Raw genomic sequence first — 108,680 nt, 5'->3', positions numbered from 1 at the left:
TTGGCTGACATCCGCCGGCCTTGTCGCGCTCCTTGCGACCAGCGCGCTTCACGCTGAAACCTGGGTCGTCACCGACCAGGCACATCCAGTCTCGGGCAAGGCGGATCGCCTGATCCTGCTGGATGCGCCCTCCCGCATCGAGGCCGAACTGGCATTCGACCTGCCAGCCGACCCGTCGCGCGCAGAACGCATCGCTCGGGATCGCCTGAGCCAGGGCGGTGCCGACCTCCAGCGCCGCATCGCCTCCGCATACCAAGGCGTCACCGACGCATGGAGCCTGGGCATCACCAGCCTCCCGGCCGTCGTGGTGGATCAGCGCTACGTGGTCTATGGCGAGCCGGACGTGGCTCGCGCTGTCGCGCGCATCGAGCAGCACCGGAGGACCCAGCCGTGACGCGCCCATTCGACCTGATGCGCCGCCTGCGCGCTGGCGTGGCTTCGTTGCTGCTGCTCAGCGCCACCGGCAGCTACGCCCTCAACACCGCCACCATCGTCGGCTCGGTGGCGTCGCCCGACTGCCTCGAATACCGCGTGGTCGGCATCTGCTACTGGCTCTACTGCACCTGGACGGGCTGCACGGTGCGCACGTCCACCAAGGTTCGCCACTACGTTCCCGATGCAGTCGTCTCCAGCTACAGCAACACCGGCGAGAACCCCTGGGTCGAAGTCCGAGCAATGAGCACGCCCAACCCGTCCGCCCAAGCGGGCGGCGACGGAACGACGAACGAGGATCACGAAAACAACCTCGCCAAATTCAAGAACGCGGACGTCATCGGCCACCCCGGCGCCGAGGTGTTCAATCAGTTCGTCTCGTCGTCGGGCTACTTCTGCGAGGGCGCCGGCACGGCGTTCATGCCGTACTTGCTCAGCACCCTGGACACGCTGGCCTGGCGCTACAACGTGCCCGAGATGGCCTACCCGGAAGCGCTGATTCCGGGCCGGCGCGAGGTCGGCGCCCGTACCACGATGAACCTCTGGGGCAACGTGTATCCCCGTGGCGGCTTCCTGCACCAGACCGACGACTTCAAGGCCGGCGCAGTGGTGGCCCAGCGTGCGGGCGATGTGGTCACTCGCCGGGGGCAGATCCACGTCTATCAGCCGTTGCTTGCCAACTCCCGCGACGGCTACTGGCCGGCCGGCGCGCTGATGGAGGGCGATGCCTCGACCGGCAAGTGGCAAGAACTCACGCCCGTCCTGTCGTCGTCCTGCACGGTCTTCCCGCGCAGCGGCTTCCTTACCCAGGCGCAGCAAGGCGACTACGCATGGGCGCTGTGGCGGCCGTATGCCTGCTGCGAACGCCGGGGCCAGGTGTTCCTGGGCAGCGTCGATTTCCTCTGAGGTGGTGCCATGAAGTTCCGTCCTGCATTCAATCCGTTCTCCCGCCGGGCACGCCGCACGAAGATCGTCCTGGCGCTGGCCGGCGCGCTCGCGCTGGGCAGCGGCGTGGCCTGGGGTCAACTGGGCTACCAGACCAGCGGCAGCGTCATCGGCGATGACGTCATGTACTCGATCGGCGGCGGCAACGCCGTGTCGATGGGACGTGCGGCCGGCATGCGCTCCCTCGGCGTCGGCGTGGGCTGGAACAGCAACTTGATCTGCGGTGACATGAGCATCCAGACCACCTTGAGGAATCAACTCAACGGCATCACCAACGGCTTCCAGCAAATCATGTCGTCGGTGATCCAGAGTGCCACCAGTGCGGTGGCATCGTTGCCCGCGCTGATCATCCAGCGGGCCGATCCCGGTCTGTACAACCTGCTCACCAATGGCGTGCTGCAGGCGCGACTCGATTTCGACCGCTCCAAGCTGACGTGTCGTGCCATGGCCGAGAAGATGGCCGAAACGGCGGGCGGCCAGCTCGGCTGGAGCCAGATGGCCGAAGGCCTGGCGCTGCGCGATGCCGTGTCGAGCACGGATGCGGTCTCGGCCATCGAGCAGGCCGAGACGCGACGCGGCAATGACGGCGTGCCGTGGGTCGGGGGCAGCAACGCGGGTGGCTCCGGCCAGCCCGCGATCAAGGTCGTCGGCGATGTCACCCGCGCCGGCTACAACCTGGTCAACGGCCGCGGCGTCACCGACACCTCGTCCATCGCGCCGGCCAGTTGCAGCAGCCTCTCGTGCCAGACCTGGGCCTCGCCGCAGGCCGCCGTCGAGTGGGCTACGCGCGTGCTCGGCGAGAAGGAGCAGCGCACGTGCGATGCCTGCACCAAGACCGAGACTACGCCCGGCGTCGGGCTCACGCCGCTGATCCAGGAGGAGTACGACGCGAAGCTGCAGGCGCTCCAGGACCTGGTGACCAAGGCTAAGAACACGACGCCGGAGAACCTGCGCGAAGCTGGCAGCGCGTCGCTGCCGATCACGCGCGGCGTGATCGAGGCGCTGCGCGACGAGCCTGACCAGCACCTGCTGTCGCAGCGCCTGGCGTCCGAGGTCGCGCTGGCATCCGTGCTGGAGAAGGCGCTGCTGCTGCAGCGCACGCTGCTCACGGGGAAGAAGGAGCCCAACGTCGCGGCCAACGAGCTTGCCGTGGAGGCCGTGAACCACGAGAGCGACACGCTCGACCGCGAGATTCGCAACCTCAAGACCGAACTGGAGCTGCGGCGCGAGCTGGCGAACAACTCGCCCATGGCGATCATCCAGCGCCACGGCACGCGCGCGGCCGGCTCGCGCGGCATCTACGAGGGCGATCCTGTGCCGGACCGTCTCGACCAGCTCCAGAAGGGCAATCCGGGGAGTCGGCCATGAGCCCGGCGCGCATGGCCTGGCGGCCGCTGCGCTGGTTGTTCAGCCGGCGCGCGGCGAAGACGCTGCTGTGGCTGGTGCTGATCGTTGCCGCCGCCGTGGGGGCGAACGTCGCGGGCATCTACCTGGTCGGCAGCGTTGCAGGCTGGGAACGGTGGCTGGCGGCCTCCGCAGGGTATTTCTTCATCTGGCGGCTGTGCGTGTACGCGGCAACGGCCTATGGATGGTTCTGGATGCGCCGCCGGGTGCTGGCCCGCGAAGACCAAAGCGGGACAGATGGGCAGGCGCGGCGCCGGCTGATCCGCACCGAGGTCGCCGGCGTCGTCGCCATCGTCGCGCTGGAAGCCAGCCTGTTGATGCAGGCCGCTTGAGGGGAGATCGGAGCCATGACGCTCTTCACGACCGACTATCTGGAGTACTACCTCACCCTCGTGTCCTGGATCGTCAACAACGGCATCTGGGCCGTGCTGGTGTCCAGCGGGGTGTTCGCGCTGCCTTTCGTCGCCATCGTCGTGCAGGAGTGGCTGAAGGCCCGCGCGGAAGGTGCTGACGAGGGTAACAAAGGCGTTCTGAGTGCCGCCCGTATCGAGAACCGGGTGTTCGTCGCGATCGTGGTGGTGATGTTCGCGGGCATTCCGTTCATCGACGTGGACCTCAGCACCATTCAGTACGACAGCTCGCGCTCGGCGCAGTGCCAGGTCAGCGTGCCGCAGCCCACAGAAACCGGCTGGTCGCAGTCCTTCAGCACCATCGACAACCAGTCGGCGAAGGTGCCGGTCTGGTGGGCCTTCATGCACGCGCTCTCGCGCGCCGTCACGAGCGCCTCGGTAGCGGCGATCCCGTGCGGTACGGACCTGCGGCAGATGAGGATGGAGATCGATGCGACCCGCATTGACGACCCGGTACTGGCTCAGGAGGTCGCGGACTTTTCGCGGGATTGCTATGGGCCTGCGCGGGCCAAACTGTTCATGCAGCGCCCGGATCTCGATGAGCAGCAGATGCACGACGTGACCTGGATCGGCTCGCGCTTTTTCACGGACACGGGTGGCTACTACGACAGCTATCGCTCCAGCACGGCGCGCGAGGCCTGGCCCTACGACGACACCCGCGATGCGGGCCTCGCGCAGGTTGCCAATGGCGGCGGTTACCCGACCTGCAGGGAGTGGTGGGCCGGTGGCAGCAACGGCCTGCGGGCACGGCTGCTGGGTCAGGTGGACCCGAGCCTGCTGAATCGCCTGGCGGGCTGGGCCGGGTTCCTCAGCCGGGCCGAGGTGGACGATTCGGTAATCCGCGCCATCGCGTCACCCCGACAGCAGAAACTGAACCAGGGCAGCGTCTATACGGACTACGGCGGCCAGATCGACAAGACCCTGCCGAACATCGTGACGCGCGCCACAGGCGACGTCGGGATGGCAGTAGGCGCGATTGCCGCGTTTCCTGCCATGGATGTCGTGCGCCAATCCCTGCCCATGATCCTCGCCTTACTGAAGATGGCGCTGGTCATCTGCATCCCGCTCGTGCTGGTTGTGGGCACCTATGACCTGAAGACGGTCATCACCGTCAGCGTCGTGCAATTCGCGCTGTTCTTCACGGACTTCTGGTTCCAGCTCGCACGCTGGATCGATTCAACGATCCTGGACGCGCTCTATGGGTGGGGCTTCGGCTGGAACCGGCCGCACACCAACTTCGATCCGCTGGTGGGGCTGAACAACGCCTTCGGCGACATGCTCCTGATGTTTGTCATGGGCACGATGTTCCTGGTTCTGCCGGGATTCTGGCTGGCGAGCCTTACCTGGGTTGGGATTCGGGCCGGGCACGTCATCCAAGGGCTCTCCGATGGCAGCAAGAGCGCCGGCCAAGCTGGCGGCAAGGGTGCCGGGGCGCTCACCGGAGGAAAGCTGAAATAGCGCGAGGCCGGTCAGTCGTCGGTGTACAACTCGTGCGACGTGTCGTTGTACAGGTTGGGATCGTAGCCCGGCGTCTTGCGCAGCTCGGTGAGGTCGGTGAAAGGCCACTCGTCTTCATCCGAGGTATTGGCAGCAGCAGCCCATCCCGCCGCCGCAACGCCCAGCAGCACGAGTGCGAACCAAAACGCAACGTAGAGCAGCACTCCCAGTACAGCCAGCTTGGCTACCCACACGAGCGCGGAAGCACCAGCTCGCGGCATGCCCTTGGACACAAACCAGTTCGACGCCCGCCGTTCGCCGCGCGCATAGGCACGCCATCCACGGCCAAAGGCGCGGCCGAGGCGTTCTGCGGTGCTGGTGCGGGTCGTCGTGTTCATGGTCGTCTCCTGCTGTTGAGGAATGCCTATTCCAGTTTGCTCCAATTCATTCGGTTTGAGGCTTCAATGCGCTTTCTTGCTGCTTCAGGACGCTTCGTCCTCCGGCTCCACCGGGCCGGGATCGGGTTCCACGCCGATGCGGTAGGTGGCAACGAACCGCGGCCAGTCCACATGGTCAACCAGGTCGATGTCCTCGACAACGCTGACCTTGGCTCCCGCACGCTCGAACAAGGCGATGCTCTTGGCGGGGTAGTTGTTGCGCGACGGGTAGAGCACCCCGTCAAACAGGGGCTGGCCGTCGTTTCCGCGCATCGCATGCACCTGGGCGGACACCTGCTGCGTGTGCGTGTAGTCGCGGCTGGCCAACTGCTCCAGATTCAGGCCGAAGTAGCCCGCCATGACGCCCGGCGCGGTGAGGTCGGCCAGGAGCACGTCCTCCAGCACGCCTACTGCGCGCACCATCCGGGCCTGGATTTCCTTCAGGGCAATGGAGCGCTTCGTGTCTTCAAGCCACTGGTGCTTGTGAAACACCGACTCCATCAGCGCCGTGGGCAGGTCACGTCCCAGGTAGAGCACGCCGTAGGCTCCCGCCAGGTCATCGTAGCGATTCGTGCTGCTGCGGCCATAGTACAGCGGGCTGCCCCGATAGACGACGCGGCTCACATGCTGGAGCAGTTCACCGGCATCGATCAGGAACGAAGGCAGCTCGTGGCTCATGCCGATCTCGCTTCAATGCACCTGGACGCCCAGCACGTTGAACACGGCCTCGGCCACGTCATCGATCGTGCCATGCGTCACCGCATCCACTGGCGAGCGACCGCCCAAACCTTCGAGCGGTTCAGACAGCGCGCGGTAGATCGTCCAGTGGTCGATGCCCTCGACCTCCTGGAGCACGGTTTGGGTCAACTGCTGCTTCACCGGGTCGAGCTGCCAGTCGGGCAGCTTCTGGCCGCGCGGCCCCACGTTCAGCGCCAGCAGCCGACGGGCGAGGATGTCCTTGTAGATCTGCTGGCGCGACTTGTCCGCCAGCTTGGCGAACTCGGCAGGCGGCAGGTTGTCCGGCTGGTTGAAGGCTTCCAGCAGCACGGCGCGGCCTCGCTGGACGTCGGTTTCAGCCGGTGCCCAGCGCGTGTCGGCGCGCAGCGCGGCCGCCTTGCGCTCCAAGGCCTGCGCCACCGTTTCACCTTCCAGGTTGGCGGGCAGCTTCACCGCCTCCACGCGCTCATGGATGAACGCCTGCAACTCGGCCGCGAACGCCGGGGCATCCCGGATTTCGACGGTATCCGCAAATCGGCGCACATCCTCCACCGTGACGCGCGGCAGACGATCGGCAATGAATTCGATGGCAGTGGGCATGGTCATCTCCCAGGTAGGTTTGAGACAGGATTCACTCTAGTCGCCTTTGTCGCGTTTGTCAACTTAGTCGCCTGAGTGGAAGCCTACCTGGCGTTGGCCCCGGCAGCATAGGCCGGGGCCAACGCCAGGTCGCCGTCCAATCCATTCGTGTGGGTTCCCCATTGACGCTGGAGCCGCAGCCCAGGCCCCGCTATACCGAAACGGTTAAAGGCCAAAGGGTCGAAACGGCAAGGGAATGGGGTGCAAGGGGAAAGGCCCTACCTCGAAAAGGCCAAAAGGCCTTCCGCCCGGCCCGCCATCAGGACACCGACATGCTCTCCCTGTTCCAGCGAAAACGGCCACCGGTCGCCGCCGCGCCGTCGCCACCACCCGCCACCGACCTCCCGAAAGGGTTGATGCGGCCGGGGTCAGCCGCATCGCTACTGGCCACCCCGCGCCGGCAGAAGCTGCTGGAACACATCTGGCAGCGCACGTCGCTCTCGCGCCGGCAGTTCGCCACCCTCTACCGCGCCCCGCTGGAGCGCTACGCCGAGCTGGTCCAGGCTTTCCCGGCCTCCGAAGCGCACCACCACGCATACCCCGGCGGCATGCTCGACCATGGCCTGGAAATCGTCGCCTACAGCCTGAAACTGCGGCAGTCCCATCTGCTGCCCATCGGCGCCAGCCCCGAAGACCAGGCGGCGCAGGCCGAAGCCTGGACTGCGGCCGTCGCCTATGCCGCGCTGCTGCATGACATCGGCAAGGTGGCGGTCGATCTGCACGTCGAACTGGCCGATGGCAGCACCTGGCACCCATGGCACGGCCCGCTGCGCCAACCGTACCGCTTCCGCTACCGCGACGACCGCGAGTACCGGCTCCACAGCGCCGCAACAGGCTTGCTCTACCGGCAACTGCTCGATCGCGATCTGCTGGACTGGCTCAGCGGCTATCCGTCCCTGTGGGCGCCGCTGCTCTACGTCCTGGCCGGGCAGTACGAGCACGCCGGGGTGCTGGGCGAGCTGGTCGTGCAGGCCGACCGCGCCTCCGTCGCCCAGGAGCTGGGCGGCGATCCCGCGCGCGCCATGGCCGCGCCCAAGCACTCGCTCCAACGCAAGCTGGTCAACGGGCTGCGCTACCTGCTCAAGGAAGAGTTGCGCCTGAACCAGGCGGAAGCCTCGGATGGCTGGCTCACGGATGATGCGCTGTGGCTGGTGAGCAAGACCGTCTCCGACAAACTCCGCGCGCACCTGCTGTCCCAGGGCATCGATGGCATTCCCGCGAACAACACCGCAGTCTTCAACGTGCTCCAGGACCACGGCATGTTGCAGCCGACGCCCGATGGAAAGGCGATCTGGCGCGCGACCGTGACCAGCTCCACTGGCTGGTCCCACTCGTTCACCCTGTTGCGGCTGGCGCCTGCGCTGATTTGGGAGTCTGGCGAGCGGCCGGCGCCTTTCGCCGGGACGGTGGTGATCGACACGGCCCCCTCGGACATGGAGGCCGATGCGCCGCGCCCCCTTGCCACGGCTGATGCGAAGGCGGCCTCGGCAAGCAAAGAGGCGCTGCCATGGGAAGAAGCCAGTGGCACCGCTTCGGCCCCTTCGTCCAAGCCCCAGGCCATGCCCGACGCCATGGAGGACATGCTGACGTTGGTGGGAATGGGCGATGCGCCGGCCACCCCGCTGGATGCGGAAGCCGCCTCGGGCGAGGCACCTGCCACGCGCCATGAAGTGCCCTCGCGCCCCCCGGCTGCGGCTCTGCCTTCGTCACCTATGCCTATACCTGTGTCCTCGACCGCCCAACCGTCTGGCGAGCACTTCATGGCGTGGCTGAAACAGGGCATTGCCTCGCGCCGGCTCATCATCAACGACGCAAAGGCGCTCGTGCATACCGTAAGCGATACCGCGTATCTGGTCAGCCCCGGCGTGTTCCAGCGCTATGCGCAAGAGCATCCGCAGGTAAGTGCGCTGGCCAAACAAGAAGGCCAGTCAGACTGGCAATGGGTGCAGAAGCGTTTTGAGAAGCTGGGGTTGCACAAGAAGCAGGCCAGCGGACTGAACATTTGGACCTGCGAGGTGACTGGCCCTCGTAAATCCCGTCGCCTGCATGGCTACCTGCTGGACGATGCACACCTGATTTTCTTGCAGACACCACCAAATAACCCTTACCTCAAACTGTCTCAGGAAAAATAGCCCAGGTTGCTACTTGTCCACGTCGTCCTCATCGTCCTGCCGTGGAGCCTGAAAACCCGCAACCAGGAATGCGGTCATTTGGCGAATGCAACTCTCGGGTGTAACTACGCCGCGATCGTTTGTCGAGTCACTGAAAATCATGGGCCGCCTGGTCATGCGCTGCGGCCCATTCATGGCATAGATCAGCGCGCCGACCATCATGTTGTAGCGCCAGAGCAGGTCATCCAGCGGAAGCCCTGGAAGGCACAGTTGGAGCGCAAGCACGAATCGGCTGCGCACCGGCTCGTAGTGCGCTTTCAGAAACTCCTCCTCTCCGGGCATGGAATACACGCGACCGAGGAACTGGGTCACGACCCACGATGGGTTGCCACCGGGTTGCTCATCGACCGGCGCGCTCGACGCAATGCCTCGGATCACCGGGCTGATGAAGCTCCGAATCACCCCCTCCAGCAGCCGTTCCCGCGGCCCAGCAATGGCGACATCCAGCAACCGCAACCGCTCCTCGTTGAGCGGCGTCACGCGCCGCTGGAACATTTCTTCCAGCAGCTTTTGCCTGCTCCCGAAGTGGTAGTTGACGGCTGCGACGTTGGCGCCAGCCTGCTCGCAGACAGCGCGCACGGACAGCGCCTCGACGCCACTCTCAGCACACAGGCGCTCCGCTACATCGAGGATCAACTGCCTTGTGACCTCGCTCGAACGAGCGCCACCGGGGTAGTGCCTCACCATAGAAATATTAAAACGAGTGTTTAAACGACGTTTGATTTTACGTGAAACGCCTAGTAGTCGAGGCTGATGTAGGTCAAAGACAATTCAAGCACTCGTTTTAATAAAGGAGACAACCCATGCGCCTCGCCCGTTATGCCGCCACTTTGGCAGCCTCCCTTTGCTTCGGAGGTATCGCCGTTGCCCAGGACTATCCCTCGCATCAGATCCGGTGGATCGTTCCCTATCCAGCGGGCGGTGGCGCGGACAACGTGGCGCGCGTGGTGACGCAGCGCCTGTCGCAGACGATCAATCAGCCGATCATCGTGGACAACCGTCCAGGCGGGAACACCATCATCGGCACGCAAGCGCTCCTGTCTTCTCCCAAGGACGGCTACACCGTCATGAATACCGCCGAGCAGGTGGCCGTCAATGCCTCCCTCTACCCCGACCTGAAGTACTCGGCGGAACGCGACCTGGAATTCGTCGCGCCCCTGGTTCGCACGCCGCTCGTGCTCCTGGCCAAGCCTGACTTCCCTGCCAAAGATGTTGCTGCGCTCGTGGCCTACATGAAAGAGCGCGGCGACCGCGTGACCTATGGCAGTTGGGGCCAAGGCGGCATGAACCACCTCACGATGGAGGCATTTGCCGACCGCGTGGGCGTCACGCCCATGCACGTGCCTTACCCCGGTGCAGCACCCGCCATCCAGGCGCTCCTGGGCGGCCAGATCGACCTGTACTTTTCTGACCCAGCGACGGCGTTGCCGCACATCCGCGCCGGCAAGCTGAAGCCTTTGCTGGTTTCCGCCAAGGACCGGCTCCAGACCTTGCCCAATGTGCCGACCGTGCAGGAAAGCGGCTATCCGGGCTTCGATCTGTATAGCTGGCAGGGCGTTGTGGCACCGAAGGGCATCCCGCCGCAGGCCGTGCAGGCGTTGGCAAAAGCCGTCCGCGACACCTTGAACGAGCCGGCCATCAACAAGGAGTTGCTGGAACGCGGCTTCTTGCCCGATCCGGGCACCCCCGAGCAGTTCCGCGAATCCTTTTTGCGCAGCCAGAAGGCGCTTGGCGACATCGTGCGCAAGCGAAACATACGCATCCAGTAAGCAGTTTTCTGAAATCGACAGAGAGGTTCCCCCATGAGCAAGCCCGTCATCCTCACCTGCGCCATCACCGGCGGCGACGACACCGCAGGCCGCTTTCCTGCGGTTCCCGTCACCCCTCTACAGATCGCCGATTCCGCGATCGAAGCCTGCAAGGCCGGAGCGGCAATCGCCCACATCCACGTGCGCAACCCCGATACCGGAAAGCCGTCCATCGAACTCGCGCTCTATCAGGAAGTCGTGGAGCGCATCCGGGACAGCGGCTCGCCCGTGATCGTGAATCTGACCACCGGCGCGGGCGCGCGCTTCATTCCCAGCGACGACACCGCCAACACCGTCGGCGAAGGCTCCAACCTGCGCACGCCCGCAGAACGCGCACGGCACATCGCCGCGCTGCGCCCCGAGATTTGCAGCCTGGACATGGGCAGCCTCAACTTCGGCAAGGGCGCCCTCATCAACATCCAGAAGCACATCGAGACCATCGCCGCCGTCATTCACGAGGCTGGTGTCAAGCCGGAGCTGGAGGTTTTCGATACGGGCCACATCGCGCTGGCCAAGCACATGATCGGCCAAGGCTTGATAGAGCCCAACCCGCTGTGGCAGCTCGTGATGGGCGTGCCTTGGGGCGCACCAGCCGATCCCGACATGCTGATGGCGATGCGCAATCTGCTACCGGCCGGTGCCAACTGGGCTGCGTTCGGCATCGGTCCCAAGGAGTATCCGATGCTGGCGCAGTCCGCGCTGCTCGGGGGCCACGTGCGCGTGGGCCTGGAGGACAACCTCTACATCGAGAAGGGCGTGCAGGCCACCAGCAACGCGCAACTGGTCGAGAAAGGAATCAACGTTCTCAAGACCCTGGGCTTCGAGCCGGCCACGCCGGCCCAGGCGCGCGAGATGCTGGGGTTGAAGGCGCGATGACCGAAACGCTCACCATCGCGCTCGGCCAATACGCACCAGCGCCCGACCTGGCTGCCAACCTGGCAACCATCGCCGGTCTGGCCGCGGATGCCCAGCGTGGCGGCGCGCAATGGCTCCTGCTGCCCGAGTACGCGAGCTGCTTGGATGGCCGCCGCAGCGTCATGCTGGAAGCCGCGTATCAGGCAGAACGGGTACAGCGTGAAGTGGCCCGCGTGGCCGAACAGTCCGGCTTGTGGATCTTCCTCGGCTCCCATGTGGTGTACGACGCATCAGCAAAGCAGATGGCCAACCGCTCGCTGGTGTTCGACCGTCGCGGCCAGGTACGCGCCGCTTACGACAAGCTGCACATGTTCGATGTGACGTTGGCCGATGGCACGCAGATTCAGGAATCGCGCCACTACCGGCCCGGCAATCGGGCCGTGGTGCTTGCGACGCCCTGGTGCAAGGTCGGCCTGTCGGTTTGCTACGACGTTCGCTTTCCGCACTTCTACCGCTCCCTGGCCCAGGCCGGCGCAGAGGTACTGCTGGTGCCGGCGGCATTCACCCGCCAGACCGGGCCAGGCCATTGGCGCACGCTGCTGCAGGCGCGCGCCATCGAGAACCGCGCCTTCGTGCTCGCCACGGCCGCCTGCGGCGAAAGCGGCAACGGCCGCACGAGCTACGGGCACAGCCTGGTCATCGACCCGGATGGCGTGGTGCTCGCCGAACTGGATGGCGAGCCTGGCTTGCTGATCCAGTCCATTTCGTTGGGCGATGTCGCCAAGCGCCGGCAGCAGTTGCCGAGCCTGCAGCACGACCGCCCGTTTTCCATCCAGTCGCTCAACGCGACCCAGGAGGTTGAATCATGACATCGACGACTTCGGAAGCCGCTCGCGCAACGGCGCCCACTTTGCCCCAGCATCTGCGCTCGCACTACATCAACGCGGCAGACATGCCGTGGCAGGCGACGGACTTCCCGGGCATCGAGATGAAGGTGCTCTATTCGGACCCCGCATCCGGCATGTCCACCATCATGTTCAAGATGGAGCCAGGCTCCGTGGTGCCGTTGCACGAGCACACCTCGGTCGAGCAGACCTACATGCTCGAAGGCTCGCTGGAGGATGCCGAAGGCAGTTGCGGACCCGGCAGCTTCGTGTGGCGTCCGGGCGGCAACACGCATGTGGCCCGCTCTCCCAACGGTGCAGTGTTCCTGTCGTTCTTCACCAAGCCCAATCGGTTCTTTGGTGGAGAAAAATTCTTCACCGAACCGCAAGCCTGAGAGTGGCTGCTTCCCAAGTGCTGGGGCTCCAGCATTGATGTCCTAGCCACTGCATCAGCCACTCCGAGCGGGTGGAGCGAGGCGCAACAGCTTGGCGTCAACGCCATCGGTAAGCACGTAGATCGAGCCGTCGGGGGCGACCTTGACGTCTCGCATTCGCTCGTTCAGATCCGCTAGCAGCAATTGCTGGCCCACGATTTTGCGTCCGTCCCGCAGCACGCGGCGTACCGCGCGCTCCTTGAGCGCCGGAACCAGCAGATCGCCCCGCCATTCGGGAAACAGCGGACCGTCATAGACCGCCAGGCCCGCAGGCGCAATCGAGGGCGTCCACTCCAGCTCGGCTTCCCGGTAGCCCTCCAACCGCTGAAACGGTGTCACCCGCGCAAACGGGTAATCGATGCCTGCGGTGACGATCGGCCAACCATAGTTGCCACCCGACACGATTCGGTTGACCTCGTCACCGCCCCGAGCGCCATGTTCGGTGAGCAGCAGGTCGCCCGTCGTCGGGTCAACGGCGATGCCCTGGGCGTTGCGGTGGCCGAGGCTGTAGATCTCGGGCGCGACGCCCGGCTGCTGCACAAAGGGATTGTCTGCGGGCGGACGGCCCTCGCGGTCGAGCCTGACGACCGTACCCAGGTGGTTCGCGGGATTCTGTGCCTCCTCGCGCCGCGCGCTGCCGTCGCCCAGCGAGAGCACCAGCGTGCCATCGCCGAGAAACGCGATGCGCCCGCCGTTGTTTCCCGCGCGCGGCTTGAGCGTGGAACTGAACAGCACGCGCACGTCCTCGATTCGGCTGCCCGCCAGCCGGGCGCGTACCAGGCGCGTACCGTTCGCACCGGCTTCGCCGTAGCCCATCGTCAGGTAGAGCCAGCCGTTCTGGTCGAACTGCGGGTCCAGCGCGACCTCCATCAGGCCGATGACCCCGCCTTGCTGGAAGATGGGCGGCAGCCCGTCGAGCGCGATTTCCGAGGATGAGCCATCGGCGGCGATGGCCAGCAAACGTCCGCCCATCTCGGTGACGAGCACGCGGCCGTCCGGCAGAAATGCCGCCGACCAGGGACGGTTCAGCCCCGTCGAGACAGTCTGGATCTCATAGCTCGCAGGATCGACCGCCTCGGGCTTGGTGCCAGCACCTGGCGCCATGGCGAAGAAGAGCATGGCAGGAACGGCCAAGAGCGCCAATACGGCACCCGCATGGCGCCATCGCGCAGCGCGGTTCCCGACGCCCGGTGTCAGGCGGTTCGGCGAGGTCAGGATGGCATAGAGCAGACCGCCCACAATGCCCGTCAGCGACATCAGTGCATGGCCGAGCGCTGTCCGTGTACCGGGCAAAGCGGGCATGGGAATCACCGAGCGCATCAGCCAGAACACGAACCACAGTCCGACCACGGCGGCGACTACAAAAACGAGTTTGCGCCAAGCCGGCGAAGTGAACCTCAGCACCAGGTGTCCGGCCAGCACCGCAAGCAGCAGCGCGACGATGGCGATCCCCGCCATGACCGGCCCGAACCTGGCCAGGTCCTCCAGCGTGGCCCAGGCCCGGACGGATGCAGTCACCGGCGCACCAATGCGGACGAGCTGTCCGAGATTGATCTGGGTCTGCACGATGCTGGCGACAGCGCCTGTCGCGACGGCGGCCGCAAGAAAGGCTGCAATTTTCTGAGTCTTCATACGGTTCCTTCAAATGGCGATCAGGTGCTTTGGCCGTTATTGGCGTTTCCTTGTCGGAGCATCGTGGGAGCGCAGCGCATCGACCACCAGCGAAAACGCCGGCGAGGGCTGCCGCCGGCTGGGGTAGTAGAGGTAGTAGCCCTCGAACGGTGCACACCAGTCGTCCAGCACACGAACGAGCCGTCCTTCGTCGATGTGCGGGGCAAACTCCTCTTCGGGGAGAAAGGCAATGCCCAGCCCTTCCAGCGCCGCCTGAACGATGTGCGGCGTGCTGTTGAGCGTGACCTGTCCTTCGACGCGAACATTCAATTGCCTGCCCCGGCGCGCGAACTCCCACACATACAGACCGCCATGCGTGGGAAAGCGCAGGTTGATGCAACTGTGCTGGGTCAGGTCTTCCGGCGTCTTCGGCTTCGGATGCTTGTCGAAGTAGCCCGGCGCCGCAACCGCGGCCATGCGCAGCTTGGGGCCGATCGGCACCGCGATCATGTCCTTGTCGATCGTGTCGCCCAAACGCACGCCTGCATCGAAGCGGTCCGCCACGATGTCCCTGAATCCATAGTTCGACGTCGAATTCCACCTTGACGTCGGGATACTGGTGCAGGAGCGGCGCAACCTTCGGCAGCAAGGTGGTCTTGAGCACATGGTCGCCGCAGGTGATGCGCACCGTGCCGGAGGGCTTGTCGCGCAACTCCGAGAGCACGTCCAGCTCGGCCTCGATCTCGTCGAAACGATGCCCGATGGCCTGCAACAGTCGCTCGCCCGCCGCCGTGGGCGAGACGCTGCGCGTGGTGCGGGTCAGCAGGCGGATTTCCAGCCTGGCCTCCAGGCCGCTGATGGCCTGGCTCAAGGCCGATTGCGTCACGCCCAGCAGCGCAGCCGCTCGCGTGAAGCTGCCTTCACGCGCCACGGTGACAAATGACAGGAGATCGTTGAGGTTGCGTCTGACCATGTTTTTCAGTTTCTCATGGCCTTTTGATTAGTGCAACTAATAGCCCTTTTAAGTATTCATTAGCTAGTCAAGACGCGCATCGCGCGAGAAAATTTGCCACATACCGATGGAAGGTCTGCGTTGCAGGGCACGAAAGCCACTGGCCAATGCACGGTTTGATGCGCTCTCCTTCCATGTCTTTCAATCAAGACTGCAAAGGAATTCTCATGGCTATCCAATTTGACTACACGGGCAAGGTCGCCTTCGTCACCGGCGCCGGCACGGGCATCGGCCGCGCCACGGCGCTCGCCTTCGCCAAGGCCGGCGCTGCTGTCGCGGTGGTGGGCCGCACCGACGCGAGCATCCAGGAAACCGTCAGCCTGATCGAACAGGCGGGTGGTCGCGCTGCGGCCATTCGCTGCGACGTGACCAAGGAAGCCGATATAGAAGCCGCCGTCGCCAAGGCGGTGGCCACGTTCGGCCGCCTCGATTTCGCTTTCAACAATGCGGGCGTCGAGCACGGCGTCATCCCGCTGGCCGACATCACCAGCGCCGAGTGGGAACGCCAGATCAGCACCAACCTGAGCGGCGTGTTCTTCAGCATGAAGCACCAGATCCCGCAGATGCTCAAGCAAGGCGGTGGCGCCATCGTCAACACCGGCTCCGGCGCGGCCGTGAAGGGCTTCGCCGGCCAGGCCGCCTACTGCGCCACCAAGTGGGGCCTGACCGGCATGAGCAAGGCCGCGGCGCTGGACTATGCCCCGAAGGGCATCCGGGTGAACGTCGTCTCCCCTGGCTTCATCGCCACGCCGATGATGGACCGCATCACCGGCGGCACGGAAGAAGGCCTGCAAACCGTCATTTCCAACGAGCCGGTGGGACGTCCCGGCAAGCCCGAGGAAATCGCCGCCACGGTGCTGTACCTGTGCTCCGAGGAAGCTGGCTTCACCGTGGGCGCCAACGTCGTCGTCGATGGCGGACAGACGACCTGACCCTTACCCCAATTCGAGCAGAAAGGAACTTCACCATGGAGAACAATCATGAAGCTGGCAGCACTATCGCCCGTCAAGACCATGCCGACGTGGGTCGGCGCGGCGTGCTGAAGATGACGGCCACCGGAATCGCCGCCCTGGGCGTGGGCGCACTCGCCACCGGCCCCGCCGCCGCACAGACGGGCCTGACGCTGACCGACAAGTGGGACAAGGTGTTTCCCAAGAGCGACAAGGTGGACCACAAGAAGGTCACCTTCAAGAACCGCTATGGCATCACCCTGGCCGCCGACCTGTACCAACCCAAGAACGCCAGCGGCAAGCTCGCGGCCCTCGCGGTCAGCGGCCCGTTCGGCGCCGTGAAGGAGCAATCCTCCGGCCTGTACGCGCAGACCATGGCCGAGCGCGGCTTCATCACGCTGGCCTTCGACCCCTCCTTCACCGGCGAGAGCGGTGGCGAGCCGCGCAATGTCGCCTCGCCGGACATCAGCGTCGAGGATTTCAGCGCGGCGGTGGACTGCCTGGGCCTGCTGCCCAACGTGGACCGGGAGCGCATCGGCATCATCGGCATCTGCGGCTGGGGCGGCATGGCACTGAGCGCCGCGGCCGTGGACAAGCGCATCAAGGCCGTCGTCGCCAGCACCATGTACGACATGACCCGCGTGATGTCCAAGGGCTACAACGACAGCGTGACGCTGGAGCAGCGCACGCAGATGCTGACGCAAATGAGCCAGCAGCGCTGGAAGGACGCCGAGGCCGGCAAGCCCGCCTACCAGCCGCCCTACAACGAACTGAAGGGCGGCGAGGCGCAGTTCCTGGTCGACTACCACGACTACTACCGAACGAAGCGCGGCTACCACCCACGCGCGGTCAACTCGGGCAATGCCTGGACACAGACCACGCCGCTGCCGTTCATGAACTTCCCCATCCTCACCTACATCAAGGAGATTTCGCCGCGCCCGATGCTCCTGGTCCATGGCGAGAAGGCGCACTCGCGCTACTTCAGCGAGACCGCTTACGCGGCCGCGGCAGAGCCGAAAGAGCTGATGATCATTCCGGGCGCCGTTCACACGGATTTGTACGACGGCGGCAAGGACCACGTGATCCCGTTCGACAAGCTGACGGCCTTCTTCAAGCAGCACCTGGCCTGAGCGGGCGCCACTTGATGGCCTGAACCACTTCAGCGCCGTGTCCTGGCCGCACCCGTCCAGCCGGATGGTGCGGCCCTTTTTTTGAGCCTGCGGGCAGAGAAGAACAACACATTCCATGATCGATCCTGCAACCGATGCCCCGAAGGGCAACGCCACAGCCTCTCAGGAGGCTGCAACACAACCCGCCTACTGGAGCGGCGTGTTCGCCATGTCGCTGTGCGTCTTCGCACTCGTCGCTTCCGAGTTCATGCCTGTCAGTCTGCTGACGCCGATTGCCGGCGACCTTCGGATCACCGAAGGCATGGCCGGCCAGGGCATCGCGATCTCCGGCGCATTCGCGGTGCTGACCAGCCTGTCGATCTCGGCGCTGGCCGGCACCATGGACCGCAAGAAGCTGCTGCTGGTGCTGACCGTGCTGATGGGCGTCTCCGGCGCCATCGTGGCGCTGGCGCACAACTACGTCACCTACATGGTCGGCCGTGCCCTCATCGGCGTCGTGATCGGCGGCTTCTGGTCCATGTCGGCGGCCATGGCGATGCGGCTGGTGCCCTCCAGCCAGGTCCCCAAGGCCCTGGCCATCTTCAATGGCGGCAACGCCCTGGCGACCGTGATTGCAGCGCCCCTGGGGGCCTGGCTGGGTTCCGTCATCGGCTGGCGCGGCGCCTTCTTCGCCCTGGTGCCCGTGGCGCTGATCACCTTCGCCTGGCAGTGGATCGCCTTGCCCGCCATGAAGACGCAGGCGCGCGCCCCAGGCTCGGGCAACGTCTTCAAGGTGCTCAAGAGCCGCACGGTGGCCTACGGCATGGCGGCCTGCGGGGCCTTCTTCATGGGCCAGTTCGCGCTGTTCACCTATCTGCGCCCCTTCCTCGAAACGGTGACGCACGTCAGCGTGTCCACGCTGTCGCTGGTACTGCTGGTGATCGGTGTCGCTGGCTTCATCGGCACGGTGGTCATCGGTTCGATCCTCAAGCGAGGCCTGTACGGGCCGCTCATCGTCATCCCGACCCTCATGGCGGTGATCGCCGTGGCCTTGATCCCGGTCGGCGCCTGGCTGCTTCCCGTGGCCGTGCTGCTGGGCCTGTGGGGTCTGATGGCCACGGCCACCCCCGTGGGCTGGTGGAGCTGGATCGCGCAGGCGATGCCGCATGACGCCGAGGCTGGCGGCGGCCTGATGGTGGCCGTCATCCAGTTCGCCATCGCCCTGGGCTCGACCGTGGGTGGCCTGTTGTTCGATGCCAGCGGCTACCAGAGCACCTTCATCGCAAGCGCCATCGTGCTGCTGATCGGCGCCTTCCTGAGTTTCAAGACTTCACGCGCGCAGGCACGGCAACCTGCCGCCTGACCGCACGCCACAAGGAGAACGCCATGTACCGCCTGGGCCTGTCGCTGTCGCTTCTCGTCCTGTGCGGCGCTGCCGCCGCACAGCCTTCCATCCCTGCGTCGCCTGCGGGCGCCGCGCCGCAAGCCGCCAAGGCTTCGCAAAGACCGGAGGAATCCCGCATGTGGATGACCGTCGGCGAACGCCGCTTCGCCATCACCCTGGCGGATACCGAAGCCGCCCGTGCCTTCGCGGCCATGTTGCCGCTGACGCTGGACATGGAGGAACTCAACGGCAACGAGAAGAAGAAGGAACTGCCCAGCGCGCTGCCGACGAATTCGAGCCGGCCCGGCACCATCCGCAATGGCGATCTCCTGCTGTGGGGTTCGCGCACCGTGGTCGTCTTCTATCAGACCTTCGACTCCCCGTACTCCTACACCCGTCTGGGCCGTCTGGACGACCCCACCGGACTGGCCCAGGTGCTCGGCCGCGGCGACGTGCGGGTGGTGTTTTCCAAGAACTAGCTTCCGACGCGGAATAGGAATTCGCATGCAAAAGCCTTACGTCATCATCCACACGCTGACCTCGCTGGATGGACGCATCCACAGCATCGAGCTGCCGCAGTTTGATTCGGCAGCGCTCCTGTACGAGCAACTGGCCCTGCACACCGACCAGCAGGTGTTCAACATCCAAGGCTACCTGAACGGGCGCGTCACCACCGACGACAACAACACCTTCTATCGCAAGCCCGACGTGAACGAGTCGGCCGATCCGGTTCCCGAGGGCGATTTCGTCGCCGACGCCCACGCGCCGATGTACTACGTCTCGATCGATCCGACCGGGCGGCTGGGCTGGCAGGAGAACTTCGTCGACTACGGCACCCGCCGGGCGCACGTGGTCTCGGTGCTGACCGAGCGCGCCAGCAACGCCTACAAGGACCTGCTGCGGCGCCTGAACATTTCCTACGTCATCGCCGGCCAGGACCGCCTGGACAACGCCTTGGTGCTGCACAAGCTGGCGACGCTGTTCGGCATGCAGCGCGTGATGATCGGTGGCGGCGGCGTTCTGAACTGGTCGTACCTGCAGGACGACTTGGTGGACGAACTGAGCCTGCTGATCGCGCCGGTGACCGATGCCTCGCCCGACGCGCCGGGTCTGTTCACGGCGAAGGAACCGTACACCCAGGTTCAGCCGCGTTCGTTCTCGCTGATCGAGGCCAAACCCATGAACGACAGCACCGTGTGGCTTCGCTACAAGGTCAACAAGGAGCAATCCGCATGAAGAACGTCATCCTGCTGGGGGCCAACGGCCATACCTCCCAGGAAATCATTCCCCGCCTGCTGGAACAGGACGATGTGAGGCTGACCCTCTTCCTGCGCCGCGCCCAGCGCTTGCAACACCCCAGGAGCGACCGCGTGCAGGTGGTCGAAGGCGATGCCCGCAAACCGGACGATCTGAGAGCGGCCCTGCGCGGTCAGGACATCGTGATCAGCACGATGGGCGGCATGGACCTGGGCGACAAGATGGAAACCGTGGTCCAGGTGATGGAGGAACTCGGCGTGCCCCGCCTCATCGCCATCAGTGCGGGCGGCATCTACGACGAGCTGCCCGAGCCGTTCAACGCGTGGGACAAGGGCATGACCGGGTACACCCGGCCGACCAACCTGAAGACCGCCGAGGTGATCGAACGGTCCTCCCTGAAGTACACGGTCCTGCGCCCGGTCTGGCTGACCGACAAGTCCGTCGAGGAGTTCGAGCTGACGCGCAAGGGCGAGACCTTCAAGGGCACGGAAACGTCGCGGGCGAGCATCGGGCGCTTCGTGGCGATCGTGGTGGCCGATCCCGACCTGTACGTCAACGAGAACCTCGGCATCAGCCAGCCCTACACCGACGGGGACCGGCCGGCCGCCTACCGCTGAAGGGACACCGCCATGACCCTCACCATCGTGGCCTGGGTGCTGATGGCCTTTGCCGTCTGGTACGTGCCGTTTCGGCTGAAGCGCCTGCTGGGCCTGACGCGGGCATGGCCACTGGCCCTGTTGTCCGCGGCCGTGCTGGGCGGCTACATGCTGATCCTCTACCAGGGCATCTACACCGGGGACAACGCCGCGGTGGCCGTGATCTACAACGTGCTGGGCTTGCTGTTCGTCTTCTTCATCTACCTGTTCTTCCTGATGGTGCTGACGCAGCCGCTGGCGCTGCTGGGCCAGCGCGTTGCCAAGCGCTGGGTGGGCCTCGGGGCGGTGGCGGCCGCGGCGTTGTTCGTGGTGTTCGGCTTCATCAACGCCCAGTCGTTCGACGTCACCCAGCACGAGATCGCGGTGAAGAACCTGAAGCAGCCCGTCAGGATCGTCCACGTCCCGGACATCCACCTGGGCACCCAGCGCGGCGCGGACTACCTGGGCAAGGTGCTGGCGGTGATCGAAGACCAGAAGCCGGACTTCGTGCTCTACAACGGCGATCTGGTCGACAGCGACATCGCCCTGAAGCCCGAGCTGTTCGCGCTCTTCAAGTCCGTAAAGGCCGACCAGTACTTCACCACGGGCAACCATGAGTTCTACATGGACACCGACAGGGCCTTGCGGCTTATTGAGGGCGCCGGCATCCGCATCCTGCGCAGCGAACGGGTGAACACGCACGGCATCCAGCTCATCGGCATGGAGTACATGAACGCCGACCGGGAAACCTGGGACGCCCACGTCGTGAACACGCTGACGCTGCAGGAGGAACTGCCTCGCATCGCCAGGGACAGCAGCAAGCCTTCGGTGCTGGTCCATCACAGCCCGGTGGGCATGCGCTACGCGGCGGACGGCAACATCGACCTCATGCTCGCCGGCCACACCCACGCCGGGCAGTTCTTCCCCGGGACCTTCCTCGTGAAGTACCGCTTTCCCATGCACAGCGGGCGCCATCAGATCGACGGGCTCACGCTGCTGGTGTCGCAGGGCGCCGGCACCTTCGGGCCGTGGATGCGCCTGGGCTCGCGCAACGAGGTCCAGGTCGTCAACCTGGTTCCCGCCGCCTGACGGGCCAACCCATTTCAAAGGACCAACACATGAACACCAAAGCCTACGGCGCCTACGCAAGCGATCTTCCCCTCGAATCCATCGACATCACCCGCCGTGCGCCCGGCGAGCACGACGTGCAGATCGACATCGCCTACTGCGGTGTCTGCCACTCCGACATCCACCAGGTGCGCGCCGAATGGGCGGGCACGCTCTATCCGTGCGTGCCGGGCCACGAGATCGTGGGCCGCGTCTCGGCCGTCGGCGCCCACGTCTCGGGCGTGAAGGTGGGCGATCTGGTCGGTGTCGGCTGCATCGTCGATAGCTGCAAGCACTGCGAGGACTGCAACGACGGGCTGGAGAACTACTGCGACGACATGGTGGGCACCTACAACTTCCCCACGCCGGACGCGCCCGGCTACACGCTGGGCGGCTACTCGCAGCAGATCGTGGTCCACGAGCGCTACGTGCTGCACATCCGTCATCCCGAGGAGCAACTGGCCGCCGTCGCGCCGCTGCTGTGCGCGGGCATCACCACCTACTCGCCGCTGCGCCATTGGAAGGTCGGGCCGGGCCAGAAGGTCGGTGTGGTCGGCATCGGTGGCCTGGGCCACATGGGCATCAAGCTCGCGCACGCCATGGGCGCGCACGTGGTGGCCTTCACCACCTCTGAATCCAAGCGCGAGGCCGCCAAGGCCCTGGGCGCCGACGAGGTGGTGGTCTCGCGCAACCCCGGCGAGATGGCCGCACACGTCAAGAGCCTCGACTTCATCCTGAACACCGTGGCCGCGCCGCACGATCTGGACGCCTTCCTGTCCCTGCTCAAGCGCGACGGCACGATGACGCTGGTGGGCGCCCCAGCCTCGCCGCATCCGGCCACGCAGCCGCACAACCTCGTGGGCAAGCGCCGCAGCCTGGCCGGCTCCATGATCGGCGGCATCCCCGAGACGCAGGAGATGCTGGACTTCTGCGCCGAGCACAACATCGTCGCGGACATCGAGCTGATCCGCGCCGAGGACATCAACGGTGCTTACGAGCGCATGCTCAAGGGCGATGTGAAGTACCGCTTCGTGATCGACAACGCATCGCTCGCGGCCTGAAACGGGAGACCCTCATGATCAAGGACAAAGTCGTCATCATCACCGGCGCGTCGTCGGGCATCGGCGAGGCCACGGCCAAGCTGCTCGCTAGCAGAGGCGCCAAGGTCGTGCTCGGCGCGCGGCGGGCGGACAAGCTCAAGCTGATCGCCGATGACATCCGGCAACACGGCGGCCAGGCCGCCTACCAGGAGCTGGACGTCACCAAGCAGGAAGACAACGACCGCATCGTCAAGCTGGCCCAGGACAAGTTCGGCCGCGTGGATGTCATCTTCCTGAACGCCGGGCTGATGCCCAACTCGCCGCTGTCGGCGCTCAAGACCGACGACTGGCACCAGATGGTCGATGTCAACGTCAAGGGCGTGCTCAACGGCGTCGCCGCCGTGCTGCCGGCCTTCCTGGCGCAGAAGTCCGGCCACGTCATCGCGACGTCCTCGGTGGCCGGTCTGAAGGCCTATCCGGGCGGCGCCGTCTATGGCGGCACCAAGTGGTTCGTGCGCGACTTCATGGAAGTGCTGCGCATGGAATCGGCCATGGAAGGCACCCACATCCGCACCGCGACGATCTACCCGGCCGCCATCAACACCGAGCTGCTGACCACCATCAGCGACAAGGCCTCGCGCGAGCAGATGCAGGGCACCTACGACAAGTACGGCATTTCCCCGGACCGCATTGCCAGCGTCGTCGCCTTCGCCATCGACCAGCCCGAGGACACGACGATCAACGAGTTCACGGTCGGCCCGGCCAACCAGCCCTGGTGAGCACATGGCGATGATCCGAACATTCCTCGCTGCATGCCTGATCGCCGGCATCGGCTTCACGTCGGCCGTATCCGCCCAACCGGCTGCTGCCGCAGGACTGGCCTACGACGCGCAGACGCGCAGCGTGGTGCCGATCCCGCCATCCGAGAGCGCGCTGCAATCCACGGTGGCCGAGCCATGGTTCAAGGTCTCCAAGGGCGAGATGATCCTCGAAGGCGCGATCTTCGACCGCAGCGGCAACCTGCTGTTCTGCGACGTGAGCGGCCACCGCGTGCTGCGCCTGACGCCGGACAGGCACCTGTCCACTGTCGTCACGCTGGATGCGCTGGCGCCGGGCGGCCTGGCCCTGCACAGGGACGGCCGCCTGTTCATTGCCGCACTGGACATCCCGAACAGCCGCGGCGGGATCTACGCCGTGAACCTGGACGGCTCCGGCCTGCAGGCCATCATCCCGCCCATGGCCGGCTACATGCCCAACGATCTGGTGTTCGACGCCGCGGGCGGCTTCTACTTCACCGACTTCAAGGGCACGGCCACCGAGCCGACGGGCGGCGTGTACTACGACACCCCGGACTTCTCGACGATCAAGCCGGTGCTGCCCCACCTGGCGATGGCCAACGGCGTCGCGCTCAGCCCGGATGGCAAGTCGCTGTGGGCCACGGAGTTCGGCCGCAACCTGCTGCACCGCATCCAACTGGCCGATGCGACCACCATCGCGCCCATCGGCTCGGCCATCGCCTACCGCTTCGTCGGCCCGGCGCCGGACTCGATGCGGGTGGACGCCGATGGCAACGTGTACGTGGCGCTCTACGGGCAGGGCCGGATGATGGCGTTCAACCGCAACGGCCTGCCGATCGGCCAGGTGCTGCTGCCCGGGCGCGACAGCGGCCACAATCTGGCCTCGACGAGCATGGCGATCGACCCGGACCGCAACGACCTCTATGCCGTCTCCAACGATGGCGATGGCGGAGAAGGCGCGACGGTGTTCCACGCCAAGGTGTTCAGCAGGGGGCTACCGCCCGTGCGATCCCAATGAATCCCCAATGAGTCGCTGCCACAGCAGCACACCGCTTCAGGCCGCGCGCGGCCTGGCGGCCTGACCGGAGAACATGCCCCATGGACCGTCGAGCATTCCTCGTCACCGGCGCCGAGCTGGGATCAACCTTGATCGCGGGAGCGCTCCTGCCCGCCGCGACCGTCCTGGCACAACCCCTCTCGAACTCCCGAAAGGATGCCCTCATGCCCACTGCACCCCGTGGCGCGGGCCGCAAGGCCCGCATCTTCATCACCGGCTCCTCCGACGGATTGGGCCATGCCGCGGCCAAGACGCTGCTGTCGCAGGGCCATGAAGTCGTCGTGCATGTCCGCTCCCAGGCGCGCATGTCCGCCGTGAAGGAACTGGTGGACCAGGGCGCGACCGCCACCATCGGCGACCTGTCGGACCTGGCACAAGTGCGCGACCTCGCGCGCCAAGTTAACGAGATCGGGCGGATGGATGCCGTCATCCACAACGCGGGGGTGATCTCCGGCGCACCGCTGCTGGTGGTCAACGTCGTGGCTCCGTATCTGCTCACCGCGCTGATCCAGCGTCCGCAGCGCCTGATCTACCTGAGCAGCAGCATGCACAAGGGAGGACGGGCCAGCCTGTCGGGCATGGACTGGACTGGCCGCACGTCCACCGGCACCTACTCGGACAGCAAGCTGTTTGTCACCACGCTGGCGGCCGCCGCCGCGCGGCTGTGGCCCGAGGTGTACAGCAACGCCGTCGATCCGGGCTGGGTACCGACCAGGATGGGTGGCCCGAGCGCCCCCGACGACCTGCGGCTGGGCCACCTGACACAGGAGTGGCTGGCCACCAGTGATGACCCCGAGGCATTGACCAGCGGCGGCTATTGGCACCACCAGCAGCGCCAAGGGCCGCATCCCGCCGTCAGCGACACCCGGTTCCAGGATCTGCTGCTGGCCGAACTTGCGCGCGCCACCGGCACGAAGCTGGGCTGACGCCGGCGCCATCCGATCACTTCGACCATGAGGTTGCCCCAACGTGCCAAGTGCACCGTTCCCAGCACCGGCTACCCTGACCGACGACAGTGCAACGATTCTTCGCTTCGCGGCGGACAGCTTTTCTGAAGGCATCGCGGTTGCGCTGGTCACGCTGGTCGGTGTTCGTGGCGGTGCAGCCCGCCCGCTGGGCTCCCAGATGGCGGTGCGATCCGACGGTCGGTATTGCGGCTTTGTGTCGGGCGGATGCGTGGAGGCGGCTGTAGCGGCCGAAGCCATGCAGGCCATTGCGTGCGGCCGGGACCGGCAGGTCGACTTTGGCCGCGACTCCCCGTACTTCGACATCGTTCTGCCATGCGGCGGCGGGATCACGCTGCACATCCATCTCGTGCGCTCTTCCTCGCCCCTGGTGGCGGTGCTGGAGGCGCTGGAGCAACGTCAGCCTACCGGCTTGCGCCTGGACTTCGCCCGCGAGGATGTGACTTTCCTGCCTCACCGGGTTGCAACTGGACCAAGCAACGCGGGCTTTGACGTCGGCTATCGGCCTCGCACGCGGCTCGTCATCTACGGTCGTGCCCTCGAACTCGAAGCCACAGCGAAGCTCGCGCGAGCCACGAGTTATGACGTCCATGCCCACCCGGACTGCGACGCAGCACTGGCAGCCAGACTGATCGATGCCGCCACGGCAGTGGTGCTGCTGTATCACGATCTGGATCAAGAGCTGCCCGCCCTGCGCGCGGCCTTGGACGCGGAGCCGTTCTACATCGGGGCGCTGGGCAGCAGCCGGACACACCAAAGAAGGTGCCAAGCGCTCATTGAATCCGGCTACCGCGAAGCGGACATCATGCGAATCAAAGGACCGATCGGCCTCTTTCCCAAAGCACGCGACGCTGGCTCGCTCGCCATCTCGGTCCTCGCGGACGTGGCTGCGGCGCGCGGCGAGGCTTGAGCCGGATTCGCCAGCGGCCCGAAAGACCTGCTGCGCCACGACAGCGCCCGTTCGCGAGGCAAGCGCCGCTGTCCCGACGCATGACGGTTCGCCGCAAGCCGGCTAGCGCTTCGCGCGCAATGCGTCGATCAGGACCTGCATCGCCCGCGATGTCTTGCGCTGTCGGGCGTAGAACAGGTGGTAGCCTGGAAACTTACGCCACCAGGGTTTGAGCACCGGCAGGAGCCTGCCGGCTTCGATGTGCGGCCGCGCCAGGTCTTCGGGGACATAGGCCAGTCCGAACCCCGACACCGCCGCGTTCACGAGCTGGTAGAAGCCGTTGAAGATCATGCTCCCACCCACGTCCACGTTCATCTCGCGCTGCCCGCGTTTGAGCTGCCACAGGCAGAGGTTGCCCTGCGTGGCGATGCGCAGATTGATGCAATCGTGATGGAGCAGATCCTCCGGCTGCGTCGGCGCGGGCCGGGTGGAAAGGTACGAGGGGGAAGCGACGATCATGAACTGGAGGTCCGGCCCGATGCGAACGGCCGCAATGTCCTTACCGAGTTCTTCCGCCAACTGCACGCCAAAGTCATACCGACCCTGGACGATATCGCTGAATGCGTAGTCGACGCTGAGTTCGACCCTGATCTTGGGATAGGCCGGCAAGACTTTCGCCAGCTTGGGCCAGAGCAGCGTATCGATGGCGTGGTCCGAGGCTGTGAAGCGGATGGTGCCGCTGGGCTCGCTGCCACTCTCTGCCACGGAGCGCAGTTCGGCCTCGATGTCCCGCATTCGGGGAACAACCACCTTCAGCAGCCTTTCCCCGGCCTCGGTCACCGACACGCTGCGCGTGGTACGGGTGAGCAAGCGAACGCCGAGACGCGCTTCCATTTCACGGATCGTGTGGCTGAGCATCGACTGCGACATGCCCAGCGTGGCCGCCGCGCGGGTGAAGCTACGCTCCTGCGCAACGGCCATCAAGGCAAGAAGGTCGCTGTAGTGCTCTCGGGCCATTTATCGATCCTGTACATGGATGAATCGATACTTTACCAATTGGATGCTATTTCGTCGCTACCATTCTCCGAACTCGCATAACGCGGGCGGGCGGGCTGCGCAGGAGAAAACCCTCGCATACCCTGGAAGGCTGCCCGCCGAGCCAGTCCGATTCCTTGGCCTCACAAAGCGATTTATCAATCTCGCTCATGGTCGCATGCACGCCGACGCGCATAACCCTCCAGAATGGCGGGACTAAACTTCGTGCGGCTTCTCGCCCTACATGAATTTTCGGGGGCTGCGAGCACCTTGGTCGGTCTGCCCGCGTCGTCGCCAATGGCGGCCGTCGGCACCCTCCGGCTCCCGTCTTCCCAGCACCCCTTTGAGCAATCGTCGGCAGATCACGAATGGACGCATTGGCTTGCCAGCATCGCCCGGCTTCTTCATCGCCCACCGTCATCGTCCTTGCCGCAGGGCGCGGGGAACGCTTTCTCGCCTCGGGCGGTGTGGTTCATAAGCTGGACACGCTGCTGGAGGGCGAGTCGGTGCTTGAGCACGTGCTCGGGGCGGTCAAGGCGTCAGGGCTGCCGTGGCATCTGGTGCGCCCGGCGGGCGGGACCGCGGGGATGGGGGACTCGATCGCATTGGGCGTGAAGGCCACAGCCATTGCCGCAGGGTGGCTGATCCTGCCCGGCGACTTGCCGCTGATCCGCGCTGAGTCACTTCGCCATGTGGCGCTCGCGCTCAATGAACATCCCGTGGTGGTGCCTCACCATCGCTACCGCCGGGGCCACCCGGTCGGCTTCCGACGCGAATGCCTGGCGGCACTGCGGACATTGACGGGGGACGCAGGAGCGGCATCGGTGGTGCGCACGTATCGCGACCGGGGCCGGGTCCTGGATCTATCGCTGGACGATCCCGGCATCGCATTCGACGTGGATTCCCTGGACGATCTGCGTGAAGCCGAGCGCCTGTTGCGGATGCAAGCGCAGATGGTCGGCTGAGCCCTGTTCGAAGGGGGGCGGTGTCACCCTCCAGATGGCGGCCATTTCCGGGCCAATCGCGGGCTATCTATCACTGGGATTCATGGAAGCCTTCGCTTTCGTGAATCCCTGCGTGGGTCATTGTTGGCTAGATTGTGGAATTGCTGGAACCTCGCACCGAATGCCTCCGCTCGCCGGAGCAGCCATACCGCCACAGCATCTCGTGCCTCCAGAAAGGATAACCCCACATGACCCACGATGTAGAGAATGAGTCGGCTCCTCAGTTGAGCGCCGACGAGGCCGCTCTCTTGCGAGAGATGCCCGAACTGGATGGTGTCGGCCAGTCGCGGCGCACCTTCATGATCACCTCGGCTGTCGGCAGCCTCGGCCTGTTTGCGAGCAATCTGCTTGCCAAGGAAGCCGCGCTGGCGGACCTGCCGCTGGCCGCCGACGCGGTGAGCGCGCCCGTCAAGGCGCAGAACGTGGTCAAGGTGGCGCTTCAGATCAACGGCGCGCCACAGACCCTCGAACTGGATTCGCGCGTCGTGTTGCTCGATGCACTGCGCGAGCGGCTGGGGCTGACCGGCTCGAAGAAGGGCTGCGACCAGGGCCAGTGCGGCGCCTGTACCGTGCTGGTCGATGGGCAGCGCGTCCTGTCGTGCCTAACCCTTACCGCCACGCTCGAAGGACGCGAGGTGACCACGATCGAAGGACTGGCTCAGAACGATCAACTGCATCCGGTCCAGGCCGCCTTCATCAAGCATGATGCCTTCCAGTGCGGCTACTGTACGCCGGGGCAGATCTGCTCTGCCGTCGGGGTGCTGGGCGAAGCCCGCCGCGGCGACGTGAGCCATGTGACGGCGGACGTTCGCAAAGGCAATGCGAGCCTGTCCGACGACGAGATTCGCGAGCGCATGAGCGGCAACATCTGCCGCTGCGGCGCCTACCCGGGCATCGTCGCCGCGGTGCAGGAAGCCCACTCGGGCCGCCAGAGCGCGCAGACCTGGGGGTTCGCAACCGAGACGCAGCTCGCATCCGTGCGCAAGGAGGACGGCCATGAGACCGTTTGAGTACGTGCGCGCCGCCGATGCCGCCAGCAGCACCGCCGCCGTGGCGGCGGTGGCCGATGCCAAGTTCCTCGCCGGCGGCACCAACCTGGTGGACCTGATGAAGGAGGACATCGAGCGGCCGAGCCGCGTGGTGGACATCCGCAGCCTGCCGCTGCGGGAAATCAAGCGCTCGCGCGCCGGCCTGTCCATCGGAGCGCTGGCGACCAATACCGAGACAGCGAACCACCCGCTGATCCGCGAGAACTACCCGCTGCTGACCCAGGCCATCGTTGCCGGCGCCTCCGGGCAACTTCGCAACATGGCGACCAATGGCGGCAACCTGCTTCAGCGCACGCGCTGCAACTACTTCTACGATACGGCCACGCCCTGCAACAAACGCGAGGCCGGCAGCGGCTGCGGTGCCCGCGAGGGCCTGAACAGGATGCACGCCATCCTCGGGTGGAGCGAATCCTGTGTCGCCACCTATCCCGGCGACATGGCCAATGCCTTGTATGCGCTGGGGGCCAGCGTGCGCGTGCGCGCACCGGATGGCCGTGAGCGCCTGATCCCGATCGCCGAGTTCCACCGGCTGCCCGGCGACACGCCACAGCGCGACAACACCCTGGAGCACGGCGAGCTGATCCTGGCGATCGAACTGCCGGTCGCGGCCGCCGATTTCGCGCGCAACGCTCACTACCTGAAGGTGCGCGACCGCGCCTCCTACGCCTTTGCCATGGTCGCGGTCGCCGCGGCCCTCGATCTGGACGGCGGCACCATCCGGCAGGCCCGTGTGGTGCTGGGCAGCGTCGCCCACAAGCCCTGGCGCAGTGCCGAGGCAGAGGCGGCGTTGACAGGACGCCGCGCGACCGAGGCGACGTTCCAGCAGGCGGCTGCCGCCGCGCTGCGCGATGCCCGCCCGCTGGCGCACAACACCTACAAGGTAGAACTGGGCCAACGATCCATCGTCCGCGCGTTGATGCGTGCGGCGCGGTTGGCTTGAAGGAGGATCGTCATGGCACGCTATCTGGGTAAAGAAACCACCCGCGTCGATGGGATCGCCAAGGTCACCGGAAAGGCCAAGTACACGGCCGAGTTCCAGGTGCCCCACGTGGCCTACGGCTTTCTGGTGTTGAGCACCATCGCCAAAGGCCGCATCACCGCCATCGATACCCGCGAGGCCGAGCAGACTGCCGGTGTGGTGCGCGTCTTCACGCACTTGAACGCCGGCCGGCTGGGCAAAGCCCCCGCAGCCGGCGAGCTGCCGCAGTGGTCCTGGCCGCTGCAGTCGGACCGGGTCTTCTTCAACGGCCAGCCGATCGCGCTGGTAGTGGCCGAGAGCTACGAACAGGCACGCCACGCGGCGCGGCTGGTCAAGGTGGCCTACCAGGCCGAACCGCACAATACCAACCTGGAGACGGTGCTCGACAGGGCTCAGCTCGATTCCAGGAACCCGAAGCCCCGCGGCAATCCGGCTGCTGCATTGCAGGCAGCGCCCGTCAAGGTCGAGGCCGAATACCGCATCCCGATCAACCACCACAACCCCATCGAGCCGCATGCGGCAATCGCCTTTTGGGAAGGCGATCAGCTCACGATCTTCGACAAGACCCAAGAGGTCTACAGCGTGCAGAAGCACCTGGCCGAGGGTTTGGGCGTGCCGGCCGACAACATCCGTGTGGTCTCGCCCTTCGTCGGGGGCGCCTTCGGCGCTTCGCTCAAGCCGAACTACTACCCGTCCCTGACCGCCATGGCCGCGCGCGAGCTGAAGCGGCCGGTCAAGGTCGTGTACACGCGCACCCAGATGTTCACCGGACACGGCTATCGGCCGCACACGGTGCAGAAGGTCACGCTGGGCACGGATGCGCGCGGCAAGCTGCAGGCACTGGTGCATGAGGCGTTTCACAACACGTCCTCGTTCGAGCCGTTCTCTGACGCAACGACGCGCTTCGTCACCCAGGTCTATGCCTGTCCCAACCTGAATGCCCCGCTCAAAGTCGCAGCCGTCGATCTGGCCACGCCGACCTGGATGCGTGCGCCGGGGGCCGTCAGCGGCATGTTTGCCCTGGAAAGCGCAATGGACGAGCTGGCGTATGCGCTGAAGATCGATCCGCTCGAACTGCGCCTGATCAACTATGCCGAGGTCGATCCCGACAGCGGCAAGCCCTTCTCCAGCAAGGCCCTGCGCGAGTGCTACCGCCTGGGCGCAGAGAAGTTCGGCTGGAAGAACCGCAATCACGAGCCGCGTTCGATGCGCGACGGCAAGTTGCTGGTCGGCTGGGGCATGGCCAGCAGCGTCTGGGGGGCGATGCAGATGCCCGCGAGCGCGCGCGTGACCTACCGGGCCGACGGCACCGCGAGCGTGGCCAGTGCCACCAGCGACATCGGGCCGGGCACCTACACCGTCATGACCATGATCGCCGCCGAGTTTCTCGGCCTGCGGCTGGACCAGGTGCACTTCGAGCTGGGCGACACGCGCCAGCCCAGGGCACCTGCGCAGGGCGGCTCCTGGACGACATCGAGTGTGGGCTCGGCCGTGCGCGGCGCGGCCTTGACGATCACGGCCCGCTTGCTGGAGCTGGCCAACCGCGATACCGGCTCGCCGCTACAGGGCGTTGACGCTTCGAGTGTGGAAATGCTCGACGGCCGGCTGCGCGTCAAGAACGAACCTGCGCATTCGGTCGAGATCGCCGAGGTCATGCGACGCACGGGCACGACGGAGATCACCGAGGTTTACGATTCCAAACCCTCCCCCGAGCGTGAGAAGTACGCTTCTCTGGCCCATGGAGCGCAGTTCGTGGAGGTGAAGGTCGACCCGGACCTGGGGACGGTGCGCGTCACCCGCGTGATCGAGATCACCGCCTGCGGCAAGATTCTCAACCCGCTGGCCTCGCACAGCCAGGAGATCGGCGGCGTGGTCTGGGGCATCGGCATGGCGCTGGAGGAAGCGACCGAGATCGACCATCGCACCGGCCGCATCGCGAACGCGAACCTGCAGCACTACCACGTGCCCGTGAACGCCGACATCCACGCCATCGAGACGATCTTCGTCGAGGAAGACGACACCATTGTCAATCCGCTGGGCGTCAAGGGCATGGGCGAGCTGGGCATGGTGGGCATTCCGGCGGCCATCGCCAACGCGGTCTTCCACGCCACCGGCAAACGCATCCGCGATCTGCCGATCACGCCGGAGAAACTTTTGTAGGCCCAGAGGCGGCCTTCGCGTCGGCCATCGCATGCGCAGTTGTCTTTCTGCCGCGGCGTGAGCTGGCGCGCAGGCGCGGCTGCCGGGCATGGAGGACAGCAGCGTGGAGAACATTGACGTCATGGTTCTGCGAGCTGCCCGCGACTGGCGTGCGGCCGGCCAGCGGGCACTGCTCGCGACCGTGGTAAGAACCTGGGGCTCCTCGCCTCGCCCCGTGGGTGCCATGATGGCCTTGCGCGAGGACGGACGCGCCGTCGGCAGCGTCTCCGGCGGGTGCATCGAGGACGACCTCATCTACCGATATACCAAGGCCCATGGCGGCGCCGGCCTGCCAGATGCCGGCACCGAGGTCGTGCGCTACGGTGTGACCGCGGACGAGGCCCACCGATTCGGCCTGCCTTGCGGAGGAACGCTGGAACTGGTGCTGGAGTTCATGCCTTCGCATGACGCGCTTGCCCAACTGGTTGGTCGGCTCGAAGCCGGGGAACTCGTGCGCCGCGTGGTGGATCTGGCCGACGGCAGCGTCCAGTTGGAGCACAGCGCTGCGCCCGAAGCGCTGCACTGCGACGGCGCCCGGCTGGCCAACACCCTGGGTCCGGGCTATCGCATGTTGTTGATCGGTGCTGGGGCGCTGGCCGAGTACGTGTCCACGATGGCGCTGTTCAGCGGGTTTGCGGTCACGGTCTGCGATCCGCGCATCGAGTACCTCAGCACGTGGTCGGTTCCGAGCGTGCAGACGGTCTCCACCATGCCCGATGATGCCGTCGTCGAGTTCCGGCCGGATCAGCGCAGTTGCATCGTTGCGCTCAGCCACGACCCCAAGCTCGACGACCTGGCTTTGCTCGAAGCGTTGCACAGCCCTGCGTTCTACGTCGGTGCCATCGGCTCGCGGCGCAACAACCAGGCGCGGCGGGAACGCCTGATCGAGCACTTCGGCGAGACCGAACAGTCTTTGCGCCGGCTGCGCGGGCCGATCGGGCTGTACATCGGCAGCAAGACCCCGGCCGAGATCGCCGTGAGCCTGATGGCGGAAATCCTGGCGGTCAAGAACGGCGTCCAGGTGCCCAACGAGATGTCGATCGCATGGGCCAAGGAACATCGAGAGCCAGCAACAGCGCTAGCGCGATAGGTACGCGCGGCTCAGGCGTCAGCGCGGGCCGCCCGCAGGTTGTCGTCGCCCCATTTGCGCAGCGCCAGCAAGATCGGGCGCAAGCTCTTGCCCATCGGGGTAAGGCTGTATTCCACCCGCGGCGGCACCTGGGGATACACCTGCCGGTGGACCAGGCCGTCGTCCTCCAGCTCGCGCAGTTGGTTGGTCACCATGCGCTGCGTGGCGCCAGGCACCCGTCGGCGCAATTCGTTGAAGCGCAGCGTCCCATCGTTCAGGAGATGCCAGAGGATCACGCACTTCCATTTTCCGTTGAACAAGCCGACAGCCGCCTCGACCGAGCAAAGGGGCTGGTCAGCGTTGGACGTGCGGGTTGTCTGATCCATTTCACAGTACCTTTTTCGACACTATGTGCGTTTTTTGTGCGTATTGACGAAAAACGAGCTTAACCGAATCATTCGACATGTGAAACAGATATGAGGAGCCGGCCCATGAAGGCGGTTGGATACACGCACACAGGACCCATCGAGCGCGAGGACGCGCTGATCGACTTCACCCTGCCCAAGCCGACCGCGTCGGGCCACGATCTGCTGGTCGAGATCAAGGCGATCTCGGTCAATCCGGTGGACTACAAGATCCGAACCTGGATGGCGCGCGATGCGGGCCATCCCCGCGTGCTGGGCTGGGATGCTGCGGGCACGGTGGTTGAAGTCGGGCCTCTGGCCGAGGGCTTCGCCGTCGGCGACCGGATTTACTACGCGGGCGACCTGAATCGCCAGGGCACGAACGCGCAGTTCCACCTCGTGGATGCGCGCATTGCCGCGAAGGCGCCGGCGTCGCTGTCTGATGCCCAGGCCGCCGCCTTGCCATTGACGACCATCACCGCATGGGAGGTTCTGTTCGACCGTCTCGACGTGACCCGTCGCGTGCCTGGGGCGGCCGGTGCAGGGGTCATCATCGGTGCCGCGGGCGGCGTCGGCTCGATGGCGATCCAGTTGCTGCGCGCTTGCACCGACGTGACGGTGATCGCAACGGCCTCGCGTCCCGAGACCCGTGCATGGTGCCTGGAACTTGGCGCGCACCATGTCATCGACCATGGCCGGCCGCTCACCCCGCAGGTCGAGGCACTTGGCATCGGCGCACCAGGCTTCGTCTTCTCGACCGCCGACTCGGCTGGCTACCGTGACCAGGCCATCGAGTTGCTCGCGCCGCAGGGACGGTTCTCCTTCATCGACGATCCCGAGCGCTTCGATGTCATGCCTTTCAAGGGCAAGTCGATCTCGGTGCACATGGAATCCATGTTCACTCGCCCGACGATGAAAACGGCCGATCTTGGCGCTCAAGGCGACCTGCTGCGCCGGGTGGCCGAGCTGATCGACCAAGGAAAAATCCGCAGCACGCTGACCCAGACGCTGGGCCGCATCGATGCGCAGACCCTCAAGCAGGCCCATGCCCTGCTCGAAACCGGCAAGGCGCACGGGAAGATCGTGCTCGAAGGCTTCTGACCTCTGCGAACAAACGGCACATTGAGCAAGCACTGATGACACTACTTAGACCGATATTCGCTGCACTGGTCCTGGCACTGACTTCGGCAATCCAACCTGCAGCTTTTGCCCAATCACCCGGAGCCGGTCAGGCCACCCAGGACAAGACGGTCAACATCTGCGCACTGATGAAGCCCAAGCAAGGACAGGCCGATGCGCTGCGCCAGTCGCTGCTTGCGCTGGTGACGCCGACCAGCAGCGAGGAAGGCCACATCAGCTACAACCTCTTCGAGGAAAACAATGGCTCGATCTTCCTGCACGAGGTATGGCGCTCGCAGGAGGACCTGGAGAGGCATTTCCAGAAGCCGTACATCAAGGACTTCGTGAGCAGGACCAGCACCCTGCTGGACGGAGAAAACGAGGCACACTTCGGCCGGGTGATCTCCAGCCTGAGCAACGCCAAGTTCAGCGAGCGCGATGCCCAGCAGCCCGGCGCCGTGCACATTTGCAGCATCAAGCGGCCCCGGCCTGGCAAAGCGGACGAGCTTCGCCAGGCGCTCCTGTCGCTCGCGCAGCCCACCAGCCAGGAAGAGGGCTACATCACCTACAACCTCTATGAGGAAAAGGACGGCTCCCTGTTCCTGTACGAGGCATGGCGATCACGCGCAGACCTCGACGCGCATTTCCAGAAGCCCTACATCAAGGACTTCCAGGCCAAGGTCGGTGCGCTGGCCGAGCGCAACGATGTCCGCTTCGGCAAATATATTCCCGCGAGTCCGGCGCACTAACGGGCTCGGTCAACTGCTGCGCAGCCGCACCGCGGTGCCGGCTCACGCCATCATTGCCGCCGGCATCCTTGCACGCACCGATCTGATCGGCCCGGTCAGCCCGTACCCCAGGTGTGGTGGTTGTCATTCATGCGATGCAGCGTGAAGAGCTGGGCCTCAACAGCGATCTCGTTGATGCAGCATGGCTCCTGCTTCAGACGCCAGTACCGTGACAGGGGCAGGCCCAGGCTGTGCAGCAGCAAGACACGATTGATGCTGTCGTGGCCGACGAGAACGACCGTCTGGCCCCGGTGCTGGCGCAGGACGATGTGCAGCACGTTCATCGCGCGAACCAGCACGTCCGCCAGTGTTTCGCCGTTGGGAATCCGTGCCAGATCGGGTGCCTCGAACCAGGTACGCAGTTCCTCGGGCCATCGGGCGCGCACTTCCTCATGCGTGAGCCCCTGCCACAGGCCGTAGTCGGTATCGGCAAGGTCATCCAGGGGGCCGGGCTGTACGCCGGTGACTCGGCCAATGGCCTCGCCCGTATGGACGCATCGCGAAAGCGGGCTGGTGTAGATGGCATCGGGCTTCCAGCCCTGGGCGACCCGCCTGCCGAGCGCTTCGGCCTGACGTTGACCGAGTTCTGACAGCGGCAGCTCCGCACGCCCTCGGAATCGTTCGGGGGCAATCCAGTCCACATGCCCGTGGCGGGTCAGGATGATCGTCGTCATTCAGTTGTCCTCCTTCGCCTTGCGGCCGATACGCCCGTACTCGACAGGCACTTTCACGTAGGTCAGGTCGATGTCCTCTTGCGCCAGTGCCTCCATCAGTCCTTCGCACACCCGCTCATCCACGGATACCGTGACCGCCAAAGGCTGATCGGCCAGCTCGAAGAAGTGCGCTGAATGGAAGCGGCCGACGTGATCGAAGCCTTCGGCCCCGCCGACGAGCGTGCCGCCGACAGCACCGTGGTCCTTCGCGAACTGCAAAAGCCAGTCACCGATGGGCGTGTGTCCATGCCGGCGGTCCTGCGCGGTGAAAAACGTCAATTGATAGCCTTTCATGTGGAACTCCTTGGTTACGAATGACGGGTAAACGATGCGGACAACATGCCGAGCGCCGTCATCGCGAGCGATCCGCCCACGTGCAGTGCCAGCATGCCGGCCGACCAGCCCAGACGGCCGTCGCGCAGCAGTGTCAGCAACTCGGCCGAGAAGGTAGAAAACGTGGACAGGCCGCCAGCCAGCCCGGTGATCACGAACAGTCGCCAGGTCGGGGACAAGCCTGGCGCCATGCCGAAGTACGCGATGGCAAACCCCACGATGTAGGCCGCGGTCAGATTGGCAGCCAGGGTGCCCATGGGAATCGACGGCACCAGGGCATTCATCGCCAGGCTCAGGCCGTACCGCAATAGGGCACCGATAGCCGCACCGATGCTGATGGCCAAGACCGCGTATACGCCTCCCATCGTCAGCCGCTCCTGGCCGCGTGCCCGTGCGCAGCTCTCTTGTGCGCGAGCGGTATTTCGCACAGGAACAACACGGCATGCACTTTGTTCAGTTCCTCGGCGTGCTCCTGCATGAACTCGCGCAGCCGTTGCTCGGTGTCCAGCAACTCCAGGCATTCCGGGTGTCGCATGCCGGTCAGCTCTGGATGCTGGTGCGACATCCGCTCTCCGGGCAGGTAGCCCGAACTGACCCGATGCAGCATGGCCTGCAGGATGTTCGCCTTCTTGGCGACCGTCAGCAGGTGCTGCGCCAACGCCGGGGCGCTCAGGTGATGCCAGAAGCGCGTGACCTTGGCACGGGTTGCGGTCGGAAAGTACAGCCGCAGCGCAGCAATGGTCGAGGACGTGTCTGTTTTCATTCAACGCTTTCCTTGGAGACAGGGGGCAATGCCGCAGGATCTGCGGTCGGAGACTTCGAGGTTTCGCGGCGCTTCTTGAGGAAGGCGGCAAGATCGGCAATGCGCAGGTCCTCTGGGACAGCGGCCCGGTGCCGGCGGTGCTTGCTGTGGCCCACACGCTGCGCGTGGTAGATGCCGGTGTGGCCGGAGAACAGGTAGGCCGTGACGCAGCCGATGGCCGCCAGCGGGCCGATCTCGGCACCGAACAGTTCCATCGCCATCAGGGTCGTCGCAATCGGGGTGTTGGCCGCGCCGGAGAACACCGCGACGAAGCCGATGCCGGCCATGAAAGCGAACGGCATGTGCAGGATCGGCGCCAGTGCGTTGCCGAGGGTGGCACCGATGTAGAAGAGAGGCGTAACCTCACCGCCCTTGAAGCCGGTGCCCAACGAGGCGACCGTGAAACCGAATTTGCCCAAGAAATCCCACGGCTGCATCGGTTCCTGGAAGGCCCGCTCGATCTCCGGGATGCCCAAGCCGATGTATTGGTAGCCATCGAGCGCCCACACCGCGCCGGCGATGACGATGCCGCCGGCGAATGGCCGCAGGGGCGCATAGTGGATGAGCCGCTTGACCCGCGCACCGAGCGCGTGGGTAGCGCGGGCGAACAGCATGCCGACAATGCCGAACACGATCCCGGCGAGCACAACCGCCACCACGCTCCAGGCACCGACGGGCACGATCTGCCCGATCGCGTAGTGGGCGTGGTGGACACCCCAAGCCAGGCACACCTGGTCGGCCACGATGCCCGCCACCATGCACGGGAACAAGGCGTCGTAGCGCATGCGCCCGATGGCCAGGATTTCCAGCCCGAACACGGCGCCGGCCATGGGCGTGCCGAACACCGACGCGAAGCCTGCGGCAATACCGCACATCAGCAGGATGCGGCGGTCCTCATGTTCCAGGCGGAACACATGGGTAAGTTGGTCGGCCAGCGCGCCGCCCATCTGCACCGCCGTGCCTTCGCGCCCCACCGACGCGCCGAACAGGTGCGACACGACCGTGCCGCCCAGCACCAGGGGCACCATGCGCAGGGGCACCACCTTCTTCGGGTCGTGAATCTCGTCGATGATGAGGTTGTTGCCCGCGTCCACCGTCTTGCCAAGCAGGTGGTACACGAGCCCCACGCCCAGGCCGGCTACCGGCAGCAGCCAGATCACCCAGGAATGGGACTCACGCCAGGCCGTGGCCTGATCCAGGGAAACGAGGAAGAAAGCCGAGGCGCTGCCGGCCAGGACGGCAACCACACTGGCAATGACAAGCCACTTGCCCAGGTAGGGCAGCAGCTCAAGCTGTTCAAGACGGCGATGAGGCATGGGTAGGTTCGCTCGAAATCCATCGGGCTGACCCATGCAAGAGATGTGGACGCGAACGCCTACAGCCCCGACAAAAGGTCAGGTGGCTGTAGGCGTCATCAGCAGCGAACGCTGCGGTTTGGTTCCCCAGGAGGAACGCCATCTCCAAGTGCCACTATACCGTTTCGTGACGAAACGGTCGAGAACTGTTTCAGGAAAATCCTTCCGCCCGCACATCCAGGATCACCTTTTAATTCATATTGAATGTTACGGTCGTTTCGTTTACATTGAACTGATGAAAGCGCAAAACTGGCTGTTGCTCACCTACAAGGTCCCCGCCGAACCGGCGAAGAAGCGCATTGCCCTGTGGCGCAAGCTCAAGGGCATGGGCGCCATCTACCTGCAGAACGGCGTGTGCCTGCTACCCAAGACCGACGATCACACCCGCCGGCTCAAGATCATCGAGAACGAGATCAACGAGATGGCCGGTGAGTCGGTCTTGCTCGAAACCATCGCGCTGGACAAGGCCCAGGAAGACAAGGTGGTCACGCGCTTCAAGGCCGACCGCGACGAGGAATACGTCGAGTTCATCGACAAGTGCGCCGACTTCGAGGCCGAGATTGCGAAAGAGACGGCCGCGAAGCACTTCACCTACGCCGAGCTGGAAGAAAACGACGTCGATCTAAAAAAGCTCCAGACCTGGCTGGAGAAGATCCGCAAGCTCGATTTCTACGTCGGCACGCGCGCCACCGAGGCGGCTGAACGCCTGGCGCAATGCGAGGCGCTGCTCGACGCCTATGCCCAGCGCGTGTACGAGGCCCAGGACGAAAACCGCTGATCCCTGGAGCTTCGGATGCCGCTGACCGTACTCACCTACAACACGCTGTTCGCCGGCCGAGACGGCGCCGACGAAGCACGCGCCCGGGCACAGATCGGCCTCATCAACGAGGTGCGTCCCGACGTGTTCCTGATGCAGGAGGCCAAGGGCTTCGACGCCAACGGTGGCGCCTGGTTGCACGCACTGGAGCACGCCATCGACATGCGCGGCTTTCTGGCCGTTGCGCCACGCACCGGCCAGAACCTTGCCATCTTCATCCGCGCGCCGCTGCGCCCGCTGACCTTCGAGGCGGACAGCGCGCATTTCCACCATGCGCTGGCGACGCTGCGGGTTGCTGTGCCAGGTGTCGAGACGCCCGTCACCTTCATCAGCGCGCACCTGTGCCCCAACGGCCCCGAGGTACGCCGGCGCGAGGCGGCTTACCTCGCGGTGCAGGCCACGCCGGACAAGCTGACGCTCATCACGGGCGACTTCAATTCCGCCTCGCCGCACGATTCCGAACCGGCAGACTGGCCCGCACTGGCGTCGCATCACCGTGCCCGCTATCTGGCTGATGACCTGCAGGGCATCGACCGCAGCGTGCTCGCGCACCTCGAAGCGGCTGGCTGGGTCGATGTGGGCCACCGGCTTGGTGGGTCGGCAACGCCGACCGTGCCGACGGCGGCCTACCGCGCCGCCGAGTTCGCCACCATGCGCTGCGACTACCTGCTCGCTTCCGCGGCGCTGGCACGTACCGCGCAGCATTACGAGGTGCTGCGCACGCCCGCCACCGATACGGCTTCCGATCACTACCCGGTGCTGGCGCGCTTCGAGCTGCCCTGATGCGAAGCGTCGCCGATGTTGCCACCGACCTTGGCCGCGCGGCTGCGCCTTCGGCCCTGCAATGAAGACCGGGAGATGCTATGCACGATGCCCAATCTGACCAAGCGAATGCCGGTCCCGCGCCGGGCTGGCTCAACCGCACGGTGGCTGGTGCCGGCATCACCAGTGCGCTCGGCGACTTCTGCTACGAAACAACGACCGTCATCCTGCCCGGCTTCCTCGCAGTGCTGGGCGTGCCGGCCGCGGCGCTCGGATTGATCGAGGGAGCCGCCGATGCCCTGGCCAGCTTCACCAAGATGGTGTCGGGCTACATTGCCGACAAGCTCGGCCATCGCAAGGCGCTGGTGCTGGTCGGCTATGCGCTCACCCCCATCGGCCAGGTTCTCATCGCGCTGGCCGCGGGCTGGCCGCTGCTGCTGATCGGGCGGCTGGTGTCCTGGTTTGGCAAGGGGCTGCGTGGGCCGCTGCGCGACGCCATCGTCATCCAGGCCGTGTCGCCGCAAACGCGCGGCCGCGCGTTTGGGTTTCATCGCGCGGCAGATACCGTCGGCGCGGTCGTCGGGCCGCTGCTGGGCGTGGCCGTGCTCGGCTGGGCGCAAGCGCTGCATTGGAGCGACACCGCAAGTCCATTCCGGCTTGTGCTCTGGCTGTCGGTCATTCCCGGCGCCCTGGCAGTGCTGGCCTTTCTCTTGCTGGTCAACGACCCACAGCAATCATCCAACCCTGGTCTACGTTTTTTTGGGACGCTGCGTGCGCTGCCCGCACGGTTCAAGCGTTACCTTGGTGCGGTGGGCTTGTTCGGCCTGGGCGACTTCTCGCACAGCCTGCTGATCCTGGCCGCCACGCAGTTGCTGACGCCAACGCTGGGCGTTGTCCGAGCAGCCCAAATTGCCGGACTGCTGTATGTCGGCCGCAACGTGGTGCAAGTGCTCGCCTCCTACCCGATTGGTGCCTTGGCAGATCGTATGGGCTCGCTGCCGCTGCTGGTCGCAGGGTACGGGCTGGGCGCGGCGACCGCCGTACTGGCCGCATTGGCGTTCTGGACTGGCATTGACAGCCTGCTTCTGCTCGCCGTGATCTTTGTGATTGCGGGGTTGTATGTCGCCGTGCAGGAAGCACTGGAGTCCACCGTCACCGCCGACATGGTGGAGCCTGGGACACTGACGATGAGCTATGGGGCTCTCGGAACGGTCAACGGTACAGCCAAATTCGTGTCGAGCGCGGTGGTGGGCTCGGTGTGGACCTTGATTTCACCCACATTGGGATTCGGCCTTGCCGGGATCACAATGTTCTTCGGAGCGATCGCTCTGCTGTGCGTGGTACGAACGTCGCGAGCCTGAAAGAACGAGCCTTTGCCGGCCTGTCGGGCGAGCCATGTTCTACGGTTCGTAGCGAAGCGCCGCGATGACCAGTGCCATCGCTCCCGAAGGCTGGCGCCGGCTGGGGTAATAGAGATGAAAGCCGGACCAGAGGGGACACCAGTCTTCCAGCACAGGAACCAGGTGCCCGGCTTTCACGTAGGGCTGGGCCAATTCCTTCGGGACATAGGCCACACCCAGCCCGGCAACCGCTGCGTCCAGGCAGTCGTAGACGCTGTTGAAGGTGAACTGTCCATCGACATGGACGTTGACTTGCCGGCCGGCCTTTTCAAACTCCCAAGCCCATAAATCGCCGTGGGTCTTCAGGCGAAAATTGATGCAGTTGTAGTGCACCAGATCGCCCGGGCGCTGCGGAATGGTGTGGTCATTGAAATGCCGCTTGGTGGCCACGACCGTGAACTGAAGATTGGGGCCAATGCGTGCCGCGATCATGTCTTGCGCGACGGACTCTCCAAGTCGCACGCCAGCATCGAACTTTCCTGCTGCCAGGTCCACGAACGCCGTGTCGGCAAATAACTCGATCTTGATGTCGGGGTACTTGGCGATGAACTTCTTGAGCCGGGGCATCAACACCAGGCGGATGGCGTCCTCGGGCGCGGTGATACGTATCGACCCCACCGGGCGATCACGCAGCTCCGACACCGTCGTCAGCTCCGCATCGATTTCCTCCAACTGCGGCGCGACGGTCGCCAAGAGCCGCTCGCCTTCTACCGTCGGCGACACGTTGCGCGAATTGCGCTCCAGCAGGCGTGCTCCAAGCCGCTTCTCCAGCGATCGCACCGCATGACTCACCGCCGTCTGTGACAGCCCCAACTGCGCAGCCGCTCGGGTGAAGCTGCGCTCGCGGGCGACCGCCACGAAGGCCGTCAGGCCCCGGAACGAGTCACGAAGTAGGTTCTCCTGCATGATCTATGAATTCTCTTCATCCTAGTATTGAGACCTTACCACTGCATTGCTGGTTTCGCATCTGTGTTCTTGAGGGCAGGCACAGACAGCTCCAGGTCATCGATACCCTATGCAAAGCCTTTGAGCAGCTCGCGTTCCAACGGATGCTTGGCTAAATGATTTATCAAGATCATTCATGGCTGCATTCATATTAAGAGGCTGCATACAGGCAATCATCGGGACACAATTAGAAAGCCTGACGTCCGACTGAAGGCCATCCGATCGGTTCGCGGTTGGGTGAAAGCGCGCCACGGCATGCCGTCCCCGCGACCAAGGGGCTTCTGAGCGGCCAGAGCCAACCCGATCCATCCAGTGCCCGTGCAGGTTCACATGAAGAAACGTTGGCCCCGAATCCTTTTATCACTGGCAGCGCTTTTGGTTGTCACCGCAGTCGCTGCAGCCGCATTCCTGCAGCACCCCCTGTTCGGACAACTGCCGGAGGGCAACCGACTGTCCCAGATACAGCACTCCCCCAACTATTCCGGGGGAATCTTCGTGAATCAGATCGACACCCCACTGCAGACCACGGACCAGTCGGAGCTTTCGATGCTCCTGGAGCGATTCCAGCCCGAGAAGGGTCATCCCCGCCCTCCGGGTCCGACGCCTGCCGTGAAGACGGACATCAAAGCGCTGGACGTGAAGCAAGACGTGGTGGTCTGGCTGGGTCATTCCTCGTACTACGTGCAACTGGCCGGTCAGCGCATCTTGATCGACCCGGTGTTCAGCGAGAACGCGGCCCCCATACCGAGGGCGAACCTGGCATTCGAGGGCACCAGCCTCTACACGGCGGATGATTTTCCCGATATCGACTTCCTGCTGATCTCCCACGATCACTATGATCATCTCGACTATCCAACCATCGTGGCGCTCAGAAACAAGATTCGCCATGTGGTCGCGGGATTGGGCGTCGGAGCCCACTTCGAGCGCTGGGGCTACCCCGCCAGCAAAATTCACGAGGCCGACTGGTACGACCAGCTCTCGTTGGCCGCGGGATTGACGATCCACGCAACGCCGGCTCGCCACTTTTCCGGGCGCACCTTTGACCGTGACCGTTCGCTTTGGGTCGGCTATGCGCTGGTGTCTTCCGAGCATCGTCTCTTCTTTAGCGGCGACTCGGGCTACGCGCCGCATTTCGCAGAGATCGGGCGACGACTCGGCCCGTTCGATTGGGTGACGGTCGACACAGGCCAGTACGACCCGCGGTGGGCAAATGTCCACATGAACCCCGAGCAGGCGGCACAGGCCGCCGAGGACCTGCGCACGAGGGTGCTGACACCAGGACATGTGGGTCGATTCTCGATTGCCCCGCACGATTGGGATGACCCGTTCAAGCGCATTGCGGCCGCCGCGCGAGGGCGCAGCTACGCCCTGTGGACGCCGGAGATCGGCCAACCGATCTACCTGGATGGCCGCGCCCAATCCTTCGTCGCATGGTGGGAGAGCAATGCAGCGAACACACAGCGCCGAGTCGCTACGGGCTCCGAGGAGGAATAGGTAGTGAAGCCTTCCTCCCCGCCCGTATGGCAGCGTCTGGTGAGCGTGCACCCGGAAGAAGCGCCAGCCGTCCTGTGGTCGATGCTGTATGTCATCGCGCTGTTCCTGGCGTACTACGTGCTGCGCCCCATCCGCGACGAGTTGGGCGTGGCCGGTGGCGTGCAAAACCTGCCGTGGCTGTTCACCGGCACGTTGTTGGCGATGCTGGTGGCCAGCCCCTTGTTTGCGCTGGCGGTGCGCAGCCTGCCGCGCCGGCAGTTCATCGCCGTGGCCTACCGCTTCTTTGCGGTGAACCTGGTGCTGTTCGCGCTGCTGCTGCATTTCACCGATCCGCAGTGGCAGGTATGGGTGGGCCGTGCCTTCTTCATCTGGGTCTCGGTGTTCAACCTGTTCGTCGTGTCGGTGTTCTGGTCCTTCATGGTGGATCTCTTTGACAGCGAGCAGGGCAAGCGGCTGTTCGGGCTGTTCGCTGCCGGCGCCACGGCGGGCGGTCTGCTGGGCTCGGCCATCACGTCCGGGTTGGTCGAGCACCTGGATCGCTCCTGGCTGATGGCGATCGCCATTGTGTTCCTGGAATTGGCGGTGCTCGCCTCGCGCCGACTGTCACGCATCGCGCCGGCGTTCCAGCACGCCGCGCGGCGCGACAACAACGCGGATCAGCCGCTGGGCGGCGGCATCTTCGCGGGCATGGTGCACACGCTGCGCTCGCCCTATCTGGGCGGGCTGGCGATCTTCATCCTGCTGTACTCGGTCACCTCGACCTTCCTGTACTTCCAGCAGGCCAGCATCGCGCAGGCCTCGTTCCCCGACCGGGCGGCCCGCACGGCGTTCTTCGCCAACATCGACCTGATCGTCAACGCGGTGACGCTGGTGTTCCAGCTCTTCATCACGGGCCGGATGATGGCGACCGTGGGCATCGTGGCGACCCTGTGCGTGCTGCCCCTGGTGAGCCTGCTGGGCTTCGCGGCCCTGGCCGCCAGCCCCAGCGTCGCCGTCATCGTGGCCGCGCAGGTGGCCCGGCGCGTGGCGAACTTCGCGCTGGCCCGGCCCGCCCGCGAAATCCTGTTCACCTCCAGCGCCCGCGAGGATCGCTACAAGGCCAAGAACTTCATCGACACCGTGGTGTACCGGGGCGGTGACCAGATCGCCAGTTGGGGCTATGCGGGCCTGATGGCCCTGGGCCTGACCCTCGCGCAGATTCCCATGATCGCGGTGCCGCTGTCGGCCGTCTGGCTGGGCCTGAGCGTCTGGTTAGGGCGGACCCACCAAGCGCAGGAACAGCAAGAACCGCAGCCGGACAGTCCCAACACTCTCTCGCCCGATTGAGGACGTGACCATGAAGCCCTCCCGCCGCTCTGTTCTGAAAGCCTTTGGCGTCCTGGCCGCCATGCCTTGGCTCTTCCCAGCGAGCCGCGCCTTCGCGGCCACGCCGATGCGCATCGGCGTGATCGGCGCCGGCTCACTGGGCGGCACCGTGGGCCGACTATGGGTGAAGGCCGGGCACGAGGTGATGTTTTCTTCGCGGCATCCCGCGCAACTGGAAGCCATGGCCCGCGAGCTGGGGCCGCGTGCTTCGGTCGGGCAGCCGCTGAAGGCGGCCGAATTCGGTACGGTGCTCTTGCTGGCCGTTCCCTTTGAGGCGCTGCCCCAGGTCGGGCGCGATCTGCACAGCGCCTACCGAGGGAAGATCGTGCTGGACTCCACCAATCCCTGGGGCGCGAACAGCGCCGACGTGTACCGCGAGGCGCGCGAACTGGGCGTTGCTCAGACCGTCGTGAAGTACATGCCAAGTGCGCGGCTGGTACGCGCGTTCAGCGCCGTGGACGCCACGGTGGTCGAGACGTCGGCCTCGCGGGTCGGCGGGCGCATCGGGATGCCGCTCGCCAGCGACGACGCGGACGCCATGAAGGTGGCCGAGGAGCTGGTGCACGACGCCGGATGCGATCCGGTCATCGTCGGCAACCTGGTGGCAGCGGCTTCGTTCCAGCCCGGAGGACCAGGATTCCGTGCCCATTTGGGCGCCGCTGAACTACGCCGCCGTCTCGGCCTGGCGGCCGCGAGCTGAATGGCAAAGCCGCCGACGAACGCAGCAGCCATGCATGCCTTCAGGCATGCGTGACAACCGAATCACGACGTTGCCAGTCATAGAAGGAGATTTTTGATGGTATCCCGACGCAACTTCATTGCAGGGCTTGGCGCAGTCGGCGCAGGCGTCGCTTTGGCCCAGCCCGTCTTCGCCAGCCAGGCATCCGGTACATCCGGGCCCGGCCCGTCTCCCACCACCACCCGAACGAGGAACTCCATGAAAACCGTGCCACTAGGAACGACCAACAGGCAGGTGCCCAACATCATCGCGGGCATGATGCGCATCGCCAGCCTCACCGACGAACAGATTCGTACGCTCTACGCAACTGCGCGCGAGGCGGGCATCAACTTCTTCGACCACGCCGACCTCTATGGCTTCAACCACCCTGGCGGCGGCACCCATTTGTGCGAACGCCGGTTCGGCGAGGCGCTCAAGCTCAGCAGTTCCGAGCGCGAACAGATCATCCTGCAGACCAAGAGCGGCATCGTCGACAAGCCGTGGCACTACGACCAATCGTATGAGCACATCGTGGGGGCCGCCGAGCGTTCGCTCAAGGCGCTTGGCACCGACTACATCGACGTGCTCTTGCTGCACCGGCCCGATGCGCTCGTAGAGCCGGAGGAAGTCGCCCGCGCGTTCGACCACCTGGAGTCCAGCGGGAAGGTTCGCATGTTCGGGGTTTCCAACCACACGCCCCGTCAGATCGATCTGCTCAAGACTGCGGTGAAGCAGCCGATTGTTGCCAACCAGATCCAGCTTTCGGTGACGCATTCGCCGATCATCGCGCAGGGCCTGTCGTCGAACATGGCCGGACAGAACGATTCGATCACCCGCGATGGGGGCGGCATCGTCGACTACATGCGGATCAACAAGATCACCCCGCAGGCGTGGTCGCCGTTCCAGAAGGGCTTTCAGGACGGGGTGTTTTTCGACTCGCCCGACTACCCGAAACTCAATGCTGAACTCAACCGGCTGGCCAAGAAGTACGAGGTCACCCCCAGCGCCATCGCGGTCGCCTGGATCACCCGCCACCCCGCGGGCTTCCAGGTGCTGCTGGGAACCACCACGCCCAAGCGCGTTGTCGAGGCTGCGGCAGGCTCCAACATTCCGCTCACTCGCGGCGAATGGTACGGGCTGATCCAAGCAGCCGGTCACAACGTTCCTTAAGTAAGCAAAGTGGAGCGTGTCGGTCCGCACAGCGTTTTCGTCGGCCGACACGCTGCACTCTCTGAACTGCGCACGCGATTCTTCGCCTTTGCTGCGGCCACAGATACGGTCACCGGCGGCAGCCGCCGCTCATGTATCCCGCGGCCTTGCAGAGCAGCAGGTGTATCGGCAGTGCCGCCATGACCTTGGAGGCTTGAAACAGTTCGGATATTTCCGTTGAAGTATCACCCCTACTAATTAGTACAGCTAATAGGCACTTTAAGCGGTAATTAGGTATTCAACGGTCTCGAATTTTGGAACACTCGGTGAATGGTTCCTTTTGCAGCCAGCGTTTGCAGTTCCGGGTACACGTTCCGCTTTGTTGACGCTGGATACGGGGCGCCAGCAAGCGCCATAGGGAAGCGCTTCGACAGAAGGCGCTCTTTGCATACCTCGATTGCCATACGTAAGGCACTGTCGAGTATTCACTAGGAGTGCAACGCATGGAACTGCGACATCTTCGATTCTTCGTTGTGTTGGCCGAGGAGTTGCATTTCACGAGAGCGGCCGAGCGCCTGCACATCGAACAACCTCCGCTGTCCCGAGCCATCAAGGAGCTTGAGGATGAACTGGGTGCAATCCTCTTTGACAGGGATCGGAGAGGAACCCGTCTGACTCCAGCCGGGTCGGCCTTCCTGCAAGACGTGCGAAGGGTGTTCTCGGCACTGGAGCAAGCCCGGGAAAACGTCAAGGCTATCGCTGCAGGCTTACAAGGAAGCCTGCGCATCGCCGTATCCGATGGCACTGTTGACCAGCGCCTGTCCGCCTTCCTCGCCCACTGTCGCGAGGAAGAACCTGAGATTGAAATTCGACTGGCCGAGGTGCCGCTATCAGAGCAACTTCGTGGACTGCGATCGGGCGACTTCACCATCGGGTTCGCCCATACCGCAGAGGTCGGCGAGGAAATCATCGCAGAGCCTATATGGCATGACCCGCTGATCTTGGCCGTACCCGCGCGACATCCGCTGCTTGCTCATAAGGAGGTGCCGCTTTCAGAGCTTGCGTCCTATCCGCTCGTACTGTGCGACCCTCACGTGTGCGAAGGCTACTGCCGCGAACTGACACGGCTGCTTCGGCCGCTGGAGCGAGAACCCAATGTGGTCGAGCACGCATCCTCTTTGGACATGATGCTCACGTTGGTAGGGGCTGGGTACGGTCTCGGCTTCACGACCGCGGCCAGGCTTGCGGTCAGCCAACGCGCGGACGTCATTGCCCGCCCTTTGGCCGCGGATTCAGCCGTGATTACCACCTATTTGCTTCGGGCCCGCAGTGACGCACCGTGTCCTGCATTGGAGCGCTTCATTACCCGCCTGCGCTCGCAGGCGGACGGATAGAAGTCAAGCTCGCGTTAGTCTGCATCGGCATGAAGATTGCGTTCCGTTGCAGCCATCAACTCGGTGCCGGTTATCTTGAGCGCTGCGGCAACTTTCAGGATCACGGCCAGCGAGGGCAAATGTTCCCCTCGCTCGATCTTGCCCATGTGCGAGCGCTCGATCCCGGCCATCGAAGCCAGTTCCTCCTGAGCAACGCCCTGATCCATACGAAACGCGCGCACGGCCTTCCCGAAAGCCAGGGCTGGCTCGGCTTCATATCGGGTTGTGCCTGGGGGACGGCCTCGTTGAACAGTACGCTTCTGCATTAGCAGAAGCGTCGAGCAGTCACTAGAATTTAACCACGTTAAATTTAACTCATGGGTATCATGTCGAGTTATTTTCTTAACCAATTCTCTTATTGGGGGCTCCTATGCACGACGCCACCAGTCGCTCCCCCCGTCTCAGACTTGCCGTAGCACCGGGTGTACCGTCATCGCACCTGTCGGCGCTTCTCGCACGACAACGCGCGGACGAACCAGACGTCGCGCTCGCGTTTTTCGAGGTTGCAGGTGACGTACTGCTTCAGGGACTTCGTGAAGGCCGCTACGACGCAGGGCTATCGCTTCAAGGGGCCAGCGACCCGGCACTCAAGACGCAACCTTTGTGGACCGAGAACTTGGCCATCGCCATGCCGCCATGGTTCCGCCTATCTGACCAAGCGAAACTCACCATCGCCGATCTCCAGGACTATCCCATCTATCGCTGGCAGGCAGAGGCTTGCCCGCTGCTGGATGAGAGGCTGGCCTCCCTCATGCCGGTGGACCAGGAGAACGTCCAGCGGGTGGCTTCTTTCGAGATGATGGCGCTATGGGTTGCGGCCGGCTACGGCATCGGGGTATCTGCGCAATCGCGCATCGAGCGTGCCCACGGCTGGGGAATCACCATGCAACCGCTCGCCGACGGTCCCTACGAGATCGTGACGTACTTGCAGCGGCCTCATGCGCAAGCCGACTCCCCTTCGGAGCGATTCGAGCGCAGAGCGCTGGAAGTGGCCAAGCATGATGCAAAGTAGTCGTCCTTAAGGAGCGCCTAGCCGGCTGCACGGCACATCACTCGCGCTCGATGACCCGGAGTAGTGCAGTTCTACGCTTCGACATGGGACCAAACGCCTTCGTGACGTCTTCAACGCTTTTCCCCGCCTGCAATGCGTCGAGGATGTCGGCCCAGTCCTGCATGATCACCTTGCGCGACTCGACGAACTTCGTATGGTCGTAGGGGGCACGCGAGGAGTCCTTATTCTTCTTGGAGTGTGCGAGCTGGAGATCAACCCGCTTTTCCGGATACCCCAGCAATCCAAGGATCGTCGTGGCGGTCGAGCGAAAGCCGTGGGACGAAAACCGCCCGCCATAGCCCATACGCTTGAGAGCTTGATTGAGCGTTGTGGCCGACATCACCTGTCCCGGTTTCCGGTAGCTCGGAAACAATACCTTTCCGCCGCCAGTCAGCGCATGAAGTTCTTTTAGCGCGACCGCCGCCTGTCGCGACAGCGGCACCATATGAGGACGCCGCATCTTCATGCGATCGGCAGGAATCGACCACATGGAATTGTCCAGATCGAACTCTTCCCATGACGCCCTGCGCAACTCGACTGTGCGCACGTAGGTCAAGGCCATCAACTTGAGGGCGAGCACGGTCGTTCGATATCCCCCTTCGTTGTCCACCCGGTTCAGAAAATCCGGAATCTCTGCCCACGTTAGCGGAGGGTTGTGACGCACTTGAGGACGCTTGACCAGTCCCTTGAGCAAGGAAGCGGGATCGTATTCGCAGAGGCCTTGGGCAGCCGCATAGCTGAAGATCTGTCCACACCACTGGCGGATGAGTATCGCCACAGTTTTCGCGCCACGAGCAGCCACGTCCTTGATGATGGGACGCAGATGGGGAGCCCTGATGGAGCTGATCGGCAACTTGCCGATCCGGGGGAAAACGTCCTTTTCCAGGTAGGTGGTGACCTGGTTGGTGTAGTACTCGCTCCAGTGGGCATTGCTTGTGATCCATTCCCGAGCAACGACATCGAACGTGCGTTCGTATGTGTCGGCCTGGAGGGCCATCGCCGCCTTTTTCTCCACGATGGGATCGAGCCCCTTCTTGACCAACGCCTTTGCTCGGTCACGTTCAGCGCGAGCGGCCTCCAACGTGACCTTTGGGTACACCCCGATCGAGTACACCTGCTCAGCACCGCCTAGCCGATACCGATACCACCAGAGCTTGGAGCCATTGGGCTGTACGCGCAGAAAGAGACTGCCTCCATCTCGGAGTTGGTACACCTTGGGCTTCGGCTGCGCCGTTTCCACTTTGCGCGCCGAGAGAAGGTTGAGTGCTGTGAGTGCCATGTGTATAACGCCTCCAATTTAGCCCGTTACACACTCCATTACACACATCAGCACTGGATTTGTCCAGCTTTTGAAAGAGCTTGATGGACTATCAATCCTTTAAAAACATGGACTTACATGAATTCAGTGGACGTTGATGGAGGTCAGTGGACCTCAATCGTAGTTATCCAGCATCAATAGCATTTCGCGCTCCTCACTGCACCTGGGTGTCCAGCCCACCTTCGGCCATCTCTGCGGCGCGCAGCATCGCGCGCGCCTTGTTCCGGGTTTCCTCCCACTCGGAATCGGGATCGGAATCGGCGACGATGCCGGCGCCCGCCTGGACGTGGATCTGGCCGTCCTTGACGACCGCGGTGCGGATCGCGATGGCGAGGTCCATGTCGCCATGGAAGCCGAGGTAACCGACCGAACCGGCGTAGATGCCGCGCTTGACCGGTTCCAGTTCGTCGATGATTTCCATCGCCCTGACCTTGGGCGCACCCGACACCGTGCCTGCCGGGAAGGTGGCGCGCAGCACGGCGAGCGCGTTGAGCCCGTCCTTGAGCTTGCCTTCGACGTTGGAGACGATGTGCATCACATGGGAATAGCGCTCGATGCTGAAGCGTTCGGTGACCTTGACCGAGCCGGTCTGCGACACCCGGCCGGCATCGTTGCGGCCGAGGTCGAGCAGTTGCACGTGCTCGGCGATTTCCTTGGCGTCGGCCAGCAGCTCCTTCTCGAGCGCGAGGTCTTCCGCCACCGTGGCGCCGCGCTTGCGCGTGCCGGCGATCGGGCGCACGGTGACGACGTCGTCCTCGAGCCGGGTCAGGATCTCGGGCGAGGCGCCGACGACGTGGAAGTCCTCGAGGTTGAAATAGAACATGTAGGGCGACGGATTCAGCGAGCGGATCGCGCGGTACAGCGCCATCGGGCTGGCCGCGTAGGGCTTGCTCATGCGCTGCGACAGCACGACCTGCATGACGTCGCCGTCGACGATGTACTGCTTGGCACGACGCACCGCGTCCTTGAAGGCGTCCTCGCCGAAGCTCGACACCGCCTCTGCCGGTTCGGCGCGGCATTCCTCGGGAATCCGCACCGGCGCCCGCAGCCGCGCCAGCAGTTCCCGCAGGCGCTTCTGCGCGCGCTTGAAGGCGCCGGGCACTTCCGGTTCGGCATAGACGACCAGGGTCAGCTTGCCGCTGAGGTTGTCGACGATGGCGACTTCCTCGGACAGCAGCAGCAGGATGTCGGGCGTGCCGATGGTGTCGGTCTTCTCGATCTGCGCCAGCTTCGGCTCGATGTAGCGCACGGTGTCGTAGCCGAAGTAGCCGACCAGGCCGCCGGCGAAGCGCGGTAGGTGCTCGCGCGGCGGCACCTTGATGCGGTTCATGAACTCGGCGACGAAGTTCAGCGGGTCGCCGTAGTCGCGGCGCTCGACCAGGCGGTTGCCGGTGAGCAGCAGCGCGGAGCGGCCATAGACTTCGATGCGGGTCGGCGAGGACAGGCCGATGAAGGAGTAGCGGCCGAAGCGCTCGCCGCCCTGCACCGATTCGAGCAGGTAGGTGTAAGGCTCGTTGGCGAGCTTCAGGTAGATGGACAGCGGCGTGTCGAGGTCGGCGAAGGTCTCGAGCGTGACCGGGATGCGGTTGTAGCCCTGCGAGGCAAGGGCGTTGAATTCCTGTTCGAGCATGGGGGCTCCACGTGGGGGTCGATTCGATCGGAAGGTGCTGCAGCAGGCGGAGAAGGCGCGCAAGGCGCAGCCGGAACCCCGCGGGGGGAAGTCGCGTTAGTGGCCCAAAGGCCAACGCCAGCCGCCGCGCCAGCCTTGCTGGACGGTTGCGGAAGCGGCGAGGAAGCGATCCCGGAGTGCGAGCATCACGATGTCGAGTAAAAGTGGAGTGCCTGGAGAAACGCGTCTGGCCCGGATCGTCGGAAACCCAAGCCGGCTACTGTGCCGGAACGATGCGATCCAGCAGTTGACGCGCGTCCGATAGTAGCCCATCGCATTCGATGGTGTCCACCGGCACACCCTCGCTGTAGCCGTAGCTGACGAGCAGCACCGGCATGCCGGCCCCCTGCGCCGACAGTGCGTCGTTGGCCGAATCGCCGATCATCAGCGCCTCTGCCGGAGCGACGCCGAGGCGTTCGCAGGCGAGCCGCAGCATGGCCGGATCCGGTTTCTTGACCGGCAGGGTATCGCCGCTGACCACGGTGTCGAAGTAGCCGGCGATGCCCATGCGGTCAAGCAGCGGCAGCGTGAAGGCTTCGGCCTTGTTGGTCACCACGGCGAGCCGGACGGCGCGCGCATCGAGCGCCCGCAGCACCTCTTCGATGCCGGGATAGATCGTGGCGCGCCTGCCATTGACCAGCGCGTAATGGCGGCGGAAGACGTCGACGGCGGCGTCGATCTCGGACTCGCTCGCGGCCGTGTCTTCGGTCATGCAGCGCCGCACCAGGTTCGGGATGCCCTTGCCGACGAAGCGGTGGATCTCGTCCTGGGGGCGCTGCGGCCGGCCCAGCTCGGCCAGCATCAGGTTGGCGGCGTCGGCCAGGTCGCCGATGGTGTCGAGCAAGGTGCCGTCGAGGTCGAACAGCACCGCCCGCGGCGAAAAGCGCGCCGCCCCGCTCATGCCGCCACCCTGGCCAGTTCGCCGCGCAGCGCGCCGATGATCGAGTCGTAGCGGTTGGGGTCCTCGTCCCTGCCGGCGCCGAACACGGCCGAACCGGCGACAAAGGTGTCGGCACCGGCACGGGCGATCTCTGCAATGTTGTCGGTCTTCACGCCGCCGTCGATCTCGAGCAGGATGCGGCGGCCGCTGCGCGCTGCGTAGGCATCGATCTTCTCACGCGCGGCACGCAGCTTGTTGAGCGTCTCGGGAATGAACTTCTGCCCGCCGAAGCCGGGGTTGACGCTCATCAGCAGCACCACGTCGAGCTTGTCCATGACGTGGTCCATGTGGTGCAGCGGCGTGGCCGGGTTGAACACCAGCCCGGCCTGACAGCCGGAGTCGCGGATCAGGCCGAGGCTGCGGTCGATGTGCTCGGACGCCTCGGGATGGAAGGTGATGATGTTGGCGCCGGCCTTGGCGAAATCCGGGATGATGCGGTCGACCGGCTTGACCATCAGGTGCACATCGATCGGTGCGCTGGTGTGGGGGCGAATGGCTTCGCAGACCAGCGGCCCGATGGTCAGGTTGGGCACGTAGTGGTTGTCCATCACATCGAAATGGATCCAGTCGGCGCCGGAAGCAACGACCTTGCGGACTTCGTCGCCAAGGCAGGCAAAATCCGCGGACAGCAGACTGGGGGCAATGCGGTACATGGGAATCTCCGGGAGCAGGCTTTCAAACCGGGATTCTAACCGCCAGCTGTAACAGTCAGAAGTGCAGCACCTGGCCCTGCATCAGGCGGCGGGGCTTCAATGGCGAGTCTCCCTCCGCGATCTGAGCCATGATGCGGTCATCCACGCCCGGTTTGAGGTGGGTGACATGCACTTCCGGCTGTCCCGTCAGTTCGGCCAGCACTTCGAGCAGCATGCTCGGGCACAGGTGGCGGGAGGCAAGCGCAAGCCCTTGCTGCTCGTCGGCGAAAGCCGTTTCGATGATCAGGTGGCGCAGCGCCGGCTGCGCATTGATGGCGGCGATGAGATCGGGGCAGTAGGTGGTATCCCCGGAGAACACCAGTTGCCCTTCGCCGCTGTCGAGGCAGAACGCAGCCATCGGCACCGTATGCTGGGCCGGCAGGGCAGTGACGGCACGTGCGCCGAGCCGCGCGGTTTCCCCCACTTTCAGGGGCTGGAAACGCATGAAGGGATGGTTCCTGTCCGGTATCGCCGAGAAGTCCGGCCACACCAGCCAGTTGAAGATGTGCGAGTGCAGGATGCGGATGGTTTCAGGCAGCGCATGCACGATCAGCGGCGTGGTCCGCAGCTCGCCGACCGAGTCGATCAGCAGCGGCAGCGAGGCGATGTGGTCGAGGTGTGCATGGGTGATGAAGACGTGGTCGATTCTGCACAACGCCTCGAAGGGCAGATCCCCCACTCCGGTACCACAGTCGATGAGGATGTCATCGTCGACGAGCAGCGCAGTGGTGCGCGCCTGCGCCCCGCCAATCCCTCCACTGCACCCCAGCACCGTCAGTTTCATGCCCGATCGCGGCACGCCGTTCAGGGCGCAAGCCGTTACGATTCCCAGTTGTTTCGTCGAGAGGAACCTTATCACTCCACCGAAGGCATCGGTAGGCAAAAAATCACGGCACCCCAGCGCCGCTTGTCGGGCTCAGGAACGCAGGAAGAATTCCATCTTCACGCCAGCAAGATCGATGATGTCGTGATCCTTCAGCGGATGCGCCTGGGCATCGATCGGCTTGCCATTGACCAGGGGAAAAGAGGCGCCTTCGACATGGGTGATGAAGTAGCCGTGCGGACGGCGGGCGATGACGGCTACCTGCCGGCCCGGCTTTCCCAGCGTGGTCAGGGATTTGGTCAGTTCCAGTTCGCGGCCGCTGTTGGCGCCGCTCAATACCTGGATCACGCCGATGCGGCCGGCGCCGGCCGCCGCCGCCTTTTCCGCACGCTCGAGCGCACCGGCGGCAACGATCTGCGTTTCACTGGGTCCGGCGCCAGGATTGGCTCTGGGCCCGTTATCGACTTCCGCCGCAGGCAGTTCGAAGGCCTTCAGCGCAGCAGTCTCGATCATGTCGGCAGCCGCCTGGCCGGCCGGCGGCGCGCTGACGAGATACTTGATCCGGTACTTGCCGAGTTCGACGACGTCGTTGTGATGCAGCACATGCTTCTTCACCGGCTGGCCGTTCGACGTAGGTGCCGTTGGTGCTGTTCTGGTCCTCGAGGAATGCGTCATTGAGGATGCAGGTGATCACCGCGTGATGACCACTGATTGCCAGATTGTCGATCTGGATGTCATTGTCCGGCTTGCGCCCGATCGAAATCCGCTCCCTGGTGAGCTCGATCTCCTTGAGGACGAGTCCGTCCATGCTGAGGATCAACTTCGGCATTGCCTGTACCCGCTTTGATGTTCGTGGCCCGCAGTTTCGCTGGCCGTGCAGGGACATTCTAAAGCAAAAAAAACGCCGGACAGGCCGGCGTTTTCTGGTCGGGCGCTCAGGCGATCAAAGCATCGCCTTCAGCAGCTTGGCCATTTCCGACGGGTTGCGCGTGACCTTGAAACCGCACTCTTCCATGACGGCGAGCTTGGCATCGGCGGTGTCGGCACCGCCCGAGATCAGCGCACCGGCGTGACCCATGCGCTTGCCGGCCGGCGCGGTGACGCCGGCGATGAAGCCGACGATCGGCTTCTTCATGTTGGCCTTGCACCACTGGGCGGCTTCGGCTTCGTCGGGACCGCCGATCTCGCCGATCATGATCACCGCATCGGTGTCCGGATCGTCGTTGAACATGCGCATCACGTCGATGTGCTTGAGGCCGTTGATCGGGTCGCCGCCGATACCGACCGCCGAGGACTGGCCCAGGCCGATTTCGGTCAGCTGCGCCACGGCTTCATAGGTCAGGGTGCCGGAACGCGACACCACGCCGATGCGGCCCTTGCGGTGGATGTGGCCGGGCATGATGCCGATCTTGACTTCGTCGGGCGTGATCAGGCCGGGGCAGTTGGGGCCGAGCAGCAGGGTTTCCTTGCCACCTGCAGCAACCTTGGCCTTCATCTTGTTGCGCACGACCAGCATGTCGCGAACCGGGATGCCTTCGGTGATGCAGATCGCCAGATCGAGGTCGGCTTCGCAGGCTTCCCAGATGGCGTCGGCGGCACCTGCCGGCGGCACGTAGATGACCGACACGGTGGCGCCGGTGCCGGCGGCGGCTTCCTTGACCGAAGCGTAGATGGGCACGTCGAAGATCTTTTCGCCGGCCTTCTTCGGGTTCACGCCGGCGACGAAGCAGTTCTTGCCGTTGGCGTACTCGATGCACTTCTCGGTGTGGAACTGGCCGGTCTTGCCGGTGATCCCCTGGGTGATGATCTTGGTGTCTTTGTTGATCAGGATGGACATTCGAAGCTCTCCTTACTTGACCGCAGCGACGATCTTGGTCGCGGCGTCCGCCATGGTGTCGGCAGCGATGATCGGCAGGCCCGACTCGGCGAGAATCTTCTTGCCGAGATCTTCGTTGGTGCCCTTCATGCGCACCACCAGCGGGACGGAGAGGTTCACTTCCTTGGCCGCGGCGACCACGCCCTGGGCGATGGTGTCGCAGCGCATGATGCCGCCGAAGATGTTGACCAGGATGCCCTTGACCTTGGGGTTCTTGAGCATGATCTTGAAGGCTTCGGTGACCTTCTCGGTGGTCGCGCCGCCACCGACGTCGAGGAAGTTGGCCGGCTCGGCGCCGAACAGCTTGATCGTATCCATGGTGGCCATCGCCAGACCGGCGCCGTTCACCAGGCAGCCGATGTTGCCGTCGAGGCTGATGTAGGCCAGATCGAACTTGGAGGCCTCGATCTCGTCGGCATCCTCTTCGTCGAGGTCGCGGTAGGCGACGATCTCGGGGTGGCGATAGAGCGCGTTCGAGTCGAAGTTGAACTTGGCGTCCAGCGCCTTCACGGTGCCGTTGCTCTCGTGGATCAGCGGGTTGATTTCCGCCAGCGAGGCATCGGTTTCCATGTAGCAGGCGTAGAGCTTCTTCAGCGTGTTGACGGCCTGGGCCATCGAGTTCGCCGGCATGCCGATACCCTGGGCCAGTTCGGTGGCCTGCGCGTCGGTCAGGCCGACGGCGGGATCGACGAAGACCTTGATGATCTTCTCGGGGGTGTTGTGGGCGACTTCCTCGATGTCCATGCCGCCTTCGGAGGAGGCCATCATGGCGACCTTCTGGGTGGCGCGGTCGGTCAGCGCGGCCACGTAGTATTCGTGCTGGATGTCAGCGCCTTCCTCGATCAGCAGGTTGCGCACCTTCTGGCCTTCGGGGCCGGTCTGGTGGGTGATGAGCTGCATGCCGAGGATTTCGCCCGCGTACTTGCGCACGTCGTCGAGCGACTTGGCGAGCTTGACGCCGCCGCCCTTGCCGCGGCCGCCGGCGTGGATCTGGGCCTTGACCACCCAGAAATTGCCACCGAGCTCTTCGGCAGCCTTCACCGCGCCCTCTACGCTGGTGCAATGGATGCCACGGGGCGTCACGACGCCGAACTTTCTTAGAACTTCTTTTGCCTGATACTCATGAATCTTCATGGTTGCCCTTCGTTCGAAGTCACGACGGCAGGCCCGTCGCAAACAGGTTGATGGCATGCTTCGGAGCATCCCGCTCCACGACAGGCGTCGTCTCCCTCGACCGCCACCCGCCGCCTAGGCCAGCGGAGCCGGCCCAGCCTCGTGACATGCAGGCGCGAGCGCTCGCCTGCCGCAAGACTCCATAATTATAACCAGTTTTGCACAGTGCACTGTGCGCGGATACGGTGCGTTTCAGCCTGCCGCACCGGGCTTCCGGTACCACTTGGGATAGTAGCGGCGCACGGCTTCCGCCGACGTATCGAGGGCATGGCAGCGGTCGAGCTGGAAAGGCTTCTCGCCTGAGTCCTCGTTGTCCCGCATGAAGGTGGCGATCGTCTGGATCGCCGCAGTCGGCAGCGAGTTGAGCATCTCCGTCATGTGCGAGCAGCCCCGGACGTCGGCGAACATTTCGCCAATGGTGCGGCGGAAGCCACGGACGAGATTCAGCCCGATCAACTGCCGGTAGGCCGGCCCGATGGTGTCGCAATGACCGACGTAAGGGACGCCATCCGAACAGGCTACCGCGTCGAGGATGTTGAAGGCTGCATCGAAGGTGATCCTCAGCCGCATCAGATGGACCGGCACGCCAGCCGGGCGCAGGCCTGATGCCAGTTGATAATCGACGTCCTTGACATCGGTCAGCGAAGCATCGAGATCGTACAGGCCATCCTCGCGGAGGAAACCCTCGAGTTCGATGCGGCGAGTGTGGACGCGCCGGCGCGGCGCGGTACTGTCAGGCAGGGGCATCTTCTTTCACGTACGCGGGCGTATGGAGAAACGGATTCTAACCAATCGCGCACGGCTGGTTCAGACCGGATTGGGCAGATCGATGAAATCCGCCGTCAGTCCAAGTTCTTCCTCCAGCCAGGCTGCGATCGACTTCGCGCCATAGCGCTCGGTGGCGTGATGGCCGGCAGCGATGTAGGGAATGCCGGTTTCGCGCGCCAGATGCACGGTCTGCTCGGAAATTTCGCCGGACACGAAGACGTCTGCGCCCGTCGCGATCGCCTGCTCGAAGTAGCCCTGGGCGCCACCGGAACACCACGCCACCCGCCGCACCGGCCGCGAGGCGTCGCCAACCAGCAGCGGCTCGCGCTGCAGCCGCTCGGCCAGTGCCGCAGCGATCTGCCCGGCAGGCTCCCCCGGTGTGGCCGGACAGCCCAGCCAGCCGAGCTCCTGATCGGCAAAGCGCCCTTCCGGCACCCATTCCATCAGCTTGCCGAGCTGGGCGTTGTCGCCATATTCGGGATGGGCATCCAGCGGCAGATGATAGGCGAGCAGGCTGATGTCGTTCGCCAGCAGACTCCTCAGCCGCTGCCGGCGGATGCCGGTGATGCGCCCATCCTCGCCCTTCCAGAAATAGCCGTGATGAACGAATACGGCGTCATATCCGCCGGACACCGCAAGGTTGACCAGCGCCTGGCTGGCGGTCACTCCGCACAGCACCCGCCCCACTTCGGCGCGTCCTTCCACTTGCAGACCGTTTGGGCAATAATCCTTGAAGCGCGGAGCGTCGAGCAGTGCGTCCAGACGCGTCGTGAGCTCACCAAGTTGCATGCGGCCTCCTGTCGTTCCTGCCTGGCCAAGCATCCTGCCCACCAGGCTCCATCGTCTTAGAATTCCTTACATTATGCGCCGTCTGTGGCTCATCTTCGCCCAGGCCGTGACCATCAGCGTCGCCGGCCTGTTCGTCCTCAGCACACTCAAGCCCGAGTGGCTGCGCGACACCGCACCCGCCTCCGTCGTCGCCATCCTGGAAGCCCCCGCAGACAGCGGCGCACGTACCCCGGCATCCGGCTCCTACGCCACGGCCGCGCAGCGCTCGATGCCTGCGGTCGTCCATATCTTCACCAGCAAGGCGGGCGTCGGTACGCGCCATCCGCTGTTCGACGACCCGATGTTCCGCCATTTCTTCGGCGAACGTCAGAACAACGGCCCCAGCCAGCGCCCTTCGGGCCTGGGTTCGGGCGTGATCGTCAGCCCCGACGGCTACATCATCACCAACAACCACGTGATCGAAACCGCGGATCAGATCGAGATCGCGCTCAACGACGGACGCAAGTTCAGCGCACGCCAGGTCGGCCGCGACCCCGAGACCGACCTCGCGGTGCTGAAGATCGACACCGACGACAAGCTGCCGGTCATCACCCTGGCCAGCAGCGATGCCCTGAACGTGGGCGATGTCGTGCTGGCGATCGGCAATCCCTTCGGCGTCGGCCAGACAGTGACGATGGGCATCGTTTCGGCGCTGGGACGCAGCCAGCTGGGCATCAACACCTTCGAGAACTACATCCAGACGGATGCCGCGATCAATCCGGGCAACTCGGGCGGCGCCCTCGTAGACAGCATCGGCAATCTGGTGGGGATCAATACCGCGATCTATTCGCGCTCCGGCGGCTCGCTCGGCATCGGTTTCGCCATCCCCATCTCCATCGCCCGCAACGTGCTCGAACAGATCGTCGCCACCGGCGAGGTCACCCGCGGCTGGGTGGGCGTCGAGATCCAGGACCTCACCCCCGAGCTGGCGGAATCCTTCGGCCTGCGCGGCACGCAGGGCGCCCTGATCGCCGGCGTGCTGCGCGCCAGCCCCGCCGACCGCGCCGGCATCCAGCCTGGCGACGTCCTGATCGCCGTCGATGGCAGCAGCGTCCGCGATCAACGCACGATGCTCGACCTGGTTGCCGCGCTGCCGCCTGGACACACAGCCAGCTTCCGTGTTCTGCGCGGCGACAAGGAAGTGGAACTGGACGTGGCCGTCGGCCGCCGCCCTACTCCTCCTGCCAACCGCTGAAGTCTCCGGCCACGGACGATTCAGAGACGGCACCAGGGCCGCCGGACAGGATGAGCCGGGCTGCGCAGCTGGCGCGCAGGCGCAACCTGTCAATCATGGCATCGGGCCTGCCACGTGCTGCTGGATCTCGCCTGCGGCGCCATCTGGGCGGTCTCCCGTACCCCGTGCTCAGCGCTTGTCGGCGCCCTCGCCGGCCTCGATCCGATCCAGTTCCTTGTCCATCTCCTCGATGGACGGCGGAACGTAGCCGTTCTCTGCAGCGGCGGCAGCCGGCGCCGGTTTCGTCATCCAGTTGGCGAGGATGATGCCCAGTTCGTAAAGCAGACACATCGGAATCGCCAGCATCAGCTGCGAGACGACGTCGGGCGGCGTGACGATGGCCGCGACCACGAAGGCGCCGACGATGACGTAAGGACGCGCCTCGCGCAGTTTCGCCACGCTGACGATGCCGGCCTTGGCGAGCACGATCACGATCACCGGTACTTCAAAAGTGATGCCGAACGCAAGGAACATCGACATCACGAAGGACAGGTACTGCTCGATGTCCGGCGCCGGCACGATGCTCTTGGGGGCGAATTCGGCGATGAACTTGAACACCATGCCGAACACGAAGAAGTAGCAGAAGGCCATGCCGGCAATGAACAGCAGCGTGCTGCCGGCCACCAGCGGCAGCGCCATGCGCTTCTCGTGCGCATACAGCCCCGGCGCGATGAAGGCCCAGGCCTGGTACAGCACCCAGGGCAGGCACAGCACGAAGGCGACCATCATCGTGACCTTGACCGGTACGAAGAAAGGCGTCACCACGCCAGTGGCGATCATGTTCGTTCCCGCCGGCAGCGTGTCCATCATCGGCTTGGCGAGGATGTCGTAGATGTCGCCCGCCCACGGCATCAGGCAGACGAACACGATCACCAGCGCGATCAGCGCGCGGATCAGGCGGTCGCGCAGTTCGATCAGATGGGAGATGAAAGTTTCTTGTTGGGTGCTCATGCCTGGGTCTTGTCCGCCGTACTGGCCTGCGGTTTGGCATCGAGCCCGAGATCGAGCTGCTTTTCCGATACCGCGGCAGGCGCCGCAGCTGAATCGGTCGAAGCCTTCAGGGACGCCGCATCCGGCAGCGTGGAACGCAGTTCATCGACCGTGCCGCCAAGCTGATTCTCGACGCCGGCGACACCCGTGCGCACTGAACTCTCCAGTTCCTGAGCCTGCTGCTTGACCTGCTCCTGCAGCTTCTTCAGCTCTTCGAGCTGCATCTCGCGCTGGATGTCGGACTTGACGTCCGACACGTAGCGCTGGAGCCGCCCGAGCAGGTGTCCGGCCGTGCGTGCAACCTTGGGCAGGCGCTCGGGGCCGACCACGATCAGGAGCACCACCCCGATCACCACGAGTTCAGAAAAACCGAAATCGAACATGTTTCGCCGTTATGGAGGCACATCGTGGACGTGCCGCACGAAAACAAAGGGGCGCTCCCTGATGGGCGCCCCCTCCGTCTGATCGCAAGACTCAGGAAGCGGACTTGTTCGACCTTTTCCCGCGCCTCGCCTTCGATCGTCTGCCCTTCGGCAATCTTCTGCTGCGCGGCGGCGTCGGCATCGCCTTCCTTCATGCCGTCCTTGAAGCCCTTGACCGCGCCACCCAGGTCGGAACCGATGTTGCGCAGCTTCTTCGTCCCGAACACAAGCAGGACGATGACCAGCACGATCAGCCAGTGCCAGATGCTAAATGAACCCATACCGCTCTCCTCAATGCTTCAACATGGGCGGCAAGGAATTGGGGCCACCCAGAATGTGAAGGTGCAGATGATACACCTCCTGCAGTCCCACCCTGCCGGTGTTGACGATGGTGCGGAAACCGTCGGTACAACCCTGCTCGCGCGCAATGCGTCCTGCCGCCACCATCAGACGCCCCATTGCCGCCTCGTGTTCCTCGCCGAGCTGCGCCATCGAATCGACGTGCTTCTTGGGGATCACCAGCACATGCACCGGCGCCGCAGGATTGATGTCGTGGAAGGCGAAGACGTGCTCGTCCTCATAGACCTTCTTCGACGGAATCTCGCCGCGGGCGATGCGACAGAAGATGCACTCGCTCATTGCGCCGTCCGCGACTTCTTCTCGTCGATGCCCGACACGCCTTCGCGGCGGCGGAACTCGGCCAGCACGTCGTCGACCGACAGGCCATGATGCGCGAGCAGCACCAGCGAATGGAACCACAGGTCGGTCACCTCCCACACCAGATGCAGCATGTCCTTGTCCTTGGCCGCCATGATGGTCTCGGCGGCTTCCTCGGCAACCTTCTTGCAGATCGTGTCGGTACCCTTGGCATACAGACTGGAGACATAGGACGAATCCGGATCGGCCTTCTTGCGCTCGGCCAGAATCTCGGACACGCGGTGCAGCACTTCGATATCGATCACTTGTAGATCTCCTTCGGGTCTTTCAAAACCGGTTCGACGGCCTCCCAGCGGCCATCGGCAAAATATTTCTGGAAGAAGCAGCTATGGCGCCCGGTGTGGCAGGCAATGCCGCCGACCTGCTCGATCTTCAGCAGCACGACGTCGTTGTCGCAGTCGATGCGCATCTCGAGCACCTTCTGGACGTGGCCGGACTCCTCGCCCTTGTGCCACAGCTTGCGCCGCGAACGTGACCAGTAGATGGCATCGCCGGTTTCCGCCGTGCGCTGCAGCGCCTCGCGGTTCATCCAGGCGAACATCAGCACGTCGCCGCTGGACGCTTCCTGCGCGATCACCGGCACCAGGCCGTCATCGTCCCATTTGATCTCATCCAGCCAGGCCGCATTCGCGCTCACAGTCTCACCTCGATCCCGCGTGCCCGCATCAGTTCCTTGGCTTCGCGCACCGTGTGTTCGCCGAAATGGAAGATGCTCGCCGCCAGCACCGCATCGGCGCGGCCTTCGGAGACGCCGTCGGCCAGGTGGTCGAGCGTGCCGACGCCGCCGCTGGCGATCACCGGGATGCGCACCGCGTCCGACACCGCGCGCGTCAGCGCGAGGTCGAAGCCGCTCTTGGTGCCGTCGCGGTCCATGCTGGTCAGCAGGATCTCGCCCGCGCCCAGCGCTTCGATCCTGCGCGCCCACTCGATGGCGTCCAGCCCGGTGTTGCGCCGCCCGCCGTGGGTGAAGACTTCCCACTTGCCCGGCGCGGTCTGCTTGGCGTCGATCGCCACCACGATGCACTGGCTGCCGACCTTGCTCGAGGCGTCGTGCACCAGTTGCGGGTTATTCACCGCCGCGGTGTTCATGCTGACCTTGTCGGCGCCGGCATTGAGCAGGCGGCGCACGTCCTCGACCGCGCGCACGCCGCCGCCGACGGTCAGCGGGATGAAGACCTGCTCGGCGACCTGCTCGACGACGTGCAGGATGATGTCGCGGTCGTCGGAACTCGCGGTGATGTCGAGAAAGGTCAATTCGTCGGCGCCCTGCTCGTCGTAGCGGCGGGCGACCTCGACCGGATCGCCGGCATCGCGCAGTTCGACGAAGTTGACGCCCTTGACCACGCGTCCGGCGCTCACGTCCAGACAGGGGATGATGCGCTTGGCCAGCATCAGCGGTACTCGGCGGAGAAAGTCATTCGGTGGTGCCGCGCAGCTCGTCGGCGCGGGCCTGGGCGGCGGCGAAGTCGAGCGTGCCTTCGTAGATCGCACGGCCGGTGATCGCGCCCATGATGCCTTCGTCCTCGACCGCGCACAGCGCGTCGATGTCGCGCAAATCGGTGATGCCGCCGCTGGCGATGACGGGAATGCGCAGCGCCTGGGCCAGCCGCACGGTGGCTTCGATATTGACGCCGGACAGCATGCCATCGCGGCCGATGTCGGTGTAGATCACGCCTTCGACGCCGTAGTCCTCGAACTTCTTCGCCAGATCGACGACGTCGTGCCCGGTCAGCTTGGACCAGCCGTCCACCGCCACCTTGCCGTCCTTGGCGTCGAGGCCGACGATGATGTGGCCGGGGAAGGCGCCGCAGGCATCGTGCAGGAAGCCTGGGTTCTTCACCGCCGCGGTGCCGATGATGACGTAGCTGATGCCGTTGTCTAGATAGTGCTCGATGGTGTCGAGGTCGCGGATGCCGCCGCCGAGCTGCACCGGAATGTCCTCGCCGACTTCGTCGGTGATCGCGCGAATCGCGGCGCCGTTCTTCGGCTTGCCGGCAAAGGCGCCGTTGAGGTCGACCAAATGCAGGCGGCGGGCACCGGCGTCGAGCCAGTGGCGCGCCATGGCGCCGGGGTCTTCGGAAAACACCGTGGCGTCGTCCATTTCGCCCTGCTTCAGGCGAACACAGTGACCGTCCTTGAGGTCGATGGCGGGAATGAGCAGCATACCGGTTCTGGAATGGATGGGACTATGGAAGAGGCAGCCTGGGCCGGTGCTCAGGGCTGCCAGCGGATGAAGTTCGCCAGCAGGCGCAGGCCGGCCGCAGCGCTTTTCTCGGGGTGGAACTGGGCCGCGAAGATATTAGCCCGCGCTACCGCACTGGTAAAGCGAACCCCGTAGTCGGTGTCCGCCGCGGTCAGCGCAGCATCGGCCGGCACGACGAAATAGCTGTGCACGAAGTAGAAACGCTCGCCGTCCGGGATGCCGTCCCACATCGGATGCTGCTCGCGCTGCCACACTTCGTTCCAGCCCATGTGCGGCACCTTCAGGCGGCCACCGTTCGCGGCCAGCATCTTCTGCTCGGGAAAACGCTGCACGTCGCCCGGCAGGATGCCCAGGCCGGGCACGTCGCCTTCGGCACTGTGCTCGAACAGCATCTGCTGGCCGATACAGATCCCCAGGAAAGGCTTGCTCGCCGCCGCATCCAGCACGACCTGGCGCAGGCAGCGGCCATCCAGTTCGCGCATGCAGTCAGGCATCGCCCCCTGCCCCGGAAAGACGACCCGCTCGGCTTCAGCGACGCGCGCGGGATCGGAGGTGACGAAGACATCATGGCCGGGCGCCACGTGTTCGATCGCCTTGGCGACCGAGCGCAGATTGCCCATGCCGTAATCGATGATGGCCACGGTGGTCATCGGCTTGACTCGCTTTCGTACAGGATGGCGACCGTTTCGCACGGCCGCGGAAAGTGTTTGCTCAGAGCGCGCCCTTGGTGGAAGGAATCGTCCCCGCCGCGCGCTCATCGACTTCGGCCGCCATGCGCAGCGCGCGGGCGAAGGCCTTGAACACGGTCTCGCACTGGTGGTGGGCGTTGTCGCCGCGCAGGTTGTCGATGTGCAGCGTGACGCCGGCGTGATTGACGAAGCCCTGGAAGAACTCGCGTGCAAGGTCGACATCGAAGTTGCCGATGCGGGCGCGGGTGTAATCCACGAAGTAATGCAGGCCGGGCCGGCCGGAAAAATCCACCACGACGCGCGACAGCGCCTCGTCGAGCGGCACGTAGGCGTGGCCGTAGCGGCGCAGCCCCTTCTTGTCGCCGACGGCCTTGGCGAAAGCCTGTCCCAGCGTGATGCCGACATCCTCCACCGTGTGATGGTCGTCGATATGGGTATCGCCCTCACAGTGGATGTCGAGGTCGATCAGGCCGTGGCGCACGATCTGGTCGAGCATGTGATCGAAGAAGGGGACACCGGTATCCAGTTTTCCCTTGCCCGTGCCATCGAGGTCGATGCGCACGGAGATCTTCGTTTCGAGGGTGTTGCGAGTGACTTCGGCTTGCCGCATGGATGCTGTGAGGCTCAAGAGTTGCAGGTTCGGGCCATGATAACATCGCCCGGCAAAATGGCTGCCTCCAATGGCCACCCGAATGGGCGCGCTCAGGCTGCCGATCGAGCACCGCTCACGGCGTGGATGCAGCCACGGCGCGAGACGTTTCCGACCCGCCTTCGAACCCCTCACAGCAGACAGAACATGAGCCGCTTCTGGAGCGCCGTCGTCCACGGCCTGACCCCCTACGTTCCGGGCGAACAGCCCAAGCTCGACAAGCTGGTCAAGCTCAACACCAACGAACATCCCTACGGCCCCTCGCCCAAAGCCCTGGCCGCGATCCGCGCCGCCACCGACGACAGCCTGCGGCTCTACCCCGATCCGAACGCCGACGCGCTGAAAGCCGCGCTGGCCCGCCGCCACGGCCTTCAACCGTCGCAGATCTTCGTCGGCAACGGCTCGGACGAAGTGCTGGCGCACGCCTTCATGGCGCTGCTGAAGCAGGACCGTGCGCTGTGGTTTCCGGACATCACCTACAGCTTCTACCCGGTGTATTGCGGCCTGTACGGCATCGAGCACCGCGCGGTAGCGCTGGCCGACAACTTCTCGGTCCGCGTCGAGGACTACCTGCCGCAGGACGGCGAACGGCCCGGCGCGATCATTTTCCCCAACCCCAACGCCCCCACCGGCCGCCTGCTGAGCCTTGCCGACGTCGAGCGCATCGTTGCCGGCAACCCGGACGCGGTGGTGCTGGTGGATGAAGCCTACATCGACTTCGGCGGCGACAGCGCGATCACGCTGGTGGACAAGTACCCCAACCTGCTGGTCGTGCACACTTTCTCCAAGAGCCGCTCGCTCGCCGGCCTGCGCGTCGGCTTCGCCGCCGGCCACGCCGAATTGATCGAGGGCCTGGAGCGGGTCAAGAACAGCTTCAACTCCTATCCGCTCGACCGCCTGGCAATCGCGGGTGCGGTGGCCTCGGTCGAGGACGAGGATTTCTTCCAGGAAAGCTGCCGCAAGGTGATCACTACCCGCGAAGCCCTGGTCGGCCAGATGCAGGCGCTGGGCTTCGAAGTGCTGCCGTCCGCGGCGAACTTCATCTTCGCCCGCCACCCGCAGCGCGACGGCGCCGAGCTGGCGGCCGAGCTGCGCAAGCGCGCGATCATCGTGCGCCACTTCAAGGCGCCGCGCATCGACCAGTTCCTGCGCATCACGGTAGGCACGGACGAACAGTGCGCCCTTCTGGTCGAGGCTCTGAAGGAAATCCTCGGAAGCTGAGGAAGACAAGCCGCCACCGGAAACGGAAGAGCGGCATCCCCCCCAAAAAAACTGCACCAAAGCAGCCCGAGTCGTCCGGGGCATCCCTGGCAGGGCGAGGACTGTCCGAGCCCGCAGGGCGAGTTCCGCAGCCCCAGAAGGGATACCCCGGGCGACTCGGGCGGGCCACAGCGCACCAACTGCAAGCTGGAAACGACTAAGAGGCGGCAGTGCCTTCGATCCGCCGGCGCTGCGCGGGGTATTCGCTCTGCAGGCTGCGGAACTCGCCGTCGCTACGCTCGGCTCGGACAGTCCTCGCCTGCGCCGCGAATACCCCGCACATCACCGGCTCTCGTTCTCTCTCCTGAAGCTCCTGGTGTCACAAATGCCTTCAGGGAGAGCGAACATCAGACTTTCAAACGCATTTCGGCCGAGCGGGCATGGGCCTGCAGACCTTCGCCATGCGCGAGGATGGACGCGACCTTGCCCAGATGCTGGGCGCCGGCCTGCGAAATGTTGACGATGCTGGTGCGCTTCTGGAAATCGTAGGTGCCCAGCGGCGACGAAAAACGTGCGCTGCGCATCGTCGGCAGCACGTGGTTCGGGCCCGCGCAGTAATCGCCCAGCGCCTCAACCGCCCAGTGGCCGACGAAGATCGCGCCGGCGTGGTGGATATGATCGATCCAGGCCTCGGCATCGTCCAGCGACAGCTCCAGGTGCTCGGGCGCGATGCGGTTGGCCAGCGCGCAGGCCTGCTCGATGCTGTCAACACGGATCAGCGCACCGCGATTGGCCAGCGACTTGGCGATGGTCTCACGCCGCGGCATCGTCGGCAGCAGCCGGTCGATCGCTTCATGCACCGCGTCGATGAAGTCCGCATCGGTGCACAGCAGGATGGACTGCGCCAGCTCGTCGTGCTCGGCCTGGGCGAACAGATCCATCGCCACCCACTCGGCGTGGCCGGAACCGTCGGCGATGATCAGCACTTCGGACGGCCCGGCCACCATGTCGATGCCGACGGTGCCGAACACCCGGCGCTTGGCTTCGGCGACGTAGGCGTTGCCGGGGCCGACGATCTTGTCCACCTGCGGAATGGTCTGCGTGCCATAGGCCAGTGCCGCCACCGCCTGCGCGCCGCCGATGGTGAACACCCGGTCGACGCCGGTGATCGCCGCCGCCGCCAGCACCAGCGGGTTCTTCTCGCCGCGCGGGGTGGGCACGACCATGATCAGTTCGCCGACACCGGCGACCTTGGCCGGAATCGCGTTCATCAGCACCGAGCTCGGATAGGACGCCCGCCCGCCCGGCACGTAGAGGCCGACGCGGTCGAGCGGCGTGACCTTCTGGCCGAGGCGGGTGCCGTCGGCTTCCTCGAACTCCCAGGACTCGCCCTTCTGGCGCTCGTGGTAGATGCGCACGCGGTCGGCGGCGATCGTCAGCGCCTCACGCTGGACCGAAGACAGGCCGTCGAGCGCGGCGTGCAGTTCGGCCTTCGGCAGCTCCAGCGCCGCCATCGAATTCACCTCGAGGCCGTCGAAGCGGCGGGTGTATTCGACCACCGCGGCGTCGCCGGTGGTGCGCACCGCGCGCAGGATCTCAGTCACCGCGCCGTCGATGCGCTCGTCGGCTTCGGCCTCGAAGGCCAGCAGGGCGTCCAGCGTGGACAGGAATTCGGGCTCGCGCACGTCGAGGCGGCGGATGGGCGTCTGGCTCATGAACGGTTCCTCAGGGCTTGATCGCGCCGGCGAAGGCGTCGAGCACCGGCTGCAGCAGTTCGCGCTTGAGCTTCAGCGAGGCCTGGTTGACGATCAGGCGCGAGCTGATCGGCATGATGTCCTCGACTTCCTCGAGGTTGTTGGCGCGCAGCGTGCCGCCGGTCGATACCAGGTCGACGATCGCATCGGCCAGGCCGACCAGCGGCGCCAGTTCCATCGAACCGTAGAGCTTGATCAGGTCGACATGCATGCCCTTGCCGGCGAAATGCGCCTTGGCGGCATTGATGTACTTGGTGGCGACTCGGATGCGCCCACCCGGGCGGGTCGCCGCTGCGTAGTCGAAGCCCTTCTGCACCGCCACACACAGGCGGCAGCAGGCGATGTTCAGATCGAGCGGCTGATACAGGCCGGCGCCGCCGTGTTCGAGCAGCACGTCCTTGCCAGCGATGCCGAGGTCGGCCGCGCCGTACTGCACGTAGGTCGGCGTATCGGTGGCACGCACGATGACCAGGCGCACGTCCGGCCGGTTGGTGCCGATGATGAGCTTGCGCGAGGATTCGGGGTTGTCGGTCGGCACGATGCCGGCGGCCGCGAGCAGCGGCAGCGTCTCTTCGAAGATGCGCCCCTTGGACAGGGCGAGCGTGATGCTGGACACGTGAAAAGCCTTGGTCGAACGGGCCGACATTGTAACCCGGCACCGCTTCTGTTAACCTTCGTCCAAATGGGTAGCCACAAGGGCAAACCCGATGGGCTGAACTGCGAGCGGCAGTTCGGCCTTTTCTTTTGCATGTCCGCGCGGTCCGCAAGGTCTTCAGCGCAGGACGTCACGCAGGACGACATCATGAAGCCGCCAATCATCGTTTCCAGCAGCGACCTCGAACGCCTCGAGGGCCTGCTGACCCTCCCCGCCTTCCGCAGCCGCAGCGACCTCGACGGCCTGCGCGAAGAGCTCGAACGGGCCGACGTACGCGAGCCCGAGGAGATGCCGGCCGACGTCATCACGATGAACAGCCGCGCCCGCTTCCTGGAAGAGGGCACCGGCCGTGAATACGAACTGACCCTGGCCTACCCCAAGGACGCCAACGCCGAAGCGCGCCGGGTATCGATCTTCTCGCCGGCCGGCAGCGCCCTGCTCGGCCTGTCCACCGGCCAGTCGATCGACTGGACCACCCCGGACGGCAAGGAACTGCACCTGAAGGTGCTGGAAGTGACCTGGCAGCCCGAAGCGAACGGCCAGTTCGATCTCTGAGCGATCTCCGGGTGCGCTCCAAGCTCCTCGATCGCTGAGCACCCACTCAGCGGCGGCGTTTGATCGCTGCTGCAGGCGCCTGCCCACTCAGACCAGGCGCCGCACCTTGGCGCCGAGCGCGGCTAGCTTCGCCTCCAGCCCTTCGTAGCCGCGATCGAGGTGGTAGATGCGCTCGATCACGGTTTCCCCCTCGGCCACCAGGCCGGCCACCACCAGACTGGCCGAAGCGCGCAGGTCGGTCGCCATCACGGTCGCACCCTGCAGCCTGTCCACACCCTGGACGACCGCGGTGTTGCCGTCGATGCGGATGTCCGCGCCCAAGCGCTGAAGCTCGACCGCGTGCATGAAGCGGTTCTCGAAGATGGTCTCGCGGATCATCGCGACGCCCTTGGCGACGCAGTTGATCGCCATGAACTGGGCCTGCATGTCGGTCGGGAAGGCCGGATAGGGCGCGGTGCGCAAGCTGACGGCATTGAGCCGGGCCGGCGCATCGAGGCGGATCGCATCGCGTTCGGAAACGACTTCGCAGCCGGCGTCCATCAGCTTGTCGATGACGGCATCCAGGTAACACGAACTGGTGCCGGTCAGCCTCACAGAGCCGCCGGTGGCCGCGGCTGCACACAGGTAGGTGCCGGTCTCGATGCGGTCGGGCATGATGCGATGGGTCGCGCCATGCAGCCGCTCCACGCCCTGGATGCGGATCACGTCCGAACCGGCGCCCGACACCCGTGCGCCCATCGATACCAGACAGTTCGCCAGGTCGACGATCTCGGGCTCGCGCGCGGCGTTCTCGATCACGGTTTCGCCGTCGGCCAGCGCCGCAGCCATCATCAGGTTCTCGGTGCCGGTCACGGTGACCATGTCGGTAAACAGCCGTGCGCCCTTCAGCCGCGGAACCCTGGCATGGACGTAGCCGTGCTCGACGCGCACATCCGCCCCCATCGCCTGCAGGCCCTTGATGTGCTGGTCCACCGGCCGGGCGCCGATCGCGCAGCCACCGGGCAGCGACACCCGCGCCTCGCCGCAGCGGGCCACCAGCGGACCGAGCACCAGGATGGATGCCCGCATGGTCTTGACCATCTCATAGGGCGCGACCGGGTTGTTCAGGCCGGAGGCATCGAGCGTGACGGTGTCGCCATCCCGCGCGACCTTGACCCCCATCTGCGCCAGCAGCGCCAGCAGGGTGCCGATGTCCTTCAGTTGCGGCACGTTGGTGAAGCTCACCGGCTCGCTCGTCAGCAGCGCCGCGCACAGGATGGGCAGCGCGGCGTTCTTGGCGCCGGAAATGGCGACCTCGCCCGACAGGCGGCTACCGCCTTCGATCAGCAGTTTGTCCATCACGGCCTCACATGCCCAGGTCGCCGCGGCCTTCTTCCCACTGCGCGGGCGTGAAGGTCTGCAGTTGCAGCGCATGGATCTCGTTGCCCATCAGGCGGCCGAGCGTCGCATACACCGCCTGGTGCTGGCGCACGCGCGGCTTGCCTTCGAAGGCAGCGCTGACGACGATGCCGGTGAAATGCACGCCGTCGTCACCTTCGATGGCGACGAGTTCGCAGGGCATGCCCTGTTCGATCAGGCGCTTGATTTCGCTAGCTTCAAACATGATTCATCCTTTATGAGCGCAGCTTGTAGCCCCGCGCGAGCAGGGCCAGGGTCAGCGCCGCGAGCAATACGAAACATCCGGACACCACCGCCAGCGACAGCCAGGGCGAGGTGTCCGACTGGCCGAAGAAGCCATGACGGAACCCGTCGATCATGAAGAAGAACGGGTTGAAGTGCGATACATCCTGCCAGAAGCCCGGCAGCGAATGGATCGAGTAGAAGACGCCGGACAGCATCGTCAGCGGCATGATCAGGAAGTTCTGGAAGGCGGCGAGCTGGTCGAACTTGTCGGCCCAGATGCCAGCGATGACGCCGAAGGAACCCAGGATCGCGCCGCCCATCACGGCGAAGGTCAGCACCCACAGCGGGCTGGCGATGCCCAGGTCGACGAAGGGCATCGCCACCAGCAGCACCCCGCCACCGACGAACAGCCCGCGCAGCACCGAGGCAATGACGTAGGCTGCATAGAACTCGCGGTAGGACAGCGGCGGCAGCAGCACGAAGATGATGTTGCCGGTGATCTTGCTCTGGATCAGCGAGGACGAGCTGTTAGCGAAGGCGTTCTGCAGCACCGACATCATCACCAGGCCCGGCACCAGGAAGCTGGTGTAGGCGACGTCGCCATACACGGTGACATGGCGGTCGAGCACGTGCGAGAAGATCAGCAGGAACAGCAGTGCATTGAGCACCGGCGCCGCGACGGTCTGGAAAGCCACTTTCCAGAAGCGCAGCACTTCCTTGTACAGCAGGGTACGGAACCCCGTCAGCGGCGCATCGGCGGCCATCGGCTCGATGCGCGGCGGCGTCGCGCCGCGGCGCGTTTCAGGCACGGTGCATGACCTCCACGAAGACCCGCTCGAGATCCGGCTCGCCCAGCTGAATCTCGCGCAGACCGGCGCCGGCTTCGCGCAGGCGGGCAAGCAGCGCCTCGAGCTTGTCGTAGCCCTCGAAGGCGAACTCCACCCAGCCATCCTCGACCGCCAAACCGCCGAGCGCGACGGCCGCCTCGGCCCTGTCCACGCTGACGCGCAGGCTGTGGGTGGCGAAGCGCCGCAGCAGGTTTCCGGTGGTGTCGAGCGCAACGACCCTGCCGGCCTTTAGCATCGCGATGCGGCCGCAGAGCGTTTCCGCCTCTTCGAGATAATGCGTGGTCAGCACGATGGTATGGCCGTCGCGGTTGAGCTTGCGCACGAACTGCCACAGCCCCTGGCGCAGTTCGACGTCCACGCCTGCGGTGGGCTCGTCGAGCACGATCACCGGCGGCCGGTGCACCAGGGCCTGCGCCACCAGCACGCGCCGCTTCATGCCGCCGGACAGCATGCGCATGTTGGCGTCGGCCTTGTGCGTCAGATCCAGGCTGGCGAGGATCTCGTCGATCCAGTCGTCATTGCCGCGGATGCCGAAGTAGCCCGACTGGATGCGCAACAGCTCGCGCACCGAAAAGAAGGGGTCGAACACCAGCTCCTGTGGCACCACGCCGAGATTGCGCCGCGCATTGCGGTAGTCGCGCACGACGTCGTGGCCCATGATCTCGAGCGAGCCGCCGTCGGGCCGAACCAGGCCGGCCAGCGCCGAGATCAGCGTGGTCTTGCCGGCGCCGTTCGGTCCCAGCAGGCCGAAGAACTCGCCCTGACCGATTTCGAGATCGACGCCGCCCAACGCCTTCAGTGCTCCGTACTGCTTGGTGACGGCGCTGATCCGGATGGCCGGCACCGTCATGCAGCAGGCTCCAGCGGCAGCAGGGTATCGATGTCGTAGAGTGCCGCGAGGCTGGAGAGCCCTGGCGGCAGGCCACGAAGCGTGATGCGGTGCCCCGCTTCGCGAGCGGTGCGCAGCCAATCGAGGATGAGCGCCAGCGCTGCCGAATCGGCAGCCGGCACGGCGGCGAGGTCGACCACCAAGGGGCCGGCCTTGGCCAGGCGGCGCCCCTCCTCCAATGCCGCTGCAGCACTCTGCATGGTCAAGGGACCCTGCGGCGCGAACACGGCCGCACGCACATCGCTCATGAACGCTTCTGCTCCGCTTCAAGTGCGCGGCTCTTCGACTCGAGCGACTTGATCAGGCCGTCGATACCGCCGCTGCGCACATCCTGGGCAAAACTGCTGCGGTAGTTCGTGACTAGGCTGACACCGGCGACGATGACGTCGAAGACCTTCCAGCCCGCATCGGATTTTTCCAGCATGTAATCGATGCCGATCGGCTGGGCGCCGGTCTGGCGCACTTCGGTGCGGACCTGCACGCGCTTGTCGGCTTCGCCGAAGCGGGTCGGCTTGAAGTCGATCGTCTGGTCGCGATACTGCGTCAACGCATTGGAATAGGTACGGACCAGCAGGGTGCGGAAGGCATCGGTCAGCCGCGACTGCTGCTCGGCCGAGGCACTGCGCCAGTCGGGGCCGACCGCCAGCATGGTCATGCGGCGGAAATCGAAGTGCGGCAGCACCTTGGCATCCACCAGCTCCATGGTCCGTTTGGGATCGCCGGCCTGGATCGCCTTGTCGGTACGCACGATTTCCAGCACTTCGTTGGTCACGTCGCGCACCAGCGCGTCCGGCCCCTGCTGGGCTACGGCCTGCGCCGCCGGCATCAGCCCGGCGGCAAGAAGGCAGAACAGGGCAAGCAGCTTGTTGAAGAAGTTCATGTCGCGTTTCCGTATGGGGTTGCACACTGGCGGGACGATCGGCGTCACGCTCGCTCAATCCTCGAAATCTTCGTACTCGCGCGTCACGTTTCCATCCGAAACCTTGTAACGGCGTTGTTCAAGGTAGAAATCGCGGATGTAGGCGTATTTGTCGGTCGTCGCCTCATCCACTGTCTTCTCGGTGCCGAGGAAGGTCGAGCGGATGTGCGTGAAGCGCAATGCGGTGTAACTGTTGCGCGTCGGAACGTGGTCGATCTGCCACGGATTCTGGCCCAGATAATCGGCCGGCAGCGCAGCGGTATCGCGCACGGTGCGCGACCCGAAGAATGGCAGCACGATGTAGGCGCCTTCGCCCACGCCCCAGCTCCCGAGTGTCTGGCCCAGGTCCTCGTCATGTTTGGGCAGTCCCATCGGCGTGGCGATGTCGATCACGCCGAGCAGGCCGAAAGTCGAGTTGAAGGCAAAGCGCATCAGGTCGGACAAGGCATCGGCCGGCTTGCCCTGCAGGAGGTTGTCGATGGCGATCCAGGGGTCTTCGAGGTTGGCGATGAAATTGCCGAAACCGGTCCGGGCAACGTCCGGCAGCACGAACTGGTAAGCCTGCGCCACCGGCTTGACGACCGCCTTGTCGACCTGCTCGTTGAAGCTGAACATCGCCCGGTTGTAGCCCTCGAGCGGATCAGAGGGGTTGCCGGTCGTGGCACAGCCGCCAAGCAGGAGCGCCGACAGGCTGATGGCAACCAGCGGCCGATGCAGAGAGGCAGGAAAGTCGGGGACTCTGGCGTTCATGTCGTCGTTCTCCAGCGTTGTTCCGTGGTGTTACTGCGCAGTCGGCTCAGCCGCCTTGTCGAACAGGAACTGGCCGATCAGTTTTTCCAGCACCACGGCGGATTGCGTGATCATCACACGGTCACCATCCTTAAGCGGCTCGACATCGGCGCCCGCATCGAGACCCACATATTGTTCGCCAAGCAGGCCGGAAGTGAGGATGGATGCCGAAGTATCCGCCGGAAACTCGAAGCGCCTGTCGATATCCAGCTGCACCACGGCCCGATAACTCTCGGTGTCGAAGCGGACGCCCTGCACGCGGCCGACCAGCACGCCGGCGCTCTTGACCGGCGCACGCACCTTCAGCCCGCCGATGTTGTCGAAGGCGGCTTCCACGCGGTAGCTCTCGCTGCCGTTGATGCCGGAAAAATTGCCGACCTTCATCGCCAGGAAGACCAGCGCGGCAAAGCCGATGGCAACGAAAATGCCGACCCACAGGTCGAGTGCGGTGCGACTCATCATCAACCCCGGAACATGAAAGAGGTAAGTACGAAATCGAGCGCCAGGATGGCCAGCGCCGAAGTCACGACGGTACGGGTGATCGCGCGCGACACGCCTTCGGCAGTGGGCTCGCAGTCATAGCCCTCGAATACCGCGATCAGCGACACCACGATGCCGAAGACAAACGATTTGAGCACGCCGTTCAACACGTCGTGATCGAATTCCACCGCCGCCTGCATCTGCGACCAGAAGGCGCCGTCATCGACACCGATGACGACGACGGTGATCAGCCAGCCGCCGAACACCCCCATCGCCGAGAACAGTGCCGCCAGCAGCGGCATCGACAGCACACCGCCCCAGAAGCGCGGCGCCACCACGCGCGCGATCGGGTTCACCGCCATCATGTCCATCGCCTTCAACTGCTCGGTGGTCTTCATCAGGCCGATCTCGGCGGTAATGGCCGAGCCTGCGCGGCTGGCGAACAGCAGCGCCGCAATCACCGGCCCCAGCTCGCGCAGCAGCGACAGGGCCACCATCACGCCGACCGCGTCGGCCGAGCCGTAGCGCTGCAGGATGTCGTAGCCCTGCAGGCCGAGCACCAGGCCAACGAACAGGCCGGACACACTGATGATCAGCAATGACAGCACGCCGCTGAAATACAGTTCGCGGATCGTCAGGTGGATGCGGGTCAGCGACTGGCCCGAGGCCAGCAGCACCGCGAACATGAAGCGGGTGGCGAAACCCAGGCGCCAGATGCCGTCTATCGTCAGCTTGCCGACATGGCGCAGTCCGGCGACCATGCCGGAGAACAGACCGCTCATGCGCCCCTCCCGCCCAGCAGGCTGTCGATCGGCTCTGCCGGATAATGGAAAGGCACCGGGCCGTCGGCCTCGGCATTGACGAACTGGTGGACGAAAGGATCGGTCGAGGCACGGATCTCGTCCGGCGTGCCTTGCGCGACGATGCGCCCTTCCGACACGAAGTAGATGTAGTCCACGATCTCCAGCGATTCATGCACGTCGTGCGTGACCATCACCGAACTGGCGCCGAGCGCATCGTTCAGGCGGCGGATCAACTGGCCGATGATGCCGAGCGAAATCGGATCCAGCCCGGCGAACGGCTCGTCGTACAGGATCAGCATCGGGTCCAGTGCCACCGCGCGTGCGAGCGCCACCCGCCGCGCCATGCCGCCCGACAGCTCGCCCGGCCGCAACGAAGCGGCACCGCGCAGCCCCACCGCCTGCAGCTTCATCAGCACCAGGTCGCGAATCATCGACGGCGGCAGATCGGTGTGCTCGCGCAGCGGAAAGGCGACGTTGTCGAACACGGTGGCATCGGTGAATAGCGCGCCGAACTGGAACAGCATGCCCATGCGCCGCCGCATCGCGTAGAGCTCGGCCCCGCCGAGCTCGCCGACATTGCGCCCGGCAACCTCCACCAAACCCGAACTCGCCTTCAACTGCCCGCCGATCAGCCTCAGCAAGGTGGTCTTGCCACAGCCGCTGCCGCCCATGATCGCCACCACCTGGCCGCGATGCACCTCCAGGTCGATGCCGCGCAGCACCGACCGTTCGCCATAGGCGAATCGGACGTCGCGAAGGGAAACGAGAGGCGCATCGCGCTCGGCTGCAGGGGCCACGGAAGCAGATTCTTTTGTTCGAGAACCGATCATTCTAGCAGAGGCCGACGTTGCTTCCCGGCAATTTGTCGCAATGCAACAGTCGATTAGCCCGCGCCGGCACAACAGCCAGCTTTCCGCAGCAGCATCAAAAAATGCCATAGGAGTATTTTCTTATGTCATAAATTCATCTAGCATGAATGCATGAACCATCGAGCCGCCACCACCCTCCCGATGATGCCCTTTGCATTCAGCATCCTGCTGGGCGCATGCACGCAGCTCGACGTGCATCAGGCTCCGCAAGGCCATCTCCCCGTCCCACCCATGCCTTCGCCGGCGGCAGGCTCCAAGCTGCCGCCGACGATCACCAGGCCTCCATCGTCAATACCTGCCGAAACTCCGGCACAACCGCTGCCGGCCACATCGACCAGGCGCGAAAAGACCTATTCGATCTCGGTGCACGACATTCCGGTCCACCAGCTGCTGCTGGCGATCGGCCGCGACGCCCGGCTCGATCTCGACCTGCACGGCGGCATCGACGGCCGCGTCACCCTCAATGCCATCGATCAGCCGCTCGGCGAGATCCTCGCCCGCATCGCCCGCCAGGCCCCGATCCGCTACGAGATCGCCGGCAGGCACCTCAGCGTGCGGCCGGACACGCCTTTCCTGCACGGCTACACGCTCGACTACGTCAATCTCAGCCGCAGCATGCGCGGCACCGTCGCCACCAGCACGCAGATCTCCACCAGTTCCAGCAGCGCCGGCAGCCATGGCGACGGCGCCGGCAACACCTCGGTGACCCAGATCGAAACCCGCTCGAGCAACGACTTCTGGCAGTCGATCCAGGCCAACATCCGCGCCATCCTTGACGACGTCTCAGCGGGCCCGTCCCGTTGCGCCGGCAAGAACGACGATTGCCGAGATGGCGACATCATGGTCAACAGGGAGAGCGGCATCGTCATGGTGCGGGCCACGGCCCGCCAGCACGAACAGCTCGCCATCTTCATCGATCAGGTGCAGCGCGCCGCGCGCCGGCAGGTCATGATCGAGGCCACCATCGTCGAGGTCGCACTGGCCGACGGCTACGTCCAGGGCATCGACTGGAGCCGCCTCGGCCTGCCCGGCTGGAACATCAGCCCGCGAAGCAGCGCCGGCAGCGGTGCGCCGACCATCAGCTACGCCTCGGCCAACACCGACTTCAGACTCGAGCTGCTGGAAACCTTCGGTACCGTCAAGGTGCTCTCGAGCCCACGCCTGTCGGTGCTGAACAATCAGACTGCAATGCTCAAGGTGGTCGAGGAATACGTTTATTTCCTCGTCGATGCCACCACCACCGAATACGGCGACAGCGATCGCGAGAAGGTCACCGCGACGACGACGCCCCAATCCGTCTCGGTCGGCATGGTGATGTCGGTGACGCCGCAGATCAGCGCCAGCGGCGAGATCACGCTGAACGTGCGGCCGACCATTTCCGGCATCTCCGGTTTCCGCGACGATCCCAACCCCTCGCTGCGCGACATCCCCAACCGTGTGCCGCAGATACGCACCCGCGAGATCGAATCGATGCTGCGGCTGCGCAGCGGCGAGATCGCCGTGCTCGGCGGCCTGATGGAAGACCGTGTGGACCACGACACCGGCCGCATTCCGCTGCTCGGCGACATCCCGGTATTGGGCGAGCTGTTCACCCGCCGCGACAACGCCGTGCGCCGCACCGAACTGCTGATCTTCCTGCGGCCATTGCTGATCGACGACCCGAGCACCAGCGGAGACTACGCCGGCTATGCCGGCCAGCTTCCCGGGCCGGACTTCCTCGTCTCCCGGCCCTCGCCCGGCCAGCGCAACTTCCCGTCGGTACCGATGCGCCCGCTGCTGGTGCCGAGCCACGACGCCAGCGAAACGGAGCACCGTCCATGAACGCCGCCCTGCCGATCGGCCAGGTACTGCTTGGCGCCCGTCTGATCGGCGCCGACCAGTTACGCATCGCGCTGCACGAACAGCAGCAGCGCAAACGCCCGCTCGGCCAGGTTCTGGTCGAGCTCGGCTTCGTCAGCGACACTGCACTGCGCGACGCTCTCGCCACCCATTGCGGCCACCCCAGCGTCGATCTTGCCAACATCATCCCCGATCCTGCTGCGCTGTCGCTCGTTCCCCAACCCCTCGCCAGGCGGCACAAGCTGCTGCCCCTCGAATACCGCGCAGCCGAACGCACCCTGGTCGTCGCCATCGCCGACGCCAACAACCTCATGGCGCTCGACCGTCTGCGCGCCGAACTCGGCGCCGGCATCCGTCTCGAGTTGCGGGTCGCCGCCGACGTGCAGCTCGAACGCGCCATCGAGCGCCATTATGGCCAGGCCATAACGATTGACGACATCGTGCGCGAAATCGAGCAGCGCAGCTCCCGCCATGCCTCTGCAGGCGGCCGCGACGACGGCCCGGCCGTGGTGCGCCTGGTCAACGCGATGCTGGCCGAAGCCGTCGCCAACCGTGCCTCCGACCTTCATTTCGAACCCGAGGCCGGCTATCTGCGCATCCGCCAGCGCATCGACGGCACGCTGCGCCAGGTCCGCGCCCTGCACAAATCCTTCTGGCCCGAGCTGGCAGTGCGCCTCAAGGTCATGGCCGGACTCGACATCGCCGAATCGCGCAGTCCTCAGGACGGCCGCATCTCGCTGGCCGTTGCCGGGAGGCCGATCGACTTCCGCGTCGCCACCCAGCCCACACTGCACGGCGAGAACATCGTGCTGCGCATCCTGGACCGCGAGAAAGGCATCGTCCCGCTCGATGCACTCGGCCTCGGCAGCACCCAGCGCGACACGCTCGACCTCATGCTGTCCCGCCCGGAAGGGCTGATCCTCGTCACCGGCCCCACCGGCAGCGGCAAGACGACGACGCTGTATTCGGTCCTCAACCACCTCAACACCGAAGCCGTCAACATCATGACGCTGGAGGATCCGGTGGAATACCCGCTCGCCCAGATCCGCCAGACCCCCATCGGCGATGCCACCCGCCTCGGCTTCGCCGACGGTGTCCGCGCACTGCTGCGCCAGGACCCGGACATCCTGCTGATCGGCGAGATCCGCGATGCCGACACGGCGCAGATGGCGCTGCGCGCCGCGCTCACCGGCCATCAGGTATTCGCCACCCTGCACGCAAACTCCGCCCTCGGCGCCATCCCGCGCCTGCTCGACATCGGCCTGCGCGCCGACCTGCTGGCCGGCAATCTGTCGGGCATCATCGCCCAGCGCCTGGTGCGCCGGCTGTGCCCGCACTGCCGGCTCGAAACCACCGCATCTCCTGCCGAATGCCGTCGGCTCGGCCTGCCTGCCGAACAGGCTCCACTGCTGTTCTCCCCGTCCGGCTGCGCCGAATGCGAGTTTCGCGGCTTCCGCGGCCGTATCGCGATCATGGAACTGCTCCATATCGACGAGGAACTCGACGAGCAGATCGGCGCCGGCGCCCGTACCGGCATGCTGAGAGCCCTGCTGCGCCGCCGCGGCCACGCCGGCCTCGCCGACGACGGCCTGCGCCGGGTACTCGACGGCAGCACTTCGCTGGACGAACTGGCCCGCGTCGTCGCTCTCGACGGCCTCGGTGCCGAACGGGAGCACACGGCATGAGAACCTTCAGCTATCGCGCGATGGACACTGACGGCCGACTGCTGCGCGGCAGCCTGGACGCAGCCGATCTCAACGACCTCGAGTGCCGGCTGCGGGAACGAGGCCTCTCCTTCATCAACGGCGAAGCCAGATTCAACTTCGGCTTGCCGGGCAGCAGGCGGATACCCCGCCGCGAGTTGATCCACTTCTGCTTCCATCTCGAGCAGCTGCTGGCGGCCGGCGTGCCGCCGTTCGAAAGCCTCGCCGCACTGCGCGACGCCACCGCCCATCCGCGCATGCGCACCGCAGTCATCACCCTGCTTGCCGACATCGAGCGCGGCCAGCCGCTGTCCGCTGCCGCCGCCCGCCAGCCCGGCGTATTTCCCCCCGCCACCGTCGCCCTGCTGCATGCCGGTGAGCAGGCCGGCCGCCTGCCCGAAACCATCCGCGACATCGGCGCCGCGCTCGAACATGAAGAGGAGCTTGCCAATTACGCCCGCCGCATCGCCATCTATCCGGCCATCGTCGCCAGCCTGATGCTGCTCGCCGTGACCGTTGCCCTGGTCCACGTCGTCCCCGAACTGGAAAAACTGTTCCACAGCAGCGGCCAGGCCTTGCCACTGCAGACGCGGCTGCTGATCGGACTGTCGCACGCGGTGACACAAGCCGGCTGGCTGCTGCCAGGCATCGCCGTCCTGGCCGTGGCCGGCACGCGCTGGTTCCTGGCAAGCTCCGACACTGCCCGGACCCGCCTGCACCACCTGCTGCTGAGGCTCCCCGTCGTCGGCGAAATCCTGACCAAACTCGCGCTTGCCCGCTTCGCCGGCGTACTCGCAACGCTCTACAGCGCCGGCATAACGATCATCGACGCTCTGCGCATCACTCAGGACATCACCGGCAATCTCGCCCTGCGCAAGGCGCTGCGCAGGGCGACCGAGCGAATCGAGCAAGGCCATGCGGTATCCGCCGCATTCGAAGCAACCGGCCTGTTCCCGTCGCTGGTCGAACGCATGCTCGGAGTGGGCGAACAGACCGGCGGCCTGGACCGCGCCCTCGGCAATATCGCCACCCTCTACCGGCGCGACGTCGCCAATGCCACCGGCCGCCTGCAGGCCGCAATCGAACCGCTGCTGACAGTGACGATGGGCGTATTGCTGCTGTGGATCGCCAGCGCAGTACTCGGCCCCATCTACGACATCATCACCCATCTTCCAGTATGAGCCAGCCATGCCAAGCCTGGTCCTGCTCCGCATCGACGCACTCGGCCTGGAAGCATTCCAGGGCGGCGGGCACCCGCCGGCCGGCCTCGCCAGCTTCGCCGCCGGCGAGCGAAGCGCTTTCATCGACTGGCTCCGAAGCCAGCCCCGCAAAGCACGCTACCGCCTCCTGGTCGATCTTGCCGACGAAAGCCACGAAACCGAAACCCTGCCACGCACCCGCGGTGCCGATCGCCGCGCCCTGACAGGGCGCCGCCTTGCAGCCTGGTATCCGCAAGCCTGCTATGCCAGGGCCGACACCCTGCACATCGACCGCAAGGCAAATACCGAACTCATCCTCTTCAGCGGCCTCGCCCGGCCTGCCGGCGTCGATGTCTGGACGAGCGCACTGCGCGACGCTGGATGCGGCTGCGAGCGGCTGGTGCCGGCCAGCGAACTGATCGCCCATGCGTTGCGCGGCGCCGCCCGGTTGATCGTCAGCCACAGCCGCGCCGGCATGCGCCTGACGCTGGTCGATGGGCACATCGCGCGGCTGTCACGGCTGGTGGAAAGCAGCAGCAACGGCCCAGACCGTGCCGGATGGCAGCACGAAATCGAACGCACGCTGCACTACGCCAACAGCCTGCAGCTGCAGACCGGTGAACATCCCGCCGGCAGCCTCCAGATCGCCGTGCTTTCCGCCGGGCCGACCCGCGGGGCCGAAGCGAAACTCCAGGCGCTCGACCTGTCCAGACATGACTTCCATGAAACCGGCATGGCATTCACCGACAGCAGCGAACTGCTGCTGAACTGGCTGGCACGCGCCCCGCGCAAACTCGGCTGGCCCGGACTCTCGCCGGACGCACACCCCATTTCGCGCCATGCCCGCAGCCTGGCGCTCGGCACAGGTCTGCTGCTGTCTGCCGGCGGCACGGGCATGGCGGGCATGCACTGGCTGGCGGCGGAAGAAGCCCACGAACACCACGCCGCGCTGCAACGCGAGACGGCCCGCCTCCAGCACGACCTGACCGAGCTGGCAGCCATCCACGCCGGGCTCGACGCACCGCCAGCCCAGATCATCGACACCGTGAAGCAGGTCGCCCAGGAACAGTCCTCAGCCATCCTGCCGCTGGCCGTTCTCCGCCCGATCGCGGACATCCTCGACCAGACACCCGGCCTCACGCTCAAGACCCTGGACTGGTCTCCCGCGCCGGCAGACACCGGCTCCCATCTAGTCAATGTCAGGCTGAGCTTCGCCGCAGATGCCCCGGACAGCCACGCCGGGCGCACAGCGGTCGATGCTTTCGTCGCCCTGCTTGGCAGACGAGGCGCACGGCACCTCGCCACGCAGCGCGATCCTGCTGGCGATACGCACATCGAACTGCTGCTGGAGCCGCAGCGATGAAAACCATGGCGACCATCCTCGAGCCCCGCAACGCTGCTGTGCTGCTTGTCCTCGCACTCGCGATAGCCGGCGTCGCCGCCTTCATCGGCACGGCTAGCATGCGCGACGACGCCCTGGCAAGGCTGTCGGCGGCGCAGCGCCAGCATGCCCGTCTCCGCAGCGAACTGGAGGCACTGCAGCAGCTGCAGCCCGCACTCGATGCCGCACTCGGACACTGGAACACCCTCGCCGCGCTCGGCGCGATGCAGCCGCCCAGCCCGGGCATATGGGCAGCCCAGGCCTCCCGTGGCCTCGAACGCCAAGGTGTTGCCAGCAAGGAGCTGCACTTCGCGCCTCCCCGGCCGGCAGCCGGCGGGACGGACCCGAACGGACCCCGTATCCTCCTCCATGGCCTGGACATCGATGCGCCGCTGCAACACGAAGGCCGGCTACCGGCGCTGATCGCCGCGCTGGCCACTACTCCCGGCGCCGTGGTTCTGCCCCGCAGCTGCACGCTGACCCGCCTGGATGCAGCTACCGCCGGACAGGTGCATGCCCGCTGCCGGCTCGACTGGCTGACGATTTCACTGCCATCCGGAGCGAACGCAAGATGATGCCGCCCCGGCTTCCACCTGCTCTGCGCAAACGCCCCACGCACCGATCGAGCCTCCGCCTGCTCGTGCTAATCGCCTGCACGCCGCTGGTGCAGGCCTGGAGCGCATCACACACGCCCACCGATACCTCCGGGGATTCCCACGCCGATGCTGCCTTCGGCCGCCTGTTCTTCACCCCCGCCGAACGCCGCATGCTGGACCTGCCGCCGCCACCGCCGCCGCCTCCCAGACCCGTCAGGCCGGCAAGCCCTCCGGCCGCGCCGCCCCAGCGCATCGACGGTTTTCTGCGCCACTCGAGCGGTGAAACGATTCTGTGGCTGGACGGACAACCCGGCCCCCTGCCGGCAGGCCTGCGCACCGCGCCCTTCCCGGCCCTGGAACTGATTCCCGCGCACGATCCCCGCCAACGGCTGCGCACCGGCGACCGCTGGCAAGGGGGTGCCGACCCGCATCGTGCTTCGGCAGAAGCCATGGCCGACGTCCAGCCCGCGAGGCAGCCGGAATGAAGCCCGCCGGACATGGCCTGGTTGCCGCCCTTGCGCTCGCTGCCCTGCTCGGCGCAGGCGGACTGCTCGCCCAGGGCGAGCTCGAGGCCCGATTCCGCACCCGTGCCCAGGCTCGCAGCATCGCAGCGCTCTCGCAGGCGCGCGAAGCCCTGCTCGGCTATGCGATCAGCTATGACGAAAGCCATGCGGGCCAGGGCCAGGGCTACCTGCCCTGCCCGGACAGCGGCAACACCGGCTCGACGGCGCTCGGCGCCTGCGCCTCGCGCGGTGTCGCCGCAATCGGCCGCCTGCCATGGCGGACCCTGGCCTTGCCGCAACTGCAGGACGGCTGGGGCGAATGCCTGTGGTATGCGGTGTCCGGCAGCGTCAAGCACAATCCGAAGGCGCTATCGCTAAACTGGGACAGCCCGGGGCAGTTCAGGCTGTGGCGAGGCGACGGCCACCCCCTGCCCGCCGCGTCGCAGGACGAACTCGCCGTTGCGGTGATCTTCGCTCCGGGACCTCCGCTCGACGGCCAGCATCGCCACGGCGCGAGCCACACCCCTTGCACGAGCGGCGCCTCCACAGGCGAGACCGGTGATTTCATCGAAGCGGACAGCGGCCTGTCATCCATTGCGGTGTCCGACGTCCGTCAGGGACAGGTTGGCAGCACTACGCGCAACGACCTCATCGCCTGGCTGGGCATCGATGACATCTACGACGCACTGCGCCGGCGCAGCGACTTTGCCGCCCGCATCGACCGCATCGGCAGCACCGCCGCAGCCCACCTGGCTTCGCGGCTCACCGACGCGGACTTCGTTGCCCGCCATCTGCACGAGACGCCACATGGCAGCCTGCTGACGGGTCCGCTCCCAGGCGCAGCGGAACTCGGAATTGCCGCTCCCGCCGACTCCGCCCACGACAACTGGCGGGACCAGTTCCATGTCGCCCTGTGCAAGGACGGCAGCACCTGCATCACCGTCATCGCCCCGGATGCGCCGCACACCGGAACCTGCCGCGCCGTACTGCTGTTCGGCGGCGAAAGGATCCGCACGGGCGATCGGCGCCAGCGGCGCAGCACACCCGCCGAACGGGCCGATGTCGCGCAATACCTCGAAGACGACAACCCTCGCCATTTCGCCCTCGGCATTGCGGAATTCCACGGCATCGCCGCATTCCGCGTCACCGATCCACTCCGCCCCGCCAGCCAGGATGTCGTCCGATGCCTGACTTGAGAGCCCCCACCCGCTTCAGTACCGCCACGCGCCCATCCGCGGCCGAGGCGCGTCCACGCCGGGAGGCCGGCTTCACGCTGGCCGAACTCGCCGTCGTGCTGATCATCCTCGCGCTGCTTTCCGGCAGCATGCTGGTACCGCTCGCCAGCCGCATCGAAGCCCGCGACCGCCAGGCGACGCTCGACCGCCTGCGCGACATCCAGCAGGCACTGACCGGCTTTGCCATCATCCACGGCCGCCTGCCCTGCCCCAGCATAGAGCCAGACCCGGCTCACCCCGATTACGGCCAGGAAGCGCCACCGCCATGCAACACCGCTGCCGAGGGGCTGTTGCCGTGGCGCACCCTTGGCATGCCCGCCACCGACGCCTGGGGCAGCGAACGCACGGCCATCGACGCGCCCTGGCAAGGCCACTGGCGCTATCGCGCGGATCGCAACTTCACCGACCAGCTCATCTCTGCCGCAACTGTGCCGGCCAGCAACCTCCAGATCCATGCGCACGACGGCCGCCGCATCACGGTCAGCGACTCCCAGGCCGTCGCGATCGTTTTCTCGATCGGCGCCAATCGCCACGCCGATGGCCGCAATGCCATCTATTCCGCCACCAATCCCGGATACCAGGCCGGCGAACCGACAGCCGATTTCGACGACATGCTGGTCTGGATCGGGCGTCCGCTGCTGATCGCCCGTCTCGCCCAGGCCGGCCGCCTGTAAGGCGGCACCGGTCAAGCGGCACCTTGCTCCACCCACCCACGCGACAGGAGGCGACAACGATGAAAACCCATCAAACCGGATTCACGCTGGTCGAAATAGCCGTCGTACTGCTCATCATTGGCCTGCTCCTGGGCGGCGTCCTCAAGGGCCAGGAGTTGATCGACAGCGCCAAGGTCAAGAATCTCGCACAGGACTTCCGCAGCCTGCCGACCCTGGTCCATGCCTACCAGGACCGCTTCCGCGCATTGCCGGGCGACGATGCCAGCGCCCGCCTTCATCTTTGCCCCGGCGGAGACGAGTGCACCAGCCCGGGCAACGGCAATGGCCTGATCGACGGCAACTGGGACGACACCGGCGCCAGCGACTCCTTCCGCTTCTGGCAACACGTTCGCCTCGCCGGCTTCGCCACCGGCAGCAGCGACACGGCCAACCCGGACTATCTCCCGCGCAATGCCGTGGGCGGCCGTCTCGGCGTGCAGCGCGGCGGCAGCCTGCTCGGCATCCGGGGCAGCATCCTGACCTGCTCCAGCGGCATCCCGGGCAAACTCGTGCGCCAGCTCGACCTGGCGCTGGACGACGGCAATCCGGCGGAAGGCTCGATGCGTGCGGGACTCGACGACGGCAGCGGCTCGCTCACCCCCGTTTCGGGCTCGACGCCACTGGACGACGGCACCAGCTACACCGTCTGCGCGAGCCTCTGAGGCGCTGGCGCCTGACCGGAACGGAGGGCCCGGCCTGGCTTCCCGGGCCCTCTGCGAACCCACCGACTGTTATACAATTGCGGGCCACCGTCGGCACTGCGCCATACCGGCGGAGTCCGCAACCGACCCAGGTAAAAGCCCCTCCCGATGACCGAAGCCGCAGACAGCCCCACGCTCGCGCTTGCCCGCCGCGTGCTCCGAATCGAAGCCGCCGCCGTCGCCGCGCTCGCCGACCGCCTCGGCACGGCTTTCGAACACGCCGTCCAGCTCATCCTGCAGCGGCGCGGACGCGTCATCGTCACCGGCATCGGCAAATCGGGGCACATCGCACGCAAGATCGCCGCCACGCTCGCCAGCACCGGCACGCCCGCCTACTTCGTCCACGCGGCCGAAGCCGCGCATGGCGACATGGGCATGATCACACCCGAAGACGTCGTCATCGCACTGTCGAACTCGGGCACCAGCGAGGAAGTGCTGACCATCGTGCCGCTGGTCAAGCGCCAGAGCGCCCAATTGATCTCGATCACCGGCCGCCCGGAATCGCCGCTGGCACAGCAGGCCGACATCCATCTCGAAGCCATCGTCGCCGAGGAAGCCTGTCCGCTCAACCTCGCCCCCACGGCCAGCACCACCGCCGCGCTGGCGCTGGGCGATGCGCTGGCCGTGGCCCTGCTCGACGCGCGCGGCTTCGGCGCCGACGACTTCGCCCGCTCCCATCCGGGCGGCGCCCTCGGCCGCCGCCTGCTGACCCACGTCGGCGACGTCATGCGCCCGGCCGAAGCCGTACCCATGGTCGCAAGCGATGCGCCGCTGACCCAGGCCCTGCTGGCGATGACCGCGGGCGGCATGGGCATGACCGCGGTGTGCGACGCGGATTCGCGCCCGATCGGCATCTTCACCGACGGCGACCTGCGCCGCGCGCTGGAAAAGGGCTGCGACGTGCGCAGCACCAAGCTGACCGACGTGATGACGCGCAATCCGCGCTCGATCGGCCCTGAGGCGCTCGCAGCCGAAGCGGCGGAGCTGATGGAGCGCATGCGGATCAGCCAGTTGCTGGTGCTGGATGCGAAAGGCGGCCTCGTCGGCGCGCTCACCACCCACGACCTCATGCAGGCCAAGGTAATCTGAGTGGTCAACAGCTATCGCATATACCCCATCATCATGCTCGCGCTGCTGGCCGGCGCCTCGTTGTGGCTGGAACGCATCACCCGCGTCGATGAGCCTGCCGCCGCAGCGGCGGAACAGACCGGGCCGGATTTCACCGCCGAACATACCCGCGTGGTCGGCTATGGCGCGAACGGCGTACAGCGCTACGAGCTGTTCGCCGACCGCCTCACCCACTTCCCGCAGGGCGACATCACCCGGCTCGACATGCCGCGCCTGCGCATGATCAACGAAGGCCGCGAGACGCACATCACTGCCCGGCATGCCGAAGTCTCGCCGGGCGGCGAACAGGTCGACATGCAGGGCGAGGTGCGCGTACGCCGCCCTGCGGTGGCGAATGATCCCGCCCTGGCGCTCGACTCCGAGACGCTCACCGTATGGCCCGACAGCCATCGGGCGCTCACCGACTCCCCCGTGCAGCTGACGCGCGGCACCACCCGTGCGGACGCACAGGGCATGCGCGCCGACAACCTGTTCGGCACGCTCCAACTCATCGGCCAGGTGCACGTCAACATGCCGCGCCGCCAAGGACCCGCTTCATGAACACCCCGACTTTCCGCTCCCTGATTCCGCTGTGCTTCCTTGTCCTGGCTGCCGTAGCCAGGCCCGCCCTGGCCGAAAGCGCCGACCGCCAGCAGCCGGTCAACATCGAGGCCGACCGCATGACGGTCAACGACCGCAACAAGGTGCACGTGTTCGAAGGCAACGTGGTCCTGACCCAGGGCACCCTGCTGATCAAGGGCGACAAGCTGGTCGTCACCCAGGACGCCGCTGGCTTCCAGAACGGCGTCGCCACCGCGGACGGCAGCAAGCTCGCCACTTTCCGCCAAAGGCGCGAAGGCACCAGCGAATACGTCAACGGCGAAGCTGAACGCATCGAGTACGACAGCCGCAACGAGAAGGCACGGCTGTTCAACCGTGCGCGCGTCACCAGCGGTGGCGACGAAGTCCGCGGCGCCTACATCGAATACGATGCCATCACCGAGAACTATCTCGCCAAGAATGCACCGGGCGGCAAGCCGAGCGGCGACGGGCGCGTGCGCGCGGTCATCCAGCCCAAGAACGATAGCAAGCCGGCCTCTCAACCGTAAGCCGGCACCTTCCACCTGCCTGGAGACAGCATGAATCACGAACTCATCCTCACCGAAACCCGTGGCCGCGTCGGCCTGATCACCCTCAACCGGCCCAAGGCCCTGAATGCACTGAACGACCAGGTGATGGACGAAATCGGCGCCGCCCTCGACGTCTTCGAAGCGGACGAAGGCATTGGTGCGATCGTCATCACCGGCTCCGACAAGGCTTTCGCCGCGGGCGCCGACATCGGCGCGATGGCGAGCTACTCCTACATGGACGCCTACAAGGGCGACTACATCACCCGCAACTGGGAACGCGTCAAGACCTGCCGCAAGCCGATCATCGCCGCGGTCGCCGGCTTCGCCCTCGGTGGCGGCTGCGAGCTGGCGATGACCTGCGACATCATCATCGCCGCCGATACTGCCCGCTTCGGCCAGCCCGAAATCAAGCTCGGCATCCTGCCCGGCGCCGGCGGCACCCAGCGCCTGCCGCGCGCGGTCGGCAAGGCCAAGGCCATGGACCTCTGCCTGACCGCACGCTTCATGGACGCCACCGAAGCCGAAAAGGCCGGCCTGGTGTCCCGCGTCGTGCCCGCCGACAAACTGCTGGAAGAAGCCCTGGCAGCCGCCGAAACCATCGCCGGCTTCTCGCTGCCGGTCGTCATGATGATCAAGGAATCGGTCAACCGCGCCTTCGAGAGCAGCCTCAGCGAAGGTCTGCTGTTCGAGCGCCGCGTGTTCCATTCCACCTTCGCGCTCAACGACCAGAAGGAAGGCATGGCTGCGTTCGTCGAGAAGCGCAAGCCCAGCTTCAAGCACGACTGAAGTCCGCTGACCGCAACGCAGCAAAACATGCGACCGCCTCCGGGCGGTCGCTTCACGTTCACGCCCTGCCGACGACCTCAAACAGCCGGAAGCTTCCCCTTCCCGCCGTCATGCTCACGTAAGCTTGCTACGGCATGATGCTGCCCCGGGCCACCGGCAGCTGGACAGCCGCCGATGGCGATAGATGAAGGTTATCGGATCACCATTGTGCAATGCACAAAATACTGCTTGACAGGGGAAATGGCATCCCTATAATTCAGTCCATGCTGCAACGCAACATCGCGGCACTGAAGAAAGTCCGATGTTTCTGCATGACCCAATTTTTATCAGGAGATCTCCATGTCCAACTTCGTCACCCCCGAGCAATTCGCCGCCGCCAACAAAGCCAACGTCGAAACCCTGCTGACCCTGGCCAACGCCGCTTTCGCCAGCGCCGAGCGCCTGGCCGCCCTGAACCTGAACACCGCCCGTTCGATCCTGGAAGACGGCGTTGCCAACACCAAGGCTCTGCTGGCCGTCAAGGACGTGCAAGAACTGGTCAACCTGCAAGCTTCGCTGGCTCAGCCGATCGTCGAGAAGGCCGTTGCCTACGCCCGTAGCGTCTACGAAATCACCTCGCAAAGCCAGGAAGAAGTCTCGAAGGTCTTCGAAGGCCAGGTCGCCGAGCTGAACAAGGGTGTTGCTTCCGCTCTGGACAAGGCTGCCAAGTCGGCTCCCGCCGGTTCGGACGTCGCCGTCGCCGCCGTCAAGTCGGCCATCGCCGCCGCCAACAGCGCCTACGACAGCATGAGCAAGGCTGCCAAGCAAGTCGCCGAAATCGCCGAAGCCAACGTGGCCGCCGCGACCAACGCCACCGTCAAGGCCGTGAGCACCACCGCCAAGACCGCTGCCAAGAAGGCTGCCTAAGCTTCTCCGGCAACAAAAGCTGCAACGAAACGGCCCCGCGATGCGGGGCCGTTTTGCGTTGACCGCAAGTTTTGCGCGCTCTACCGGTTTGATCCCCAACTGCGGCTTGGCCGCGAATAGAGTGGGTCGTCGCGGCTAGGCGCCCGGCTAAAGCCGCTCCTACGAGAAGCAGCGCGACCTATCAGTAGCGCAACGGTACGCGGGGAATGCGGTCCCATCGATACAGGCCTGACTACATCGACGGCTGCTCCCAGGGGGCCTTCGGCTTCCGTAGGAACAACTTTAGCCGCGAATCTTTCATGCAGAAGCCACTTTCAAGGCTCACTGCTCAGGCGCACGCTCATCCGCATAGTGGTGAGGAAACAGCCGCCGCATCTCGGCCTCGATCCAGGCCTCGGCCTGTTTGTGGATCTCGTCGGCCTTGACGCCCTTGACCTCGATCACCGGACCGATGCTGACGATGATCTCGCCCGGCCGTTTGATGAAGGCATTGCGCGGCCAGAACTCGCCGGCGTTGTGCGCCACCGGCACCACCGGCACACCGGCGCGCTTGGCCAGGATGGCGCCACCCGGCTTGTAGCGGCCCGTCGTTCCCGGCGCCACACGGGTGCCTTCGGGGAAGACCACGACCCACAAGCCTTCCTTGAGGCGCTCGCGGCCCTGCTCCACCACCTGGGCCAGCGCATCCTTGCCCGCCGCGCGGTCGATGGCGATGCCGGGAATGCTCGCCATGCCCCAGCCGAAGAACGGCACTTTCAGCACTTCCTTCTTCAGCACGTAGCACAACGGTGGAAATATCTGCTGCAGCGCGATCGTCTCCCAAGCCGACTGGTGCTTGGACAACACCACCGCCGGCCCCGCGGGCATGTTCTCGGCGCCGACGATGCGGTAGCGGATGCCCAGCACGTGCTTGATGATCCACATCATGATCGGCACCCAGGTCGTGATCAGGCGGTGACGCGTCATCGGCGGCAGCCAGAAGATCATGATTGCGAAAAGCGCGTACGGGATCGTGACCAGGGCAAGCAGGATGGCGAAGACGAAGGAGCGGATCAGATGCACGGTCGGGACTCTGGAAATGGCCCCGCCGGACGACGCGCCGGCGGGCGGTTCGGGAGGGATCGTCAGCGCGAAGACGTCAGTTCGGTGGCCACGGCGTCGAGGTCGGGGAAAATCCGGGTGCCAGGCGGCAGATCCGGACTCTCGCGTGTCGCCTCACCCTTGCCGGTCAACACCAGATAGGGTTCGCAGCCGACGCTGACGCCCGCCTGCAGGTCGCGCAGGCTGTCGCCCACGGCCGGCACGCCGTTAAGGTCGGCATTGAAGCGCTCGGCGATCTGCAGGAACAGGCCGGGCCTCGGCTTGCGGCATTCGCAAGGCGAATCGGCGGCATGGGGGCAGAAGAAGATCGCATCCAGCCGCCCGCCCACCTGAGCCAGGCTGCGCACCATCTTGTCGTTGATGGCGTTGAGCGTGTCCATGCCGAACAGGCCGCGGCCGACGCCAGACTGGTTCGAGGCCACCACCACCCGCCAGCCCCACTGGTTGAGGCGGGCGATGGCTTCGAGCGAGCCCGGAATCGGCTTCCACTCCTCGGGCGACTTTATGAACTGGTCCGAATCGACGTTGATGACGCCGTCGCGGTCGAGGATGATGAGCTTCATCGGCATGGCGGGCGCTCCCTGTTGGAAATCAGGCGGACAGGCGCGAGATGTCCGCCACCTGGTTCATCAGCCCGGCAAGCCGGGCCAGCAGGGCAAGGCGGTTCTGGCGCGTCAGCGGCTCCTCGGCCATCACCATGACGTCCTCGAAGAACCGGTCGACCGCGCCGCGCAGGCCGGCGAGCACGCGCAGCGCCTCGGTGTAGTCCTCGTTGGCGACGTGCGAACGCACCAGCGGGGCGACTTCGACCACGCGATGGAACAGCGCCTTCTCGGCCTCTTCCTGCAGCAGCGCGATGTCCGGCTCGCCCAATTCGCCTTCGGCCTTCTTCAGGATGTTGACGATGCGCTTGTTGGCGGCAGCCAGGGCGTCGGCTTCGGACAGCGCACGGAAGGCCTCCACCGCCGCCAGCTTGGCCGGCACCAGGTCGATGCGGGCCGGACGGAGCGCCAGCACGGCATCGATCACCGCGCCGTCGCGGCCGCTGTCGCGCAGCAGGTTCTTCAGCCGCTCGAACATGAAGTCCTGCAACTGCGCGGCGAAGCCTTCGGCAGTCAGCAGGCCGGGCTTGAAGCCGGCGGCGGCGGTATCGATGAGCCAGGGCAGCTCGAGCGGCAGCGGCGTTTCCATCAGGATGCGCAGCACGCCGAGCGCGGCGCGGCGCAGCGCGAAGGGGTCGCGGTCGCCGGTCGGCACCATGCCGATGCCGAAGAAACCGACCAGCGCGTCGAGCTTGTCGGCCAGCGCCACGGCGGCGGCGACGTTGCCGGCCGGCAGCGCGTCGCCGGCGAAGCGCGGCTGGTAGTGGGCCTGGATGGCGTCGGCGACGACTTCACCCTCGCCGTCGGCCAGCGCATAGTAGCGGCCCATGATGCCCTGCAGCTCGGGGAACTCGCCGACCATGTCGGTGACGAGGTCGGCCTTGGCCAGGCGCGCGGCGCGCTTCGCCGCGCTCACGTCGGCCTTCAGTTGCGCGGCGATCGCGCCGGCCAGCGCTTCGAGGCGCTCGACGCGCTCCAGCACGCTGCCGAGCTTGTTGTGATACACCACCGGCGCCAGCCTCGCCAGGCGGGCGGCCAGCGGCTGCTTCTTGTCCTGCTCGAAGAAGAAACGTGCGTCCGACAGCCGCGGGCGCACCACGCGGGCATTGCCGCTGACGATGTTCGACGGATCGGCCACCCGCATGTTGGAGACGATCAGGAAGCGGTGCAGCAGCTTGCCGGCACCGTCGAACAGCGGGAAATACTTCTGGTTGGCGCGCATCGTCAGGATCAGGCATTCCTGCGGCACGGCGAGGAATTCGGCTTCGAACTCACCAACGTAGACGGTCGGATGCTCGACCAGCGCCGCGACCTCGTCCAGCAGGTCGGCGTATTCGCCGAGCAGCGCGCCCTGCTTGGCCGCTTCGGCGAGCAACTGGCGTTCGATGTCGTCGCGGCGCTCGGCGAAGCGCGGGATCACCTTGCCTTCGGCCAGCAGCGTCGGCTCGTAGGCGTCGGCAGTGGCGATGTCGATGTCGCCGCGGCTCATGAAGCGGTGGCCGCGCGTGGTACGGCCCGACTCCAGGTCGAGCACGCGGCCCGGCACCACGTCGGCGCCGTGCAGCATGGTCAGCTTGTGCACCGGACGCACGAAGGTGGCGTCGCCGTCGCCCCAATGCATCACCTTCGGGATCGGCAGCGCCTTGATCGCGTCCTGGACGATGGCGGAGAGCACTTCGGCCAGCTTCGCGCCCGGCACCGTGGCGGTGTGGAACAGCGCCTCGGCCTTGCCGTCCATGCGGCGCTCGAAGCCGGCCACGGCCTCGGCCGGGATGCCCTTGGCTTCCATCTTCTTCAGCAGCGCCGGCGTCGGCTTGCCGTCGGCGTCGAGCGCGACGGACACCGGCATCAGCTTCTCGGTGACTTCCTTCGCCGCCGCTTCGGCGGCCACGTCCGCCACCGTCACGGCGAGGCGGCGCGGGCTGGCGAAGGCGCGGAAAGCCGCATCCGCCGGCGCCAGGCCCTTGGCCTTCAGGCCTTCGGCGATCTTGCCGGCAAAGGTCTCGCCCAGGCGCGGCAGGGCCTTGGGCGGCAGTTCTTCGGTCAGCAGTTCAACGAGCAGGGTCGCGCTGGTCATCACACGCCCTCCTTGCCGGCGTTCAGCATCGGGAAGCCGAGGGCTTCGCGGGATTCGAAATAAGCCTGCGCCACGGCGCGCGACAGGTTGCGGATGCGGCCGATGTAGGCGGCGCGCTCGGTGACCGAAATGGCGCCGCGGGCGTCGAGCAGGTTGAAGGTGTGGGCGGCCTTCAGCACCATCTCGTAGGCCGGCAGCGCCAGGCCGACTTCCATCACGCGCCTGGCTTCGGATTCGTAGTTGGCGAACAGCGAGAACAGGAAGTCGACGTTGCTGTGCTCGAAATTGAAGGTGGATTGCTCCACTTCGTTCTGGTGGTAGACGTCGCCGTAGGTCACCTTGCGGCCGTCGGGCGCGATCGACCACACCAGGTCATAGACGTTCTCGACGCCTTGCAGGTACATCGCCAGGCGCTCGATGCCGTAGGTGATCTCGCCCAGCACCGGCTTGCAGTCCAGCCCGCCGACCTGCTGGAAATAGGTGAACTGGGTGACTTCCATGCCGTCCAGCCACACTTCCCAGCCCAGCCCCCAGGCGCCCAGCGTGGGGTTCTCCCAGTCGTCCTCGACGAAGCGGATGTCGTGCACCATCGGGTCGATGCCCAGCGCGCGCAGCGAATCCAGGTACAGCTCCTGGATGTCCAGCGGCGACGGCTTCAGCACCACCTGGAACTGGTAGTAGTGCTGCAGGCGGTTGGGGTTCTCGCCGTAGCGGCCGTCCTTGGGCCGGCGCGAAGGCTGCACGTAGGCGGCATTCCACGGCTCCGGGCCGATCGCGCGCAGGAAGGTGGCGGTGTGGCTGGTGCCGGCGCCGACCTCGAGGTCGTAGGGCTGCAGCAGCACGCAGCCGCGTTCGCCCCAGAAATGCTGGAGCGTGAGAATGACTTGCTGGAAGGTGGGTTTCTGAACGGACATGGCGCCTTGATCGGTGGGGGGCGGCAAAGGCCGCACGAAGAACGCAAAGTCCGGAATTTTACTGGGATTCCGGCCTCAGGGGCGCACTGCTGACCGCTGCATGGACATCCCGGCCGATATTTCTATCCACTCCGGCCAAGCCCTCCGTGGTTCATGAACGCCGGAAGAGCCTCATCGCCCACCCCTTGAAGTCCTCCACATAGGTGTACACCACCGGCACCACCAGCAGGCTGAGCACGGTCGAGGTGATCAGGCCGCCGATGACCGCGATCGCCATCGGCGAGCGGAAGCTGCCGTCGGTGGCGCTGGAGCCGATCGCGATCGGCAGCATGCCGGCGCCCATCGCGATCGTGGTCATGACGATCGGGCGGGCGCGCTTGCGGCAGGCGTCGATCAGCGCTTCGGCGCGCGACAGGCCGTGGTCGCGGTAGGCGACGATGGCGTATTCGACGAGCAGGATGGAGTTCTTGGTGGCGATGCCCATCAGCATGATCAGGCCGATCAGCGAAGGCATCGAGAAACTCTTCTGTGCCGCCAGCAGCGCGACGAAGGCGCCGCCGAGCGACAGCGGCAGCGCCATCAGGATCGTGACCGGATGCAGCAGATCCTTGAACAGCAGCACCAGCACGGTGTAGATGCACAGCACGCCGGTCAGCATCGCCAGGCCGAAGCTGGCGAACAGCTCGCCCATGACTTCGGCATCGCCGATCTCGATGATCCTGACGCCCGGCGGCAGGTTTTGTACCGACGGCAGTTGCGCCACCGCCGTGGTCACCTCGCCCAGCGGCACGCCGGACAGCTCGATCTCGAAATTGATGTTGCGCGAGCGGTCGTAGCGGTCGATCACCGCCGGGCCGCCGGCCACTTCCAGCTTTGCGACCTGGCCGAGCATCACCGGGCCGCGCGAGCCCGGCACGGCGAGGCGTTCGAGCAGGGCCAGGTCCTCGCGCGCGGATTCGTCCAGCCGCACCAGGATCGGCACCTGGCGCTGCGACAGGTTGAGCTTGGCCAGCGCCATGTCGTAGTCGCCGACGGTGGCGACACGCAAGGTGTCGCCGATGGCGCGGCTCGTCACGCCCAGGTCGGCGGCACGGGCGAAGTCCGGCCGCACCGCGATCTCGGGACGGATCAGGCTGGCGGTCGAGGCGATGCTGCCCAGGCCGGGAATGGTTCGCAGGTCGCGCTCGACCGCCAGCGCCGCCGATTGCAGCGCCGCCGCGTCCTCGCCGGACAGCACCAGGATGTATTTCTCGCCCGAGCCTCCCAGCCCGACCTTGCTGCGCACGCCGGGCAGCGTTTCCAGCGCGGCGCGGATATCCCGCTCGATCAGCTGCTTGACCGGCCGCTCGGCGCGCGGCGACAGCAGCACCGTCAGCGTCGCCTTGCGCACTTCGGCGGCGCTCTTGGGGGCGAACGGATCACCGCCGGCGCTGCCGCCGCCAATGGTGGTGTAGATGCTGCGCACATGCTCGACGCCGCCGACCAGTTCGACGGGCCTGCTCGGCCACGTCGAGGGTCTGCGCCAGTGTCACGCCCGGAGGCAGTTCCAGATAGACCTGGGTCTGCGAGTTGTCGTCGGGCGGAATGAAGCCGGTCGGCAGCAACGGGATCAGCAGCACCGAGCCGACGAAAAAAGCCGCTGCGGCCAGCATGGTCAGCGCGCGGTGGCGCAGGCAGCGCTCGGCCCAGCGCGAGTACCAGGCCAGCCAGCGCGGCTCGTCGTGATTGCCGACGATGGGCTTGAGCAGATAGGCCGCCATCATCGGCGTCAGCACCCGCGCCACCACCAGCGAGGCGAACACCGCCAGCGAGGCGGTCCAGCCGAACTGCTTGAAGAACTTGCCCGCGACGCCGCTCATGAAGGCCGTGGGCAGGAACACCGCGATCAGCGTGAAGGTGGTGGCGATCACCGCAAGGCCGATCTCGTCGGCCGCCTCCATCGCCGCCTCGTAGGGCGTCTTGCCCATGCGCAGGTGGCGCACGATGTTCTCGACTTCGACGATCGCGTCATCCACCAGGATGCCGACCACCAGCGACAGCGCCAGCAAGGTGATGACGTTGATCGAGAAACCGAGCAGATACATGCCGAGGAAAGCCGGAATCACCGACAGCGGCAAGGCCACCGCCGACACCAGCGTCGCCCGCCAGTCGCGCAGGAACAGCCACACCACGATCACCGCCAGCGCAGCGCCTTCATACAGCAGCTTCAGCGAGCCGTGGTATTCCTCTTCCACCGGCGCGACGAAGTTGAAGGCCTCGGTGATCTCGACGTCCGGACGGGCCTGGCGCAGTTCGGCCAGCGCTGCCTGCACCGCGGCGCCGACTTCGACCTCGCTCTCGCCGCGGCTGCGCGCGACCTCGAAGCCGACCACCGGCTTGCCGTCGAGCAATGCCGCCGAGCGCCGTTCGGCCACGGTGTCCTCCACCTTCGCCACTTCGCGCAGGCGCAGCGTGCGGCCGCCGCCGAGCGCGAGCTCGATGTCACCCAGCGCCTCGGCATCGGCGACGCTCGCCATCGTGCGCACCGGCTGCTCGCCGTCGCCCAGGTCGGCACGCCCGCCCGCGCTCTCCACCTGCACTTCACGCAGCGTCTGCGACACCTCGGCGGCGGTCACGCCCAGCGCTTCGAGGCGCAGCGGATCGAGCGTGACACGCATCTCGCGCGTGACGCCGCCGACACGGTTGACCGCACCCACGCCGCGCACCGCCAGCAGCTTGCGCGACACTTCGTGGTCGACGAACCACGACAGCGCCTCGTCATCCATGCGCGGCGAGCGGATGGTGAAGGCCAGCACCGGCGTGCCGGCGAGATCGACCTTGTTCACCACCGGATCGCGCAGATCGCCCGGCAGGTCGGCGCGCACGCTGGCGACCGCCGAGCGCACGTCGTCCACCGCCTCCTGCACCGGCTTCTCCAGGCGGAACTCGGCGGTGATCAGCACGCTGCCGTCCTGCACCTTGGTGTAGATGTGCTTGAGCCCGGACTGGGTCGCGATCGAGTCCTCGATCTTGCGCGCGACGTCGTTCTCCAGCTGCGACGGTGTCGCCCCCGGCAGCGCCGCCGACACCGTCACCGTGGGCAGATCGATGTCGGGGAAATTCTGGACCTTCATCGCGCCGAAGGACAGCAGGCCGGCAAAACTGAGCAGCACGAACAGCATCGCCGCCGGAATCGGGTTGCGGATGGACCACGCGGAAACGTTCATCGCCCGTGATCCTCAGCGTGCCGCCGGGGTGCCGGCCACCGGAATGCCGGCCACCGGGGTACCGGCCGTCGCCGCGGCGGCTGGCTGAGCGCCGGCGGAGTCGGCCACGCGCACCAGGTCGCCGTCGTTCAGGAAGCCGGCGCCGGCCACCACCACCCGCACTCCGGCCGCCAAGCCATCGAGAATCTCGACGCGGTCGCCCACGCGCCGGCCGGTGCGCACCTTCAGCTGCGCGACCCGGCTGTCCTCGCCGACGCTGAACACGTAGCTGAAGGCCTCGCGCACCACCACGGCCTGCTGCGGCACGGTCAGCGCCTCGGCCTCGCCCAGCTCGAACTCGCCGCGCGCGAACATGCCCGCCTTCGCCAGCCCGGCATCGGCGCCGCGCGCCGGCAGGTCGACATAGACGAGACCGAAACGCGTCTGCGCATCGACCGTCGGTGCCACCATGCGCAAGCTGCCGCTCAGACGGCTGCCGTCGGCCAGCGTCAGCGCCACCGTCTGGCCAATACGGACGCGGCCGATTTCGGCTTCGGTCAGGCGCGCGCGCCATTCCAGGCGCCCCTTGCGCAGCATGCGGAACAATTCGGTGCCGCTCGCCACCACCGCGCCCACGGTCGCGCTGCGGGCCGAAATCACACCGTCATCCGGCGCCAGCAGGCGGGTGTGGCGCAGGTTCAATTCACGCGCGGCCAGCGTTGCCTTTGCCGAGGCGATGCGCGCGGCCGTGGTCTTTTCCGCGGTCAGGAACTGCATCACCTGCTGTTCGCTCATCGCGCCGCTGGCACGCAGCGCCCGTGCCCGCCCGGCATTGGCTGCAGCCTCGGCCGCGCCGGCCTCGGCCTCGAGCAGCGCCGCCCGCGCCTGCCCGGCTTCGGCACGCGGCATCTCGTCGTCGAACACCGCGAGCACCTGGCCGGCACGCACCACGTCACCGACATCCGCCCGCACCTCGACCAGCCGCTGCCCGCCGATCGCCGCGCCGACGCTGGCTTCCTGCCAGGCGGCGACGTCGCCATTGGCCACCAGCCGCTGCGGCAACAGCATGCGCTCAGGCTGCGCCACACTCACCGTCAGCGCCGGACGCGGCGCGGGCGCTTCCTCACTGGCATTTGCGGCCGAAACGGCGGACGGCGGCACGGCCAGCATCGCGGCCAGTGCGGCCACGGACAGGGCAAAACGGATGGATTTGTCGTTCATCATCTGGACGATGGCGCGGCAGCGCCGGCAAGAGGAGTCATGGGCAGGCCGGGATTATGGCACCAGCCGATCGGTCATCATCCGCGCAGGTGCCCGGCTCGCCGCAGCATAACCAGCGCAAGCAGCAGCGCCACCGCAGCAAGCAGGGCCGGACCGTTGCCGAAGCGGGCATAAGGCGTCATGCCCTCGTAGCCCTGCACGCTGACACGCAGCACACCGCGCTCGAAAGCAGGCAGCAGGTCCGTCACCCGGCCGTCGGGCTGCGCCAGCGCCGTCATGCCGGTATTGGTCGAGCGCAGCATCGGCCGGCCGGTTTCCAGTGCGCGCACGCGGGCGATCTGCAGATGCTGGGGCTGGGCGAAGGAGTCGCCGTACCAGGCCAGGTTCGAGATGTTGAGCATCAGCGTGGCCTGCGGCAGCGCGCGGATGATCTCGGCGCCGAACAGGTCTTCATAGCAGATGTTGAGCGCGATGCGCTGCCCGCCGAGGGCCATCGGCAACTGGTCGGCCGCGCCGCGGGTCTGGTCGGACATCGGGATGCTCGCCAGGCGGTAGAACCAGCCGAACAGCGGCGGCGAGTACTCGCCGAAAGGCACGAGGTGCTGCTTGGCGTAGTGCTGCACCGGAGCGCTGCCGAGGCTGAGCGCGGCGTTGTAGATGCGGCCGGCCTCGTCGCGCCGGAAAACGCCGAGCACCAGATCGCTTCCCGCATCTCTGGCAAAGCCGGCCAGCGCTTCCAGATAGCCTTCGGGCAGCATGTCGAGCAAGGTCGGCAGCGTGGTTTCGGGCAGCACCAGGATGGCCGGAGGATCGGCGCGGCCGAACTCGTCGCGCACCAGGGCGAAATTGTCGCGCAGCACGTCGCCAAAGCGCCCGGCATCCCATTTCAGGCTCTGGTCGAAATTGGTCTGCGCCAATGCGATATCGACAGCTCGGCCAACGGGTACGGTCCAGGCCTGGCCGCGCAAGCCGGCGCCGGCCGCCAGCAGGACCATCAGTACGGCCAGCGCACCGGGCCACCGCCTGGCCGCACTCGTCTTTTTCCACCCCGTCAGAACAGGCAGGGCGGACAGGAAAGCCAGCAAGCCGCCGACACCGTAAACACCGAGCACCGGCAGATAGCCCGCCAGCGGGCTGGGCGGGGTCTGCGAATAGCCGACGGCCAGCCAGGGGAAACCGGTCAGGGCCACCCCGCGCAGCCATTCGGCGAGCAGCCAGAGTGCGCCGAACAGCGCCGCTGCGGAAAGCGCCCCTGCCCTTCGCCAGGCCGGGCCAAGCCGCACGAACACCGCCCCCGCCAGCGCCGGATACAGGGCGAGGTAGGCGCAGAACAGCGCAATCGCCAACCCGGCCAGCGGCGCCGGCATGCCGCCATGGCGGTTGAGCGCGACATACAGCCAGGACACGCCGGCGATGAAGGCGCCCCAGCCCCAGGCAAAACCGATCAGGAAGCCTTCGCGCGGCCCACCGGCGCGCGCCAGCAGCCCCGCCAGCATGGCAAGGCTGAGGAACATCAGCGGAAACCAGCCGAACGGCTCGAACGCCAGCACGCTGGCAGCACCTGCCAGCAGGGCGATTGGCAGGCGGACGCGCATCAGGCTTCCGCCGCGCCGGAGCCGGATGAGGACGATGGTGGCGGAGGCGGCAGCACTTCGACCAATACGCTATGCAGACGCCGGATGTCGGCACGCAGCACCTGGAAGCGCAGGCCCTCCAGTTCGATCACATCGCCACGCTGCGGCAGACGGCCGAAGCGGCGCATCAGCAGGCCACCGACAGTCTCGTATTCGTCGTCGCAGAACCCGGCCGAAAAAGCCTTGTTGAAGTCCTCGATCGCGGTAGTGGCCTTGACGCGGTAGCGGCCGTTGTAGGCCAGGCGGATGTTGTCGCCGCTGTCGTCGAGATCGTGCTCGTCCTCGATCTCGCCGACGATCTGCTCCAGCACGTCCTCGATCGTCACCAGCCCGGCGACGCCGCCGTATTCATCGACGACGATCGCCATGTGGTTGTGGCTGGCGCGGAACTCGCGCAGCAGCACGTTGAGGCGCTTGGATTCGGGAATGAAGACGGCCGGCCGCAACAATCCGCGCAGATCGAACTCGCGTCCGGCGAAATGGCGCAGCAGATCCTTGGCCAGCAGGATGCCGACGATGTCGTCCTTGCCCTCGCCGATCACCGGGAAGCGCGAATGCCCGGTGTCGACGACGAAGCCGGCGATCTCTTCGACCGGGCTGTCGAGGCACACGCAGTCCATCTGCCCGCGCGACACCATGACGTCGTGGGCCTGCATGTCGGACACCTGCAGCGCGCCTTCGATGATCGACAAGGCATCGGCGTCGAGCAGGTCGCGCTCGAAGGAGGCCTGCAGCAGGGCGAGAAGGTCGTCGCGGTCTTCCGGTTCGCGCGACAGCAGCGCGGCGACGCGGTCTATGAATGAAGGTTTTCCGGGACTATCCATGTCGGTGGATGGCGGCTCCGCGGGCGGCACATGCCGGCTTGCCGCCGCCCTGCCTGCGATCAGGCATAGGGGTCGGCGTAGCCGAGGCCTCCGAGGATATCCGTCTCGAGTTTTTCCATGTCCAGGGCTTCGGCCTCGATCTCGTGGTCATGGCCCTGGAGATGCAACATACCATGCACCACCAGATGGGCGAAATGCGCCTCCAGCGTCTTGCCCTGGGCAGCCGCCTCACGTACCACCACCGGTACGCACAGCACGAGGTCGCCCGAAAGCGGGCCGCCAGGCGCCCCATCGGGCAGGCCAGGCATCGCCTCGCCTTCGCCATAGACGAAGGTGAGCACGTTGGTCGCATAGTCCTTGCCGCGGAAAGCGCGGTTCAGTTCGCGGCCCTCGGCCTCGCCCACCAGCCGCACGGTGACCTCGGCATCACGCAGCAGCGCGGCCTGCGCCCAGCGGCGGATGGCATGCTTCTTGGGCGTGGCGGCCTTGTCGGCGCCATCGACGGCTTTCTGCACCTTCATCTTCAGCACCGGCGGCGCATCGCTGCGCGGCGCTGCTGCGGACTGGACAGCTTTGGCAGACTCGAAGGGCTCGGTCCCTTCTCCAGCCTCCTCGACTGCTTCCCAGCCGTGGAGCAGGTCGACACGCAGCGTCAGCACGTTGCTGGCGCTGGGCTGCACGGTCAGCTGCGGCACGGCCTCGTCGCGGCTGCTCTCGGCTTCGACTTCCAGGTCGCCCCAGGGCTGCTCCGGCAGGCTCAACAGCAGACGGCGGCCATCGCCCAGCTCGATCTCCAGCCGCTCGGCCTCGATCCGGCGGGCCTTGCCGTCGGCGCCGACGGCAAGAATGCGGCGTTCAGCCGCGGGTTTGTTCGCCGCTTTCGGCATTCTTCCCTTCCTCATCCTGTTGTTGGTTGCGGACTGCCTTGGCCAGCTCCTGGCGGGCAGCCTCGTTGTCGTAAGCTTCGACGATGCGTGCGACAAGAGGATGACGGACGACGTCTTCCTTGCGGAATTCGGTGAACGCGATGCCGCGCACGTTGCCCAGCACCTGCTGGGCTTCCTTCAGGCCGCTACGCTGGCCGCGCACCAGGTCGACCTGGGTCAGGTCGCCGGTGACCACCGCCTTGGCGCCGAAGCCGATGCGGGTGAGGAACATCTTCATCTGCTCGGGCGTGGTGTTCTGCGCCTCGTCGAGGATGATGAAAGCGTTGTTGAGCGTGCGCCCGCGCATGAAAGCCAGCGGAGCGATCTCGATCAGGCTGCGCTCGAACAGCTTGCCGACGCGCTCGAAGCCCATCAGGTCGTAGAGCGCGTCGTACAGCGGACGCAGGTAGGGGTCGACCTTCTGCGCCAGGTCGCCGGGCAGGAAGCCGAGGCGCTCGCCCGCTTCGACCGCCGGGCGGGTCAGCACGATGCGCTCGACCAGTTCGCGCTCGAAGGCATCGACCGCGCAGGCCACCGCCAGATAGGTCTTGCCGGTACCGGCGGGGCCGATGCCGAAGGTGATGTCGTGCTCCTGGATGTTCTTCAGGTACTCGACCTGGCGCGGCGTGCGGCCGTGCAGTTCGCTGCGGCGGGTCATCAGCACAGGCGAATCGACGGTGGATTCGCCGCGGTTGGCGATCTCGACCAGGCCGAGCTGGACTTCCTCGAAACTCAGCTCGTTTTCGGTGCGCTCGTAGAAGTGCTTCAGCGCCATCTCGCCGCGCAGCACCTGGGCCGGGTGTCCGTGCAGGGTGAATTGCTCGCCGCGGCGGGCGATGGTGATGTCGAAGGCGTTTTCGATCTGGCGCAGGTTCTCGTCGAGCGCGCCGCACAGCTTGGCGAGCCGGGCGTTGTCCGCCGGCTCGAAGAAGACTTCCAGGGTTTTCGCCATTCAGGATTCCCGCGTGATGATTTCGCCGCGCAGGCTGTGCGGCAGGGCGGCGGTGATGCGCACGTCGATGAACTGGTTGATCAGGCGGTCACGGTTGAGCGACGGTGCGGCGAAGTTGACCACGCGATTGTTGTCGGTGCGGCCCATCAGCTCTTCGTCGGCGTTCTTGCGCGCAGCGCCTTCGACCAGGATGCGCTGCACGCTGCCGACCATGGCCTGGCTGTTGGCCTGGTACTGCTCGTCGATGCGCTTCTGCAGCCGGGCCAGCCAGGCGAGCTTGGTTTCCTGCGGCACCGTGTCTTCGAGATCGGCCGCCGGCGTGCCGGGGCGGGCGCTGTAGACGAAACTGAAGGAGCCGTCGAAGCCGATGTCGTCGATCAGCTTCATGGTCTTGTCGAAATCCGCCTCGGTTTCGCCGGGGAAGCCGACGATGAAATCCGAGGTCAATGACAGATCCGGCCGCGCCGCGCGCAGCTTGCGCACCACCGACTTGAACTCCAGCACCGAATAGCCGCGCTTCATCGCCGCCAGCACGCGGTCCGACCCGGATTGCACCGGCAGATGCAGCTGCGACACCAGCTTGGGGATGGTGGCGTAGCAGTCGATCAGGCGCTGCGTCATCTCGCGCGGGTGCGAGGTGGTGTAGCGGATGCGCTCAATGCCGGGCATTTCCGCCACGCATTCGAGCAGGAAGGCGAAGTCGCCCTCCTCGCCCGCTTCGCGCACCAGTTCGCCGCGCCAGGCGTTGACGTTCTGGCCGAGCAGGGTCACTTCCTTGACGCCCTGCGCGGTCAAACCGGCGATCTCGGTCAGGATGTCGTCGAGCGGGCGCGACACTTCCTCGCCGCGGGTGTAGGGCACGACACAGAAGGTGCAGTACTTGGAACAGCCTTCCATGATCGACACGAAGGCGCTGGCGCCTTCGACCCGCGCCGGCGGCATGGCGTCGAACTTCTCGATCTCGGGAAAGGAAATATCGACCTGCGAGCGGCCGGTGCGGCGGCGCGCCTCGATCAGCTTCGGCAGCCGGTGCAGGGTCTGCGGGCCGAACACCACGTCCACATACGGCGCGCGCTTGACGATGGCCTCGCCTTCCTGGCTCGCCACACAGCCGCCGACGCCGATGATCAGATCGGGCCGCGCCTGCTTCAGCAGCCGCACCCGGCCGAGATCGTGGAACACCCGCTCCTGCGCCTTCTCGCGCACCGAGCAGGTGTTGAACAGGATCACATCCGCTTCTTCAGGGTTGTCGGTCTTGACCAGCTCTTCGCCGGCCGCGAGCACGTCCGCCATCTTGTCGGAGTCGTACTCGTTCATCTGGCACCCGAAGGTGCGGATGTAGAGTTTCTTCATCGAGAAAATTCAGTCACGGCGTCAATCGGGGGAGACGCTAGCGCTTGGGATCGGGAACGGCAGCCTCTTCGGGCGTGAGGATCCACACCCGATGCACCTGCCCATGCTTGTCGAACTTGACGCGCACCTTGTATTCGCCGCGGATGTGCGAAGGCAGCACGATGCGGTTGTAGGTGTTGCGGATCTGCGCGCTCGGACTCAGCGCGGCCGGCTCGTCATCGACCAGCACGGTGCCCGCAGAGGCGAAAGTCATCGTGGTCTTGCGGGCATCTTCCGGAAACGCCCGCGATGGCGCCGCGTGCGCCGCCGAACCAGGCGCCCCAGCCAGCGACAGCAACAGAAGTGAGAAGGGAATCTTGCGCAAGACATCAGCCGGCAATGACCGGCAGGCTACGTGAACAAGCGCGGGATTTTCACCCATGAAGAACGCCATGTCAACGCAAAACCCTTTATAAATCAAACGCTACGCAGATGGGAAAGACCCGGCTGCACGATCCGGCCGTCTGTATGGCCCACGATCGCGATTTCTGCGGCTGTTGACGCCCGCTCCTCGGACCCGCTATATTTGCGCGCTCTGTTGGTGATGTAGCTCAGACGGTTAGAGCGACGGATTCATAACCCGTAGGTCGGCAGTTCGATTCTGCCCATCACCACCAAAATTCAGCGCCCAGCCGTTCCCGGCTGGGCGTTTTCGTTTGCACGCCTCGACCACCCGGCAGATTTCCGGCGCCTTGCGCGCATTGGCGGTCACGTTTCACAGGCGTCTAAACACCATCAGGCAGCTTCGACCGCATCGCCTCCCTGCGGTCGAAACGCTCGCCATCGGCAACGAACGTGCCGTCGCCAACGGCATGCAGCATGCGCTGCTCGCTCCTTTGATGATCGGCATACGCGGCCAGGCCATCAAGCACGACGATGCCATGCGGAGCGATGATCTCGGCAACCTGGCATTCAATGTTGGCGAGGCACTGGGCGACCAATGGGGCCCGCACGTACCTGCCCTTGACCGGAGTGAGGCCGAAGCGCTCGAACTTGTCGGTGTCCGCCCCCGAGCAGGTGCCGATACCGATCACGGTATCGAGCATGTCGGCGGGCGGGATGGCAATGACGCACTCGCGCTCTTTCTCCAGTGCGATGAACGAATGGTTCCACGCGCCGGTGCAGATCGCAAAGCGCGGCGTGAAATCCATGACCATCGTCCACGAGATGGTCATGATGTTGCTCCTGCCTGCATGGCGCGTCGTGACGAGCACGACCGGACCGGGCTCGAGCAGCGTGAAGATCCTTGCGGCGGGAACGGGTTCCATCATGAATTCACTTCGGCCGGTGCATCCGGAACAGGCGGTCC

Annotated in this window: 115 protein-coding genes, 1 tRNA gene, 4 pseudogenes and 1 riboswitch (1 of these 121 running past the window's edge); of the genes and pseudogenes, 57 read left to right on the top strand and 63 right to left on the bottom strand. The window is 65.6% G+C overall.

Annotation, left to right across the window (positions count from 1 at the left end):
- Positions 1 to 4 precede the first annotated feature (4 nt).
- Genes QM748_RS19735 through QM748_RS19715 form a run of 5 tightly spaced genes read left to right on the top strand, consistent with a single transcriptional unit; the run spans position 5 to position 4,649 of the window.
- On the top strand, positions 5 to 394 hold the full coding sequence (locus tag QM748_RS19735; protein WP_415248703.1) for a TIGR03757 family integrating conjugative element protein: 390 nt from the start codon (positions 5 to 7) through the stop codon (positions 392 to 394).
- On the top strand, positions 391 to 1,338 hold the full coding sequence (locus tag QM748_RS19730; RefSeq protein WP_415248680.1) for a TIGR03756 family integrating conjugative element protein: 948 nt from the start codon (positions 391 to 393) through the stop codon (positions 1,336 to 1,338). Before QM748_RS19735 ends, QM748_RS19730 begins: the two co-directional genes overlap by 4 nt.
- Before the next feature lie 9 nt (positions 1,339 to 1,347).
- Positions 1,348 to 2,745, top strand: coding sequence for an integrating conjugative element protein (locus tag QM748_RS19725; RefSeq protein WP_415248679.1), 1,398 nt, complete (start codon positions 1,348 to 1,350; stop codon positions 2,743 to 2,745).
- Positions 2,742 to 3,113, top strand: a complete 372-nt coding sequence (locus tag QM748_RS19720; RefSeq protein ID WP_033448768.1) for a hypothetical protein — start codon at positions 2,742 to 2,744, stop codon at positions 3,111 to 3,113. Before QM748_RS19725 ends, QM748_RS19720 begins: the two co-directional genes overlap by 4 nt.
- A gap of 15 nt (positions 3,114 to 3,128) precedes the next feature.
- Entirely contained in the window at positions 3,129 to 4,649 is a 1,521-nt protein-coding gene (locus tag QM748_RS19715; protein ID WP_415248678.1) for a conjugal transfer protein TraG N-terminal domain-containing protein, read from the top strand.
- Between the two features lie 11 nt (positions 4,650 to 4,660).
- On the opposite strand, the gene QM748_RS19710 is transcribed toward QM748_RS19715, so the two are convergent.
- The 3 genes from QM748_RS19710 to QM748_RS19700 all read right to left on the bottom strand — a co-directional run bounded on the left by QM748_RS19710 (position 4,661) and on the right by QM748_RS19700 (position 6,382).
- Positions 4,661 to 5,026: a DUF3742 family protein gene (locus QM748_RS19710; protein WP_415248677.1), complete on the bottom strand. Its 366-nt coding sequence runs from the start codon at positions 5,024 to 5,026 to the stop codon at positions 4,661 to 4,663.
- An 84-nt stretch (positions 5,027 to 5,110) separates the two neighbouring features.
- Positions 5,111 to 5,743 carry an RES family NAD+ phosphorylase gene (locus QM748_RS19705; RefSeq protein ID WP_415248676.1) on the bottom strand — a complete coding sequence of 211 codons (633 nt, stop codon included), beginning with the start codon at positions 5,741 to 5,743 and terminating at the stop codon, positions 5,111 to 5,113.
- A gap of 12 nt (positions 5,744 to 5,755) precedes the next feature.
- Positions 5,756 to 6,382 carry an integrase gene (locus QM748_RS19700; RefSeq protein WP_415248675.1) on the bottom strand — a complete coding sequence of 209 codons (627 nt, stop codon included), beginning with the start codon at positions 6,380 to 6,382 and terminating at the stop codon, positions 5,756 to 5,758.
- 311 nt (positions 6,383 to 6,693) lie between these two features.
- Here QM748_RS19700 and mobH point away from each other — a divergent pair, with 311 nt between their 5' ends.
- Positions 6,694 to 8,553: a MobH family relaxase gene (gene mobH / locus QM748_RS19695; RefSeq protein ID WP_415248674.1), complete on the top strand. Its 1,860-nt coding sequence runs from the start codon at positions 6,694 to 6,696 to the stop codon at positions 8,551 to 8,553.
- A gap of 9 nt (positions 8,554 to 8,562) precedes the next feature.
- On the opposite strand, the gene QM748_RS19690 is transcribed toward mobH, so the two are convergent.
- Complete coding sequence (locus QM748_RS19690) at positions 8,563 to 9,228, bottom strand: TetR/AcrR family transcriptional regulator (protein WP_415248673.1); 666 nt, start codon at positions 9,226 to 9,228, stop codon at positions 8,563 to 8,565.
- A gap of 167 nt (positions 9,229 to 9,395) precedes the next feature.
- Here QM748_RS19690 and QM748_RS19685 point away from each other — a divergent pair, with 167 nt between their 5' ends.
- Genes QM748_RS19685 through QM748_RS19670 form a run of 4 tightly spaced genes read left to right on the top strand, consistent with a single transcriptional unit; the run spans position 9,396 to position 12,534 of the window.
- On the top strand, positions 9,396 to 10,361 hold the full coding sequence (locus QM748_RS19685; protein ID WP_415248672.1) for a Bug family tripartite tricarboxylate transporter substrate binding protein: 966 nt from the start codon (positions 9,396 to 9,398) through the stop codon (positions 10,359 to 10,361).
- Positions 10,362 to 10,394: 33 nt separating this feature from the next.
- Positions 10,395 to 11,276, top strand: a complete 882-nt coding sequence (locus QM748_RS19680; protein WP_415248671.1) for a 3-keto-5-aminohexanoate cleavage protein — start codon at positions 10,395 to 10,397, stop codon at positions 11,274 to 11,276.
- Positions 11,273 to 12,124 (top strand): carbon-nitrogen hydrolase family protein, encoded by an 852-nt coding sequence (locus QM748_RS19675; RefSeq protein WP_415248670.1) that lies wholly within the window; start codon positions 11,273 to 11,275, stop codon positions 12,122 to 12,124. The genes QM748_RS19680 and QM748_RS19675 overlap by 4 nt, the downstream gene beginning before the upstream one ends.
- On the top strand, positions 12,121 to 12,534 hold the full coding sequence (locus tag QM748_RS19670; protein ID WP_415248669.1) for a cupin domain-containing protein: 414 nt from the start codon (positions 12,121 to 12,123) through the stop codon (positions 12,532 to 12,534). Before QM748_RS19675 ends, QM748_RS19670 begins: the two co-directional genes overlap by 4 nt.
- Before the next feature lie 54 nt (positions 12,535 to 12,588).
- On the opposite strand, the gene QM748_RS19665 is transcribed toward QM748_RS19670, so the two are convergent.
- The 3 genes and pseudogenes from QM748_RS19665 to QM748_RS19655 form a co-directional block, all read right to left on the bottom strand.
- Positions 12,589 to 14,205: a PQQ-dependent sugar dehydrogenase gene (locus QM748_RS19665; protein WP_415248668.1), complete on the bottom strand. Its 1,617-nt coding sequence runs from the start codon at positions 14,203 to 14,205 to the stop codon at positions 12,589 to 12,591.
- A gap of 36 nt (positions 14,206 to 14,241) precedes the next feature.
- The gene (locus QM748_RS19660) at positions 14,242 to 14,748 is read right to left on the bottom strand and encodes a LysR substrate-binding domain-containing protein (protein WP_415248667.1); all 507 of its coding nucleotides are present in this window, start codon (positions 14,746 to 14,748) and stop codon (positions 14,242 to 14,244) included.
- A 274-nt stretch (positions 14,749 to 15,022) separates the two neighbouring features.
- Positions 15,023 to 15,157, bottom strand: a pseudogene (locus QM748_RS19655) (LysR family transcriptional regulator); the annotation flags it as partial.
- Between the two features lie 206 nt (positions 15,158 to 15,363).
- Between QM748_RS19655 and QM748_RS19650 the strand changes: the two are divergent.
- From QM748_RS19650 to QM748_RS19595, 12 genes are all read left to right on the top strand, one after another.
- The gene (locus QM748_RS19650) at positions 15,364 to 16,128 is read left to right on the top strand and encodes a glucose 1-dehydrogenase (protein WP_415248666.1); all 765 of its coding nucleotides are present in this window, start codon (positions 15,364 to 15,366) and stop codon (positions 16,126 to 16,128) included.
- A gap of 35 nt (positions 16,129 to 16,163) precedes the next feature.
- Positions 16,164 to 17,276, top strand: a complete 1,113-nt coding sequence (locus QM748_RS19645; RefSeq protein ID WP_415248665.1) for a CocE/NonD family hydrolase — start codon at positions 16,164 to 16,166, stop codon at positions 17,274 to 17,276.
- A gap of 115 nt (positions 17,277 to 17,391) precedes the next feature.
- Positions 17,392 to 18,618 (top strand): MFS transporter, encoded by a 1,227-nt coding sequence (locus tag QM748_RS19640; protein WP_415248664.1) that lies wholly within the window; start codon positions 17,392 to 17,394, stop codon positions 18,616 to 18,618.
- 23 nt (positions 18,619 to 18,641) lie between these two features.
- Positions 18,642 to 19,118, top strand: coding sequence for a cyclophilin-like fold protein (locus QM748_RS19635; RefSeq protein WP_415248663.1), 477 nt, complete (start codon positions 18,642 to 18,644; stop codon positions 19,116 to 19,118).
- Between the two features lie 25 nt (positions 19,119 to 19,143).
- Positions 19,144 to 19,875 carry a RibD family protein gene (locus QM748_RS19630; protein ID WP_415248662.1) on the top strand — a complete coding sequence of 244 codons (732 nt, stop codon included), beginning with the start codon at positions 19,144 to 19,146 and terminating at the stop codon, positions 19,873 to 19,875.
- Positions 19,872 to 20,513, top strand: coding sequence for an SDR family oxidoreductase (locus tag QM748_RS19625; protein WP_415248661.1), 642 nt, complete (start codon positions 19,872 to 19,874; stop codon positions 20,511 to 20,513). The genes QM748_RS19630 and QM748_RS19625 overlap by 4 nt, the downstream gene beginning before the upstream one ends.
- A 12-nt stretch (positions 20,514 to 20,525) precedes the next feature.
- Positions 20,526 to 21,620, top strand: a complete 1,095-nt coding sequence (locus tag QM748_RS19620) for a metallophosphoesterase (RefSeq protein ID WP_415248660.1) — start codon at positions 20,526 to 20,528, stop codon at positions 21,618 to 21,620.
- Between the two features lie 29 nt (positions 21,621 to 21,649).
- On the top strand, positions 21,650 to 22,699 hold the full coding sequence (locus tag QM748_RS19615) for an NAD(P)-dependent alcohol dehydrogenase (RefSeq protein ID WP_415248659.1): 1,050 nt from the start codon (positions 21,650 to 21,652) through the stop codon (positions 22,697 to 22,699).
- 14 nt (positions 22,700 to 22,713) lie between these two features.
- Complete coding sequence (locus QM748_RS19610; protein ID WP_415248658.1) at positions 22,714 to 23,457, top strand: SDR family oxidoreductase; 744 nt, start codon at positions 22,714 to 22,716, stop codon at positions 23,455 to 23,457.
- 10 nt (positions 23,458 to 23,467) lie between these two features.
- Entirely contained in the window at positions 23,468 to 24,493 is a 1,026-nt protein-coding gene (locus QM748_RS19605; RefSeq protein WP_415248657.1) for an SMP-30/gluconolactonase/LRE family protein, read from the top strand.
- A gap of 203 nt (positions 24,494 to 24,696) precedes the next feature.
- Positions 24,697 to 25,458 carry an SDR family NAD(P)-dependent oxidoreductase gene (locus tag QM748_RS19600; RefSeq protein ID WP_415248656.1) on the top strand — a complete coding sequence of 254 codons (762 nt, stop codon included), beginning with the start codon at positions 24,697 to 24,699 and terminating at the stop codon, positions 25,456 to 25,458.
- Positions 25,459 to 25,501: 43 nt separating this feature from the next.
- Positions 25,502 to 26,407, top strand: a complete 906-nt coding sequence (locus tag QM748_RS19595; RefSeq protein ID WP_415248655.1) for an XdhC family protein — start codon at positions 25,502 to 25,504, stop codon at positions 26,405 to 26,407.
- Between the two features lie 102 nt (positions 26,408 to 26,509).
- On the opposite strand, the gene QM748_RS19590 is transcribed toward QM748_RS19595, so the two are convergent.
- Positions 26,510 to 27,403 carry a LysR family transcriptional regulator gene (locus QM748_RS19590; protein WP_415248654.1) on the bottom strand — a complete coding sequence of 298 codons (894 nt, stop codon included), beginning with the start codon at positions 27,401 to 27,403 and terminating at the stop codon, positions 26,510 to 26,512.
- 386 nt (positions 27,404 to 27,789) lie between these two features.
- Between QM748_RS19590 and QM748_RS19585 the strand changes: the two genes are divergently transcribed.
- From QM748_RS19585 to QM748_RS19565, 5 genes are all read left to right on the top strand, one after another.
- Positions 27,790 to 28,386, top strand: a complete 597-nt coding sequence (locus QM748_RS19585) for a nucleotidyltransferase family protein (protein ID WP_415248653.1) — start codon at positions 27,790 to 27,792, stop codon at positions 28,384 to 28,386.
- Between the two features lie 227 nt (positions 28,387 to 28,613).
- A complete protein-coding gene (locus QM748_RS19580; protein ID WP_415248652.1) occupies positions 28,614 to 29,435 on the top strand; it encodes a 2Fe-2S iron-sulfur cluster-binding protein in 822 nt (273 codons plus the stop codon).
- Complete coding sequence (locus QM748_RS19575; protein WP_415248651.1) at positions 29,422 to 30,414, top strand: FAD binding domain-containing protein; 993 nt, start codon at positions 29,422 to 29,424, stop codon at positions 30,412 to 30,414. Before QM748_RS19580 ends, QM748_RS19575 begins: the two co-directional genes overlap by 14 nt.
- 12 nt (positions 30,415 to 30,426) lie before the next feature.
- A complete protein-coding gene (locus QM748_RS19570; RefSeq protein WP_415248650.1) occupies positions 30,427 to 32,613 on the top strand; it encodes a xanthine dehydrogenase family protein molybdopterin-binding subunit in 2,187 nt (728 codons plus the stop codon).
- Between the two features lie 103 nt (positions 32,614 to 32,716).
- Entirely contained in the window at positions 32,717 to 33,742 is a 1,026-nt protein-coding gene (locus QM748_RS19565) for an XdhC family protein (protein ID WP_415248649.1), read from the top strand.
- Positions 33,743 to 33,753: 11 nt separating this feature from the next.
- On the opposite strand, the gene QM748_RS19560 is transcribed toward QM748_RS19565, so the two are convergent.
- A complete protein-coding gene (locus QM748_RS19560; protein WP_415248648.1) occupies positions 33,754 to 34,107 on the bottom strand; it encodes a winged helix-turn-helix transcriptional regulator in 354 nt (117 codons plus the stop codon).
- Positions 34,108 to 34,212: 105 nt separating this feature from the next.
- On the opposite strand from QM748_RS19560, the gene QM748_RS19555 reads away from it, so the two are divergent.
- Positions 34,213 to 35,226, top strand: coding sequence for a zinc-binding alcohol dehydrogenase family protein (locus tag QM748_RS19555; protein WP_415248647.1), 1,014 nt, complete (start codon positions 34,213 to 34,215; stop codon positions 35,224 to 35,226).
- A gap of 35 nt (positions 35,227 to 35,261) precedes the next feature.
- A complete protein-coding gene (locus tag QM748_RS19550) occupies positions 35,262 to 35,993 on the top strand; it encodes a putative quinol monooxygenase (RefSeq protein ID WP_415248646.1) in 732 nt (243 codons plus the stop codon).
- A 95-nt stretch (positions 35,994 to 36,088) separates the two neighbouring features.
- On the opposite strand, the gene QM748_RS19545 is transcribed toward QM748_RS19550, so the two are convergent.
- From QM748_RS19545 to QM748_RS19525, 5 genes are read right to left on the bottom strand one after another with little or no spacing between them, the layout of a single operon-like run.
- Positions 36,089 to 36,706 (bottom strand): histidine phosphatase family protein, encoded by a 618-nt coding sequence (locus QM748_RS19545; protein ID WP_415248645.1) that lies wholly within the window; start codon positions 36,704 to 36,706, stop codon positions 36,089 to 36,091.
- Positions 36,707 to 37,039: a DUF190 domain-containing protein gene (locus QM748_RS19540; protein ID WP_415248644.1), complete on the bottom strand. Its 333-nt coding sequence runs from the start codon at positions 37,037 to 37,039 to the stop codon at positions 36,707 to 36,709.
- Positions 37,040 to 37,053: 14 nt separating this feature from the next.
- Positions 37,054 to 37,422, bottom strand: coding sequence for a fluoride efflux transporter CrcB (gene crcB, locus QM748_RS19535; RefSeq protein ID WP_415248643.1), 369 nt, complete (start codon positions 37,420 to 37,422; stop codon positions 37,054 to 37,056).
- A 23-nt stretch (positions 37,423 to 37,445) separates the two neighbouring features.
- The gene (locus QM748_RS19530) at positions 37,446 to 37,841 is read right to left on the bottom strand and encodes a hypothetical protein (RefSeq protein WP_415248642.1); all 396 of its coding nucleotides are present in this window, start codon (positions 37,839 to 37,841) and stop codon (positions 37,446 to 37,448) included.
- The gene (locus QM748_RS19525) at positions 37,838 to 39,232 is read right to left on the bottom strand and encodes a voltage-gated chloride channel family protein (protein WP_415248641.1); all 1,395 of its coding nucleotides are present in this window, start codon (positions 39,230 to 39,232) and stop codon (positions 37,838 to 37,840) included. Before QM748_RS19525 ends, QM748_RS19530 begins: the two co-directional genes overlap by 4 nt.
- Positions 39,233 to 39,278: 46 nt before the next feature.
- Positions 39,279 to 39,351, bottom strand: a riboswitch (Fluoride riboswitch).
- Positions 39,352 to 39,470: 119 nt separating this feature from the next.
- Here QM748_RS19525 and QM748_RS19520 point away from each other — a divergent pair.
- The 3 genes from QM748_RS19520 to QM748_RS19510 all read left to right on the top strand — a co-directional run bounded on the left by QM748_RS19520 (position 39,471) and on the right by QM748_RS19510 (position 42,175).
- Positions 39,471 to 40,013 carry a Chromate resistance protein ChrB gene (locus QM748_RS19520; protein WP_415248640.1) on the top strand — a complete coding sequence of 181 codons (543 nt, stop codon included), beginning with the start codon at positions 39,471 to 39,473 and terminating at the stop codon, positions 40,011 to 40,013.
- A gap of 15 nt (positions 40,014 to 40,028) precedes the next feature.
- On the top strand, positions 40,029 to 40,835 hold the full coding sequence (locus QM748_RS19515; protein ID WP_415248639.1) for an endonuclease/exonuclease/phosphatase family protein: 807 nt from the start codon (positions 40,029 to 40,031) through the stop codon (positions 40,833 to 40,835).
- An 80-nt stretch (positions 40,836 to 40,915) separates the two neighbouring features.
- Positions 40,916 to 42,175, top strand: coding sequence for an MFS transporter (locus tag QM748_RS19510; protein ID WP_415248638.1), 1,260 nt, complete (start codon positions 40,916 to 40,918; stop codon positions 42,173 to 42,175).
- Between the two features lie 39 nt (positions 42,176 to 42,214).
- On the opposite strand, the gene QM748_RS19505 is transcribed toward QM748_RS19510, so the two are convergent.
- Positions 42,215 to 43,120: a LysR family transcriptional regulator gene (locus QM748_RS19505; RefSeq protein WP_415248637.1), complete on the bottom strand. Its 906-nt coding sequence runs from the start codon at positions 43,118 to 43,120 to the stop codon at positions 42,215 to 42,217.
- A gap of 369 nt (positions 43,121 to 43,489) precedes the next feature.
- On the opposite strand from QM748_RS19505, the gene QM748_RS19500 reads away from it, so the two are divergent.
- From QM748_RS19500 to QM748_RS19475, 6 genes and pseudogenes are all read left to right on the top strand, one after another.
- On the top strand, positions 43,490 to 44,653 hold the full coding sequence (locus QM748_RS19500) for an MBL fold metallo-hydrolase (protein ID WP_415248636.1): 1,164 nt from the start codon (positions 43,490 to 43,492) through the stop codon (positions 44,651 to 44,653).
- Between the two features lie 39 nt (positions 44,654 to 44,692).
- A complete protein-coding gene (locus tag QM748_RS19495) occupies positions 44,693 to 45,979 on the top strand; it encodes an NTP/NDP exchange transporter (protein ID WP_415248635.1) in 1,287 nt (428 codons plus the stop codon).
- A 10-nt stretch (positions 45,980 to 45,989) separates the two neighbouring features.
- Complete coding sequence (locus tag QM748_RS19490) at positions 45,990 to 46,718, top strand: NADPH-dependent F420 reductase (RefSeq protein WP_415248634.1); 729 nt, start codon at positions 45,990 to 45,992, stop codon at positions 46,716 to 46,718.
- Between the two features lie 96 nt (positions 46,719 to 46,814).
- Positions 46,815 to 46,892, top strand: a pseudogene (locus tag QM748_RS19485) (twin-arginine translocation signal domain-containing protein); the annotation flags it as partial.
- Positions 46,893 to 46,955: 63 nt separating this feature from the next.
- Positions 46,956 to 47,906 (top strand): aldo/keto reductase, encoded by a 951-nt coding sequence (locus QM748_RS19480; RefSeq protein ID WP_415248702.1) that lies wholly within the window; start codon positions 46,956 to 46,958, stop codon positions 47,904 to 47,906.
- 482 nt (positions 47,907 to 48,388) lie between these two features.
- Entirely contained in the window at positions 48,389 to 49,279 is an 891-nt protein-coding gene (locus QM748_RS19475; protein WP_415248633.1) for a LysR family transcriptional regulator, read from the top strand.
- Positions 49,280 to 49,293: 14 nt separating this feature from the next.
- Here the strand turns inward: QM748_RS19475 and QM748_RS19470 are convergent, their stop codons facing one another.
- On the bottom strand, positions 49,294 to 49,584 hold the full coding sequence (locus QM748_RS19470; RefSeq protein WP_415248632.1) for a helix-turn-helix domain-containing protein: 291 nt from the start codon (positions 49,582 to 49,584) through the stop codon (positions 49,294 to 49,296).
- 104 nt (positions 49,585 to 49,688) lie between these two features.
- Between QM748_RS19470 and QM748_RS19465 the strand changes: the two genes are divergently transcribed.
- Complete coding sequence (locus tag QM748_RS19465) at positions 49,689 to 50,330, top strand: substrate-binding domain-containing protein (RefSeq protein ID WP_415248631.1); 642 nt, start codon at positions 49,689 to 49,691, stop codon at positions 50,328 to 50,330.
- 37 nt (positions 50,331 to 50,367) lie between these two features.
- Here QM748_RS19465 and QM748_RS19460 read toward each other — a convergent pair whose 3' ends face one another.
- The 10 genes and pseudogenes from QM748_RS19460 to QM748_RS19415 all read right to left on the bottom strand — a co-directional run bounded on the left by QM748_RS19460 (position 50,368) and on the right by QM748_RS19415 (position 60,417).
- The gene (locus tag QM748_RS19460) at positions 50,368 to 51,648 is read right to left on the bottom strand and encodes a tyrosine-type recombinase/integrase (RefSeq protein WP_415248630.1); all 1,281 of its coding nucleotides are present in this window, start codon (positions 51,646 to 51,648) and stop codon (positions 50,368 to 50,370) included.
- Between the two features lie 193 nt (positions 51,649 to 51,841).
- Positions 51,842 to 53,317 (bottom strand): anthranilate synthase component I, encoded by a 1,476-nt coding sequence (trpE, locus tag QM748_RS19455; protein WP_415248629.1) that lies wholly within the window; start codon positions 53,315 to 53,317, stop codon positions 51,842 to 51,844.
- 256 nt (positions 53,318 to 53,573) lie between these two features.
- Complete coding sequence (locus tag QM748_RS19450) at positions 53,574 to 54,257, bottom strand: phosphoglycolate phosphatase (RefSeq protein ID WP_415248628.1); 684 nt, start codon at positions 54,255 to 54,257, stop codon at positions 53,574 to 53,576.
- Complete coding sequence (gene rpe / locus QM748_RS19445) at positions 54,254 to 54,949, bottom strand: ribulose-phosphate 3-epimerase (protein ID WP_415248627.1); 696 nt, start codon at positions 54,947 to 54,949, stop codon at positions 54,254 to 54,256. Before rpe ends, QM748_RS19450 begins: the two co-directional genes overlap by 4 nt.
- A 55-nt stretch (positions 54,950 to 55,004) precedes the next feature.
- Positions 55,005 to 55,772, bottom strand: coding sequence for a 3',5'-cyclic-nucleotide phosphodiesterase (locus QM748_RS19440; protein ID WP_415248626.1), 768 nt, complete (start codon positions 55,770 to 55,772; stop codon positions 55,005 to 55,007).
- 132 nt (positions 55,773 to 55,904) lie between these two features.
- Positions 55,905 to 56,640: pseudogene (locus QM748_RS19435) on the bottom strand (FHA domain-containing protein).
- A 114-nt stretch (positions 56,641 to 56,754) separates the two neighbouring features.
- Positions 56,755 to 57,648 (bottom strand): succinate--CoA ligase subunit alpha, encoded by an 894-nt coding sequence (gene sucD / locus QM748_RS19430; RefSeq protein ID WP_415248625.1) that lies wholly within the window; start codon positions 57,646 to 57,648, stop codon positions 56,755 to 56,757.
- 12 nt (positions 57,649 to 57,660) lie between these two features.
- The gene (sucC, locus tag QM748_RS19425) at positions 57,661 to 58,821 is read right to left on the bottom strand and encodes an ADP-forming succinate--CoA ligase subunit beta (RefSeq protein WP_415248624.1); all 1,161 of its coding nucleotides are present in this window, start codon (positions 58,819 to 58,821) and stop codon (positions 57,661 to 57,663) included.
- 231 nt (positions 58,822 to 59,052) lie between these two features.
- On the bottom strand, positions 59,053 to 59,607 hold the full coding sequence (locus QM748_RS19420; RefSeq protein ID WP_415248623.1) for a DUF2889 domain-containing protein: 555 nt from the start codon (positions 59,605 to 59,607) through the stop codon (positions 59,053 to 59,055).
- Between the two features lie 60 nt (positions 59,608 to 59,667).
- Complete coding sequence (locus tag QM748_RS19415) at positions 59,668 to 60,417, bottom strand: Nif3-like dinuclear metal center hexameric protein (RefSeq protein WP_415248622.1); 750 nt, start codon at positions 60,415 to 60,417, stop codon at positions 59,668 to 59,670.
- A 73-nt stretch (positions 60,418 to 60,490) separates the two neighbouring features.
- Between QM748_RS19415 and QM748_RS19410 the strand changes: the two genes are divergently transcribed.
- Positions 60,491 to 61,651 (top strand): Do family serine endopeptidase, encoded by a 1,161-nt coding sequence (locus QM748_RS19410; RefSeq protein ID WP_415248621.1) that lies wholly within the window; start codon positions 60,491 to 60,493, stop codon positions 61,649 to 61,651.
- 168 nt (positions 61,652 to 61,819) lie between these two features.
- On the opposite strand, the gene tatC is transcribed toward QM748_RS19410, so the two are convergent.
- From tatC to hisB, 10 genes and pseudogenes are all read right to left on the bottom strand, one after another.
- Positions 61,820 to 62,641 carry a twin-arginine translocase subunit TatC gene (gene tatC, locus QM748_RS19405; protein WP_415248620.1) on the bottom strand — a complete coding sequence of 274 codons (822 nt, stop codon included), beginning with the start codon at positions 62,639 to 62,641 and terminating at the stop codon, positions 61,820 to 61,822.
- Positions 62,638 to 63,063, bottom strand: a complete 426-nt coding sequence (gene tatB, locus QM748_RS19400; protein WP_415248619.1) for a Sec-independent protein translocase protein TatB — start codon at positions 63,061 to 63,063, stop codon at positions 62,638 to 62,640. The genes tatC and tatB overlap by 4 nt, the downstream gene beginning before the upstream one ends.
- Before the next feature lie 101 nt (positions 63,064 to 63,164).
- Positions 63,165 to 63,383: pseudogene (gene tatA, locus QM748_RS19395) on the bottom strand (Sec-independent protein translocase subunit TatA); the annotation flags it as partial.
- A 10-nt stretch (positions 63,384 to 63,393) separates the two neighbouring features.
- A complete protein-coding gene (locus QM748_RS19390; protein WP_415248618.1) occupies positions 63,394 to 63,741 on the bottom strand; it encodes a histidine triad nucleotide-binding protein in 348 nt (115 codons plus the stop codon).
- Positions 63,738 to 64,064, bottom strand: a complete 327-nt coding sequence (locus tag QM748_RS19385; RefSeq protein WP_415248617.1) for a phosphoribosyl-ATP diphosphatase — start codon at positions 64,062 to 64,064, stop codon at positions 63,738 to 63,740. Before QM748_RS19385 ends, QM748_RS19390 begins: the two co-directional genes overlap by 4 nt.
- Positions 64,061 to 64,456, bottom strand: coding sequence for a phosphoribosyl-AMP cyclohydrolase (hisI, locus tag QM748_RS19380; RefSeq protein ID WP_415248616.1), 396 nt, complete (start codon positions 64,454 to 64,456; stop codon positions 64,061 to 64,063). Before hisI ends, QM748_RS19385 begins: the two co-directional genes overlap by 4 nt.
- Complete coding sequence (gene hisF / locus QM748_RS19375) at positions 64,453 to 65,214, bottom strand: imidazole glycerol phosphate synthase subunit HisF (RefSeq protein ID WP_415248701.1); 762 nt, start codon at positions 65,212 to 65,214, stop codon at positions 64,453 to 64,455. The genes hisI and hisF overlap by 4 nt, the downstream gene beginning before the upstream one ends.
- A gap of 19 nt (positions 65,215 to 65,233) precedes the next feature.
- Positions 65,234 to 65,983: a 1-(5-phosphoribosyl)-5-[(5-phosphoribosylamino)methylideneamino]imidazole-4-carboxamide isomerase gene (gene hisA, locus QM748_RS19370; protein ID WP_263461634.1), complete on the bottom strand. Its 750-nt coding sequence runs from the start codon at positions 65,981 to 65,983 to the stop codon at positions 65,234 to 65,236.
- Positions 65,984 to 66,033: 50 nt separating this feature from the next.
- Positions 66,034 to 66,672 (bottom strand): imidazole glycerol phosphate synthase subunit HisH, encoded by a 639-nt coding sequence (gene hisH / locus QM748_RS19365; RefSeq protein ID WP_415248615.1) that lies wholly within the window; start codon positions 66,670 to 66,672, stop codon positions 66,034 to 66,036.
- 61 nt (positions 66,673 to 66,733) lie between these two features.
- On the bottom strand, positions 66,734 to 67,321 hold the full coding sequence (hisB, locus tag QM748_RS19360; protein WP_415248614.1) for an imidazoleglycerol-phosphate dehydratase HisB: 588 nt from the start codon (positions 67,319 to 67,321) through the stop codon (positions 66,734 to 66,736).
- A gap of 186 nt (positions 67,322 to 67,507) precedes the next feature.
- Here hisB and hisC point away from each other — a divergent pair, with 186 nt between their 5' ends.
- Entirely contained in the window at positions 67,508 to 68,581 is a 1,074-nt protein-coding gene (gene hisC / locus QM748_RS19355) for a histidinol-phosphate transaminase (protein WP_415248613.1), read from the top strand.
- 386 nt (positions 68,582 to 68,967) lie between these two features.
- Here hisC and hisD read toward each other — a convergent pair whose 3' ends face one another.
- Both hisD and hisG read right to left on the bottom strand, forming a co-directional pair.
- Entirely contained in the window at positions 68,968 to 70,275 is a 1,308-nt protein-coding gene (gene hisD, locus QM748_RS19350) for a histidinol dehydrogenase (protein ID WP_415248612.1), read from the bottom strand.
- A gap of 10 nt (positions 70,276 to 70,285) precedes the next feature.
- A complete protein-coding gene (gene hisG, locus QM748_RS19345) occupies positions 70,286 to 70,930 on the bottom strand; it encodes an ATP phosphoribosyltransferase (protein WP_415248611.1) in 645 nt (214 codons plus the stop codon).
- Between the two features lie 186 nt (positions 70,931 to 71,116).
- Here hisG and rnk point away from each other — a divergent pair, with 186 nt between their 5' ends.
- Positions 71,117 to 71,524 carry a nucleoside diphosphate kinase regulator gene (gene rnk / locus QM748_RS19340; protein ID WP_341645899.1) on the top strand — a complete coding sequence of 136 codons (408 nt, stop codon included), beginning with the start codon at positions 71,117 to 71,119 and terminating at the stop codon, positions 71,522 to 71,524.
- Positions 71,525 to 71,611: 87 nt separating this feature from the next.
- On the opposite strand, the gene murA is transcribed toward rnk, so the two are convergent.
- From murA to QM748_RS19290, 10 genes are read right to left on the bottom strand one after another with little or no spacing between them, the layout of a single operon-like run.
- Entirely contained in the window at positions 71,612 to 72,862 is a 1,251-nt protein-coding gene (murA, locus tag QM748_RS19335; protein WP_415248610.1) for a UDP-N-acetylglucosamine 1-carboxyvinyltransferase, read from the bottom strand.
- A gap of 7 nt (positions 72,863 to 72,869) precedes the next feature.
- Entirely contained in the window at positions 72,870 to 73,127 is a 258-nt protein-coding gene (locus QM748_RS19330) for a BolA family protein (RefSeq protein WP_415248609.1), read from the bottom strand.
- 10 nt (positions 73,128 to 73,137) lie between these two features.
- Positions 73,138 to 73,911 (bottom strand): ABC transporter permease, encoded by a 774-nt coding sequence (locus tag QM748_RS19325; protein WP_415248700.1) that lies wholly within the window; start codon positions 73,909 to 73,911, stop codon positions 73,138 to 73,140.
- 37 nt (positions 73,912 to 73,948) lie between these two features.
- On the bottom strand, positions 73,949 to 74,845 hold the full coding sequence (locus QM748_RS19320; protein ID WP_415248608.1) for an ABC transporter ATP-binding protein: 897 nt from the start codon (positions 74,843 to 74,845) through the stop codon (positions 73,949 to 73,951).
- The gene (locus QM748_RS19315; RefSeq protein ID WP_415248607.1) at positions 74,842 to 75,132 is read right to left on the bottom strand and encodes an STAS domain-containing protein; all 291 of its coding nucleotides are present in this window, start codon (positions 75,130 to 75,132) and stop codon (positions 74,842 to 74,844) included. The genes QM748_RS19320 and QM748_RS19315 overlap by 4 nt, the downstream gene beginning before the upstream one ends.
- A complete protein-coding gene (locus tag QM748_RS19310) occupies positions 75,129 to 75,764 on the bottom strand; it encodes an MlaC/ttg2D family ABC transporter substrate-binding protein (protein WP_415248606.1) in 636 nt (211 codons plus the stop codon). Before QM748_RS19310 ends, QM748_RS19315 begins: the two co-directional genes overlap by 4 nt.
- A gap of 54 nt (positions 75,765 to 75,818) precedes the next feature.
- Complete coding sequence (locus tag QM748_RS19305) at positions 75,819 to 76,553, bottom strand: VacJ family lipoprotein (RefSeq protein WP_415248605.1); 735 nt, start codon at positions 76,551 to 76,553, stop codon at positions 75,819 to 75,821.
- Between the two features lie 30 nt (positions 76,554 to 76,583).
- Positions 76,584 to 77,051, bottom strand: coding sequence for an outer membrane lipid asymmetry maintenance protein MlaD (mlaD, locus tag QM748_RS19300; RefSeq protein ID WP_415248604.1), 468 nt, complete (start codon positions 77,049 to 77,051; stop codon positions 76,584 to 76,586).
- A 2-nt stretch (positions 77,052 to 77,053) separates the two neighbouring features.
- On the bottom strand, positions 77,054 to 77,833 hold the full coding sequence (gene mlaE, locus QM748_RS19295; RefSeq protein WP_415248699.1) for a lipid asymmetry maintenance ABC transporter permease subunit MlaE: 780 nt from the start codon (positions 77,831 to 77,833) through the stop codon (positions 77,054 to 77,056).
- A 17-nt stretch (positions 77,834 to 77,850) separates the two neighbouring features.
- Positions 77,851 to 78,705 carry an ABC transporter ATP-binding protein gene (locus QM748_RS19290; RefSeq protein WP_415248603.1) on the bottom strand — a complete coding sequence of 285 codons (855 nt, stop codon included), beginning with the start codon at positions 78,703 to 78,705 and terminating at the stop codon, positions 77,851 to 77,853.
- Positions 78,706 to 78,855: 150 nt separating this feature from the next.
- Here QM748_RS19290 and QM748_RS19285 point away from each other — a divergent pair, with 150 nt between their 5' ends.
- The 14 genes from QM748_RS19285 (at position 78,856) to QM748_RS19220 (ending at position 92,543) form a co-directional block, all read left to right on the top strand.
- Positions 78,856 to 80,565, top strand: a complete 1,710-nt coding sequence (locus QM748_RS19285; protein ID WP_415248602.1) for a secretin N-terminal domain-containing protein — start codon at positions 78,856 to 78,858, stop codon at positions 80,563 to 80,565.
- A complete protein-coding gene (locus QM748_RS19280; RefSeq protein ID WP_415248601.1) occupies positions 80,562 to 82,268 on the top strand; it encodes a GspE/PulE family protein in 1,707 nt (568 codons plus the stop codon). The genes QM748_RS19285 and QM748_RS19280 overlap by 4 nt, the downstream gene beginning before the upstream one ends.
- Positions 82,265 to 83,467 carry a type II secretion system F family protein gene (locus tag QM748_RS19275; RefSeq protein WP_415248600.1) on the top strand — a complete coding sequence of 401 codons (1,203 nt, stop codon included), beginning with the start codon at positions 82,265 to 82,267 and terminating at the stop codon, positions 83,465 to 83,467. The genes QM748_RS19280 and QM748_RS19275 overlap by 4 nt, the downstream gene beginning before the upstream one ends.
- A 7-nt stretch (positions 83,468 to 83,474) precedes the next feature.
- A complete protein-coding gene (locus QM748_RS19270; RefSeq protein ID WP_415248599.1) occupies positions 83,475 to 84,848 on the top strand; it encodes a hypothetical protein in 1,374 nt (457 codons plus the stop codon).
- A complete protein-coding gene (locus QM748_RS19265; protein WP_415248598.1) occupies positions 84,845 to 85,441 on the top strand; it encodes a hypothetical protein in 597 nt (198 codons plus the stop codon). The genes QM748_RS19270 and QM748_RS19265 overlap by 4 nt, the downstream gene beginning before the upstream one ends.
- 65 nt (positions 85,442 to 85,506) lie before the next feature.
- Positions 85,507 to 85,947: a hypothetical protein gene (locus QM748_RS19260; protein WP_415248597.1), complete on the top strand. Its 441-nt coding sequence runs from the start codon at positions 85,507 to 85,509 to the stop codon at positions 85,945 to 85,947.
- The gene (locus tag QM748_RS19255) at positions 85,944 to 87,161 is read left to right on the top strand and encodes a hypothetical protein (RefSeq protein WP_415248596.1); all 1,218 of its coding nucleotides are present in this window, start codon (positions 85,944 to 85,946) and stop codon (positions 87,159 to 87,161) included. The genes QM748_RS19260 and QM748_RS19255 overlap by 4 nt, the downstream gene beginning before the upstream one ends.
- Positions 87,149 to 87,874, top strand: a complete 726-nt coding sequence (locus QM748_RS19250) for a type II secretion system protein (RefSeq protein WP_415248595.1) — start codon at positions 87,149 to 87,151, stop codon at positions 87,872 to 87,874. Before QM748_RS19255 ends, QM748_RS19250 begins: the two co-directional genes overlap by 13 nt.
- Positions 87,875 to 87,933: 59 nt before the next feature.
- On the top strand, positions 87,934 to 88,575 hold the full coding sequence (locus QM748_RS19245) for a prepilin-type N-terminal cleavage/methylation domain-containing protein (protein WP_415248594.1): 642 nt from the start codon (positions 87,934 to 87,936) through the stop codon (positions 88,573 to 88,575).
- 147 nt (positions 88,576 to 88,722) lie between these two features.
- The gene (locus QM748_RS19240; protein WP_415248593.1) at positions 88,723 to 89,703 is read left to right on the top strand and encodes a KpsF/GutQ family sugar-phosphate isomerase; all 981 of its coding nucleotides are present in this window, start codon (positions 88,723 to 88,725) and stop codon (positions 89,701 to 89,703) included.
- A complete protein-coding gene (gene lptC, locus QM748_RS19235) occupies positions 89,704 to 90,282 on the top strand; it encodes an LPS export ABC transporter periplasmic protein LptC (protein ID WP_415248592.1) in 579 nt (192 codons plus the stop codon).
- Positions 90,279 to 90,830, top strand: a complete 552-nt coding sequence (lptA, locus tag QM748_RS19230; RefSeq protein ID WP_415248591.1) for a lipopolysaccharide transport periplasmic protein LptA — start codon at positions 90,279 to 90,281, stop codon at positions 90,828 to 90,830. Before lptC ends, lptA begins: the two co-directional genes overlap by 4 nt.
- A 30-nt stretch (positions 90,831 to 90,860) precedes the next feature.
- Complete coding sequence (locus QM748_RS19225) at positions 90,861 to 91,637, top strand: enoyl-CoA hydratase (RefSeq protein ID WP_415248590.1); 777 nt, start codon at positions 90,861 to 90,863, stop codon at positions 91,635 to 91,637.
- Positions 91,638 to 91,976: 339 nt separating this feature from the next.
- Positions 91,977 to 92,543, top strand: a complete 567-nt coding sequence (locus QM748_RS19220) for a phasin family protein (protein WP_415248589.1) — start codon at positions 91,977 to 91,979, stop codon at positions 92,541 to 92,543.
- A gap of 321 nt (positions 92,544 to 92,864) precedes the next feature.
- On the opposite strand, the gene QM748_RS19215 is transcribed toward QM748_RS19220, so the two are convergent.
- The 13 genes from QM748_RS19215 to QM748_RS19155 all read right to left on the bottom strand — a co-directional run bounded on the left by QM748_RS19215 (position 92,865) and on the right by QM748_RS19155 (position 107,585).
- Positions 92,865 to 93,605: a lysophospholipid acyltransferase family protein gene (locus tag QM748_RS19215; RefSeq protein WP_415248588.1), complete on the bottom strand. Its 741-nt coding sequence runs from the start codon at positions 93,603 to 93,605 to the stop codon at positions 92,865 to 92,867.
- Between the two features lie 62 nt (positions 93,606 to 93,667).
- Positions 93,668 to 94,207 (bottom strand): D-glycero-beta-D-manno-heptose 1,7-bisphosphate 7-phosphatase, encoded by a 540-nt coding sequence (gene gmhB / locus QM748_RS19210; protein WP_415248698.1) that lies wholly within the window; start codon positions 94,205 to 94,207, stop codon positions 93,668 to 93,670.
- Between the two features lie 28 nt (positions 94,208 to 94,235).
- Complete coding sequence (gene glyS / locus QM748_RS19205) at positions 94,236 to 96,323, bottom strand: glycine--tRNA ligase subunit beta (RefSeq protein ID WP_415248587.1); 2,088 nt, start codon at positions 96,321 to 96,323, stop codon at positions 94,236 to 94,238.
- Entirely contained in the window at positions 96,323 to 97,237 is a 915-nt protein-coding gene (gene glyQ / locus QM748_RS19200; RefSeq protein WP_263461604.1) for a glycine--tRNA ligase subunit alpha, read from the bottom strand. Before glyQ ends, glyS begins: the two co-directional genes overlap by 1 nt.
- A gap of 151 nt (positions 97,238 to 97,388) precedes the next feature.
- Positions 97,389 to 98,702, bottom strand: a complete 1,314-nt coding sequence (locus tag QM748_RS19195) for an efflux RND transporter permease subunit (RefSeq protein WP_415248586.1) — start codon at positions 98,700 to 98,702, stop codon at positions 97,389 to 97,391.
- Positions 98,656 to 100,443 carry an efflux RND transporter permease subunit gene (locus tag QM748_RS19190; RefSeq protein WP_415248585.1) on the bottom strand — a complete coding sequence of 596 codons (1,788 nt, stop codon included), beginning with the start codon at positions 100,441 to 100,443 and terminating at the stop codon, positions 98,656 to 98,658. The genes QM748_RS19195 and QM748_RS19190 overlap by 47 nt, the downstream gene beginning before the upstream one ends.
- A gap of 12 nt (positions 100,444 to 100,455) precedes the next feature.
- Complete coding sequence (locus tag QM748_RS19185) at positions 100,456 to 101,643, bottom strand: efflux RND transporter periplasmic adaptor subunit (protein ID WP_415248584.1); 1,188 nt, start codon at positions 101,641 to 101,643, stop codon at positions 100,456 to 100,458.
- A gap of 77 nt (positions 101,644 to 101,720) precedes the next feature.
- Positions 101,721 to 103,238, bottom strand: coding sequence for an apolipoprotein N-acyltransferase (gene lnt, locus QM748_RS19180; protein WP_415248583.1), 1,518 nt, complete (start codon positions 103,236 to 103,238; stop codon positions 101,721 to 101,723).
- Positions 103,238 to 104,101, bottom strand: a complete 864-nt coding sequence (locus tag QM748_RS19175) for an HlyC/CorC family transporter (RefSeq protein WP_415248582.1) — start codon at positions 104,099 to 104,101, stop codon at positions 103,238 to 103,240. Before QM748_RS19175 ends, lnt begins: the two co-directional genes overlap by 1 nt.
- Before the next feature lie 59 nt (positions 104,102 to 104,160).
- Positions 104,161 to 104,988: an rRNA maturation RNase YbeY gene (gene ybeY / locus QM748_RS19170; protein WP_415248581.1), complete on the bottom strand. Its 828-nt coding sequence runs from the start codon at positions 104,986 to 104,988 to the stop codon at positions 104,161 to 104,163.
- Positions 104,957 to 105,979 (bottom strand): PhoH family protein, encoded by a 1,023-nt coding sequence (locus QM748_RS19165; protein WP_415248580.1) that lies wholly within the window; start codon positions 105,977 to 105,979, stop codon positions 104,957 to 104,959. Before QM748_RS19165 ends, ybeY begins: the two co-directional genes overlap by 32 nt.
- Positions 105,980 to 107,332 (bottom strand): tRNA (N6-isopentenyl adenosine(37)-C2)-methylthiotransferase MiaB, encoded by a 1,353-nt coding sequence (miaB, locus tag QM748_RS19160; protein WP_415248579.1) that lies wholly within the window; start codon positions 107,330 to 107,332, stop codon positions 105,980 to 105,982. It lies immediately after the preceding gene.
- A 37-nt stretch (positions 107,333 to 107,369) separates the two neighbouring features.
- Positions 107,370 to 107,585, bottom strand: a complete 216-nt coding sequence (locus tag QM748_RS19155) for a hypothetical protein (RefSeq protein ID WP_415248578.1) — start codon at positions 107,583 to 107,585, stop codon at positions 107,370 to 107,372.
- A 326-nt stretch (positions 107,586 to 107,911) separates the two neighbouring features.
- Here QM748_RS19155 and QM748_RS19150 point away from each other — a divergent pair.
- A tRNA-Met gene (locus tag QM748_RS19150) sits at positions 107,912 to 107,988 on the top strand.
- Positions 107,989 to 108,096: 108 nt separating this feature from the next.
- Here QM748_RS19150 and QM748_RS19145 read toward each other — a convergent pair.
- Entirely contained in the window at positions 108,097 to 108,642 is a 546-nt protein-coding gene (locus QM748_RS19145) for a flavin reductase family protein (RefSeq protein ID WP_415248577.1), read from the bottom strand.
- A 4-nt stretch (positions 108,643 to 108,646) separates the two neighbouring features.
- Positions 108,647 to 108,680, bottom strand: partial view of a flavin reductase family protein gene (locus tag QM748_RS19140; protein WP_415248576.1) — the 3' end only. It continues 587 nt past the right edge of the window; only the last 34 of its 621 coding nucleotides appear in the window; its start codon lies beyond the right edge, outside the window; the stop codon is at positions 108,647 to 108,649.

The sequence above is a fragment of the Thauera sp. genome, assembly GCF_047601425.1.
In the GTDB taxonomy this organism is placed as follows: Bacteria; Pseudomonadota; Gammaproteobacteria; order Burkholderiales; family Rhodocyclaceae; genus Thauera.
Note: the sequence above shows the minus strand (reverse complement) of the source record. Positions and strands in the feature narration are given on the sequence as shown.

What these genes read in the sequence shown, in the direction of transcription:
- QM748_RS19725 (WP_415248679.1), top strand. Translation starts at nt 1,348, where the DNA reads ATGAAGTTCCGTCCTGCATTCAATCCGTTCTCCCGCCGGGCACGCCGC.
- QM748_RS19720 (WP_033448768.1), top strand. Translation starts at nt 2,742, where the DNA reads ATGAGCCCGGCGCGCATGGCCTGGCGGCCGCTGCGCTGGTTGTTCAGC.
- QM748_RS19715 (WP_415248678.1), top strand. Translation starts at nt 3,129, where the DNA reads ATGACGCTCTTCACGACCGACTATCTGGAGTACTACCTCACCCTCGTG.
- QM748_RS19710 (WP_415248677.1), bottom strand. Translation starts at nt 5,026, where the DNA reads ATGAACACGACGACCCGCACCAGCACCGCAGAACGCCTCGGCCGCGCC.
- QM748_RS19705 (WP_415248676.1), bottom strand. Translation starts at nt 5,743, where the DNA reads ATGAGCCACGAGCTGCCTTCGTTCCTGATCGATGCCGGTGAACTGCTC.
- QM748_RS19700 (WP_415248675.1), bottom strand. Translation starts at nt 6,382, where the DNA reads ATGCCCACTGCCATCGAATTCATTGCCGATCGTCTGCCGCGCGTCACG.
- mobH (WP_415248674.1), top strand. Translation starts at nt 6,694, where the DNA reads ATGCTCTCCCTGTTCCAGCGAAAACGGCCACCGGTCGCCGCCGCGCCG.
- QM748_RS19685 (WP_415248672.1), top strand. Translation starts at nt 9,396, where the DNA reads ATGCGCCTCGCCCGTTATGCCGCCACTTTGGCAGCCTCCCTTTGCTTC.
- QM748_RS19680 (WP_415248671.1), top strand. Translation starts at nt 10,395, where the DNA reads ATGAGCAAGCCCGTCATCCTCACCTGCGCCATCACCGGCGGCGACGAC.
- QM748_RS19675 (WP_415248670.1), top strand. Translation starts at nt 11,273, where the DNA reads ATGACCGAAACGCTCACCATCGCGCTCGGCCAATACGCACCAGCGCCC.
- QM748_RS19670 (WP_415248669.1), top strand. Translation starts at nt 12,121, where the DNA reads ATGACATCGACGACTTCGGAAGCCGCTCGCGCAACGGCGCCCACTTTG.
- QM748_RS19665 (WP_415248668.1), bottom strand. Translation starts at nt 14,205, where the DNA reads ATGAAGACTCAGAAAATTGCAGCCTTTCTTGCGGCCGCCGTCGCGACA.
- QM748_RS19650 (WP_415248666.1), top strand. Translation starts at nt 15,364, where the DNA reads ATGGCTATCCAATTTGACTACACGGGCAAGGTCGCCTTCGTCACCGGC.
- QM748_RS19645 (WP_415248665.1), top strand. Translation starts at nt 16,164, where the DNA reads ATGGAGAACAATCATGAAGCTGGCAGCACTATCGCCCGTCAAGACCAT.
- QM748_RS19640 (WP_415248664.1), top strand. Translation starts at nt 17,392, where the DNA reads ATGATCGATCCTGCAACCGATGCCCCGAAGGGCAACGCCACAGCCTCT.
- QM748_RS19635 (WP_415248663.1), top strand. Translation starts at nt 18,642, where the DNA reads ATGTACCGCCTGGGCCTGTCGCTGTCGCTTCTCGTCCTGTGCGGCGCT.
- QM748_RS19630 (WP_415248662.1), top strand. Translation starts at nt 19,144, where the DNA reads ATGCAAAAGCCTTACGTCATCATCCACACGCTGACCTCGCTGGATGGA.
- QM748_RS19625 (WP_415248661.1), top strand. Translation starts at nt 19,872, where the DNA reads ATGAAGAACGTCATCCTGCTGGGGGCCAACGGCCATACCTCCCAGGAA.
- QM748_RS19620 (WP_415248660.1), top strand. Translation starts at nt 20,526, where the DNA reads ATGACCCTCACCATCGTGGCCTGGGTGCTGATGGCCTTTGCCGTCTGG.
- QM748_RS19615 (WP_415248659.1), top strand. Translation starts at nt 21,650, where the DNA reads ATGAACACCAAAGCCTACGGCGCCTACGCAAGCGATCTTCCCCTCGAA.
- QM748_RS19610 (WP_415248658.1), top strand. Translation starts at nt 22,714, where the DNA reads ATGATCAAGGACAAAGTCGTCATCATCACCGGCGCGTCGTCGGGCATC.
- QM748_RS19605 (WP_415248657.1), top strand. Translation starts at nt 23,468, where the DNA reads ATGATCCGAACATTCCTCGCTGCATGCCTGATCGCCGGCATCGGCTTC.
- QM748_RS19600 (WP_415248656.1), top strand. Translation starts at nt 24,697, where the DNA reads ATGCCCACTGCACCCCGTGGCGCGGGCCGCAAGGCCCGCATCTTCATC.
- QM748_RS19590 (WP_415248654.1), bottom strand. Translation starts at nt 27,403, where the DNA reads ATGGCCCGAGAGCACTACAGCGACCTTCTTGCCTTGATGGCCGTTGCG.
- QM748_RS19585 (WP_415248653.1), top strand. Translation starts at nt 27,790, where the DNA reads ATGGACGCATTGGCTTGCCAGCATCGCCCGGCTTCTTCATCGCCCACC.
- QM748_RS19580 (WP_415248652.1), top strand. Translation starts at nt 28,614, where the DNA reads ATGACCCACGATGTAGAGAATGAGTCGGCTCCTCAGTTGAGCGCCGAC.
- QM748_RS19575 (WP_415248651.1), top strand. Translation starts at nt 29,422, where the DNA reads ATGAGACCGTTTGAGTACGTGCGCGCCGCCGATGCCGCCAGCAGCACC.
- QM748_RS19570 (WP_415248650.1), top strand. Translation starts at nt 30,427, where the DNA reads ATGGCACGCTATCTGGGTAAAGAAACCACCCGCGTCGATGGGATCGCC.
- QM748_RS19560 (WP_415248648.1), bottom strand. Translation starts at nt 34,107, where the DNA reads ATGGATCAGACAACCCGCACGTCCAACGCTGACCAGCCCCTTTGCTCG.
- QM748_RS19555 (WP_415248647.1), top strand. Translation starts at nt 34,213, where the DNA reads ATGAAGGCGGTTGGATACACGCACACAGGACCCATCGAGCGCGAGGAC.
- QM748_RS19550 (WP_415248646.1), top strand. Translation starts at nt 35,262, where the DNA reads ATGACACTACTTAGACCGATATTCGCTGCACTGGTCCTGGCACTGACT.
- QM748_RS19545 (WP_415248645.1), bottom strand. Translation starts at nt 36,706, where the DNA reads ATGACGACGATCATCCTGACCCGCCACGGGCATGTGGACTGGATTGCC.
- QM748_RS19540 (WP_415248644.1), bottom strand. Translation starts at nt 37,039, where the DNA reads ATGAAAGGCTATCAATTGACGTTTTTCACCGCGCAGGACCGCCGGCAT.
- QM748_RS19530 (WP_415248642.1), bottom strand. Translation starts at nt 37,841, where the DNA reads ATGAAAACAGACACGTCCTCGACCATTGCTGCGCTGCGGCTGTACTTT.
- QM748_RS19525 (WP_415248641.1), bottom strand. Translation starts at nt 39,232, where the DNA reads ATGGGTCAGCCCGATGGATTTCGAGCGAACCTACCCATGCCTCATCGC.
- QM748_RS19520 (WP_415248640.1), top strand. Translation starts at nt 39,471, where the DNA reads ATGAAAGCGCAAAACTGGCTGTTGCTCACCTACAAGGTCCCCGCCGAA.
- QM748_RS19515 (WP_415248639.1), top strand. Translation starts at nt 40,029, where the DNA reads ATGCCGCTGACCGTACTCACCTACAACACGCTGTTCGCCGGCCGAGAC.
- QM748_RS19510 (WP_415248638.1), top strand. Translation starts at nt 40,916, where the DNA reads ATGCACGATGCCCAATCTGACCAAGCGAATGCCGGTCCCGCGCCGGGC.
- QM748_RS19505 (WP_415248637.1), bottom strand. Translation starts at nt 43,120, where the DNA reads ATGCAGGAGAACCTACTTCGTGACTCGTTCCGGGGCCTGACGGCCTTC.
- QM748_RS19500 (WP_415248636.1), top strand. Translation starts at nt 43,490, where the DNA reads ATGAAGAAACGTTGGCCCCGAATCCTTTTATCACTGGCAGCGCTTTTG.
- QM748_RS19490 (WP_415248634.1), top strand. Translation starts at nt 45,990, where the DNA reads ATGAAGCCCTCCCGCCGCTCTGTTCTGAAAGCCTTTGGCGTCCTGGCC.
- QM748_RS19480 (WP_415248702.1), top strand. Translation starts at nt 46,956, where the DNA reads ATGAAAACCGTGCCACTAGGAACGACCAACAGGCAGGTGCCCAACATC.
- QM748_RS19475 (WP_415248633.1), top strand. Translation starts at nt 48,389, where the DNA reads ATGGAACTGCGACATCTTCGATTCTTCGTTGTGTTGGCCGAGGAGTTG.
- QM748_RS19470 (WP_415248632.1), bottom strand. Translation starts at nt 49,584, where the DNA reads ATGCAGAAGCGTACTGTTCAACGAGGCCGTCCCCCAGGCACAACCCGA.
- QM748_RS19465 (WP_415248631.1), top strand. Translation starts at nt 49,689, where the DNA reads ATGCACGACGCCACCAGTCGCTCCCCCCGTCTCAGACTTGCCGTAGCA.
- QM748_RS19460 (WP_415248630.1), bottom strand. Translation starts at nt 51,648, where the DNA reads ATGGCACTCACAGCACTCAACCTTCTCTCGGCGCGCAAAGTGGAAACG.
- trpE (WP_415248629.1), bottom strand. Translation starts at nt 53,317, where the DNA reads ATGCTCGAACAGGAATTCAACGCCCTTGCCTCGCAGGGCTACAACCGC.
- QM748_RS19450 (WP_415248628.1), bottom strand. Translation starts at nt 54,257, where the DNA reads ATGAGCGGGGCGGCGCGCTTTTCGCCGCGGGCGGTGCTGTTCGACCTC.
- rpe (WP_415248627.1), bottom strand. Translation starts at nt 54,949, where the DNA reads ATGTACCGCATTGCCCCCAGTCTGCTGTCCGCGGATTTTGCCTGCCTT.
- QM748_RS19440 (WP_415248626.1), bottom strand. Translation starts at nt 55,772, where the DNA reads ATGAAACTGACGGTGCTGGGGTGCAGTGGAGGGATTGGCGGGGCGCAG.
- sucD (WP_415248625.1), bottom strand. Translation starts at nt 57,648, where the DNA reads ATGTCCATCCTGATCAACAAAGACACCAAGATCATCACCCAGGGGATC.
- sucC (WP_415248624.1), bottom strand. Translation starts at nt 58,821, where the DNA reads ATGAAGATTCATGAGTATCAGGCAAAAGAAGTTCTAAGAAAGTTCGGC.
- QM748_RS19420 (WP_415248623.1), bottom strand. Translation starts at nt 59,607, where the DNA reads ATGCCCCTGCCTGACAGTACCGCGCCGCGCCGGCGCGTCCACACTCGC.
- QM748_RS19415 (WP_415248622.1), bottom strand. Translation starts at nt 60,417, where the DNA reads ATGCAACTTGGTGAGCTCACGACGCGTCTGGACGCACTGCTCGACGCT.
- QM748_RS19410 (WP_415248621.1), top strand. Translation starts at nt 60,491, where the DNA reads ATGCGCCGTCTGTGGCTCATCTTCGCCCAGGCCGTGACCATCAGCGTC.
- tatC (WP_415248620.1), bottom strand. Translation starts at nt 62,641, where the DNA reads ATGAGCACCCAACAAGAAACTTTCATCTCCCATCTGATCGAACTGCGC.
- tatB (WP_415248619.1), bottom strand. Translation starts at nt 63,063, where the DNA reads ATGTTCGATTTCGGTTTTTCTGAACTCGTGGTGATCGGGGTGGTGCTC.
- QM748_RS19390 (WP_415248618.1), bottom strand. Translation starts at nt 63,741, where the DNA reads ATGAGCGAGTGCATCTTCTGTCGCATCGCCCGCGGCGAGATTCCGTCG.
- hisA (WP_263461634.1), bottom strand. Translation starts at nt 65,983, where the DNA reads ATGCTGCTCATTCCCGCCATCGACCTCAAGGACGGTCACTGTGTTCGC.
- hisH (WP_415248615.1), bottom strand. Translation starts at nt 66,672, where the DNA reads ATGACCACCGTGGCCATCATCGATTACGGCATGGGCAATCTGCGCTCG.
- hisB (WP_415248614.1), bottom strand. Translation starts at nt 67,321, where the DNA reads ATGCGGCAAGCCGAAGTCACTCGCAACACCCTCGAAACGAAGATCTCC.
- hisC (WP_415248613.1), top strand. Translation starts at nt 67,508, where the DNA reads ATGAGCCGCTTCTGGAGCGCCGTCGTCCACGGCCTGACCCCCTACGTT.
- hisD (WP_415248612.1), bottom strand. Translation starts at nt 70,275, where the DNA reads ATGAGCCAGACGCCCATCCGCCGCCTCGACGTGCGCGAGCCCGAATTC.
- rnk (WP_341645899.1), top strand. Translation starts at nt 71,117, where the DNA reads ATGAAGCCGCCAATCATCGTTTCCAGCAGCGACCTCGAACGCCTCGAG.
- murA (WP_415248610.1), bottom strand. Translation starts at nt 72,862, where the DNA reads ATGGACAAACTGCTGATCGAAGGCGGTAGCCGCCTGTCGGGCGAGGTC.
- QM748_RS19330 (WP_415248609.1), bottom strand. Translation starts at nt 73,127, where the DNA reads ATGTTTGAAGCTAGCGAAATCAAGCGCCTGATCGAACAGGGCATGCCC.
- QM748_RS19325 (WP_415248700.1), bottom strand. Translation starts at nt 73,911, where the DNA reads ATGGCCGCCGATGCGCCGCTGACGGGGTTCCGTACCCTGCTGTACAAG.
- QM748_RS19320 (WP_415248608.1), bottom strand. Translation starts at nt 74,845, where the DNA reads ATGACGGTGCCGGCCATCCGGATCAGCGCCGTCACCAAGCAGTACGGA.
- QM748_RS19315 (WP_415248607.1), bottom strand. Translation starts at nt 75,132, where the DNA reads ATGAGCGATGTGCGTGCGGCCGTGTTCGCGCCGCAGGGTCCCTTGACC.
- QM748_RS19310 (WP_415248606.1), bottom strand. Translation starts at nt 75,764, where the DNA reads ATGAACTTCTTCAACAAGCTGCTTGCCCTGTTCTGCCTTCTTGCCGCC.
- QM748_RS19305 (WP_415248605.1), bottom strand. Translation starts at nt 76,553, where the DNA reads ATGAACGCCAGAGTCCCCGACTTTCCTGCCTCTCTGCATCGGCCGCTG.
- mlaD (WP_415248604.1), bottom strand. Translation starts at nt 77,051, where the DNA reads ATGAGTCGCACCGCACTCGACCTGTGGGTCGGCATTTTCGTTGCCATC.
- mlaE (WP_415248699.1), bottom strand. Translation starts at nt 77,833, where the DNA reads ATGGTCGCCGGACTGCGCCATGTCGGCAAGCTGACGATAGACGGCATC.
- QM748_RS19290 (WP_415248603.1), bottom strand. Translation starts at nt 78,705, where the DNA reads ATGATCGGTTCTCGAACAAAAGAATCTGCTTCCGTGGCCCCTGCAGCC.
- QM748_RS19285 (WP_415248602.1), top strand. Translation starts at nt 78,856, where the DNA reads ATGAACCATCGAGCCGCCACCACCCTCCCGATGATGCCCTTTGCATTC.
- QM748_RS19280 (WP_415248601.1), top strand. Translation starts at nt 80,562, where the DNA reads ATGAACGCCGCCCTGCCGATCGGCCAGGTACTGCTTGGCGCCCGTCTG.
- QM748_RS19275 (WP_415248600.1), top strand. Translation starts at nt 82,265, where the DNA reads ATGAGAACCTTCAGCTATCGCGCGATGGACACTGACGGCCGACTGCTG.
- QM748_RS19270 (WP_415248599.1), top strand. Translation starts at nt 83,475, where the DNA reads ATGCCAAGCCTGGTCCTGCTCCGCATCGACGCACTCGGCCTGGAAGCA.
- QM748_RS19265 (WP_415248598.1), top strand. Translation starts at nt 84,845, where the DNA reads ATGAAAACCATGGCGACCATCCTCGAGCCCCGCAACGCTGCTGTGCTG.
- QM748_RS19255 (WP_415248596.1), top strand. Translation starts at nt 85,944, where the DNA reads ATGAAGCCCGCCGGACATGGCCTGGTTGCCGCCCTTGCGCTCGCTGCC.
- QM748_RS19250 (WP_415248595.1), top strand. Translation starts at nt 87,149, where the DNA reads ATGCCTGACTTGAGAGCCCCCACCCGCTTCAGTACCGCCACGCGCCCA.
- QM748_RS19245 (WP_415248594.1), top strand. Translation starts at nt 87,934, where the DNA reads ATGAAAACCCATCAAACCGGATTCACGCTGGTCGAAATAGCCGTCGTA.
- QM748_RS19240 (WP_415248593.1), top strand. Translation starts at nt 88,723, where the DNA reads ATGACCGAAGCCGCAGACAGCCCCACGCTCGCGCTTGCCCGCCGCGTG.
- lptA (WP_415248591.1), top strand. Translation starts at nt 90,279, where the DNA reads ATGAACACCCCGACTTTCCGCTCCCTGATTCCGCTGTGCTTCCTTGTC.
- QM748_RS19225 (WP_415248590.1), top strand. Translation starts at nt 90,861, where the DNA reads ATGAATCACGAACTCATCCTCACCGAAACCCGTGGCCGCGTCGGCCTG.
- QM748_RS19220 (WP_415248589.1), top strand. Translation starts at nt 91,977, where the DNA reads ATGTCCAACTTCGTCACCCCCGAGCAATTCGCCGCCGCCAACAAAGCC.
- gmhB (WP_415248698.1), bottom strand. Translation starts at nt 94,207, where the DNA reads ATGAAGCTCATCATCCTCGACCGCGACGGCGTCATCAACGTCGATTCG.
- glyS (WP_415248587.1), bottom strand. Translation starts at nt 96,323, where the DNA reads ATGACCAGCGCGACCCTGCTCGTTGAACTGCTGACCGAAGAACTGCCG.
- glyQ (WP_263461604.1), bottom strand. Translation starts at nt 97,237, where the DNA reads ATGTCCGTTCAGAAACCCACCTTCCAGCAAGTCATTCTCACGCTCCAG.
- QM748_RS19190 (WP_415248585.1), bottom strand. Translation starts at nt 100,443, where the DNA reads ATGAACGTTTCCGCGTGGTCCATCCGCAACCCGATTCCGGCGGCGATG.
- QM748_RS19185 (WP_415248584.1), bottom strand. Translation starts at nt 101,643, where the DNA reads ATGAACGACAAATCCATCCGTTTTGCCCTGTCCGTGGCCGCACTGGCC.
- lnt (WP_415248583.1), bottom strand. Translation starts at nt 103,238, where the DNA reads ATGCGCGTCCGCCTGCCAATCGCCCTGCTGGCAGGTGCTGCCAGCGTG.
- QM748_RS19175 (WP_415248582.1), bottom strand. Translation starts at nt 104,101, where the DNA reads ATGGATAGTCCCGGAAAACCTTCATTCATAGACCGCGTCGCCGCGCTG.
- ybeY (WP_415248581.1), bottom strand. Translation starts at nt 104,988, where the DNA reads ATGCCGAAAGCGGCGAACAAACCCGCGGCTGAACGCCGCATTCTTGCC.
- QM748_RS19165 (WP_415248580.1), bottom strand. Translation starts at nt 105,979, where the DNA reads ATGGCGAAAACCCTGGAAGTCTTCTTCGAGCCGGCGGACAACGCCCGG.
- miaB (WP_415248579.1), bottom strand. Translation starts at nt 107,332, where the DNA reads ATGAAGAAACTCTACATCCGCACCTTCGGGTGCCAGATGAACGAGTAC.
- QM748_RS19155 (WP_415248578.1), bottom strand. Translation starts at nt 107,585, where the DNA reads ATGACTTTCGCCTCTGCGGGCACCGTGCTGGTCGATGACGAGCCGGCC.
- QM748_RS19145 (WP_415248577.1), bottom strand. Translation starts at nt 108,642, where the DNA reads ATGATGGAACCCGTTCCCGCCGCAAGGATCTTCACGCTGCTCGAGCCC.